This is a genomic window from Thiomonas sp. UBA7699, assembly GCF_002482605.1.
Lineage (GTDB): Bacteria > Pseudomonadota > Gammaproteobacteria > Burkholderiales > Burkholderiaceae_C > Thiomonas > Thiomonas arsenitoxydans.
Genome location: NZ_DLGH01000005.1, coordinates 1 through 113,383, shown reverse-complemented (window position 1 = coordinate 113,383; position 113,383 = coordinate 1). Strand labels below are relative to the sequence as shown.

Here is a 113,383-nt window from a genome sequence, read left to right as displayed (position 1 = left end):
CCGATGATCGCAGCCGCTGGCAGGCGGACGTGCGCAATATCGTGCTGACCGCTTCGGGCGGGCCGTTTCGCCAGCGTGCCGCGCACACCTTGCAGGCGGTCACGCCGACGGAGGCCTGCGCCCACCCGAACTGGAGCATGGGCGCGAAGATCTCGGTCGATTCCGCCACCATGATGAACAAGGCGCTGGAGGTCATCGAGGCGCACTATCTGTTCGGCATGCGGCCCGAACAGATCGAGGTGCTGATCCATCCCCAGAGCATCGTGCATTCGATGGTCAACTATCACGACGGCTCGGTGATTGCCCAACTCGGGCAGCCCGATATGCGCACCCCTATTGCCTACGGCCTGTCCTATCCCGCCCGCATGGCCTCGGGCGCGCCGTGGCTCGACCTGGCGCGCGTGGGACGGCTCGATTTCGAACAACCCGATCCCCAGCGGTTCCCGGGCCTGGCCTTGGCTTTCGAGGCACTGCGCATGCCGGTGGGCGCCTGCGCCGTGCTCAATGCGGCCAACGAAGTGGCCGTGGACGCCTTCCTTCATCAGCGCATCCGGTTTACCGATATTCACCGGATCAATGCGGATTTGCTGGCAAGTGCACAATGCGCGGGCTGTGATTCCCTGGAGGCCCTGGCTGAACTAGACGTCCAGACGCGACTCCAAGCGCAACAGCGCGTCGCGCAACTCTCTCCCTCCGGGCGGGGCGGCGCGGCGCTACTGGCCTGACGCGAAACCATGAACCTGCTCATCACCCTGCTGGCGTTTGCCTTTGCACTCGGCGTGCTCATCACCATCCACGAGTTCGGTCACTACCGTGTGGCCGTGGCGTGCGGCGTCAAGGTGCTGCGGTTTTCCATCGGTTTCGGCAGACCCTTGCTGCGCTGGACGCGAGGCGCCGACAAAACTGAATTCACCCTGGCCTGGATTCCGCTCGGCGGCTATGTGAAGATGCTCGACGAACGCGAGGGCGAAGTGGCCGAGGCCGAACTGCCGAGGGCGTTCAACCGACAAAGTCTGTCCAAGCGCGCGGCCATCGTTGCAGCAGGGCCAGCGGCTAATCTATTGCTCGCTACCCTGCTGTTTGCCGTGGTGGCGTTGGCCGGCGTGCGCGAGCCGGTTGCCGTACTGGGCGCGCCGCCGGTTCATTCGCCCGCTGCCGCAGCGGGAGTGCAGGGCGGTGAGCGTGTCTTGGCGGTCGTGCATGACGGCTCGCAGGAAGCCGTGCAGAGCTGGACGGGGCTGCGCTGGACGCTGCTGAACGCTGCGATGAACGGCGATCGCCTCGCGCTCGTTGTCGAACGAAAAACGGACGGCCCGACGCAACAAATTGCTCTCGATTTTTCTTCGAGCATGCGAGCGGCGGAGAGCGCCGGGTTTCTCACCACCTACGGTTTGCATCTGCAGAGCCCGCCGGCCGAGATTCGGGAAGTGGTCGCAGGTGGCCCGGCGCAGCGCAGCGGCCTGCTTGCCGGCGACCGGATCGTCGCAGTGGACGGCAAACCCATCGTCTCGGCAGACGCCCTGATGCGCTCCATTCAAACATCGGGTGGCAAGCCGATGCAGCTTGAGGTGCGTCGCGATGGCCGTACTTTCCAAACCCAGTTGCAGGCGAAACCGGTGCAGGTCAATGGCCAGTCAGTCTGGCGCATCGAGGCCATGCTGGGCGGCGAAATTCCCACAGTGAAAATCGAGCGCAATCCGCTGCAGGCCTTGCAGGACGGCGTACAGCGCACCTGGGATCTTTCGGCCCTGACCCTCAAGACCCTCGGGCGCATGGTGATCGGCCAGGCTTCGCTGCAAAACTTGAGCGGCCCGGTCACGATTGCCGATTACGCGGGTAAAAGCGCCGAGCTGGGCTGGATGGCGTATCTCAGCTTTCTGGCCGTGGTCAGCGTCAGCCTGGGTGTGCTCAATCTGCTTCCTTTGCCCATTCTGGACGGAGGGCATCTCCTGTATTATGCGTACGAGGGATTGACCCGTCGCAGCGTTTCGCAACGCTGGCAAGAAAGGCTGCAGCAAGGCGGTCTCGCGGTCATCGCCATGATGATGGCCATCGCCCTCTACAACGATCTGGTTCGCTTGCTCGGCCAGATGCACTAATCCAGCTCGAGGTCAATTTGAGGTTTTCTCCCGCACTTCGTTGTGCGACGGCGGTTGTGATCGCTGTTGCAGGCGTGCAAGCACACGCAGCTGAATCGTTCACTATCAAGGACATCCGCGTTGACGGTCTGCAAAGAACCGAACCCGGTACCGTGTTCAGCTATCTGCCGTTTCGGGTCGGTGAAACCTACACGCCCGAGGGTGGGGCGGCGGCCATTCGGGCCTTGTTCGCCACCGGGCTGTTCAAGAACGTTCGTATCGAAACCGACAACGATGTGGTCACCCTCATCGTCGAGGAGCGTCCGACGATTGCCGGGGTCGAGTTCGCCGGAACCAAGGAGTTCGACAAAAAGGCCTTGACGACGGCGCTCGCCTCCGTGGGGCTTGCCGAAGCCCGGCCTTACGACCAAGCGCTGATCGATCAGGCCGTGCAGGAACTCAAGCAGCAATATCTGGCCAAGGGCTTCTACGGCACCGAGGTGAATGTCACGACCACGCCGCTGCCGCGCAACCGGGTGAACGTGTTGTTCACCGTAGTCGAAGGGCAGATTGCCAAGATTCGTTCCATCCGCGTCGTGGGCAACAAGGTGTTCGGCGAAGGCACTTTGCTGGGCTTGTTTACCCTCAGCACACCGGGTTGGCTGAGCTGGTATACCAAGGACGATCAGTATTCCAAGGCCAAGCTCAATACCGATCTGGAGACCCTGCGCTCCTACTACCAAGACCGGGGCTATCTCGATTTTCGCATCGATTCCACGCAGGTGGCTCTGTCGCCCGACAAAGACGGCATCTACATCACCGTCAACGTGCACGAGGGGCCGAAGTACACCGTGTCGGGCTACCAACTCGCGGGCAACTATCTCGGGCAGGACGATGAATTCCGCGCACTGGTCAAACTCAAGCCGGGCGAGACTTACAGTGCGCAGGCGCTCAACGAGAGCGTGAAGGCCATCACCAATCAGTTCGGCGTGTATGGCTATGCCTTCGCCCGGGTCGAGGCCAAACCGGTGATCGATCGTCAGACGGATCAGGTTTCTTTCACCATCACGGCCGATCCGGGTAAGCGCATCTATGTGCGCCGCATCGATATCGCGGGCAACACCCGCACGCGCGACGAAGTGATTCGCCGTGAATTCCGGCAATTCGAAGACTCCTGGTACGACTCCGACCGCATCAAACTCTCGCGCGATCGGGTGGATCGTCTGGGCTACTTCAAGGGGGTGACGCTGCAGCCGCGTGAAGTGCCGGGCACCAACGATCAGGTCGATCTCGACATGAACGTGGAGGAGAAGCCTACGGGCAGTCTGTCTCTGGGCGTGGGCTTTTCGAGTGCGGACAAACTGTCGTTCAACGCCGGCATCAGCCAAGACAATATTTTTGGCAGCGGCAACAACCTCGCGGTCGACTTCAACACGTCGAGCTACTACCGCACGCTGTCGGTGTCGAGCACCAATCCGTACTTCACCGAAGACGGCATCAGCCGTACGGTGAATGCGTATTACCGCACCATCCAGCCATACACCAGCCAGGGTAGCAATTACAAGATCGTCACCCCGGGGTTCAACCTTCAGTTCGGCATTCCGTTCACCGAAGAAGACCGGGTGTTTTTCGGCGCCGGTTATGAGCGCTACACCCTGGACCTCTCTCCGGGTGCGCCGGCCTCCTACATCGCCTATGTCAACCAGTTCGGCAAGACATCCAGCGGCATTCCGCTGACCATCGGCTGGCAGCGCGACAGCCGCAACAGCGCCCTGGTGCCCACCGATGGCCGCTATCAGCGCCTGAGCTTCGAGATCAGTCCGTTCAGCACCCTGCGCTACGACCGCATCACTTATCAATACCAACAGTATCTGCCGCTTACGCGAACCACCAATCTCGCGTTCAACGGCTTGATCGGTTATGCCCACGGTTTGAACGGCCGCCCCTTGCCGGTCTTCAAGAATTTGTACGCCGGCGGTATCGGCACCGTGCGTGGCTTCCAGCAAAGTTCGCTGGGCCCGCAAGATGCTCAGGGCAATGCGCTGGGCGGGGCCAAAATGCTGATTGCCGATTTCGAGTATCAGTTTCCTTTCCCCGGCACTGGCGCGGACAAATCGCTTCGCATGTCGGTGTTCAATGACAACGGCTATGTGTGGGGCGAGAACCAGAAAGTCAGCCTGAGCGATATGCGCTCGTCCATTGGTATCGGCGTGTCCTGGATTTCACCCATTGGCCCGTTGAAGTTCAGTGTGGCCAAGGCGGTTCGCTACAAGTCCACCGATAAACTCCAGAGTTTCCAGTTCACGGTTGGCGCCGGTTTCTAACCTCATACGATTTCCATGAAATTCCACACTCTATCTCGCACTCTTCTGGCCGCGGTTTGTGCCACTGCGTTTTTGATCAGCACGCCTGTCATGGCGCAGACGGCAGCGCCCGCGGCTGGTACGGCGGCCAACGCACCCTTCAAGATCGGCTTCATCAACACCGAACGGGTGCTGAAAGATTCAACCCTGGCCAAGGCGGCCCAGCAGAAGCTGGAGGCCGAGTTTTCCAAGCGCGATAAGGATCTGCAGGACATGGCGGCCAAGATCAAGGCGGCCAACGAGAGCCTGGAAAAGAACGGTCCGGTCATGTCGGATGCAGATCGCATCAAGGCGCAGCAGAATCTCGTGGACATGAACCGCGAATTCCAACGCAAGCAGCGTGAGTTTTCCGAAGACCTCAATGCCCGCCGCAACGAAGCGCTGGCCTCGGTGCTCGACAAGGCCAACAAGGTCGTGCGCGACATCGCCCTGAAAGATCACTACGACATCATTTTCCAGGAAGCGGTGTACGTCAATCCGCGCATCGACATCACCGACAAGGTGCTCAAAGCGCTGGATGCTCAGTCGGGCAAGTGAGCCAGTCGGCTGTGTCGACGCCTGGCATCTTTATGGATGGCCTCACGCTTGAGCAGATTGCAGCCCGGCTTGGCGGCGAACTCATCGGAAACGGGCAAGCGGTCGTTCAGCGCCTGCGGCCTATCGGCTCGGCCTCTGAAACCGACATCACCTTCCTGAACCGGGACAAGCTGCGCCCGCAACTGGCCGAGACCGCGGCCGGTGCGGTCATCCTGCCCGAGTCGCTTCGCGGTGCGTTGCCGCGCTCGGGCAATGCGATTGTCGCCCGCGATCCTTATTTGTATTACGCACACCTGTCGCAGTGGTTTTGGGCCTTGCGGCAGCCGCCGTTTGAGCCGGGGTGTCATGCCACCGCGCAGATCGATCCTGCGGCTCAGGTTTCTCCCGCTGCACGGGTGGACGCCTTTGCGGTCATCGAGGCGGGTGCGCAAATTGGGGAAGCGGCGCATATCGGGGCAGGCTGCTTCGTGGGGCGCGATGCCGTGATCGGCGCCGGTTCGGTGCTGCATGCGCGCAGTAGCGTGGCCTGGGGGTGTCGACTCGGAGCGCGTTGCGTGTTGCAGTCGGGTGCGGTGGTCGGCAGCGATGGCTTTGGTTATGCGCGGGATGCCAACGGCGCCGGAGTGAAAATCGCCCAGGTCGGCATTGCCGTGCTCGAAGACGACGTAGAGGTGGGGGCGAACAGCACCATCGACCGCGGAGCGCTCGACAATACCGAAATCGGCTTGGGCGTGAAAATCGACAATCTGGTGCAGGTTGCCCACAACGTGCGCATCGGCGCGCATACCGCGCTGGCGGGTTGCGTGGGCATATCGGGCAGTGCGGAGATCGGCGCCTACTGCTTTATCGGCGGAGGGGTCGGCATTGCGGGGCATTTGAGCATTGCCGATGGCGTGGTCATCGGCGGCATGTCGCTGGTTTCGCGCTCCGTGCGTCAGCCGGGTATGTACACCGGCGCTTTCCCGCTGGACACCCATGCCAACTGGGAGCGCAATGCGGCGACCGTGCGACAGTTGCATCAACTGCGAGACCGCATCCGCCGTTTGGAACAACATATAGAACAACACACCGAGTCTTTGAAAACAGAACCATCGACATGACGACCACGCAAGACATCACGCAAATCCTTGAACTGCTTCCGCATCGTTACCCCATGCTGCTCGTCGATCGCGTGGTCGAGCAAGTGAATGGCAAGTACATCAAGGCCTACAAGAACGTCACTTTCAATGAGCCGTTTTTCACCGGCCATTTTCCGCAGAAGCCCATCATGCCCGGGGTGCTCATTCTTGAGGCGCTGGCGCAGGCTTCGGGCATTCTGGCGTTTGGTTCGGTGGGAAAAACACCGGCCCAGGGGTCGCTGTATTACCTGGTGGGCATCGACAATGCGCGCTTCAAACAGCCCGTTATTCCGGGCGATCGGCTCGATCTGTACGTTGAGATGACGCGCAATATGCGGGGCATCTACAAGTTCACGGCAGAGGCTTCGGTCGAGGGCCGCGTGGTCGCGCAGGCCGAATTGATGTGCACCGAGCGCAGCGTGCCCTGAAGGCCAGCATGCCCAAGATTCATTCCACGGCGCAGGTCGATCCGGGCGCGGAAATCGCCGACGATGTCGAGATCGGCCCCTACGCCCTGGTCGGCCCCAAGGTTCGCATCGGTGCGGGCACGCGCGTGGGCGCGCATGTCATCATCGAAGGGCGAACCCGCATTGGCGCCGACAACCGGCTGCATCCGTTCAGCGTGATCGGCGGCGAGCCGCAGGACAAGAAATACAAAGGCGAAGATACGGCGCTGGAAATCGGCGACCGCAATGTGATCCGCGAATACTGCACCCTGCACATCGGCACGGTACAAGATGGCGGCATCACCCGGGTCGGAGACGACAACTGGATCATGGCCTATGTGCATATCGCGCACGACTGTCAGGTGGGCCATCACACCACCTTTGCCAACAATGCGCAGCTGGCGGGCCATGTTCATGTGGGCGACTGGGCCGTGCTGGGTGGCTATACCGGCGTGCATCAGTTCGTGCGCATCGGCGCCCATGTGATGACCGGCATCAGCTCGGTCATTCTGCAGGACGTGCCGCCCTATACCCTGGTGGCAGGCAATCCCGCCAAACCGCACGGCATCAATGCCGAAGGGCTGAGGCGCAGAGGCTATTCGCCCGATCAGATCGCCGCGCTGCGCGCCGCCTACCGTTTGCTGTATCGGCAGGGGCTGTCGCTGGAGCAGGCACGCACCGCCCTGGCCGATCTGCTGGCCGAGCGGCCGCAGGCGGCCGAGGCGATTAGCGCGCTGCAGGCGTTCCTGGCCGAGGCTGGGCGTGGCATCGTCCGGCCCTAAGCGGGTGATGACCGCCCGTGCTTCGGCGACTTTGGCCTTCGTCGCTGGTGAGGCTTCCGGCGATCTGCTGGCCGGGCATTTGCTCAGCGCGCTGCATGACCGGGCGCCCGGTCTAAGCAGCGTGGGCATCGGCGGGCCGCGCATGCAGGCCGCGGGTTTCGATGCCTGGTGGCCCAGCGAACGGCTCGCGGTGAATGGCTATGCCGACGTGCTGGCGCGCCTGCCCGAACTGCTGCTGATGCGCCGACGTTTGCGCGGGCGCCTTCTGGCCGAACCGCCGGCGGTGTTCGTCGGGGTGGATGCGCCGGATTTCAATTTGCAGTTGGAACGTCGCCTGCGGCAGGCGGGTATACCGGTTGCGCATCTGGTGAGCCCGTCCATCTGGGCGTGGCGGCGCGAGCGCATCGAACTGATTCGCCAGGCTGTGGATCACATGCTCTGTATTTTTCCCTTCGAGCCCGCGCTCTATGCCGATACGGGCGTGAAGGCAACTTACATCGGCCACCCCCTGGCCGAGGTCATTCCTCTGGAGCCCGACCGCGAGGCGGCGTGCCGGGCGCTGGCTCTGCCCGCAGACGGCCGTTGTCTGGCCGTGTTGCCAGGGAGTCGTCGAGCCGAGGTGAAGCATCTCATCGCGCCGTTTTTGGCCGCCGCCGCTTTGCTGGTGCAGCGTGGCCAGATGTCACGGGTGGTTGTGCCGATTGCTCATGCGGGTCTGCGACCCATGGTGTTGCAGGCGGCGGCCGCTCACCCCGACCTTCCCTTGCACCTGATCGACGGCCAGTCGCACACCGTTCTCGCCGCCTGCCATCTCGCCCTGGTCGCCAGTGGCACCGCCACGCTGGAATGTGCCTTGTTCAAGCGGCCCATGGTGATCGGCTATCGCATGTCGGCGCTCTCTTACCGCATGATGTCGGGCCGGGGTTATCTGCCCGATGTCGGGCTGCCCAACATCCTCGCAGGCAAACGTCTGGTGCCCGAGCTGTTGCAGCACGATTGCACCCCGTTGGCCCTGGCCGATGCGGCCAGCGACTTGCTGGAGCACCCGGCGCAATTGCAACACCTGCAAGACCGCTTCGCCGATATGCACCTGAGTTTGCGGCGAGATACGGCCGCGCTGGCCTCGCAGGCCATTCTCGACATGATTCCGGCATGACGCAGGCCGCCTTATTCGCCGCAGAAGACGGTGCTCCTGTTGCCCTGATTGCCGGCTGCGACGAAGTCGGGCGCGGGCCGTGGGCGGGGCCGGTGGTGGCCGCGGCGGTGGTGCTCGATCCCGCCCATCCCATTGCGGGGTTGGCTGACTCCAAGCTGCTCAGCGCTCGCCGTCGCGAGGAACTCGATGCGCAAATCCGGGCGTACAGCCTGGGTTGGAGCATCGCCGAGAGCTCGGTCGAAGAAATCGATCAGCGCAATATCCTGCAAGCCACGCTGCTGGCCATGCAGCGCGCCGTGGCGGCGCTGCCCTGCAAGATCGACCTGTTGCTCGTCGATGGCAATCAGACGCCCCAGGTGGCCATGCCCTGTCGCGCCATCGTGGGCGGCGATGCGGTGCAGCCTGCGATCAGCGCGGCTTCCATCATCGCCAAGGTGTACCGCGATCGCCTGATGACCGAGCTGGCGCAGCGCTACCCGGGTTATGGTTTCGAGCGCCACAGCGGCTACGGCACGGCGGCGCACCGCGCGGCGTTGCTTACACTGGGGCCCTGCGCCGCACACCGCCGCAGCTTTGCCCCTATCCGCCGCCTGTTGGCTCAGTCTATCCGCCCTCCCACGTTGAAGGACGTCGTGTCGTGAAGCGTATTACCTCGGCTGAAAACCCGCTGATCAAAACCCTGCGCAGCCTGTCCACCGAACCGGGCGCGGTGCGCAAGCTCGGCCAGGTCTGGCTCGAAGGCATTCATCTCATCGAAGCCGCGCTCGCCGCAGGCCATGCCGCTGAGCCGCTGATCACCACCGATACAGGCCTGCTCGACCCGGAAATCGCGGCGCTGGTCGAGCGCGTCGGCACCACGCAGACGGTGGTCTTGCATCAGGCCCTGTTCAACTGGATCACTGCGGTGGAGAACGGCCCGCCGGTGGGGATGCTGATCGCCCGTCCGAAGTCGTCCAAGCCCCGTCCGGGCAGCGCGCTCATCCTCGATCGGGTGCAGGACGCCGGCAATGTGGGCACCATGCTGCGCACCGCCGCGGCATCGGGCTGCGGCGCGGTGTATCTGCTGCGGGGTTGCGCCGGAGTGTGGTCGCCCAAAGTGCTGCGGTCTGCCATGGGCGCGCACTTCGTCATTCCGGTGTTCGAAGATCCGCCCTGGGAGCAGGTGCTCAACATCGTGCCGCGCCCGATCTATGCCACGCACATGCAGGCTGACACGGTGTTGTACGAACTCGATTTGAAGGAACCCGTGACCTGGATCTTCGGCAACGAAGGGCAGGGGATTTCAGATGCCCTGGTCGCCAAGTGTTCCGCGCTGGTGCGCATTCCCCAGGCCGATGGCGTGGAGTCGCTCAACGTCGCCGCGTCGGCGGCGATCTGCCTCTACGAGGGCGTGCGGCAGTCTCAGTTCAGCAAGACGCTGAGCTAGGTTTTAGCCCGCGGGCTTGCGCAGCAACGCCAGCGACAGCGACTGGGCCGAGGCCCAGACCCGGCCACCCAGACTCATATGGGTGACGTGGAGCTTCACTCCATTTTCAGCGGCCATTTTTTTCAGCGCTTGCATTTCGGGCCAGTCGCGCAATTCGCGAATGCTGCCATCGAAGCTGAGCTGAATCACCGGGGCCGCAAGCGCGTTTGTCCAGATGGCTTGCGCCGCCGCGTCGATCACCCGCGACGCTGCCGATTTCCACTTGCTCGTCCGCGCTTCCAGACCGAACGCCCCGGCTTTGCAACTCAGCACCGGATAGCGGTGCATGATTTGCGTCAGCCGCGTGCTGCAGGCCTGCACCCAGGGAGACAGATCGGGATGCTCAAGCCGCCCTAGCGTGAAAGCGACATCGGCGGGATGACCCGGCGCCAGCCACACCTCGGTCTGGTCGGCCAGCGTTTGGGCAAGTCGCCGCAGACCCGGGATATCGCCCATGCGCATCTCGGGAGAGTTCAGCAGCAGGCGCGCCTGCAGGGCCGGGCCGCTTAGCAGTGAACGGGTGTTGATCACCTCCAGGGCATAGTCGGGCCGGAGGTGGCGTTCGCGGCGCAGGTGGGTGATTTCGTCCTGATGATCTTTGAACATCTGCTCCACGCTGCGGCTGGCCTCCACCAGGGCCGGATGGGTGGCCAGCAGCAGCAGCCGGTCGAAGTTGAGCGCCAGATGCGGGTGCATGCGGTAGCTCAGCGCCTCGACGGATGGCGCGCTGACCTCGGCGCTGCGGATGCGCTCGTGGCTGAGCTGGCGCGAAACGGTGCGGACTTCCGCCGTCCCTTTGTCCAGCAGCGTTCGGCCCGGCCACTGGATGGTCAGCGGCAGAATGCGCACCCGCCGGTCCGCCGCCATCGTGCCCGACAGATCGGTGCCCGCATCGACCATCAACCCGGTGAGCGGAATCTGCGCCCGGTCGGGGTCGATGGGCAGCGCTTCCTCGCGCTCGGGAATTTTTTGTTGGGTCGAGGCGAAGCCCAGTAGGTAGGCGTTTTTATCGTCGTCGTGCATGGCGGGTAGCGCTCAATATTCCAGCCGATCGGGGCGGATCTGCTGCAGGATGGTGGTGGCGATCTCTTCGATGGACTTGTGCGTGGACGACAACCAGCGGATGCCCTCGCGCCGCATGAGTTTTTCCGCCTCACTCACTTCATAACGGCAGTTGTCGAGCGCCGCGTAACGGCTGTTGGGCCGCCGCTCGGTGCGGATTTCGCTCAGACGCTCGGGCGTGATCGACAGCCCGAACAGTTTGTGCCGCAAACCGTTCAGCCCGTCGGGCAGGCGCATGCGCTCGAAATCGTCGGGAATGAGCGGATAGTTCGCCGCCCTCACGCCATGCTGCATGGCGAGATAGAGCGAAGTGGGTGTTTTGCCGCAACGCGACACGCCCACCAGAATGACTTCAGCCTCGGTCAGATTGCGGGTGGACTGGCCGTCATCGTGCATAAGCGAAAAATTGATCGCGTCGATGCGGTTGTGATACTGCGGGCTGTAGGCCGCATCGGAAAATCGTCCGATGCGATGGTTGGATTTGGCCCCGAACGCCACTTCGAGCGGTTGCACGAAGCTGTTGAACATGTCGAGCACCAGCGCGCGTGCGCCCTGAATGATTTCGAGCACGTCCGGGTGCACCAGGGTGACGAACACAATCGGCGGCTTGCCCTCGACGCGTTCGACCTCGTTGATGCGCTCGACCGCATGCACCGCTTTCTCCACCGTGTCGACAAACGGCAGGCGAATGCGGTGGGGCTGCACGTCGAATTGCGCCAGAACAGAGTTGCCGAAGGTCTCGGCAGCGATTCCGGTGCCGTCCGAGACGAAAAAGACCGAGCGGTTAGGCATGTGTCAGCGTTCAAAACCTAGAATGAGCCGCATTGTCAGTGTGACTTGCGAAGACGGCGATACCCACTCGAACAAGACCTGTCATTTTCGCCACAGATCACGCCGAGCCCAGTTTTTTCATTCTATGAAGGACTTTCATCATGACCCAGCAAAACACCGCCCACAGCGGCAATGAGCTCATTTTGCAGCTCGATGATGTGCGAATGAGCGACATCGATCAGGTCGGCGGCAAGAATGCGTCGCTTGGAGAAATGATCAGCCAGCTCTCCGGCAGCGGGGTTCGGGTTCCAGGCGGGTTCGCCACCACGGCGCACGCCTTCCGGCAATTCCTGCGTGCCGGGGGACTGGGGGAGCGCATCGAGACGATGCTCAAAGAGTTGGACGCCGACGATGTGCGCGCCCTGGAGCGCTGCGGCGCGCAAATCCGCCAATGGGTGATCGAAACGCCGTTCCCGGCCGATCTGGAGCAGGCCATCCGCGGCGCTTATGCCGATCTCACCGCGGGCAATCCAGAGGCGTCGTTCGCGGTGCGGTCTTCAGCCACGGCGGAAGATTTGCCCGACGCTTCATTCGCCGGGCAGCAGGAAAGTTATCTGAACGTGAGCGGCATCGACGCAGTGCTGGAAAAAATCAAGCACGTCTTTGCCTCGCTTTACAACGACCGCGCGATTTCCTACCGGGTGCACAAGGGCTTTGTGCACAGCGATGTGGCGCTATCGGCCGGTGTGCAGCGCATGGTGCGCAGCGACAAGGCGGTGTCCGGCGTGATGTTCACGCTCGACACCGAGTCGGGCTTTCCGGATGTGGTGTTCATCACCGCGTCCTACGGCTTGGGAGAGACGGTGGTGCAGGGGGCGGTGAATCCGGACGAGTTCTATGTATTCAAGCCCACGCTCAAGGCGGGCAAGGAGGCGGTGATCCGCCGCAATCTTGGCTCCAAACTGATCCGCATGGAGTTTGCACCCGCGGGTTCGCCGCATCTGGTGCAGACGGTCGACACTCCCTCCGAACTGCGCAACCGCTACTGCCTGACTGACGCCGAGGCGCAGGAGCTGGCGCGCTTTGCCATGACCATCGAGGCGCATTACCAGCGTCCGATGGACATCGAGTGGGGCAAGGACGGCATCGACGGCCACCTCTACATCCTGCAGGCTCGCCCCGAGACGGTGAAGTCCAACGGACACACGCGTACCGAACAGCGCTACACCCTGAAGGGCAAGGGCGCCGTGCTGGTCACGGGTCGTGCCATCGGCCAGAAAATCGGTGCCGGGCCGGTGCGGGTGGTGCATTCCATCACCGATATGCACCTCGTTCAGGCGGGTGATGTGCTGGTTACCGACATGACCGACCCGAACTGGGAGCCGGTGATGAAAAAGGCCTCGGCCATCGTCACCAACCGCGGGGGGCGCACTTGCCACGCCGCCATCATCGCCCGTGAACTCGGCATTCCCGCCGTGGTCGGCTGCGGGCATGCGACCGACGTGCTCAAAGACGACATGCTGGTCACGGTGTCCTGCGCGCAGGGCGATACCGGCCAGATCTACGACGGCCTGCTCGAAACCGAAGTGACCGAAGTCGCCCGCGGCGCCATGCCCGAGGTGCCGACGAAGATCATGATGAACGTGGGCAATCCCACCCTGGCCTTCGATTTTTCGCAGGTGCCCAATCAGGGCGTGGGTCTGGCGCGTTTGGAGTTCATCATCAACAACAACATCGGTGTGCATCCCCGCGCGGTGCTCGAGTATCCGAGTGTCGACTCCGATCTAAAAAAGGCGGTGGAGAGCGTGGCGCGCGGCCATGTCAGCCCGCGTGCGTTTTATGTGGACAAACTGGCCGAAGGAATCGCCACCATAGCCGCGGCGTTCTATCCCAAGCCCGTCATCGTGCGCTTGTCTGACTTCAAGTCCAACGAGTACAAAAAGCTCATCGGCGGCTCGCGCTATGAGCCGGACGAAGAAAACCCCATGCTGGGTTTCCGCGGGGCTTCGCGTTATGTCTCGCCCGACTTTGCGCAGAGCTTCGAGATGGAGTGCGTCGCCCTCAAACGGGTGCGCGAACAGATGGGGCTGGACAACGTCGAGATCATGGTGCCCTTCGTTCGCACACTGGGCGAAGCAGAAGGCGTTATCAATCTGCTGGGCCGTCACGGCCTCAAGCGCGGAGAAAACGGCCTGCGCATCATCATGATGTGCGAAGTGCCGTCGAACGCCGTGCTGGCCAAGGAGTTCCTGCAATATTTCGATGGCTTCTCCATCGGCTCCAACGACCTGACCCAGCTCACCCTGGGGCTGGACCGTGACTCCGGCTTGGTGGCGCAGGCTTTCGACGAACGCGATCCGGCGGTGAAGGTGCTGCTGGCGCAAGCTATTGCCGCCTGCCGCGCCGAGGGCAAGTATGTGGGCATCTGCGGTCAGGGGCCGTCCGATCACCCCGATCTGGCGCAATGGCTAATGGAGCAGGGTATCTCGTCGATCTCGCTCAATCCCGACACCGTGATTGCCACCTGGCAACAGTTGGCGAAACATTGAGAGCCTCGAATACGATTCGTCTATAATGCTTGGTTCCTTGCCGCACCGGTTGTGCCGGAATTGACGCTTTTTGCGCTCCGGGCGGCTTCTATCCACAAGGACAGCGCGTAGGCCTCACCCTAAGGGGGGCTGCGCCCTGCCGCATTTGAAGGAATCTGCATGCGTCACTATGAGATTGTGTTGATTTTCCACCCGGATCAAAGCGAGCAAGTGCCCGCGATGATCGAGCGCTACAAAAGCGCCGTGACCGCCAAGGCGGGACAGATCCACCGGGTTGAAGACTGGGGCCGCCGCCAACTGGCCTATCCCATTCAGAAGCTTGCCAAGGCGCATTACGCCTGCATGAATATCGAGTGCGACCTGGAAACCTTGCGCGAACTCGAGCACAGCTTCAAGTTCAACGATGCCGTGCTGCGCAGCCTGGTGATCAAGACGGACAAGGCCGAAACCGCGCCTTCCATCATGATGAAGCAGGTCGAGCGCGACGAGGCTCGCAAGGCCCAACAGGAGCAAACAGCCTGAAAAATGGCCTGAATAGCGGCCAGATCAATCGGCTCGAACTTCAGGGCATTTTGGCCGAGCGGGGCGAACTCCGCTACACGCCGGCCGGAATCGAAGCGCTGGATTTTGTATTGCAGCATCAATCGACCCAGTTCGAGGCGGACATGCCTTGCGAAGTGCAGCTTCAGATCGGCTGTGTCGGGTTTGGGAAGATTGCTCACGAAATGCACCGTCTCAGTCCTGGAGTCCTGTTGCAAGTTTCCGGTTTCCTGCGTGCATCGCGTCGCGGCTCGCGCCAGATGAAGTTGCACGTCACACAATACATTGAGGTTTAAATCATGGCACCACCACGCAAATTCGACAAAAAGAACGACCCGAAGCGCGCTCGTCGTAACCAGCAGTCTTCGCTGTTCAAGCGCAAGCGCTTCTGCCGTTTCACCGTCGCCAAGGTTGAGCAGATTGACTACAAGGATGTCGATGTGCTCAAGGATCTGATTGCGGAAAACGCCCGCATCATTCCCGCCCGCCTGACCGGCACCAGCGCGCACTACCAGCGCCAGCTCAACACCGCCATCAAGCGAGCGCGCTTTCTGGCGCTGCTGCCCTACACCGACCTGCACAAGGGCTAATCCGGGGACGACACCATGCAAATCATTCTTCTCGAAAAAGTTCTGAACGTCGGCAATCTGGGTGACGTGGTCAAGGTCAAGGACGGCTACGCCCGCAACTTCCTGATCCCCAAGAAAATGGCGCGCCGTGCCACGGCCGCAGCCCTGGCGGAGTTCGAGGCGCGTCGCGCCGAGATGGAAAAGCTGGCCGCTGAAAAGCTGATGCAGGCGCAAGCCGCCGGTGAGAAGCTCAATGGCTTGGTCATCACCCTGGTGCAGAAAGCCGGTGTGGATGGCCGCTTGTTCGGCTCCGTGACCCACGGCGACGTGGCCGAAGCCCTGGCCAAGCAAGGCATTGAAGTGAGCAAGTCGCAGGTTCGCTTCCCGGCGGGTCACGTCAAGACCACGGGTGAGCATCCGGTATCGATCGCCCTGCATACCGATGTCGTCACCGACATCACCCTGCAGGTCAAAGCCGAAGCGATGTAATCGCGGGTTTTCGCGCTGGACACAAGGGCCGCGAATGCGGCCCTTGTCGTCTCTGCTTTGTTTCTGGTTTGTGCCGCTGCGTGCGGCACAATGCAAAGTCGCTTTTTATTTTTGGATGGCATTTGCCGCCCACCGCCATGCAAGACCAAGCCCTAGACGCCATTCGCACGCCGCCGCACTCCATCGAGGCAGAGCAGTCGGTGCTGGGCGGGCTGTTGCTCGACAACCAGGCATTCGACAAGGTGGCCGATCTGCTGGTGGCGGCGCAGTTTTACCGCTTCGAGCACCGGGCGATTTTCCAGGCCATCGCCGACCTGATCAATCTAAGCAAACCGGCTGACGTGATCACCGTGCTGGAGGCGCTGCAATCCATCGGCAAGCACGAGGAATGCGGCGGGCTGCCCTACCTGAATTCTCTGGCGCAGTGCGTGCCCAGCGCTGCGAACATTCGCCGATATGCCGAGATCGTGCGCGAGCGCGCGGTGCTGCGCCAACTGGTGACCATCAGCGACGAGATTGCACAGAACGCGCTCAACCCGCAAGGGCGGGGCGTGCAGCAAATTCTCGACGAGGCCGAGTCGCGTATTTTCGCCATCTCGGAGGAGGGGGCCAAATCCGCCGCGGGCTTCCAGTCGATGAAGGGCCTGCTGGGTGAGTTGCTCAAGCGGGTGAGCGAGTTGGCCGAGCGCGGCGGCGCTGATACCACTGGGGTGCCCACGGGTTTTGCCGATCTGGACCGGATGACCGCGGGTTTGCAGCCTGGTGATCTGGTCATCGTTGCCGGCCGTCCTTCCATGGGCAAGACGGCGTTTTCGCTGAACATTGCCGAACATGTGGCGATCAATGAGCAACTGCCGGTGGCGGTGTTCAGTATGGAAATGGGCGCGTCGCAGTTGGTGTTGCGCGTGGTGGGTTCGATGGGGCGGATCGACCAGAGCCATCTGCGTACCGGCCAACTCACCGAAGACGAGTGGACGCGTCTGCCCGAAACCATTGAGCGCTTGCAAGACGTGCACATGCACATCGATGAAACCCCGGCGCTCAATCCGCTGGAACTGCGGGCGCGTTCGCGACGTCTGGCCCGTCAGTTCGGCGGGCGGCTGGGCTTGATCGTGGTCGATTACCTGCAGCTCATGTCGTCGTCGCGAGACGGCGAGAACCGCGCCACTGAAATCTCCGAGATTTCACGCTCGCTCAAGGCTCTGGCCAAGGAACTGCATTGCCCGGTGATCGCGCTATCGCAGCTCAATCGCGACCTCGAAAAGCGCACCGACAAACGACCGGTGATGAGCGATCTGCGTGAATCGGGCGCCATCGAGCAGGATGCCGACGTGATCCTGTTCATCTACCGCGACGAGGTATACAACAAAGACTCGAAAGACGCCGGGGTGGCTGAAGTCATTATCGGCAAACAGCGTAACGGGCCGATCGGCGTGGTGCATCTCGCCTTCCTCAAGCCGCTGACGCGGTTTGAAAATCTGACGCGCGAATTCTGATTGCGCGCCAGCTTCTCCCGCGCTTACAGCACTTCGCTGGCGTAGTCGGCCAGGCGGCTGCGTTCGCCTCTGGCCAGAGTGACGTGACCACTGTGGCCCCAGCCCTTGAAACGATCCACCACAAAAGTCATGCCTGAGCTACCTTCGGTGAGGTAGGGCGTGTCGATCTGCGCGATATTGCCCATGCATACCAGTTTGGTGCCGGGGCCCGCGCGGGTGATCAGGGTTTTCATCTGCTTGGGCGTGAGGTTCTGGGCCTCGTCGATGATGACGTATTTGTTGAGAAACGTGCGGCCCCGCATGAAGTTCATGCTCTTGATCTTGATCTTGGAGCGGATGAGATCTTGCGTGGCGGCCCGGCCCCACTCGCCGCCGGTGTTGCCCCCTTCGCTCTGATTGAGCACTTCGAGGTTGTCGTCGAGCGCGCCCATCCAAGGGCCCATTTTTTCTTCTTCGGTGCCCGGTAGGTAGCCGATGTCTTCGCCCACGGGAACGGTCACGCGGGTCACGATGATTTCGTTGTACCGCCGGGCGTCCAGCACCTGAGACAGGCCCGCGGCCAGCGCGAGCAGGGTCTTGCCGGTACCGGCCTGTCCCGCCAATGTGACGAAATCCACATCCGGGTCCATCAGCAGGTTGAGGGCGAAGTTCTGTTCGCGGTTGCGCGCCGTGACGCCCCAGATGGCGTTTTTCTGGTGCGTGTGGTCGCGCATGACCTGCAGCACGGCGGTGTTCGCGCGGATTTCCTTCACCCGCGCGTAGAGCGGCGGGGCGCTGCCGCTCTCCCAATAAACCGCCTGATTGACCAGCATCTGTGCGACGAACTTGCCCTGCACCCGGTAAAAGGTGTTGCCGCCCTGCTGCCAGCTTTCCACCGACTTGGCCTGCCGATCCCAAAAATCGGGCGGTAGCACCATCATGCCGGTGTAGAGCAGATCGGCGTCGTCGAGCGTCTTGTCGTTGGCGTAATCCTCGGCATGCAGCCCCAGGGCGCGGGCTTTCACGCGCATATTGATGTCCTTGGACACCAGCACCACAGGCCGCTCGGTATGAATGTGCGTGAGATCCTGCAGCACCGCTAGGATCTGGTTGTCCGCCTTGCCCTGAGGCAGTGCGATGGGCAGTTCGACATCGTGCGCGCGGGTCTGGAAGAACAGGCGTCCCTTGGCCTCCGCATGGCCGGTGCGATTTAGCGCGATACCCTGGTCGATGCCGCTGCCGGTATCGGCCACCAAAGCATCGAGCTCACGGCTGACCTGGCGGCCATTGCGCGCCACTTCCGACAGGCCCTTTTTGTGCGCGTCCAGTTCTTCCAGCGTGACCATCGGCAGATAGATGTCGTGCTCTTCAAAGCGGTAGAGCGACATCGGGTCGTGCAGCAGCACATTGGTGTCGAGGACGAACAGCTTGGCGGGTTGCTGGGCAATGGGTGCCCGCTTGGGCTGCACCGCCTTCTGGGCGGGGCGATCCGCAGCAGCGGGGGCGGCCTCACGCGGTATCGGCTGGCGTGTTTGGCGCGTGGATGCCGCGGGCTGCGTCGCCGCCGACGCAACTGCGACAGTCGGCGCGGTCTCCTGATGTATTGGGCGGGCCTTGTCGAGCGCCGTGGTTTTTCGCGAAGCGGAGGGCGTCTGTGTGGTCGACGGAGCAGCTTGGGTCAGCAGGCTGCCCATGGACTTGGGTGGGGGAGGCAGGGGCATGAGGCGTATGGATAGGCTTGCAGACGTGGGAAGGGGATGGAGTAGGAGAGGCTGATTCAGGGGCGGCTAGACCAGCAAACCGCAACAAAAAACCGCTGACCATCGCGAGACGGTACAGCGGCTTTCGCATGGTTGGCCACCTCAGGATGAGATCTGCGCCTGCTGTCGATGCAGAGCAAGCGCAACCCGCGATGAGTGCCCAGGGTGCTGCGGAGTCTGAGGTTCAAAACAAAGCGCCGCGTTGGGGTGATTGGGGTTCAGAGTTTCTGGATGACGTCGAGCACTTCGTCAACGTGCCCGGCGACTTTGATCCCGCGCCATTCCTGCCGCAGGACGCCGTCGGCATCGATGACGAAGGTACTGCGCTCGATGCCCTTGACCTTCTTGCCGTACATGATCTTGTTCTTCACCACACCGAACATGTGGCAGAGCTTTTCTTCCGTATCAGCGATCAGGTCGAACGGCAGTTCGAGGTGCTCCTTGAACTTTTCGTGCGACAGCAGGTTGTCGCGCGAGATGCCGAAAATCACGGCATTGGCCTGCTCGAATGCTTCGAAGTTGTCGCGAAAGTGCATGGACTCGGTGGTGCACCCGGGCGTCATGTCCTTGGGGTAGAAGTAGAGAACAATTTTTTTGCCCAGATAGTTTTTCGGGCTGAACTGCACGCCACTGGTGGCGGCGGCTTCGAAATCGGGAACCACTTTATTCAAGACCAAAGCCATGAAGTCTCCTGCTGGGCTGCTGCATCGTTTCTCCTCGTTCTGATCAGTCGTTGATACTGCTGAGGGAAACGGAAGGACGTAAAACCTTATTTTATCTTGCCGCGCGAACCAGAGCCGGTTCACGCCGTTTTGCCTCGGTTCGCGCCGGTCCGATCATTCGATCATCAGCGCGGCCAGCACATGACGGCCTTCGCCCGCCAGAATGTTGTAGGTGCGACAGGCGGCGGCGGTGTCCATGACTTCCCAGCCGATGCGGCGCGAGATGAGTTGGCGCATCAAGGCGGCGGGCAGCAGATGCTGCTCACGGCCCGTGCCTATGAGCACCACCTCGGGCAGCGGATCGAGCAACAGGGCGTCGATGTGCGCGGGCAAAAGCGCGCCGACATGCTCGGCACCCCAGGGCTTAGGCGACTGCTGCGGGGCGAACACGCAGGCGCTGGTGTGGCGCACACCGTTGACTTCGACATAGCCCGGCCCGTAGGCGGAGACCATCTGCGTATCGGGGGAGAAGTCGGGCTGGAGTTTCATTACTGGACGGGAGCGGGCCGCTACATCAGGCTCGCGCAGGGGCGGGCGTGGGGGAGAGGGCGGCGCAAACCGAGGGAAATGCAGGGGTTGAAGATGCAGATCAAGGTAAATTATAGGGTTCGCCCTCCGTTTGGCGGGCGGGCGCGGGTCTGAATCCCCTACCTTGAAGAGATGCGCTCAGGATGGGGATGAGTGGCCAGGGTGGCAGCACGCACGGTGTTTGTGCGGACGCTTTTTCTAGGCAGAGAGTGAGGTGATTGTGCGCGAATTCCGGAAGTCCGACAAATTGGCTGATGTCTGTTACGACATCCGAGGTCCCGTGCTCGACAAGGCGCGGCAGATGGAAGAGGAGGGGCAGCGGATCATCAAGCTCAACATCGGCAATCTGGCCGTGTTCGGCTTCGAGCCGCCCGATGAGATCGTGCAGGACATGATCCACAACCTGCCCAGTGCAGCGGGTTACACCGATTCCAAGGGCTTGTTCGCGCCGCGCAAGTCCATCGTGCATTACACGCAGGAAAAGGGCATTGCGGGGGTGAGCATCGACGATGTGTTCATCGGCAACGGCGCCTCCGAGCTCATCAATATGAGCATGAACGCGCTGCTCAACAATGGCGACGAAGTGCTGATTCCCGCGCCGGACTACCCGCTCTACACCGCGTCGGTGGCACTTTCGGGCGGCAAGCCGGTGCACTACATCTGCGACGAGCAGTCGGACTGGTATCCGGACATTGCCGATATCCGCAGCAAGATCACGCCCAACACCCGGGCCATCGTGGTGATCAACCCCAACAACCCGACCGGGGCGCTGTACCCGCGCGAATTGCTCGAAGAGATCGTGCAGGTGGCGCGTGAGCATGAACTCATCGTGTTCGCCGACGAGATTTACGACAAGACGCTGTACGACGGCAACACCCACACCAGCATCGCCTCGCTGGCCGACGATGTGCTGTTCATCACCTTCAACGGCCTGTCGAAAAACTACCGCTCCTGCGGCTACCGCTCGGGCTGGATGGTGGTGTCGGGCAACAAACGGTGTGCGCGCGACTACATCGAGGGGCTGACCATGCTGGCCTCGATGCGCCTGTGCGCCAATACGCCGGGGCAGTTGGCGATTCAGACCGCGCTGGGCGGTTATCAGAGCATCAAGGATCTGGTCGCGCCGCAGGGGCGCCTGACCAAGCAGCGTGATCTGGCTTACGACCTGCTCACGCAGATTCCGGGGGTCAGCGTGGTGAAACCGAAGGCGGCGCTGTATATGTTCCCGCGGCTCGATCCCGAGATTTACCCCATCGCCGACGATCAACAGTTCGCCTACGACCTGCTGGCGCAGGAAAAAGTGCTGATCGTGCAGGGTACCGGCTTCAACTGGCCGCAGCCCGACCATTTCCGGCTCGTTTTTCTGCCCAATGCCGACGATCTGACGGAAGCCATCGGCCGCATCGCGCGCTTTCTAGAAACCCTCCGCAAGCGCAGCCGCGCGGCGGCCTGACTGCCTGACTTCCACTCCCGTCCTCTATGAAACCTTTACAGATTGCCCTTCTCGGCGCGGGCACCGTCGCCAGCGGTGTGGTCAAGGTGCTGGCGCGCAACCAGGAAGAGCTGCAGCGACGCGCCGGGCGCGGCATTGCCATCGCGGCGATTGCCGCGCGCAACCCCGACAAGGCGCGCGCCGCTTTAGGGGACGCTCTGCCCATCACCACGGATTTCATGGCGTTGGCGACCCGGCCCGACATCGACATCGTGGTCGAACTCATGGGGGGCATCAGCCCGGCGCGCGAGTTGGTGCTGGCGGCCACCGCTGCGGGCAAGCATGTGGTCACCGCGAACAAGGCATTGCTGGCCATGCACGGCAACGAAATCTTCGCCGCGGCACAGGCCAAGGGCGTGATCGTGGCCTTCGAGGCGGCTGTGGCCGGCGGAATTCCCATTATCAAGGCGGTGCGCGAAGGGCTGGCGGGCAACCGCATCGAATGGGTCGCGGGCATCATTAACGGCACCACCAATTTCATCCTGTCCGAGATGCGCGACAAGGGGCTGGATTTCGCCACCGTGCTCAAGCAGGCGCAGGCGCTGGGCTATGCCGAGGCCGATCCGACCTTCGACATCGAGGGCGTGGACGCGGCGCATAAAGCGACCATTCTCTGCGCCATCGCGTTCGGCGTGCCGGTGCAATTTGACAAAGCCTATGTCGAGGGCATTACCGCGCTGCAGGCCGCCGACATTCGTTACTCCGAGCAACTCGGCTACCGCATTAAGCTGCTGGGCATCACCAAAAACACCGGTGAGGGCATCGAGTTGCGCGTGCATCCCACTCTGATACCGGCCACACGTCTGATCGCCAATGTCGAAGGCGCGATGAATGCGGTAGTGGTGCAGGGCGATGCGGTCGGCCCGACGCTGTATTACGGCAAGGGCGCGGGCTCCGAGCCGACGGCCTCTGCCGTCATCGCCGACCTGGTGGACGTGACCCGGCTGCACACCGCCGATCCCGAGCACCGCGTACCGCATCTGGCCTTCCAGCCCGATGCGATGAGCGACTTGCCCATCCTGCCGATGGATCAGGTGGTCACCGCCTACTACCTGCGCCTGCGCGTGGCCGATCAGACCGGGGTGCTGGCCGACCTCACGCGCATCCTGGCCGATGAGGGTATTTCCATCGACGGCCTCATTCAGCGCGAAGCCGGGGAGGGCGAGCATCAGACCGATCTCATCATTCTCACGCATGACACCGTCGAGGCGCGCATGAATGCGGCCATCGGCCGCATGCAGACCCTGCCCAGCGTGCACGCGCCCATCGTGCGCATTCGCAAAGAGGAGTTGCGCTGATGCGTTATCTGAGTACCCGCGGCGAGTCCGCGACCCGAGGTTTTTCCGACATCCTGCTCGAAGGGCTGGCGCCCGATGGCGGGCTCTATCTGCCCGAAAGCTATCCGCAGATCGATCGCGCCACGCTGGCGCAATGGCGCGGGCTGTCTTACGCCGATCTGGCGTATGAAATCCTGTCGCGTTTCATCACCGACATTCCGGCGGACGATCTGCGCGCCCTCATCGCCAAGACCTACACGCCCGAGGTGTTCGGCGGCCACGCCGAGATCGTGCCGCTCAAACCGCTGAAAGGCGATCCGGGCATGGCGCTGCTGGGCTTGTCCGAAGGGCCCACGCTGGCGTTCAAGGACATGGCCATGCAGTTGCTCGGTAATCTGTTCGAGTACGCGCTGGCCCGCCAGCACAGCGAGCTCAATATTTTCGGCGCGACCTCGGGCGATACCGGCAGCGCGGCCGAATATGCCATGCGCGGCAAACGCGGCATCCGCGTGTTCATGCTCTCGCCCTTTGGCAAGATGAGCGCGTTTCAGACCGCGCAGATGTATTCGCTGGCCGACGCCAATATCCACAACATCGCGGTGCAAGGCGTGTTCGACGATGCGCAGGACATGGTCAAGGCCGTCTCCAACGACCTCGACTTCAAGCGCCGCTGGCGCATCGGCACGGTCAACTCCATCAACTGGGCGCGGCTTGCGGCGCAGATCGTCTATTACTTCGCCGGTTACTTCCAGGCCACGCGCAGCAACGACGAGCAGGTGAGCTTCACGGTGCCGTCGGGCAACTTCGGCAACATCTGCGCCGGGCATGTGGCGCGCATGATGGGTCTGCCGATCCGCAAGCTGGTGCTGGCCACCAACGAAAACAACGTGCTCGACGAGTTCTTCCGCACCGGCGTCTACCGTCCGCGCAAATCGGCGGAAACACATCACACCTCCAGCCCATCGATGGATATCTCCAAAGCCTCGAACTTCGAGCGCTTCATCTTCGATTTGCTCGGGCGCGACGCTTCGCGCGTGCACGCGCTGTTCGCGGGCGAACTGTCGAGCAAGGGCTTTTTCGACCTCTCGGCCGACCCGGCGTTTGCCAGGATTGCGACCGACTACGGCTTCGCCTCGGGCAGCAGCACCCATGCCGACCGGCTCGCCACCATCCGCAGCGTGTGGCAGGGCAGCGAACGGTTGATCGACACCCATACCGCCGACGGCGTGAAGGTGGCGCGCGAGCACCTGGAGCCGGGCGTGCCCATGCTGGTGCTCGAAACGGCGCTGGCCGCCAAGTTCCCCGAAACGATTCAGGAAGCCGTGGGCACCTGCCCGCAGCGCCCGGCCGGGCTCGAAGACCTCGAACGCCGCCCGCAGCGCTTTGCCGTCATGCCGGTCGAGGTGGAGGCGGTGAAGTCCTACATTGCAATGCACTGCGGCGCGGGGCTGGCGGGCTCCTGATGAAGGTCGTCGGATTTGCCGGGTTTTCTGGCAGCGGCAAGACCACCTTGGTCGAGGCGCTGGTCAAGCGGTTCGTGCAACAGGGGTTGCGGGTGTCGGTGCTCAAACACGCGCATCACCGCTTCGAGTTCGATCATCCGGGCAAAGACACCTGGCGGCACCGCGAGGCCGGCGCGTTTGAGGTGCTGGCCGCATCCGACCGCCTGATCACGCTGCAGCGCCGTCTGCCAGAGCCGCGAGAGCTTGGGGCGCCCGAGCTTTTGCCCATGCTCGATCCAGCCGCTGACTGGGTGTTTGTCGAAGGCTTCAAGCAGGCCCGGCTCCCCAAGGTTGAAGTGTGGCGCGCCAGTACCGGGCGGCCTCTGTGCTACCCCGAGGATGCGCAGGTTCTCGCCATCGCCACCGACTCGCCGCAGCAACTCCCGCAGCCTGCCCCTGCCGCCGTCCTCGACATCAACGACCCGGCTGCCGTGGCCGACTGGTTGACGGACAATGCCCCCAAATTCGAGTACCAGCCATGACTGCACCAGCTTCGCCCCTGATCGATCCCGATGTCGCTTTGCAGCGTCTGCTGGCCGCTGCGAGCGCAATCAGCGAGACCGAGACGCTGCCGCTCTCGTCCGCTCTTGGTCGGGTGTTGGCGCAAGAGGTGCGCTCCACCATCGACGTGCCCCCGGCTGACAACACCGCGATGGACGGCTACGCCTTGCGCAGCGCCGATGTGCCTGCCGCGGGCACCTGCCTGCCGGTGAGCCAGCGCATTCCGGCCGGCGCCGTACCGCAGCCCCTGCAGCCGGGAACGGCGGCGCGTATTTTTACCGGCGGGCTCATTCCACTGGGCGCAGACGCCGTGGTGATGCAGGAACAATGCGCCGCCGAGGGTGATGCGGTGCGCATCAACGCGCAGCCCAAGGCCGGTGATTGGGTGCGGCGACGCGGCCTGGATGTGGCGGCTGGCAGTGTGGTGCTCGCAGCCGGGCAACGGCTGCGGCCGCAGGATCTCGGGCTGGCCGCTTCCGTGGGAGTGGCCTCGCTGCGAGTGCGTCGCAAGCCGCGCGTGGCGATGCTGTTCACCGGCGACGAACTCGCCATGCCTGGCGAGCCGCTGCGCCCCGGCGCCATCTACAACTCCAACCGCTTTGTCATCCGCGCCCTGCTGGAAACTGCGGGATGCGAGGTGACCGATTTCGGCATCGTGCCCGATCAGCTCGAGGCCACCCGCGCCGTGCTGCGCCAAGCCGCGCTGGGCCACGACCTCGTGGTGTCCACCGGGGGCATGTCGGTGGGCGAGGAAGACCACGTCAAACCCGCGGTGCAGGCCGAAGGCGCGCTCGATCTGTGGCAGATCGCCATGAAGCCCGGCAAGCCGCTGGCCTTCGGCCATCTGCGCCGCAGCGAAGAACAGGGCGAAGCCGCCTTCATCGGTCTGCCCGGCAATCCGGTGTCGAGCTTCGTGACCTTTCTCCTTTTTGTGCGGCCCTTTTTGCTCGCCTTGCAGGGCGCAGGGCAAACCGCCATGCAGACGCTGCCGGTGCGCGCCGCGTTCGATTGGCCCAAGCCGGACAGGCGCCGCGAATATCTGCGCGTTCGGCTCAACGCGCAAGGCGAGGCCGAGCTGTTTGCCTCGCAGAATTCCGCGGTGCTCACCTCGACCGTCTGGGCCGACGGCCTGGTGGACAACCCGCCGCAGCAGCCCATAGCCCGTGGCGATGTGCTGCGCTACCTTCCGTTTTCATCCTTGCTTCAGGGCTGACCCATGCTCGTTCAGATTCGGTATTTCGCCAGCGTGCGCGAAATCGTCGGTGTGTCACAAGAAACGCACGACCTGCCCGAAGCGGTGCTCACCGTGGGGCAGGCGCGCGACTGGCTGCGGGCGCAGGGCGGGCGCTACGCACTGGCCTTGGCAGCAGAAAAGCCGCTGCGCATGGCGTGCAATCAGCTCATGTGCGACGGTGACACAGCGCTGCAGCCCGGCTGCGAAGTCGCGTTTTTTCCGCCCGTCACCGGGGGTTGAGCCCATGGAGCCGATCACCATTCGCATCCAGACCGAGCCGTTCGACCTTGGCGCAGAACTGCAGGCGCTGCGGGCTGGGCGGCTGGACGTGGGCGCGATCGCCAGTTTTGTCGGGCTTTGCCGCGATCATCATCCGGGCGTTTGCGACCCCGGCCATGTGCAGGCGATGGAACTGGAGCATTACCCCGGCATGACCGAGCGCGCCATTGCCGACATGGTGCATGAGGCACAGGCGCGCTGGCCCTTGCTGGGTGTCACGGTGATTCACCGCGTGGGCCGCCTGCTGCCGGGCGACGACATCGTGCTGGTGCTGGTGGCCAGCGCCCACCGCGTCGCGGCCTTTGCCGCCTGCGAATTTTTGATGGATTACCTCAAAACCCAGGCGCCGTTCTGGAAGAAGGAAACCACGCCCGAGGGCGGCCAGTGGGTCGATGCCCGAGAATCCGACGACGCCGCGCTGCGCCGTTGGGGCGTCGAGTCCGACAACGCCGGCTGAGCATCCCTGGGTTGCCCTCGGGTTGACCCGCTAGGCGCTCGATGTCCCATCGATTACACCCGGATACATCGGGGTTCGCGAGGGGATGTCATGCAAGCCACAAGACGACAGGTATTGATCGCAACGCTCTGCGCGGTGTCCAGCGGCGCGGCAAACGCCGCTGGACAGCTGGTGCAAACGCCCTACAAGGCGCCGATGAAAGTGGTGTTCGAGTTTTACCTCGACGACCCCGCAACCCTTTCCAATGCACTGTTCTGGGTGCGCTCGGTGTTCAACACGGTGCAGGCCTCGCCCTATGACTTTTCGCCCGAAGATGTGCAGGCCGTCGTGGTGCTGCACGGCACCGAGATTGCCGCCACCGTTATCCGCAATCAGGACCGTTATCGTGAAGCCGTCGAGCGCATGCGCTATTACGCGCAGATGGGCGTGAAGTTCAAGGTGTGCGGACAGGCGGCGCACGATTTCGGCTACACCCCGGCGGATTTTCTGGATTTCATCGAAATCGTGCCCAACGCCATGACCGAGTTGATCTATTGGCAGCAGCAGGGTTATGCCCTGATTATTCCGCGCATCCTGATCAAACGGGAATCGACCGAACAAATCCGCTGATTTTTTTGCTCGCACTCAGTAAAAACCCTCACGAACGCTCGTTCGTTTTCTCCTGCTTGCGAATGACACATTCGGATACCCGAATTTGTAAACGGCTGGGCTAATCTCCGACAGGTCAGCGCACTGGCGATGGATGCCGGTGAAAAAACCGAAGGTTGGCCGCCCCTGGCGCGTCAGCCGAGCCTGGAGACCCGTTCCATGTCCACACCCAAAAAACTGGGGCCGCTGCAGTTCATTCTGCTGGCGATTCCCTGCGTTGCCGTGCTCGCCATTCCCTACTTCAACAAGCTGGAACCCAGCGCGTTCGGCATTCCCTTCTTCTACTGGTGGCAACTCGTCTGGGTGCCGCTGTCCGGGGTTTTCATCGCCATCGTCTACAAGATGGTCGTGCCGTCTGGAAGCGGAGACTGACGCCATGAATGTCGTTGCCACCGTTGTTTTTGTCGCGTTGTTTGTCGGTATCGCGGTTCTGGGATTCGCCTCGGCGCATTGGCGCAAGGGGGATATGAATCATCTGCATGAGTGGGGGTTGGGCGGGCGACGCTTCGGCACCTGGATCACCTGGTTCCTCATCGGGGGCGACCTCTACACCGCCTACACCTTCGTGGCCGTGCCCGCGCTGGTGTTCGGTGCCGGGGCGCTGGGTTTCTTTGCGCTGCCTTACACCGTGCTGGTGTATCCCATGGTGTTCGCCATCTTGCCGCGTCTGTGGATCGTGGCGAAAAAGCACAACTACATCACCGCGTCCGATTTCGTCGCCGGACGCTACGGCAGCCCGGCGCTGGCGCTGGCGATCGCGGTGACCGGTATCGTCGCCACCATGCCCTATATCGCGCTGCAGCTCGTGGGCATTCAGGTGGTGATCGGCGGGCTGGGTTTTTCCACGCAGGGGCTGATGGGGGATGTGCCGCTGGTCATTGCCTTCGTCATTCTGGCCGCGTTCACCTATACCAGCGGGCTGCGCGCCCCGGCGTCCATTGCGGTGGTGAAGGATCTGCTGGTCTACATCACGGTGATCGCGCTCATCATCGTGGTGCCGTACAAGCTCGGCGGTTTCGGCAACATCTTCGCCGCCATTCCGAAGGAGCATCTGCTGCTGCCGCCGGTGAAAGACGGCAACCTGGGCCTGCAGACGTTCTATCCGACTTTGGCTTTTGGTTCGGCGCTGGCGCTGATGCTGTATCCGCACGCCACCACGGCCGTGCTCTCGGCCAAGGGCCCCAACACCCTGCGCCGCAACTGGGTGTTCCTGCCCGCGTACTCCTTCATGCTCGGCCTCATCGCGCTGCTCGGTTATATGGCCTATGCCTCGGGCATTGCCAAGCTGCCTGATCTGGCGCCTTACTTCAAGCAGTACGGCCCGCAGTTCGCCATGCCGGGTTTGCTGCTGCACTACTTCCCGAGCTGGTTTGTCGGGGTGGGTTTTGCGGCGGTGGCGATTGGTGCGTTGGTGCCCGCGGCCATCATGTCGATCGCAGCGGCCAACCTGTTCACCCGCAATATCTACAAGCCTTATATCAATCCGAACTGCAGCACGCGCAAGGAAACCGAGATGGCCAAGCTGGTATCGTTGCTGGTCAAGTTCGGTGCGCTGCTGTTCATCGTGTTCCTGCCGCTGACCTATGCCATTCAGCTCCAACTGCTGGGCGGTATTCTGATTTTGCAGACCCTGCCGGCCATCGTATCGGGCATCTACACCCGCTGGTTCGACGCCAAGGCGCTGCTGCTGGGTTGGGCGGCGGGTCTGGTCTGGGGCGTCTGGGCGGCGTCGCTCAGCGGCTTCAAGGCCTCGGGCTATGGGCTGCACATTGCGGGCTTGGTGATTCCGGCTTACATCGGCTTGTACGCCCTGGTGATCAACTTCGTGGTCGCCATCGTCGCCACTCTGGTCATCGGAGCCTTGGGCATGGCCAACAAGCAGGATGCAACCGTGGCCGCAGACTACGCGGGCTAACGACATGAGACAAGTTTCTGCTCCCTGAAGATCGCACGCCGGATGGTTGATTCCGGCCGAACGCGACGGTAGCGCCAAGGGCCGACAGCAGTCGGCCCTTGGTTTTTGTATGCTGCGCACTCACCCCGGAGATCCCCCATGCTGCTCACCGCCATCCTGCTGCTCATTGCCTCGCAACTGCCCATCGTCGCGGCGGGCAAGGCCAAGTCGGGCACTTTTCGCTCCAAAGAAAACCGCTACGACAACAACGAGCCCCGGCTCTGGATGGAGCGGCAGACCGACCCACGCAGACGCCGTGCCAACGCGGCGCAGGCCAACAGCTTCGAGGCCTTGCCCTTTCTGTTTGCGGCGGCCTTGTTTGCCCTGTATCTGAAAGCGCCGCTGGAACTGATCAACGGCCTGCTGATCGCCTGGCTGGTGTTGCGCGCGATCTATTTGTGGTGCTACCTCAACGACCGCGCCTCGTTGCGCTCGGCGGTGTGGGGGCTCGCGCTGCTGGTCAACATCGCCCTGTTGTTTGCCCCGTTCTATGGATAAACCGGTCGCTTCAACACAGCCTGCGCGCAGTGCGCTCGACGGCCTGCGTGTGCTCGAACTCGGCAGCCTGATCGCCGGGCCGTTTGCCACCCGGCTGATGGCCGAGTTCGGCGCGGACGTGATCAAGATCGAGTCGCCGGCACGCGGCGATGATCCGGGCGGCGACCCGCTGCGCAGTTGGCGCAAGCTGCACAAAGGCGAGTCGCTTTGGTGGACCGCGCAGGCGCGCAACAAACGCTGCATCACAGTCAATCTCAAACACCCGCAGGGTCGCGACATCGTGCTGCAGCTCGCGGCGCGGGCCGATGTGGTGGTGGAGAACATGCGTCCCGGCGCACTCGAAAAGCTCGGCCTGGGTTGGGACGACCTGCGCGCCGTTAACCCCAGTCTGGTGATGGTGCGCATTTCCGGCTTCGGTCAGACCGGGCCGATGCGCCTGCAGCCGGGCTTCGGCGCCATTGCCGAGGCCATGGGCGGTATGCGCTATGTCACCGGCGACCCGGATCGTCCGCCCATGCGCGCCAATTTGTCGCTGGGCGACTCCATCGCTGCGTTGCACGCCACCATGGGCGCGCTCATGGCGCTGCGCCACCGCGACGCCACTGGCGGGCGGTGGAACGGGGAGCAGGGCGGCGAAGGGCAGATGGTCGATGTGGCGCTGACCGAGAGCGTGTTCAATCTGCTGGAAAGCACGCTGATGGAATACAGCTACGACGGCACGGTGCGGCAGCGCACGGGAACGAGCATTCCGGGCATCACGCCGTCCAACGTCTATCGCAGCAAGGGCGGCGAGTGGGTGCAGATTTCGGGCAATGGCGATGCGATTTTCAAGCGGTTGATGCTGGCCATCGGCCGCACCGATATGGCCGAGGATGCCGGGCTGGCGCGCAATCCAGGCCGCATGGCGCGCGCCGACGAAATCGACGCGGCCATACAGCAATGGGCGGCGGGACAAGAGCCCGAAGCCATCGTGCAGGCCATGCGTGCGGCCGAGGTGCCCGCCACCCGCATCTACAGCATTGCCGATGTGGCGGCCGATGCCCAGTTTCGCTCGCGCGGCATGATCGAGCCGCACGCTCTGGCAGACGGCACGCCGGTCGATTTGCCCGCGCCCGCGCCTCGCTTGTCAGCCACACCCGGCGCCACGCGCTGGCTCGGCCCGGCGCTGGGAGCGCATACCGATGAGGTGCTGGCCGAACTGGGTCTGGACGCCGGACAGATCGCCGCGTTGCGACAGGACGGCGCGGTCTGATCGCGTATCGCGCTTACTGCTGCGCGACGTCGATCAGTTTCTTGTCCCGCGTCTGCACGCTGTAGTGCAGTTCTTTGCGCTGACGCTCGGCGACCTTGACAGGCTGGCGCACGATGTTGCGGCGCTTGACCTGCGGTTTGCGTTCGGCCACCACGCGCCGTTTGACCACCTTACGCTCGGCCACGATGCGCCGCTCGTCCGCCTGGCGCTCAGCCACGAAAATGCGCGGGGTGTGCGTGACGTAAATGGTCACGAACTGCCCTTTGCGGAAAATGCCGCGCTCGGTCGTGCGGTTCCACTGCGCCACTTGCAGCGGGCTGAGGTGATAGCGGTGCGCTACGCCCTGCACCGAGTCGCCATATCGGCCGACGCGCAGCACCATGCGACGCCCCGGCGGGGCTTCGGGCGCAAAGGCCAGCACCGCATTTTCGGCGACGGCCGCGCTGACGTTTTTGTTGCTGCCGTCATCCGCCTTGGGAATCAGCACGGTCGAACCGGCCCGGATGAGCTGCCGCGCCGGAATGTCGTTGGTCTCGCGCAGCACGGCTTCGCTGACCTTGAGGTCGCTCGCCAGTTGCATCGGCGACTGAGTAGCTTTGACGGTGTAGGCCGTCCAGGTGGACAGCGGGCCGTTGTAAGCCTGCAGCGCTTGCGCAAAGTGCGTGGCGTTGTCGTAGGGCAAGAGAATGCGCGGGTTCGTCGCCCCCAGGATCACCGGCTTGGTGTAGGAGGGGTTGAGCGAGCGGAACTCGTCGGGCGTCAGCCCGGCCAGTTTGGCAGCCAGCGACACGTCGATATCGCGCGTGATGGTGACCGCCTTGAAGTAGGGATGATCGGGAATATCGGGCAGGGTGATGCCGTATTTGCTCGGATCGGAAATGATGTCTTTCACCGCCTGCAGCTTGGGGTAGTAGTTGCGGGTTTCGTTGGGCATGCGCAGGTCTTGGTAATCGACCGGCAGGTTGTGCGCCTTGTTGTAGGCAATGGCGCGCTGCACACTGCCTTCGCCCCAGTTGTAGGCCGCCAGGGCGAGCTGCCAGTTGCCGAACATGTTGTAGAGGTTCTGCAGATAGTCGAGCGCGGCGTTGGTCGAGGCCAGTACGCTGCGGCGATCATCCTGGAACATGTTCTGCTTGAGGTTGTAGTGCTTGCCGGTGGACGGTATGAACTGCCACATGCCCACAGCGTGGGCCACCGAGCGCGCGTCGGGGTTGTAGGCGCTCTCGATAAAAGGCAGTAGCGCCAGCTCGGTGGGCATGCCGCGCTTTTGCACTTCCTGCACGGTGTAGTAGAGGTATTTGCGCGCGCGCTCGGTCATGCGGGCGACATAGTCGGGCCGGGTGGTGTACCACTGCGCGGCCTGCGCCACCAGCGGGCTGTCCATATTGGGAATGGCGAAACCGGCGCGGATGCGTTGCCAGATGTCGTTGTACTGCGGGGTGATGTCTTTGGTGTCGTCTTGCAGCGCCGTTTGCTCTGCGGGAGTGACGGCGCTGCTGCCGACCACCTCGGCCTTGAGCGGCGTGCCGGGTTCAGCGGTTGCGGAAGCTGCGGCGGTAGAACTGCTGGGCGGTGAGGTTAGAGACAAGGCTGCGGTTTTTTCGGAGGGAGGGACGGCGGCGCATCCGGCGGCCATTGCGACCATTGCACCCAAAGCCCAAAATCGCAGTCGTCTCAGTTGCCGCATCGGTTCTCACCCCTTGAAATCGTTTTTCCACTCTCGCAGCCAGGCCAGCGCCTGCACCGCGTCCCCGGGCTTTTGGCCCTTGTGCTGCTCCAGCGCCTGCAGCACGCCGGGCTGGTCGGTGCGCAGGAACGGGTTGATCTGCTTCTCCAGGCCGATATGGCTCGGCAAGGTGGGCAGCCCTTTGGCGCGCAAGGCCAGGCACCGTTTCTGGTGCGCCACCACCGCCTCATTCAGGGGATCTGCAGCCCGTGCGAATTGTAGATTAGAGAGGGTGTACTCGTGGGCACAATTTACTGTCGCATTTTCAGGGAGTTGCGACAGTTTGTTTAAAGAATGGTGCATCTGGGCCGGAGTTCCTTCAAACAGACGACCGCAGCCTGCGGAAAACAGCGTGTCGCCGCAGAACAGCGACGGCGGCTCCTCACCCTGCAGCGCGGTGGCCACATAGGCGATATGCCCCAGGGTGTGGCCCGGCACTTCCAGCACCTCCAAACGCAGGGGCCAGCCCGTCGGCGAGCACACATCGCCCTGGCGCATGGCCTGCGTGCGTGCGGGAATGGCCTCGGCGGCTGGCCCCCAGACGGGCGGCTCAGCGGCGGGGTGCTTCGCCTGCCACCACTGCAGCAACTCGCGAATGCCGCCCACATGGTCGCTGTGATGGTGGGTGACTAGAATGCCGCGCAGTTCCAGGCCGCCCCGTTCCAGGGCGCCAATCACCGGCGCGGCGTCGCCCGGGTCGACCACCAAAGTGCGCGGATCGTTCGCGTCGGGCCTAATCAACCAGATGTAGTTATCGCGAAAGGCAGCAAGCGCTTCTGTATGCATGGTGACTCCGATCTGTGGCCGTTGATGAGCCTGCAGCACTGGTTGCAGACGCCTCCTGGTCGCTACGCCCTGGCTTGGGAACAGAGCCAGATCGACCGCGTGGTGACCGACATTTTCGGCTATCACGCGTTGCAACTCGGCAATCCGGCTTTGCAGGGGCTGGCGCACAACCGCATGCCGCATCGCTGGCTGGCGCTCGACGGCGCCGAGTCGGCCCAGCCCGATTTGCCCGGCGTGCGCCCGGCCTGCCTGTTGCCCGAGCATTACGGCGGCGAGCCGGTCTATGCCGAGCCCGGTCTGGTGGACGCAGTGGGCTTGGCGGCGGAAAACGCACAGCTACCCCCCGAGCCACAGCCCGCCGACGCCCACGCCATTCATACCGAGCATCTGCAATGCGACTTCACCGCGCTGCCGTTTCCCGCCCAATCGCTCGATCTGGTCGTGCTGCCGCACACCCTGGAGTGGGTGGACGATCCGCACGCCTGCCTGCGCGAAGTGGACCGCGTGCTGGTGCCCGGCGGGCAGATCGTCATCAGCGGCTTCAACACCTGGAGCCTGTGGGGCATGCGACAACTGGTCGGGCGCGTGGGCGGCGGCTGGTATCTGCCTCAGCACGGCGAATTTCTCGCCCCCCGCCGCGTGCGCGACTGGCTGCGGCTGCTCAGCTTTGAAGTCACCCAAGGCCGCTTCGGCTGCTACCGCCCCGCGCTGTGCTCGCCGCTGTGGCTGCACCGCTGGCGCTTCATGGACCAGGCGGGAGACCGCTGGTGGCCCGTGTTCGGCGCGGTGTATTTTCTTGCGGCGATCAAGCGCGTGCCCGCCATGCGTCTGGTCGGCAAGGTGGAAATGCGTACCCAGCGTCGCGCCGTGGCGCTGCGACCCATCGCGCAGCGCCAGGCGAAAACAAAAATCTGAACCCTATGACCAGCGAATCCGACAACGAGATCATCATCTACACCGACGGCGCCTGCAAAGGCAACCCCGGCCCTGGCGGCTGGGGCGTGGTGCTGCGCAGCGGCGCCCATGAAAAAACCCTGCACGGCGGCGAGCCGCAAACCACCAACAACCGCATGGAACTGATGGCCGCCATCATGGCGCTCGAAGCCCTCAAGCGCCCCAGCCGCGTGCTGCTGCACACCGATTCGCAATACGTGCTCAAGGGTATGACGGAATGGATCGTCGGCTGGAAGCGGCGCGGATGGACCACCGCCGACAAAAAGCCGGTGAAAAACGTCGATCTGTGGCAGCGCCTGGAAAAAGCCGCCGCGCCCCACACCCTACGCTGGGTGTGGGTGCGCGGCCACACCGGCGACCCCGGCAACGAACAAGCCGACGCCCTGGCGAACCAGGGCGTGGAGGCGGCGGAGCGGGGGTAGGTCACTGCGCCGCCACGCCCATTCACTCGACTGAAAGTCGAAACTTCATCGGTGTTTCTGAGGGGTCTTTGGCGAAGTCCGGGGATGCCGGTGAAAGGGCCGACGGGAATTTGAGGCGCTTTGCCAGTAACGGTGTTGCCGTCTGCAGGTTTTCCATGGCTTGCATGACGCTGCCCGCCCCTTTGAGATAGAAGCGCTTGAGCGCCGTCTTGGCCGCCGAGTTCTTGGATCGGTCGCAGACGTCCTCCACAAAACCGGGCCAGTTGGAGCGATCCATCAAGGCCGTACAAACCGAGATGGAAATGGACAACGGCCGGGCTGCATGCCACCACAGCATGGGAATAAAAATAGTCTGCCCGGGCTTGAGCACGGCGCGGTAGGCCGTGGCTTCGGCTATGCGCGGAAAGCGGCTCAGATCCGGTGCGGCCGGGTTGTCCACCTGTGACCAGTTTTTCTGGCCGGGGCGCGGGTAGAGCTTGTCGCCGTCCTCGGGTGGAAAGAGATAGAACTCCTTGTCGCCGTAGATTTCGGTGATCTGCGCGTGGGCGTGTTCCAGGTCGTAATGCATCACCGGAAACTTGCTGCCCACGCCCCCCATGAGCAGTTTGAGAAAGCCGTCGGGACGGCGCCAGCGCTCGGGCATCAGCGGGCTCGCATGGCGACCCGCAAAGGCGTAGGCATTTTGCGGACGGAGATCGGCCAGCAGTTGCGGCAGGTGATCGTGGATGAACAGGCGATAGAGGTAAGGCCCCGGCGCATCGACGGTCGATGCCTCGACGGCATCGACGAAGTCGCGCATCGCCATGCGTTTGGTGTAGGACACCTGCACGGTTTGGTCGCCGAACTTGTCGCGGAAATATCCGGGCGTCCAACGGCCCAGCGCTGGCCACTCCCGCACCGAGTCGGCGATGACCACGGGCCGGTTCTTGCGAACGTACTCGTGCAGGAACTCGTTGTAGGGCAGGTCCTGTGCCTGCACCACGTCGATGGCGAGGGGCGGGCGGGTTTGCAGTGGCTGGGCGCGTGCGCGATCAGGTCCACCTCCAATCGGTGTGGCTTGCTGCATGGTTTGAACTCCAGGAAATGTGCATGATGGGCAGCCTTCTTTGGGCGGCGTCAGTTTGCTGAGTGTGTCGAACTGCTGGTCTCTTTCCCGAACAGGCGCTGGAAGAGACTCTTTTTGCCACTGGGTGCGGCTTGTTCTGTTTTGTCGTATTCGAGGGCGATCTGCCGCAATGAATCGAACACGTAATGACGGGGGCCGAGGCGTTTTCCCGTTAATTTTTCCATGCGCGAGACGGCCTGCATGACCAGCAGCGAGTGGCCGCCCAGATCAAAGAAGTTGTCGTCGGGCTCGATATGCGGGGTGGCGAGTAGCTCGGCCCAGAGGGCGGAGAGTTGTCGCTCCGTCTCGGTTTGCAGGCCGCCTGCCGCAGGTGCGGCTGCGGCGGGTGCCCTTGGCGAAGCGACGGGCGATGCGGTCGAAGCCGGGCTGCTGACACTCACCGTGCCCCGCAAGGCGGGCAAATCCGCGAGCGCGGTCTCGGGGTGCGCGATGGCGTCGACGAGCAACTGGCTGTACTGCGCCATCCACGCCGCCACGCGAGGGGCCTCGAACACGTCGGTGTTGTAGGTCAACCCACCCATCACGCCGTTCGGGGTGTTGAGGAACCATAAGCGAACGTCCTCGGCTGCGGCAGGTTGATACACCTTGAGATTCTCCTGCACCAGGGTTCCCCAGTGGGTGTTTCGCTGTCGCACATCCTGATACGAGAAGAAGGCCTGATAGATCGGTGTGCGACTGTCGTCTCGCGGCGGACTAACTAAGCGCAATAGCTGCTCGAACGGTACGTCAGGAGCAGCATAGGAGCTCAGCATCACCTCGCGCACTTGCCGTACCAAGGAAGCAAACGATTGCGTCGGATCGGGGCGAATCCGCAGCGGCAAGGCGTTGACGAAAAAGCCCATCACCTTCTCCAGTTCCACCGTGGGCCGCCCGCGTACCGGCGTGCCGATGACCAGATCGGTTTGGCCCGATTGCCGCCATAGCAGCGCCGCGAAGGCGCTGAGCAACACCATGTAGGGCGTGGCGTTTTGCTGCAACGCGAATTGGTGCAGGCTGGCAAACCAATCGGCCGGGTGGCTGAACCAGTAGGTGTCGCCGCCACCGGTCATGCGCTTGGGGCGGGGGCGGTCTGCGGGCAGATTCAGCGGCGCGGGCAACGGGGTGAGTTGATCGCGCCAGTAGCCAAGTTGGCGCTGAAGATCGGGCGTTTCGAGCCATCGCCGCTGCCAGGCGGCGTAGTCGCCATAGGTGACGGGAAGCGGCGCCAGATCGGGCGCGCGGCCTTCTGCAAAGGCGGGGTAAAGCGCCGCCATTTCGTCGTAAATGAGATCGAACGACCAACCGTCCCAGATGATGTGGTGCGGCATGAAAAACAGCACATGGTCGTCTTCCGCCAGACGGTACAGCCCCAGTTTGAACAGCGGCAGTTCGCCCAAATCGAAGACCTCGGCGCTGCGGGCCTGCAGCCTTTTCATCAATTCGACCTCGCGGTCGGCAGGGGGCAGGGCGGAGAGGTCGTGAATCTCGCCCAGTTGCACAGTCAGTTCGGGGGCGACGATCTGCAGCGGCGCGCCGTCTTGCTCCACGATCACTGTGCGTAGGCTGGCTTGGCGTGCCACCATGGCGTTGAGCGCGCGTTCGAGGGCGACGACATCCAACGCCCCGCGCAGACGATGCGCGGAAGGGGTGTTGTAGGTTGGCAGCCCAGGATCGAGTTGTTCGAGGAACCAGATGCGCCCCTGCTGCAGCGAGGCGGGCGCGACGGTCTGCTCGCTGCGGTGCGCAATGGCTTCGACCTTGGCGCTATCGTCTTGGGCATGGGTGTCGATCCAGCGCGACAGACCGTCGATGCTGGGCGCATCGAAGACGGTGCGCATTTGCACATCCAGACCGGTTTGCTCACGCAGTCGCGCTGCTAGCTGCGCCGCCAGCAGCGAATGCCCGCCGAGGGAGAAAAAGTCGTCGTCGAGTGCCATGCCGGGCAGGCGCAGCACCTGCTCCATCACTGCGGCCACCCGCTTTTGCGTGGGCGTCTGCGGAAGTCTGCGCTCGGCCTTGACCGGCCCGCCGCCGCTGATAGGCGATGGCAGGCGCTTGCGGTCGATCTTGCCGTTGGGCAAGAGTGGAAGCGTCTGCAGCGCAACGATGTGCTGCGGAATCATGTAGGCGGGCAGGTCTTGCTGCAGATGCTTGCGCAACTGCGCGGGGTCCAACTCCACTTGCGCGGATCGGGGGACGACATAGGCCACCAGCCGGGCATCGCCCGGGGTGTCCTCGCGCACCATCGCCACCGCCTGCGCGACTTCGGGGTGATGGGTGAGGTGGGTTTCAATGTCGCCCAGCTCGATGCGAAAGCCGCGCAGCTTCACCTGGAAGTCGAGCCGCCCGAGGTGTTCGAGCTGGCCGTCGTTGCGCCAGCGGCCACGGTCGCCAGTGCGGTACAAGCGCGCGCCGGGTTCGGTGGGAAAGGGGTCGGGAACGAAACGATCCGCCGTGAGCGCCTCACGTTGCCAGTAGCCCAGGGCAACGCTGGCCCCGCCGATGTGGATTTCGCCGGGCACGCCAATCGGGCAAAGATTGCCGCGAGGGTCGAGCACCCACACATGGGTGTTGGCCAGCGGCGTGCCGATGGCGATGCCTGCGGCGCCGTCTTGCACCCGCCAGCAAGTGGACCACACGGTGGTTTCCGTCGGGCCGTACATATTCCACACCGCATCGCAACTGCGCTGCAACTGCGCGGCGAGGTCGGCAGGCAGGGGTTCGCCGCCGACCAGGGCTTTGAGCTTGCTATGGCCCGCCCAGTCTGCGCTGAACAGCAGGCGCCAAGTGCTCGGCGTGGCTTGCAGGGCCGTGACCGGGTGGGCTTGCAGCAGGTCGCGCAGGGCGAAGCCGTCGGCGGCTTGTTCGCGGCTGGCCAGCAGCACGGTGGCGCCGACGGAGAGCGGCAGCAGGAGTTCGAGTACGGCAATGTCGAACGACAGCGTGGTGACGGCCAGCAGCATGTCGCCGGACGTCAGGCCAGGGCGTTGGGCAACCGCGAGCAGAAAGTTCACCACGGCGCGATGCGGCAGCATGACGCCCTTGGGTTTGCCGGTGGAGCCCGAGGTGTAAATCATGTAGGCCAGCGAGTCGGGCGTGGCGTCGTGCTGGGCCTCTGCGGCTGGCGGGGTGTCGGGCTGGGCGGCGATTTCAGCGGCATCGCTGTCGAGCCACAGACTTTGCGCGCGCGGCCAGGGCAGAGCGTCGGCTGTGGTGGACTTGGCGATCAGCAGGGCGAGGTCGGCGTCTTCGGCCATGTCGGCCAGGCGCGAGGTGGGAAAGCTCGGGTCCAGCGGCACATAACCCGCACCGGCACCCAGAACACCCAGCAAAGCGGGCAGCATGTCGGCGTCACGGGGCAGGCACAGGCCGACGCGCGAGCCGCGCTGCACGCCGCGTGCGCGCAGTGCGTGGGCGATGCGATGCGCCTGCGCCCAGAGTTGGGCGTAGGTCATCGGGCTAGCGCCGCAGATTTGCGCGGTGGCATCGGGCGTGCGCGTGGCCTGCGCATGCAGCAGCTGGTGCAGCAGCAGGCCGGGAGGCAGCGGCGACGACGTGGCATTGAGTTGCGCCAGTTGCTGCCGGTCGGCGTCGGTGACGATGTCGATGGCGCCGAGCGCCGCATCGGGCGCGGCACAGAGATGCGTCAGCAAGGCTTGGTAGCTCGCCAGCCAGCGGCGCACGGTGGCTTCGTCGAACAGCGCGGTGGCGTATTGGCACTCGAGCCGAAGGCCGCCGTTGACCACGGGGACGGCATTGATGGACAGTTCGAAGTTCTCGGCCTGCCGCGGGTTGTAAACCGTACTGACTTGCAGATGGCCAAAGCTGCGCAGATCCATGGCCTGGTCGAGATTGAACATGACCGGGGCGAGCGGCACCCGCGATGGATCGCGTTCGATCAACAGTTTTTGCAGCAGGGTGCCGAAGGTGTAATGCTGGTGCTCGAAGGCATCGAGCACGGCCGATTGCACGGCGGGTAGCGACTGCGCCATCGGGGCGGCGGCGTCGGGCATCAGCCGCAAAGGCAGCAGATTGACGCCGTGGCCGACGACGGTTTCGAAACCCGGCAGCGTTTGCCCCGCGGCGGGTACGCCGACCACCACTTCATCATTGCCCGAAAGACGCTGCAACAACGCACCGAAGCTGCACAGCAGGGTGGAAAACAAGCTGGCGCCGGACTTGGCGCCGAGTTGACGCACGGCGCTCACCAAATTTGCGGGCAGCACATGGTCGATGCGCTTGGAGTCGAAAGCACGCGTGGCGGGCCGGGGGTGGTCGCAAGGCAGCTCGAGCACGGCGGGAATGCTGGCGTAGCGGTTCAGCCAGTACGCCTCATCGGCCTGATGTTCGGCGCTGCCTTGTCGCGCGGAAAGCGCTTGCGCAAACGAAGCGAAGCTCGCGGGCGCCTCGGGCTCAGGGGCTTCGCCCTTGCGGGCCGAGTAAAGCGCACCGATTTCGTCCACCAGGACGCCGAACGACCAGCCGTCGCAGACGATGTGGTGCGCGCTGAGCAGCAGGGCGATGTGATCGTCGCCCAGGCGTAGCAGGCGTGCGCGAAACAACGGCCCTTGTTGCAGATCGAAAGGCATGGCGACGGCCTGCGCGGCGGCTTGCTTCAGGGCGCTATCGCTTTGCTCGGAGGTCAGGCCGCGCAGATCGTCTGTGGGGATGTCGAGGTTCAAGCGCTCGGCGATGAGCAACTGTTCCCCATCGGCGCTGAGGGTGGCGCGCAGCGCGTCGTGGCGATCCGGCAGGGCGCGCACCGCGGCGCTGAGCGCTGGCAGATCGACCGCACCGCGCAGATGCAGGGTGATGGATTCGTTGTACGCCAGCGTGGCGCTGCTGCCGAGCTGGCAGGCCAGCCAGATTTCGCGCTGGGCTTCAGTGGTGGGAGCGACGCGGGCGACGGGCGCGGCGTCGGCGAAGGGGTCGTAATCGACCGCGGTGGCGGTGGAAGTGTCCATGGCTTTTTCAGGCGTCGAGGCGCAGGTACTTGCCGGGCTGCTCGGGGTTGGGGACGAACCAGGCGGGGTTGCCGCCGGGGTCTTTGCCGATGCGTGCGCCGGGCACGGGCGGGTGGCTGGCGTCGAAAGACGCCGATGCCGATGATTTGCGCTGCGGCAGGAATTCCGCCTCCTGCAATTCGCGCACCGAGTCCTTGAACGCTTCTTTGATCAGGCGGATGTCGGCTTCGCTGTGCGCCGTAGTCAGAAAGCAGGGGAAGTTGTCGAGGATGTGTACGCCGCGGCTGCGCATCATGGCAAACAGCAGGTCTTGCAGCGGGTGATCTTCCAGCCAGCCCACGCGCCAAAGCGAGGCGAAATGACGGATTTCCAGCGGCGCACCGACTTGACGGCAGAACGCAGTCAGCTCGTCGGCCATTTGCGCGGTCTTGGCGTTGAGCGTGCCTTGCAGCGCCGGTCCTTGCGCTTTGAGGTGCAGCAGGCTGGCATGCGCGGCGGCTAGCGCCAAGGGGTGGCGCACGAAGGTGCCGGCGAAGTAGGTCACGCCGATAGTGGGAATTGAGTCATCGCCGTACTGCCAGGCGCCGCCGTCGAGCGCGTCGATGAACTCGCGCCTGCCCGCAACGACGCCAATGGGCATGCCTCCACCGATGACCTTGCCGTAAGTGGCCAGATCTGCGCGGATGCCGAAGAGCTGCTGGGTTCCCCCCAGGGCGGATCTGAATCCGGTGATGACTTCGTCGAAAATCAGGCAAGCGCCGCTGCGTTCGGTGATGGCGCGGATTTCCCTGAGGAATTCGACGGGTTGGAATTCGGGTCGGCGGCTTTGCACGGGTTCGACCAATACGGCGGCGAGTTCATCGGCATGCGCGCGGATGAACTCCAGCGATTCGGGCGTGCCGTAATCGAGCACGCGCACATCGCCGAACATGCCCCGCATGATGCCCGGCGCGCCCGGTATGCCTTTGCCGCCTTTGCCCGGACGCACGACGACCTCGTCGAAGGTGCCGTGATAAGAGCCTGAGAACAGCACCACGGTGTTGCGGCCAGTGACGGTGCGGGCAATGCGCACGGCAGCCATGACCGCCTCGGAACCGGTGTTGCACAGACCAGCACGGTCAAAGCCGGTGAGTTCGCAAATCAAATCGGCCACGGGGCCGGCCAGCGGGTGTTGCGGGCCGATGTCGTAACCGTCGTCGAGCTGGCGGCGCACAGCGTCGAGCACGAAGTCGGGCTGCCAACCGAACAAGTTCATGCCGAAACCGTTGAGCGCATCGACGTATTCATTGCCGTCCAGATCCCAAAGGCGCGCGCCCTTGCTGCGATTGACCACGATTTGATAGGTGATCTCCTTGGTCATCGGACGAAAGCCGTTAACTACCCGCGGGTCGGCCAGATGGTCGCGGTATTGCACGGTGTAGGCGCGACTCTTGACCGTGCGTTCGACGTAGCGGCGCATGAAGGCGGCAAGGCGCACCTTTTGACGTTCGGTCAGCGGGCTGGACTGAGTGTGGATGCGGGCGATGGCGCCAAAGGCTTTTTTGACGTCGTAGCGCAATGGCGCGCTGTCTTCGCCGTTTGCATCGGGCGCTGCGGGCAGGGGCTGAGCAGGGCTGGCGTTTGCTGCAGGTGGAGGCACCGTTGCGGGCGTCTGCGTGGGCGTCGGCATGGACACAGGCGGCGGCGTTTGAGGGGCGATCATCGTCTGCCCGCCTAGCAAGGCCAGTTGCTGGGACATGAGCTGCATTTGCTGCTGGATGAGCCACTGCACTGCGTCGGTCGGCGCGTGCTGCGGCAGCACGGCGGGATGAGGGGGTGTAGCAGCGAGCGGCGCGGACAGAGATACCGAAAGAGGCGCGGAAAGCGGCGCCGAAAGAGGTGACGGACTCGGCGCAGGCATCGCGGCTGGCTCGGGCTCCAGTTGGGCGTCGAGGTAATCGGCCAGCAGATCGAAACTGCGCAGGTTTTCCATCAGCTGACGGAAGGTGACCGGCACACCAAACTGCTTTTTGATTTGCAGCGCGGCTTGGGTGAGGGTGAGCGAATCGATGCCCAGTTCGACAAAGGCCATGCTCGGGTCGGCGCCACTTGCCTCATGGCCTGAGACATCCTCGAACAAATCGCGCAACTGGGCGATCAGGCGGTTCTTGCGCAGGGGGGCTGTGGGAATGGGCTGGGCGATGGACATGGCGGGTACTGGCTCGATTGACGTGGACGTCAGCGTTTGCGCGGCTGGTGCGATGGAACTCGTTGCGGCAGGACGACCCGAGGCCGGGGATGTGGCGGGACGGGAAGGGTGCTGCGCTACGGCCTCGATCCAGTAACGCTGGCGCTCGAAGGGATAGGTGGGCAGGCTGATCCGGCGGCGATTGGTGGGCGGGTGGGCGGCTGAAACTGGCAAGGCGATGCCTGCGGTCCAGAGTGCGCCTGCCGCCAGCAACATGCAGGCAGTTTCCTGTTCGGGCGCATCGGCTAGTGACGGGATGGCCACGACCGAGGCGCCATCGGCGGGGGCATGCTGACGCACCAGTGTGGAGAGCGCACGACGCGGGCCGATTTCCAGAAAAACGGCGTTGGCATGACGGTTCAGCGCGTCGCGTACGGCGGCAGAGAAGCGAACCGGCTCCCGCAGATGGCGCACCCAGTATTCGGCATCGACGGCCTCTGCCGGGGTCAACCAACGGCCTGTGAGGGTCGAGACGATGGGCAGGCGCGCAGGCGCCAAGGCGACAGTAGACACTTCGGAGCGAAAGGCTGCGAGCGCGGGCTCCATCATGGCGGAGTGAAAAGCATGGGAGGTTTGCAGCAGCCGGGTTTGCACGCCCTGCACCTGCAGAGCGGCGTCGAAGCTGCTGATCGCTGCAGTCGGCCCGGCGATGACACAGGACGTCGGGCCGTTGATGGCGGCAAGCGAGATGTCGTCCGGCAGCTGGATGCGTAAATCGTCTGCTGACAATCGCACCGACAACATGCTTCCGGGCGTGAGCGCTTGCATCAGCGCGCCGCGCCGCGCGATCAGCCGGGCCGCGTCGGCCAACGACAGAACGCCGGCCAGAACGGCCGCAGCGAATTCGCCGATGCTGTGGCCGATCAGGGCGATGGGCTTGGCGCCGCGCGCCAGCCAGGTTTGCGCCAGTGCGTATTCAATACAGAAAGTGGCGGGCTGCGTGGTTTGCGTGCTGGCCAGCGCATCTGGGTCGGCGCTGAACAGCCGCGCCCGCAAATCAAAACTCAGGTGCGGGGCGCAGGCGGCGATGGCGTCGTCGAGCGCTGCGCGGAAGTCACTTTCTGCAGCGTAGAGACCGCTTCCCATGCCGGGGTACTGTGCACCCTGGCCCGGGAAAAGCCAGATTTGAGGGGGTGGATCACCGCGCGCTGTGCGTTGTGAACGCAGGGGCCAAGCTGGTTCCGACAAGGCTCGTATCGCCTGCTCTGGCGTTTCGCAGACGAGGCAAAGACGCTGTGCAAAAGGGCTGCGGCCCACCTGCAAGGTGTAGGCCACGTCGGCCAGATTGATATCGGGATTTTTGCGCAAATGCGCGGTGAGGCGGCTGACCTGGGCGTCGAGCGCGCTTGGGCTGCTGGCCGACAGCATCAGCAGTTGCGGCCCGCTCGCTGGGCTGGATGTTGGCGTCGCGGGCGCTTCTTCGAGAATGATGTGGGCATTGGTGCCTCCCACCCCAAAGGAGCTGACCCCGGCGCGGCGCGGCTGCTCGCCGCTCGCCCATGTCGTGAGTGCATCGTTGACGATGAAGGGGCTGGACGCGAAATCGATCTTGGGGTTGGGCGTGGTGTAGTGGATCGACGGCGGGATGCACTCCTGTGCCAAAGCCAGCGCGGTTTTGATGACGCCGGTGACGCCCGCAGCAGTCAAGGTATGGCCGATGTTGCTTTTGGCGGAACCCAGTCGGCAAAAGCCGATGTCTGCGGTTTGCCTGCGGAAGGCGCGGGTGAGCGCCTCGACCTCGACGGGGTCGCCCAAAGGCGTGGCGGTGCCATGGCATTCGACATAGCTCACGCTGCGCGGGCTGACGCCGGCGTCAGCCAGTGCGGCGGTGATGACGGCGGCCTGACCGTCCAGACTTGGCGCCGTGAAGCTGGCTTTGTCGCGTCCGTCGTTGTTGATGGCCACGCCGCGAATGACCGCGTAGATCGTGTCGCCATCGTCCTGGGCGTCGCTCAGTCGCTTGAGCAACACCACGGCAGCGCCATCGGAAAACACCGTGCCCTGTGCCTGGGCATCGAAGGTACGGGTGACGCCATCGGGCGAAAGCATGGCGCCTTCTTGGTAGAGATAGCCGCTGTTGGGCGGGCAAGTCACGGCAACGCCGCCAGCCAGTGCCATGTCGCATTGACCCGCGCGCAAACTCGTGACGGCCTGCGCAACCGCCACCAACGATGTGGAACACGCGGTATGCACGCTGACTGCGGGGCCGGTGAGGTTCAAGCGGTTGGCAATTCGGGTGGCGATGTAGTCCTTTTCGTTGGCCAGCATGACGGCAAAGTCGCCGATTTTGTCGATCAGATCGGGGCGGTGCTGAACATGGTGCAGAAAATAGCTGGCGTTGTGCATGCCCGCAAAAACGCCGACGGGAGCCTGGCTCAGGTCGGGGGCGTGCCCAGCATGCTCAAGACATTCCCAGCACAGTTCCAGAAAGATGCGTTGCTGCGGATCCATCAACAGGGCTTCTCGCGGGGAGATGCCGAAAAAGACGGGATCGAAGCCGTCCACGCCGTCGATCAGCCCGCGTGCTTTGACATAGAGCGGGTCGTTCGTGAGTTCTGACGGCAAGCTGGGATCGAGTTCGTCATCACGCAAGTGCTTGATGCCGTCGGCGCCAGCCAGCAGCATGTCCCAGAAATCCTGCACGTTTTTCGCGCCGGGAAAGCGGCCCGCCATGCCGACGATGGCGATCGGCACGGAGGCGCCGGCGTGCGCAGCGCGATGATCTCGGGGGTTTGCTCCACGCGGCATGCGGCGGGCTTCGTCCCACGATGTGTCTTGGTCGCGATCCAACTGTTCGGCCAGCGCCGCGGGGGTCGGGTTGCTGAAAAACGCGCTGGCGCTCAGCGTCACGCCGTCCGCTTCGAGCAAAGAGAGAACGCGCATGACGAGCAGCGAATTGCCGCCGATATCGAAAAAATTGTCCGTGGCGGCGACGCTGCCCAAACCGAGTACGCGGGTAAATGCCGCGCGGATGCGATCTTGTGTGCTTGTGGAGGAGACGCTGTCGTCCGCTGCGGTTTTTTGCGGCCCGAATTCCGGCATGGGCAGTGCCCGCCGATTGAGCTTGCCGTTGACGCTGATCGGCATGTGCTTCAGCCAGTTGTAAACGGCTGGCAGCATGTATTGGGGCAGCGTTTGCGCCAACCAGGCGCGAATGTCGATCGGGCTTGGAACGTGGCCTGGATGCCGCGCGGTCAAATAGGCGACCAAGCCTGAGCCGAAGGGCAGATCGTTGCGCAGTGTCACGGCGGCATCGGCGATGTCGGCATGTTCTCGCAGGCGTGTTTCGATTTCACCGAGTTCGACACGATGACCGAGCACTTTCACTTGGTCGTCCGCGCGCCCGAGGCAGCGAATGTCTCCTTCGGCGTCGATGAAACCCAGATCTCCCGTCAGGTAAGCCCTTCCCACTTCAGGCAAGTCTTTGAATCGCTGTTCCGTCAGCTCGGGGCGGTTGAGATAACCGCGTGCGATGACTGGACCCGCTATCGCGATTTCGCCTTCCGCGCCTGCGGTGAGCACCTCGCCCTGGGCATTCAAAATGAGGATGCGCGCCTCTCCGATGGGTCGCCCAATACTGGGAAGCGCGGGCCAGGAGGTCGGGTCATCGGGAAGCGTCTTGACCGTCACGACATGGGATTCGCTCGGGCCGTAGTGGTTGTGCAGACGACATTGCGGGTGCCGGGAAAAGAACGATTTGATCGCGGCGTCAGCGCGCAAGGGCTCCCCCGCGGTGATGACATGCTTCAGGGATGGCAGGTCGATTCGATGCTGCTCGCAGTAATCGACCAGATGCGCCAGGGCGATGAAGGGCAGAAACAGGCGTTCGATGCGGTGGTGTTGGATCAATTGCACCAATTTCTGCACATCACGCCGCTGTTCGCGGGCCGCCAATACGAGTGAGCCTCCGCTGGCCAGCGTGGAGAACAGTTCTTGAAACGCGACATCGAAGGCGGGGGCGGAAAACTGCAAGGTGCGCAAACCGGATTGCTCGGGCGCGCAGCGCAGATGCCAGTTGATGAGATGAAGGAGCGGCCCTTGCGGCATGACCACCCCTTTGGGGGCGCCAGTCGAGCCGGAGGTGTAAATCAAATAACCCAGTGAGGCGCTCGTCAGGCCAAGTTCACATGGACGCAGCGCAGCGGCAGGCTGCGAGGCCCAGTTCTGCAGCACAGCGGGGTCGTCGATGGCGAGGGTTTGCACGCGGCAGTCTTCGAGTGCTGCGGCGGTGTCGGCCGTTGTGATCAGCAGCAGAGGTTGCGCATCGCCTAGCAGGCTCTCCAGCCTGGCGGTGGGCTGATTCGGGTCAAGCGGCAAGTAGCCGCAGCCGCATTTCAAGGTCGCCAAAATTGCTTCAACCAAGAGCGCGCCACTGTCCAGGATGATCGCAACAAGGGCGTCCGGCCTCGCGCCCTGTTCACTCAACAGATGGGCGAGTCGGTTGGTGCGCCGATCGAGTTCGTCGTAAGTGAATGAGGCCTCCGAGCTGACCAAGGCAATGGCTTGCGGGCTGAGCCTGGCCTGCCGTTCAAAAAGCTCGTGCAGCAGAAAATCGGCTCTTTGAGACGGCGAATCTGGCTCGCGCGTCTGTGCGTTTTCTGGAGGATGAGGGTCCATCATCTGCCCTTGCTGGTAAGGCCGTGAAGAGGGGATGCATCAGCGAAATGTTTCATGGCAGACCCTCAAGCCATTGACGTATGGCCGTGTCCACAGGCAGGAAGGCCCAAGCCAGCGTGAGGGCGAGACATGCCATCGTCGCCAGATGCGCTCTGGGTGACAGCAGGACAACGAAGCGGTTTGACGACGCGATTCGATAGAGGGGATAGTGCACAAGATAGAGCGGATAAGACAGCTTTCCGGCCAAGCTGGCTGTTTTGTGAAAAAAACGGCTCAAGGACAGACTTGCTGCGAGGGCGACTGTCAGGGGCGCGATCAAGAGGGCATCGAAAAAATTGATCCAGGGGTGAGCGCTGAACATGGCCCCAAAAAACAGCACGGCGGCGCCTACCGCCAGCAAGCTATGAGGACGCCAGGTCTGAGGGCGCAGTTGGTAAAGCCAGGCCCCCAAAAAAAATTCTGCGATGACACGCGGAAAACCCAGCCAGAAATTGGAAGTTCCCCAGCCTGGGTTGAAAACGTGCATCTTGGCGGTGAGCACGATGAAGACGATGAATGCCAAGGCCGAGAGAACGGATGCGCTCAGACGTCGCGCATATTTCAGCCAGGCAAAAAACAGCACATTCACCACGGCCTCGAAGAACAAAGACCACGCGGGGACTTCAAGTGGGAACAAAGGGCCGGTCAGATGCCCATGCCCGAACGGCCAGACCCCATGATTGAAAAAGGGCAGACCGAGAACGCCAAATACTGAGGCGGCTACGAGCTGATGAATCCCCGGAACCGGTGGGGTCTGCGTCTGGGCGAGCATCACGGCGGAAATGATGCCGAGGAGCGATCCCATGACGTACATGGGCCCCAGACGCGTCAGCCGTACCCTGACAAACCGACTGAAACGCATACCGGTCAAAATACGCTCGCCATAGCTGTGCATCAACACGAAGCCAGACAAGACGAAGAACAGATCAACCGCAACCCAGGCGCCTGGCAGAAAATCGTTGAGCGAGCTGTGCTCGGTGTAGTGCAAAACCACCACCGCAAAAGCGGCCAGCCCCCGTAAGGCGTCTAGGGCATCAAAGTGGCGGGCATGGGACTGTGGGCTCAACTGCCGCTCCCGTGCTCATCTTTCTGCAAGCGTCCGCCGACGCTCGATGGCGCGCATCATCGCCGCCTTGGTGCCATCCAAGACACGAGAGCGCCCTACTTTGCTCAAGCCAGGCGGGATTGCGCCGATTCGCTTGCGCACCTCGTAATTTAAGGCCAACGCCCGTCGCCAACGGATGCTCTGTTCTGTATTGAAGATGATCGACATGGAAATCGACACATCATCCGGACCATTGCGCACGTGGTGCCCCGCAATGAACGGGATGTGTAAGGTTTCCCCAGGCGAAAAATGAAACGAATGTCCGAGTGCATCGATTTCGGCAGACCAAGGCAGCTTTGTACGCGCGTAGGCGACGTAGGCCTCCCGATCAATCTGACTCACGACACGATCATCCCACTGCTCGTAGACGTGAATCGTCTTTGAGCCGCGAAATTGCATCAGTAATGTGGAGTAGCGATCAATATGAAATGGAGTGATGCTGTTCGGTGAAGCGATAAACAAATAGAGGTGGGGATCGATAGGCTCGCTTCCGAGTCCGTGGCTGCGCAGAATTCCGCGCAGGTCGTCAACCAAGGCGTTACGCAGGTCTTTGAATGAATCATCCGTCTCGGGACGGCTGACCATGATGTAGGCATTCGAGGTGCGAATTTGCTCTATCGTCTCATCAATACTGACTTCTTTGGGGCGTTTGCGGAAAGTGGCTTCAAAATCGTCACCGTTTTGCAGCTTCGAGTTGGAAAACATCACCTGTCGTTTGGGCAGTTTCGGTAAGACGGCGCCCAGGTTCTCCAAGGTCAACGCCGGGTGGCCGAGGAGTTTGTGAGATAGCTTGAAGGGCGCGCGGTCCAGCAGCATGGCTTCCAGCTCAGCGTCGAAACATTGCATAACCACGATGTTTTCCTGCGCTTGATTTAGTAGGCGTAGTACCCGTAGGGCGACCCGGCCTTTGGCCCGCGGCTCTGGTTGAGCAGGGTAAAGACCATGGGATGGTCTTGCAGCAGGCTGAGTGACTGCTGCACCGTGCCTTGATGGGTGCGCCCGGCCTGCACGACGAAAAGAATCTGCCCGGCGTGCAAAGACAGCGCGCGTGCTTCGGCGGAGGGCAGCAGCGGCGGTGCGTCGAGAATGATGACGCGGTCGCGATAGCGATGCGCCATTTCTTCGAGCAGCAGGTCCATGGTGGCGCTGGCAAACAGCTCGGTGGCTTGCGCGTTAGGTGTGCCCACGGGCAGCACGGCGAGCTTGGGGACGTTGGTTGCGAGGATGAGATCGGACAGGTCGAGTTCGGGGTTGAGCAGTTTGTCGATCAAACCCTGTGCCGGGGCAATGCCCAGGCGTTCGAGCAGGCTGCTGCGCGAAGGATCGGCATCGACCAGCAGCACCGTGTGGTTCAGCTCGGCGGCGATGCTCATGGCGAGGTTGGCCGCCACGAAGGTCTTGCCTTCGCCCGGCAGCGAACTGGTGACCATGATGAGATTGGGCCGGTCGATCTTGGCCGAGGCGGCCCCGGTGACGTTGGCAAGCAGCGGCCGCTTGACCACGCGGAACTCATCGACCAGCAGCGAGCGGGTGGCGTGCGGCACGATATAGCCCTGAGCCGCCAGCTTGTTCAAGTCGATCTCGACCTGCTTCGAGCGCGTGCCCATGTCTTGTGGCTTCGCCGTGTGTTTGGCGGCCTCGGTCGGCTGGGCTGGGGCGGTATGGGGTTGCGTACTCGCGGCGCCAGCGGGCGCGGTTGCGAAAGGTGAGGGCGAGGGCGCAGTTGGGGCGACTTCAGCGGCGGATTCGGGCTTCCAGAGGACATCGACTCCGGCGGTGCGGAGTTCCTCGAGACGCTTGACGGCTTGTTCAATGGTGCTCATGGTGTTTCCTTAAACGCCGGGCTGCCGCGTGAAATGGGCCCAGATGGCCCAGAGCAACCCGATCAGCACGAGTCCGGCGATACCCAGCGCGAGATTGATATTGTTCCGTTTGTCGTGGCTGAGAATTTCGGGCGAGTTCAGCAGGGAGATGCTGCCGAGCACGGGGCGGTCGATGGTTTCGCGCAGGTGGCGCGGGCTGTGATAGGTCGGCATGATCTGCGAGACGATGAAACTTGCCGCCACTCCGCAGGCCAGTGCAAAAAACACCAGCAGAGCGATGAGCATGGGCTTGCTCGGGAACAGCGGACGCTGCTCCACACGCGGGGGATCGACCACGCGGAACACGGCAAGCTGCGAGGAGGCATCGACGCTTTGCGTCAGCCCGGCAGACTGACGTCGCGCAACCAGATCGTCGTAGCTCTTGCGAATGACGTCGTAGCCGCGCATGAGCTCGGCATATTGCTGGTCGAGTGCGGGCATTTTTCCGGCCTGACTGCGCAGCTCGGCCAACCGTGCCTGAGCCTCGCCCACCTGGGCTTGAAGCGAGGCCACGTTGGCGTCGGCCTGTGCGACCTGCACGCGCAGTTGCTGGTAGGCCGGGTTGGCGGTGCTGATGGTATTGGCGCCGATAGACGCTGGTTCAGCGGCTTGCGCGGGATGTTCCGCGGCGGCCTTCAGGCGCGATTTTCTTTCCGCTTCCAGGCGGGCCAGGGTTTGGCGCGCAGAAATGACGTCGGGATAGTCGTTGGTGTAGCGCTGCAACAGATCGTCGAGCCGCGCGCGCTGCTCCTGAATGCGCCGATCCACATCGAGTACGGACGCAGGAACACCGGGCGCCGCGGGGCCAGCGGCGGCAGCCATATAGGGCGATGTCACGCTGATGGTGGGAGATTCGCCGCGCATCTGGCCGCTGATGGCATTGCGCGCGGCAATCGCGGCGCTGAGCTGACCCTGAAGCTGGGAGAGTTGGTCGGAGGCCTGGTTGACGCGGGTGTAGTAGTCGACATTCGCCGCACCGGAATAGCCGGGATGCTGGGTCTTGAAGTCTTTGAGCTTTTGCTCTGCGGCACTGAGCTGGCGGCCATAGTCGGCGACCTGGGCATCGAGAAAGTTGAGCGCCTGCTGGGTGTCTTGCTGCTTGCCGCCAATGCCCGAGGTGAGGAACATGTTCACCAGATCTTTGACGACGCCGAGCGCAACCTGCGGATCGCTGTTGACATAGCTGACGCTGTAGAGATTCTCCCGCGCGTTGATGCCGAGCTTGATGCTCTTGAGCAGTTGATCGACGGTGCGGTTGACCGATTCGGGCTGACCATCATCGACCGCGAGATGTTTTTCACGCACCAGCCGCTCCAGATTGGGGCGGGCGAGCAAGGTGCGGGCCACCATCGCGACCTGATCGTCGATATTGGGCTGCACGGTCAGGCCTTGCATCAGCGGTTTGAGCAGGGTTTGCGTGTCCACATAAACGCGCGCTGACGCCATATAGCGCTCGTGGAACATGGCCACGCCGATGCCGCCCAGCGCCATGATGACCCACGCGGTGAGCAGCCCGACCCAGCGCCTGTCCCACATGCCGGGCAGGAGGTTGAACAGGGGACGTAGTAAATCGTTCATGATGTTGCTTTTCAGAGTGAAGTGCGACTGTGGACTCGTGGCGTTATGTGCGTCATGCCTGGGTCTCCAGGGTTTCGAGCACCTGGTTTTCCCACTGTGTCATCAGCCAGGTTTCAAGCGCCTGAGCGATGCGCTCGGAGGCTTTGCCATCGTCCTCGAACGGGTTGGGACGGGCTTTTTTGTCGCCTTCCAGAATGTCACCCATGGCCTGGAAGATGCGACGAAAATCTCGTCCGACGAGCTGGTTGCTGCCCTGCTTGAGGGTTTGGGTGCGGGCGCAGTAGTCTTGCAGGGTCAGGCAGGGGATGGCGAGATAGGAGCTGGCATCCTGCAGATTGGCGCGGTCTGTCAACAGGCAGGTGGCCTTGCTGAGCAGGGCCAGCGTCTGCCCGAAAGGCTGTTCGGGCACGCAGGCCACGCGCGAACCTCGCAGGGAGTTGCCCAAACCGTATTGCAGCAGGCGGCTGTGCAGGGCGGTCGGCATCGGCCAGATGACAGGAAGAATGCGGCTCAGGCGCTTGGCGTTGGCCAGCATGTCGATCATCTTGTCGCGCGATGTGGCCCATTCGGCGTCTTCGAGCATTAGCAGCGCATAGCCCTGGGGGTTGGAGAGATAGGTCTTGGGCACCCCGATTTCCGTGGCGAACAGCTTGGGGTCTGGTGCACTGGCCAGGCCCTGCACGACGGCATCGATCCGCAGGTTGCCCACGACACGAATGGATGCGGGAGGATTGCCGTCATGCGTCAGCGTATCGGCGCAGCCTGTCCCCAGGGTCAGATGCAGATCGGTCAGTTGATCAATGACGATGCGGTCGATTTCTTGCCCATCGGCACGCTGACCATGACGCAGGCCGGACTCAATGTGCGCGTGCGAGATCTTTTGGCGCTGGGCCATCAGGCCGGCCGCAAGGGCGGCATCGCTGTCTGCGAACGTGAGCACCGCGGCGGGTCGGTAGGTGGTGAAAATCTGATCGAGCCAGTTCACCCAGACCGCAAGACTGGGCCGCTCATCCTGCGCGTCAGGCAGCAGGGCGAGATCGATTTCGGCCAGTGCCGGGTCGTTGGCGATGGCGGAAGAAGACAGTTGTTCCAGCCCGACCAGCACGGGTTGGGGCAAGCCGGAATAGGCCCGCATTTTTTGCATCAGCGGGTGCAGTGCGATGCGATCTTCCAGGGTTTGGGCGATGCAGAGCAGCGGGCCGGGCTCGCCCGGTTTGGGTGGCGCAGGTGCGCGGGTGAGGGCTTCGGCGACATCGCGCAAAACGGGCAGACTCGAAGCGGTGTCCGTCTGGAGGGGCGGCTCAGGTGCGGTGGGAGCGGTTCGCTGTACCGGCGCGGTGATGGTGGGGGCCTGCGGCTCGGTTGGATCGGCAGGGCGCAGCAGGCCGCCGATCTCCTCGCGAATTTCGCGGGCCACGGTGTCGACGCGCGCAGCGTCGATCTGGTCGGTGTTGTCGAGAAAGGCCGAGAGCAGCAGGCGGTTGCACAACATATTGATGCGCCGCGGCAACCCGCCCGTCCAGTCGTGCACCGAAGCGAAAGCGGCATCATCGAATTGCGGCCGCCCCGTCCAGCCGACTCGCTTGAGGCGGTGGATGATGTAGGCGCGGGTTTCGTCCGAGTCCATCGGGCCGATGTGGCAACTGGCGATGATGCGCTGGCGCAGTTGTTCCAGATTGGGTGCGCGCAACACCTCGCGCAGTTCAGGTTGCCCGACGAGATAGCTTTGCAGCAGCGCACGGTTGCCATACTGGAAGTTAGACAACATGCGCAACTCTTCAATGGCCGCCGCATTCAGGTTCTGCGCTTCGTCGATGACCAGCAGGGCACGACGGTTCTGCAGCATCAGGGTGGTGAAATGCGCTTCGAGCGCGGCCAGCAACTCGGCCTTGGACGCGTTTTTGGACGGCACGCCAAAGGCGTTGGCCACCGCGCGCAGTAAATCTTCGGCTTCGAGTTGCGTGCTGACGATCTGGGCCGCGGCGACCTTGGTTGGATCAAGCTCATTGAGAAGCGCGCGCACCAGGGTGGTTTTGCCCGCGCCGATTTCTCCCGTGACGATGATGAACCCTTCGCCCTGCATCGCGCCAAAGCGCAGATATTGGTGGGCGTAGTTGTGTCCCTTGCTCTCGAACAGAAAGCTGGGGTCTGGGTTGAGCTGGAAGGGGGGGGCGCTCAGGCCGAAGTGCGCTGCGTACATGAGCCTGATTCAAAACTGATGGGTGACACCGGCATAAACCGCCGATTCGTTTGCGCTGAGGATGCCGCTATTGGCGGTATCGAGCAGTTGCCTGCGTGCGCCGAGAACCAGGATGGTCTGCGGGGAAAGGCGCCGACTGAGTTGCACGATGAATGTGGTCTGGCGGGTGCTGACCCCTTCATTGGGACCAAACCCTGTGCTCAAAGCACGCAGCAGGCCGACGTTCAGACTCATCACCGGGGTGAGGCGCCGTCCGTAGCTCAGGCCGATACCGTTTTGAACATAGTCAGCCGAGGCGAGCAGCAGATTGTTCAAAGGGGGTGAGCCGGGCAGGATCAGGTCTTGCGTTTTGGTGTGAAACACCGAGACGGTGTAACTGTTGCGCTGCGCGAGCAAGACCCCGGTCAAGGTCAGGGTGTCTTGCAGGGTGGCCGACTGGGTGTAATAGTTGACAGCGTTGGGCAGGGTGGCGGGCAGACCGGTGACGGCCAGCAGGTTTTGCACCGCCTGCGCACGAGCGGCAGGGTCGGGGTACTGCGAGGCGAGCATGCCACCCAGCAGGGTGGACAAACTCACCCCCGACGGAATGGTCTGCAGCGAAGCGAGGTAGGACGAGGGCGCCCGGTTCCAGTTCAGGCGCAGACTCAGGCGCTGAATCTGCTGCGAGGCGCTTATATCCCAGCCCGTGCCGAAAAACCGCCGCTCCATCACGCCGTCGAAGCGGGTGAAGACATTGGGTCGCCAGTTGAGCTGCACGCCGTAGATGCTGTGGCCCAAGCTGGCATAGCCCGTGGAGTAATGCTCATAGCCGCCAATCAGTCCGCCTTCAAAATGCGGCGTGAAGGCATAAAGAACCCGGGCACGCGCGATTTCGTCTCGCACGGCAAGCGATCCGCTGTCGGTGTAAACCGTTTCCTCTTGCTTGGCATCGAGGCCCCAGCCCAGGGGTGTGGGACGTCGATCCAGGCGGATGCTCTGCTTCCCATAGCGACCGTTGCTCAAAGCGGCGCCGGTTTGATTGCCGCTGATGCGGGTCCAGACGTTTTCGCTGCGCGCCCGCAACCGGAGGTCATCGTTGAAACGATGGTCGATGTATGGGCTGAGGCTGTACTGGGTGGTGGTGTAGGTCGCGGTGCCGGTGGATTGGGCCGGGATGGTGAGCAACGCGTTTTGTTGCGAGTTGATGCCGGCATCGAAATACAGCCATTGATCGACCAGCCTGGCATTCAGGCCCAAAGTGCCGGAGGGCAGGACCGTGTTGCTGTAGCTACTGCGAGCGTAATACTGGGCATTGAGCGCAAAGTTGCCGAAAGTGCGCAAGTCGGGCCCGAGGGTTTGAAACGCAATGCCCGGGGTGACGCTCACGATGGTGTCGGAGCGCGCGGGGTTGTTCGAGCCGAAATAGACATTGCTGGTCTGCACGACCGACATGCCCACAGAGGGCTGGACGAAGTTGCCGCGCGCTGGGAGCGGTGCACTGGCCGTTCCCAGCGGTGTCAGCAGCCCACCCTGCGTTTCGCCGCCTTCGAGCTGCTGAGGCAGTGCCCCACCGCCGGGCACGGCGAGATTGAGCCCGGGAATGGCTTGCGCACAAGCCGATCCCGCCTGCAGAAGACAAAAGGCCAGCGGGGTCAGCGCGAACAAGACTTTGCGGCTAGAGGTCTGCATGGGGCGGGATTCGGATGGGGTGAATGAAAGGGCAGGCAAGGTCAGAACATGCTCTGCGGGATGATGATGACATCGCCCGGCTCCACCGGGACATTGGCCGACATTTCACCGCGCTTGAGCAGGTTGCCCAGCTTGATGCTGTAGGTTTTGCCATGGCGCTCCAGCACGGCGGCATTGCCATCGGCAAACTCGGTCAGGCCACCGGCGGCGATCATTACATCGAGCAAGGTCATGTTTTCGCGGTACGGAATGGCGATTGGGCGCACGGCCTGACCGACGATACGGATCTGCTGGCTGTACGGTCCATGAAACCCGGTCACGACCACGGACACCACCGGATCGCGGACATACTTGGACAACTTGTCCTTGATTTCTTCGGCAATTTCACCCGGCGTCTTGCCGGCCGCCTGAACGTCGGGCGCCAGCGGAGTGGAGATTCTGCCGTCCGGGCGAACCTGGATGGACATAGACAAATCCGGGTTACGCCAGACGTTGATATTGAGTGTGTCGCCGGCGCCCACCTTGTAGTGATAGGCGCCCTGGGTGATTTTTTCCGGCGCGGGCGGGTAGTTGTTCGCGGCGCAGGCGCCAAGCAGGAGGGCTGCCATAGAGGCTGCGGCCATGCGCCAAAGACTGAATCGGGAATTGCGGATCAACATGCTCGACCTCTGTAATGTCGGAGAAAGGATGAAAATGGCGAAATTGTGGATGGGCAGTGTAGGAGGTTCAAGCCCTCATTTGATCGGTTTTGTGGTGAGTTTGCCTGTGAAATATCTCACGTCTGCCTCGAGAATCACGGGCATCCCCCTCGAATGGGCGCACTGCGCTGAGAGGGGGGCGAATCCACCAAGCTGTTTATCCCGCCCGAACGCGGGGGATTAAAACGACGACGCCCGGGGCAGGCCCGGGCGTCGTCGTGACAGCCGCACAGGGCGGCTGGCTGCTGCTTTGCTTTACTGTGGCAGGCCGACCGTCGGATTGCCGAGGTTGGTCCACTCGATCATCGAGCCGGTGTAGAGCTTGGAGTTCTTGTTGCCCAGAATCTCGTGGGAGACGAACCAGGCACCAGAGGCCAGGTGGCCGGTGTTGCAGTAGGTGATGGTCTGCGCGTCGGGCTGGATATTGAACTCGGCGTAGATCTTCTTGTAATCGTCGGCGCTCATGAATTCATGCGCGGCGCCAACCGGCTTAACGATGGCGTCAGTCGGGAAGGAGCGCGCACCCGGCAGGTGACCGGCGGTCTTGTTGATCGGCTTTTTCACAATGCCCAGGAACTGGGCAGTCGGGCGGGCATCGATGAACTGATCCTTGCCCCCTTGCAGACCTTCCTTGACTTGCTGCATCGAGGCCAGAATGGCCTTGTCTTCAGCGCCGGCGGCCCAGTTGCCCTTGGTCGGCGTTACCTTATCGGTCGAGACGGGATAGCCGGCCTGAATCCAGGCGTTGACCCCGCCGTTGAGGATGGCGAGTTTGTCGCGCGGCTCACCGAAGTAGCGCAGCTGGAAGTACAGGCGGGTGGCCATGTCCATGGAGTCGACGCTCTCGCCGGTGGGCACGATCACGATGGGCTTGTCGGTCTTATTCAGGCCCGAGTCGTCCATGACCTTGGTGAAGTACTCGGCGGTCGGCAGCTGGGCCTTGATCTTGACGCCGTCCACCGTGCGCTCCTGGCGGATCTTGCCAAAATCCACCGGAATGGCGCCTTCGATGTGCCCGCCGGTTTTCACCAGGGTCTTGACCTTGGTCTTGGGGTCGACCTCGAATTTCGGCGCTTCGGTGAAGGTCTTGGGCTCGTCACGGATGTCGATGATGGTGACCGCGTCTTTATTGGCATTCAGCCATTGGGGGGTGACCAGCGGGCCGGGCAGCGTGGCTGCGCCGGCGGTTTGCGCCGCGGCTACAGCGATGATGCTCATGCCGATCAGGTGTTTCAGTTTCATGTTGGCTCCTCGTTTGGATTGGTGTAACTGCATTTCAGGGCGTGTACCCGCCCGCCTCTACCTACTCAGGGCGCATCTGCGCCCAACTCCTCCAACGCAAAAATCTGCGTCGAAAAATCAATACGGCACTGGCTCAGGATATGCGTGCGTCGGTCTTCGAGCAACTGGGTGCGCCCCCGCGCCTGCAGCGCCTTGACGCGCGCGTCGCGCATGTGGGCGATCAGATCGATCTGCGGTCGAAAAAAGGCGAACACGGCATCCAGCCACTGTCCGACCCTGTGCGGCTTGGCATCTTTGAGCGTGGTCTGGCGCGCCAGGGTGCAGACGCGCTCGGCATCTTCCCAGCATTCGGCCGTGACCCATTGATTGGTCGTGAACACGCGCAATGGCATGCCGCGCGCATCGACCGACAAGCCCGCGATGTGGGTGTAGCGCTGGTCGGACGGGCACTCGGCACGGTCGTTGGGTGCAAAGACATGGAAGTGACCATGCTCTGCCGACATTCGTTGGTTCGCTGCATGGGCGTGGTAATAAAACAAAGCCCCGGTGCGGCTTTTTGCATCGCGCTGCGGATAGTGCTCCCACTCGACATACGCGGCATTTCCAATGATTTCGGAGATCACCGTTTTGCCCTGTTGCAGCAGCGACTGCGTGGCTTCAAGCGCCTTGAGACCGTAGGCATACAGATCGCTTCGCTCTTGCGGAGGCAATGCCCGCAGCAGATCGGCGGTAAAGCGTCGACCTTTGGGCGCGTGGCCAGACAACAGGGAAGAGGACTGGAGCATGGATAAACATGACGCAGTGCAGAGACTGCGCCATGTGTTCAAGTCAGCTTATTTGGACGGAGCGCAAGGATTGCTACTCTTGGAAGGAGCGCAAGGATTGCTGCTCTTCTTTTCCATTTTTTTGTCCATTTTCTTGGACGGAGCGCAAGGATTGCTTGGTGCGCAGGGATTGCTCGCAGCCTGCGCAACGCCGGTGGCGGACAGGCTAGACAGGGCCTGCGGCATGGGCGCGATTACAGCCGCAGCAAGGGCCAGGGCGGGAAGGGCTTGCGAGAGTTTGATGCGGGCTTTAGCCATGTGGAACTCCTGATGAGTGGTTGAAAAAATCCAGGGCAACTGCTTGCGGCCCTGCGCACTATCAACGTGCGTGCAGGGCCATGCGCTGACAGCGCAATGCGATTTAGGTGTTTTGCGGTGCAAACGAGCCGGAAGATTTGTTGCTGGTCTTGCGCGCAGAGGCATTGGTTCGGGTGAGGTAGCCCACAACTACGAGCACGGCGAACAGCAGACCCCAGACAGCCCAGGCAGGAAGGTGCAGTAACTGCGGCAAGGTCAGTCCATCTGGGCCGACCTGCTTCCAGGCCCAGCCCTCGATGGAACTGAACACGGAGTTGAAACCCAGGGTGCCGATGCCGATGCCCAGCAGAAAAATCAAGCCGTCCAACTTGCCGGAGAACAAGGCCACGATGGACGTGCCTGGACAGTAACCGCCGACGGCCATGCCGACGCCAATCAGCACGCCGCCCAGCGAACTGCCCCAAAGGAAGACCGAGGGCACGAACATATTGTCGACAGCAATCACGCCAAGGCCTTGCAGCAGATAGAGGCCGCCGGCCGACACGAGAATGGCGGTGAACATAACCTTGAACACGGCCCAGTCCTTGAAGCGCAACTGGGCGGTGAGTTTGCAACCGCTGCCGAAGCCGGCGTTTTCAAGGATGTAGCCGAAAATCAGGCCGAGGATAATGCCCGATACGGGGCCGGTGTATCCAAGAGGGAAGCTCATTTCCAGAGTCCTTTCGTGAGTTGGCCGAACACGGCGCCAGCAATGAAAAATCCGATCAGGAACAAGAAGCCCGCAGCGGCCAGCGTTGCGGAGCCCGAGAGTCCCATGCCGCTGGTGCACCCCAAGGCGAGACGAGCGCCAAAACCTGCTGCGATGCCGCCAATGACTGCGAGGACGAGTCGCAGGCTGCGCCCTGCTTGAGTGGGGCCGTCGATTTGCAGCTTGAAGCGGCCAGCCAATACGCTGCCAATCAAGCCGCCGATGGCCAAGCCAACGACTTCCCAGACGACCCAGCGATCCAAACCGACTTCAAACAGATTGTGGAGATAGGTGTGGGCGGCAACGGTATTGGGATCGACCTTGCCCGCTACGGCTGCAGTCGCCAGGGTGGTTGCACCGGTCACGCCATAACCATTTCCGGTGACAAGAAATGTGGCCAGTAGTCCCAAACCCAACAAAACCCCGGCAACGTAGGGGTTCCAGAGTGGACGAGGTGTATTGCGCATGAGTAGGCTTCCTCCAGGGGTGATGCGGCGACATCCGTGCGTGTGGCCGCGTGCTGATCGAACGATCAGCTTGTCTCAAATCAAGTATAGGAAAGATTTCATTATGCTTCCGGGAGTATTAGGGTTTTTCCAGACTAGGACTAACACTGATGCGGTCTCATTGAATTTGCGTTTAATCAAGCTTTTTTGGTGGGTGTGACAGGAATCCCCGAGATGAAAGGGGCTGTATAGATATGCTTGAATACCTAGGCAAAGACTCGCTGGCGAAGCGGTGACGTTCAGTACCGCTGCGGGTTCTCATCCTCAACCAACAGGCTGACTGTTTTGCAGGAGTCGAACCCTCGCTTGCCGCTGGATGGGGCCGAATTTGTTGAACGCCGCCCGAGCGCATTCGGGCACTCACTTGCACATCAGGAGACCAGGGTATGGCACATATCGTTGTATTGGGCGCCGGCATTGGCGGCATGCCCGCCGCCTATGAAGCGCGTGAAGCGCTCGGCAAAGCACACAAGATCACGGTCATCAATGCCGTGGACTATTTCCAGTTTGTGCCCTCCAACCCCTGGGTGGCCGTGGGCTGGCGCAGTCGAGACGAGGTGATCTTTGCGATCAAGCCGTATCTGGAGCGAAAGGGGATCGACTTCATCGCCAAGTCGGTAACCAAGATCGAGCCGGAGAGCAATACCTTGACCCTGCAGGATGGCGCCAAGGTGAACTACGACTATCTCATCATCACCACCGGGCCGAAGCTGTCTTTCGAGGAGGTGCCGGGTTCCGGCCCGCACGGCGGGTATACCAACTCGATCTGCAGTATCGACCATGCTGAAAAGTGCTACGCCGACTATGAAAAGCTGGTGGCCAATCCGGGGCCGGTGATTGTGGGCGCAATGCCGGGAGCGAGCTGCTTCGGCCCGGCCTACGAATACACCATGGTGCTCGACACCGCGCTGCGCAAGAAAAAAATCCGCAACAAGGTGCCCATCACTTACGTGACTTCCGAGCCCTACATCGGCCATCTGGGGTTGGATGGCGTGGGTGACTCCAAGGGCATCATGGAAAGCGCCTTCCGCAGCCATGACATCCGCTGGATCACCAATGCCAAGACCACCAAGGTGGAAGACGGCAAGATGTTCGTGGATGAACTCGACATGCAGGGCAATCTGGTCAAACAGCATGAACTGCCGTTCAAGCACTCCATGATGTTGCCTGCGTTCAAGGGTGTGGACGCGGTGGCTGCGGTGGAGGGGCTGTGCAACCCGCGCGGCTTTGTCATCGTTGATCAACATCAGCGCAGCCCGAAATACAAGAACATCTACTCTGCTGGCGTGTGCATCGCCATTCCACCGACCGGCCCGACGCCGGTTGCCTGCGGCGTGCCCAAAACGGGCTACATGATCGAGTCGATGGTCACGGCCATCGTGCACAACCTCGAGGAGGAACTCGCGGGCAAACAACCCTCGCACCGCGGCACCTGGCAGGCCATCTGCCTGGCCGACTTCGGCAATACCGGCGCGGCGTTCGTGGCCATTCCGCAGATTCCGCCGCGCAACGTCAACTGGTTCGGCGAAGGCAAGTGGGTGCACCTAGCGAAGATTGCATTTGAAAAATACTTCATCCGCAAGATGAAGAAGGGCAACTCCGAGCCGATTTACGAAAAATACATGATGAAGCTCATCGGCATGGAGCGTCTGCTGCATCCCGAACGCAAAGACTGATCCCTCTCGCATCATTCGAGCCCGCAGGCTGTACGGTCTGCGGGCTTTTTTGTGGGGATTATGGCGGTCGCTTTGCGGCAGAACCCGGCCTGAGCAGTTAGGCTGCCAGGGATTATTGGCGCTCGAAGAGAAATGATGATGTGGCTTTCCATTGCGATTTTTCTGTTGGCCGGAGCCTCTGCGGGTTTTCTGGGTGGGCTGTTGGGCATCGGGGGCGGCTTGCTGCTGGTGGCGGCACTCAGCTTCGCGCTGCCTGCGTTGGGCATTCCGGCCGATGAGGTCATTCATGTGGCCGTGGCGACGTCGATGGCCAGTATCGTGCTCACCTTTATTTCCTCTGCCACGGCGCATATCCGACGCGGCGGCGTGCTGTGGCCGAGTTGGCGCTGGCTGGCGCCAGGTATGGTGATCGGGGGTTTCATCGGAGCGCATTTGGCGCAGATGCTCAGCGGCCCAGCCCTGCGCTATGTCATTGCCGGGTTCTGTGCCGTTATGGCGGTACAGATGGCAGCTGGTAAACGCAAAAAGACAGTGCCAGGTCAGGAGCACATTCCGCGTTCACCCTGGTTGTTGCCGGCAGGTGTGGGCATCGGGGCTGTGTCCTCCGTCGTGGGGATCGGCGGCGGGTCGATGACGGTGCCCTTGTTGGTGGCTCTGGGCGTTCAGCCGGTCAAGGCGGTGGCGACGAGTACGGTTTGCGGCTTGGCCATCGCCCTGTCCAGCGCGCTGAGTTACATGATCTCGGTTCATGCGCCCGCCCATCCCCTTCCTCCAGGGGCGTTTGGCTACGTTTTCTTGCCCGCGGCTGCGGCGACCGCAGTCGCTTCGATGGTGCTTGCGCCGTATGGGGTACGCGTGGCGCATCGCATTTCGGGCGACGCACTCAAACGGGTGTTCTCGATTTTTCTGATTTTTATCGGCGCATTGATTGCGTTCGGTGGGTAATCGACGCGGCGGCGATTAAACTTGAGCGCCTGCCAACATTCCCAGTTTCCGGGCGGTTGAGTCTGGAAAATTTCACTTATTGAAAGGGCCGACGAATGTTTCCTTCTCGTATTTCCCGTCAATTCCTGGTGGCTGCATTGGGCGTGAGTCTGATGGCCGCTGCACCCGCCGCGCGTGCCGAACTGATTGGTACGCAGCAGCTCACCCAGCCGCAGTCCGGCCAGGACGCGGCAACGCTGGCCGCGGATCGGTCGACGCTTGACCATTTCATGGCGCGGGCCGATGTGCAGGCCAAGCTGGAGCAAATGGGGTTGAGCCAAGAGGTGACGCAGCAACGCCTTGCGGCGCTGAGCAATGCCGAAGTGGCGCAGCTGGCTGGCAGGATCAACAGCATGCCGGCCGCAGGCGCGCTCGGTTTTCAGGAAATGGTGATCATTCTGCTGGTGGCGATTCTGGTCGTGCTAGCGCTTTGATGGGGTGTGCATGACGGGTCGTCGCCTGCGCGTCGCATCGCAACTGACTCTTGCGCTCAGTCTGTTGCTGGGCGGTTGCGCCGCCTTGCCGCCTGGGGTCTTTTCGACGGCGCCGCTGCAATTTCAGCAGGGGCGTTTGGTGGATGAGCCCGCTGGCTTGCCAGCTTCTGCGACTGTGGCTGGAGTGCCGTTTTTTTCGGATGACAGTCACTACTGCGGACCGGCTTCGCTGGCCTCTGTGCTGGTCTTCAGCGGGGTGCGCACCACGCCGAAGCAGTTGATCCCGCAGGTGTTCACGCCGGGTCTGGAAGGAAGCCTGCAATTCGATCTGCTCGGGGCGTCGCGCCGGGCAGGGCGCATTCCTGTGGTTCTACCTCCCAAGCTCGGCGCTGTGTTCGAGCAGGTGGCTGCCGGCTTTCCGGTGGTGGTGCTGCAGAAGGTCGGGCTGGGTGCGCGCGATTGGCACTATGCCGTGCTGGTGGCGTATGACTTGCCGGGCGATCGCGTGACTCTGCGTTCCAGTACGGCCCGTGATCTGCAGCTTTCCATCGAGCAGTTTGATCGGTCTTGGGCTGCAGGCGGGAGATGGGCGTTCATTGCCGTCAAGCCGGGGCAGTTTCCGCCTGGAATTGATGAATTGACGTATTTGCGCGCCGTGGCCCCGCTCGAAGGCGTGGCGCCTGAGGCGGCACGCACCGCTTACGAGGCGGCGCTCAAGCGCTGGCCCAAGGCGTGGATTGCCATGATGGGGCTGGGCAATCTGGCTTATGCGCGCAAGGACTATCCGCGGGCTGCGATTCATTTCGCCGAGGCAGCAAGAGCGAACCCTTCCGATGGCGATCCCATGAACAACCTCGCGCAGGCCTTGCTCGCTGCGGGAGACTGGAAGGCGGCGCAGGGGGCGATCGAGGTCGCATTGCGCCTCGGCCAGCCGCACCCCGAGGCGTATCGCAGCACGGCGGCTGAAATCGCCAAGGCGCGCGCCGCGGCCCTGGACCCTACCCAGGCGCCGTGAATCGGCGGCGGCCTGAGCGGTATTACCAGCTCGGTCCGCTCGTCAATCCGCTTTCGCGGTTTGGCTTTGCCCCTGGCTGGCGTAGTAGCGCGCAATGAGCAAGGTATCGGCGTCGCTCAGGCGCTGGCTGAACTGGCTCATGCCTTTGTACACATCGTTTTGACGCTCGCCGTTGTGATACAGGCGCATGGTGCGGATGAAGTAGTCGGTCGTCTGACCCGCGATGGCTGGCGTCGTGCCCTTGCCTTCGCCGTGCAGGCCGTGGCACGACGCGCAGGCGGTGATGAGGCGGTTGGCATCGCCTTTGCGCACGAGTTGCTCCACCCGCTTGTGCTCTGCGGCGGTTAGCGGCGCAGCGAGGGCGGCCTGGGCCTGCGGCGCCACGGGCTTGGGCAGGCTGGCGTAGTAGGCGGAGACATCCGCGATCTGTTGCGGGGTCATCAGGCGGGCGATGCTGGTCATCAGCCCCGCGCGTTCGTCCTCAGAGCGCAGGCCGCTGCGATAGTCGAGCAGCATCTTGGCGGTGTAGTCGTAGCGCTGGCCGGCGACGCTGGGCCAATTCATCGTTGCGGCATTGCCAGCGGCGCCGTGGCAGGAGGCGCACATCATGGAATCGTGCACGGCCTTGCCCGCGGCGGCATTGCCTTTGGGCAGATCGCCCAACGCGGTTTGCAGGGTGACGGGGCTCCAGGGCTTGGGCGCGGGTTTGCCGTGTTCGCTGGCTTGCGCAAGGGAGCTGGCGAAAAGCGGGCTGGCAAACAGCGGGCTGGCGAGAAGCGCGGCGGCCAGGGCGAGTGTGCGCCACGCAGTGGGGAATGCGGCGGTGATCATGCGAAGATGTCCTGAGTGAAGGCCTGAATCCAGGCTTGCTGATAGACGGCGGACAGGCGGATTTGCGCGGGCGTGGCATCGAGCGGCAGGTAGCGCGCTTTGTTGATGCGGCCGATCTTGCCGTCTTCCTTGATCTTGAATACGTCGGCGACGAACAGACCGTAGTCTTTGCCGGCCAGGGCGTAGCAGGTGTTCTCCCAGACGGGCGTGCCGGGGTCTCGTCCCGCCAGACCGTCGGTAATGACCCGGGCCACCCATTTGGCCTGGGTGTTGGCCGAGAAGCCCGACTTGGGCATGACATCGGCGATGCTGGAATCGCCGATCACGTACACGTCTTTGTGCAAGGTCGATTCAAACGTGGCGCGGTGCACAGGGCAAAAGCCGCTGTCGTTGGTGAGGCCGAAGTCGAAGGCGATCTGCCCGGCGACCATGGCCGGGATGATGTTGATCACGTCGGCTTTGATGGCGCCGCCCGCGGTGTGCAGGGTCATGGTCTTGGCGTCCAGACGCTGCGGGGTGCCGCCGGCCTTGGCCTGAATCCACTCCAGCGCGCAGGGTTGGGTGGAGGGCTGGAGTTTGGCCGCGAGCTTGGTGCGGTATTCGGCCGGCGGCTGGAAACCATAGAGCCGGTTCCAGCCGAGCAAGGCGGTTTCGTCGGTGACGAAGCTGTCCTTCGGGTCGGCGATGATGACCTTGGCGCGCGGGTTGTGTTTGCTGAACCACTCCGTCATCAGCGCGGCGCGCTCGTAGGGGCCGGGCGGGCAGCGGTAGGGGTTGGGCGGTGCGGCCAGCACGAAGGTGCCGCCGTCGCGCATGCTCTGCAACTGCTTGGCCAGCAGGGCGGTCTGCGCCCCGGCAATCCAGCCGCTGGGCACTTGGCTGTCGGCCAACTGTTCGCTGTAGCCGGGCAGGCTGTCGTAGCGCAGCTTGATGCCGGGCGAGACGATGAGTTTGTCGTAGCCCAAAACCTTGCCGCTGGCCGTGGTGACGGTTTTGTTCACCGGGTCGAGGCTTTTGGCGGCATCGAACACGAAGGCCACGCCATGCTTGTGCCGCAGCGCGTCATAGCTCACCCGCAGGTCTTGCATCGTGACGTGCGCGTTGAGCACTTCGCTCGATCCGTAAGGGCGGATATAGACCGGGTTTTTTTCGATCACCGTGACCCGCAGGCTGGGATCGGCCAGCTTGAGGTATTTGGCCGCCGTGGCGCCACCCACGCCACCGCCGACGATGACGATGCGAGCAGACGCCTGACCGGCGCGGGCGATGGCGGGGAAGGCAACAGCGCCCAATGCCGTGGCACTGGCGAGCAGAAATTGACGACGAGAGTTCATGGTGTGCCTTTTATTCGGGTTTGACGGCGGCGAAGTAGCTGGCGATGGCGTCGATTTCGCCATTGCTGAAGCCCTGAGCCACATGGCCCATCAGCGTGGAGGGGCGCTTACCATCGCGGAAATCGCGCATGGCCTGCGCCAACTGCGCTTTGGGCATGCCAGCCAGGGGCATGAAGGCGGCGGCGTGTAGCCGTCCGTCCGTGCCGTGGCAACCGGCGCAGGTTTGCGCCATGGCGGCGCCGCTGGGCGGTGCTTTGGGCCCGGGCGGCAGGGTTGCGGCGGCTGGTGTGCCGACCGCTGCGGGTGCGGCAGGCGCGGCAAAAGCGGGAGCATTCGCGCCGAGCAGGCCGATGGCGAACACGAGCCCGATCAGGACGAGGGTGAGGTGTTGAAGTCGCATACGAAATCCTTATTGCGCCCAGACGACGAAGCCGACTACGAAGAACTGAACGATCCAGAGGCCCACCAGCCACATGGAAACCGTGCCGATGCGGTCGATGGCGGCCGATGGGGTGTAGATCTGACCCTTGGGCGTCTGCCCCACCTTCCAGGCAATGGTGAGAAAGTAAGCCAGGGTGCTGCCGCCAATGAGGGCGAAGGTAGAGAAGAACAGCACGTTGCTGTACCAGTCGAGGTGCACGGGGTAGGTGAACACGTCATAGCCGTGTATGCCCTTGAGCACCGTCCAGCGCAGCACTTCGCGCAGCGCGGCCACGGCAATCAGCGCCACTGCGCCGAGGGCGAAGGGGGCGTAGCCGAGCGAGGTGTGCAGCGTGCGCTGGCCGAGCACCGTGGGCAGCGCCACGGTGAGCAGCAGCAACGCCACGCTGAGCAGAACGATGGGCGAGGAGGCAAACCCGGCGATGTTGGCAGGCAGGGTAGCCATCCAGCCGCCGAGAAACACCAGGGCGATCACCCCGCCGACATTGAGCATCTTGCTGGCGAGGGCGCCGACCCACTGGAGGTAGTTCGCCTCGGCCAGTTGCCCCGCGCTGAGGTAGCGGCGATAGGCGAACAACCAAGCCCCCGTCACCGGTGCGGCCAGGGCGATGAAAAAGCCGAAGCGCCACAGGTTGTAGTCGTGCAGCGTGCGGCCGCGCGGCTCGATCACCCCGCCCGGTGCGTACCAGCTCATCCACTTCTCGGGGCTGAGCATTTGCTGGGTGAGCACATGCATGATGAAGCCCACGACCAGAAACAGCGCCAGCGCGGCCACCAAGCTCCAGCCCGAGCGCGTGTCGTGCTGAGGGTCGTCGAGGTGATGGTTGCGACTGTAGAAAAAGTACAGCGCCATATAGCCGGCAATGAGCAGCACGATAAAGCCCACCACCCACCAGGCCGACAGCACATTGCTGGTGTACCAGAACGGGTCATAGGTCACCTGTACGAACAGCAGCGGTGCCACGCCGAGCACCACGGCCACCGAGACGGCGATCTTGGCGGTGGTGGTCATGGCCGCAGCCAGGCGGCGGCGCATGGGGTTGCGGCTGAAGGCGTTGGCGAGCACCAGCGCTGTGCCGCCGAGCATGACCTGTACCGCTGCGATGTGCAGCGCAAAGGTCAGCACGCCCAGCACCAGAAAGACGATGGGGTGAGACGGAACCCCGGCGACGTCGCGCAGGGCATAGAGCATTTCAGAATTCATGTCAGCGCACCTCTTGGGTCAGGGTTGCGGGCAGCGCAGCGGTTTGGTCGGCCTGCGCCAGTGCCGCCTTGTGCTGGATGTGGGCGATGGCGGCCTGCGGCTGCTTCATGTTGACGATGAATACCGCAAGCGCCTCGGCTTCTTCGGGCTTGAGCGGAATCATCGGCATATACAGCGTGGCCCCGGTGGACAGCGCGCCGCGCAGGTAGTTTTCAACCTCGGTCACGTTGGTCGTTCCGCCGAAGTAGCGATGCAGCGGTCGCATGCCGGTATCGCTCAGCGAGTGGCAGTTGGAGCAGGTCGTCAGCGCCAGTGACTCGCCCACTTTGAGCATGTTGTCCGGCGTGACCACGCGCAGCTCGTTGGGAACGAACACCTGCGTCTTGAGAAAGCCGTGCGTCTCCAGCAGCGGAATTTCGCTCTTGATGTTCATGCCCGGCACATCGCGGCCGACGACCTGGTTGGAATAGATGTACTGCCCGGCCACCCAGGGCTTGCGGATGGACTCGCGCGCCACTTCCTCCGGCCACAGCCCGAACAGCAAAATGCTCACGGTGGCCACCGACGCCCCCCACACCACCAGGGTGCGCGAGGAAATCAGCGTCATCACGAAGTAAGCCAGAATGCCCAGCAGCACGGTGATGATGGCTGGCTGGAAGTAGGACGGCAGGCGGTTGTCCATCACCAGATGCGCGGTTTCCGGCAGGGTGCGGATATACCACTGGAACAGCGCCGCGCCGGTGATCGACGACACGATGCCCAGCCAGGCCAGCTTGCGCGAAATCTCACGCTTGAACGCCGGATCGGTGATGCGCGCCGCGACGATGCCGCCGACTACCGCCGTCATAGTGAACATGAACGCGGTGCGCATGGCGAGCTGGGCGAAGGTGTTGCTGCCGTAGAAGCCGTTGAGGTAGCCCCCTTCAGTGAACCAGACTTCCTTGCCCGGCACCATCATGAACGACAGGATGCCCAGGATGATGAGCATGGTGGTGTAAGACGCCATGCCGAAGATCACGGCGATACGCATATGCGTGCGCTGATCGACCCGGCCGACCAGGTAGATCACCAGATAGACGCCGACCACCTCGATGACGAAAAACACCCATTCGGTGGCCCATTTCCACACAAAGCTGTGGATCAGCGCCGAAATGCCGCGCGGACTGGCCACAGTGGTGGTGAACCAGATGCCCGGCCCGGTGATTGAGCCGATGACATACGAGAACACCAGCAGGAACATGCCGTATTTGCGGATGTAATCCAGCAACTGCGGCTGATTGCGCCGGTAGGCGAGCACCGCCAGATACGCAAACAAAATGGCCGCGCCCACCGAAGTGTGCGAAGCCAGCACATGAATGGTGGCCATGATGCCGACGACCCAGCCACTGCCCACACCCGGTTCATACCAAGTGGGATAAAGCCCGACCCAATCCATCTCGACTCCTAGTCTCGGTGCGACCTGCACCGCAATGTTGCAAAAGACAACACTTTGTTACTGGTCGGAGTATCGAGAGAGGAGCTCAGTAGGGATTTGATCTACCGCAAATTGCAAATTGAGACTTGCAGGTTTATCTATGTGTGAGTGACTGGGGTCACAAACAGCCCGCAAGTCGCAGAAATTCAGGGTTTACGCGAATTGCGTTCGCTGGGGCGGACCGTTGATCCGCGCCGGGGTCTGTGTCTTTCGGCGCGGTTTCATTTGATTTCGCGCAGACGGGCTGCCGTCGCGGGCGCCAAAGGCGAGGCCGCAGCTCAGCGTTGCCCGATGGCGGCGTTGGCAAACACGCCGCGGGCGTCCCGCGGCTCGCTGCGCCAGTATTGCGGCGGTACCTTGACCTGCGCGCCCAAGGCGGCTGCGGCGTGCCAGGGCCAATGCGGATTCCACAGCAGGGCGCGGGCCAGCGCGACCAGATCGGCCCGGCCTTCAGCCACGATGGCTTCGGCCTGTTGCGCTTCGGTAATGAGGCCAACGGCCATCGTGGGCAGCCCGGTCGCCTCTCGCATCGCCTGAGCCAATGGCACCTGATAGCCGGGGCCGATGGGGATTTGCTGCTTGGGGGACAAACCGCCGGAAGACACGTCGATCCAGTCGCAACCTCGCGCCTTGAGCGCTTGCGCGAAGGCAAGGGTTTGCTCCAGATCCCAGCCGCCCTCCACCCAGTCGGTTGCCGAGACCCGCACGCCCAGCGGAATGCTCGCGGGCAAGGCTGCGCGCACGGCATCGAACACTTCCAGCGGATAGCGCATGCGCTGGGTCAGGCTGCCGCCGTAGCCGTCGTCGCGCTGATTGGACAGCGGCGACAAAAACTGGTGCAGCAGATAGCCGTGCGCGCAGTGCAGCTCCACCGCTTGCAGGCCCAGGCTGGCGGCGTGTCGCGCGGCTTGGACGAAGGCGTTGCGGATGCGCTCCAGGCCGCTGGCGTCCAGCGTTTGCGGTGCAGCCTCCTGCGCGCCGTGCGGCACCGCGGAAGGGGCCACGGTGGGCCAGCCGCCTTGCGATGCCGGTAGGAGTTGACCGCCGTCCCAGGGCCGTGCGCTCGATGCCTTGCGCCCCGCGTGCCCGAGTTGAATGCCGATGGGCATGTCGCTAAAGCTGCGCACCTCGTCAAGAACAGCGCGCAGCGCCGCTACGTTGTCGGCTGAATACAGCCCCAGGCAGCCGGGGGTGATGCGGCCGATGGCTTCGACCGCGGTGGCCTCGATGAACAGCAGGCCGGCGCCGCTTTGCGCCAGCTGGCCAAGATGCACGCGGTGCCAGGGCATGGCATTACCCTCCACGGCGCTGTATTGGCACATCGGACTGACCACGATGCGGTTGCGCAGGCTGAGGGCGCCGAGTGAAAACGGGGAGAAGAGTTGAGACGACATAGGCAATGAACGAAAGAATCTGACAAGCAGCTGCAACGGGCGGCTGGCGTGGAATAAAACATCTCGTTCCATTGTCCCCGCGTCAGCCGTTTTCTGCAGGGCAGGGCGGTGCGATCAATCGGCGACTTCGTTCCAGCGATGGATGGCGGCGTCTTGCAGCCCGCAAAGATCCGCCATGCGACGCAGCACGGCGAGATCGCCATTGGTGTAGATCTGCGGCAGTTCGGGCCTCTGTGCGCTTGTTTGTTGCCAGAGACGCGCGGCTTGCCGCGCCACTGGCTCGGCGGTGTCGAGCAGGTGCACTTGGGGGCCGAGTTCGGCCTGAATCTGCTCGGCCAGCAGGGGGTAATGCGTGCAACCCAGCACCACGGTGTCGCAACCGGCAGTGCGCAGCGGCGCGCAGAACTGACGGATCAACTGCTGCACTTGCGGCGCCTGCAGATCGCCACGCTCCACCGCATCGGCCAGACCGGGGCAGGGCTGCAGCACCGGCTCGGCAGCGCCGGCATGGGTGTGTAACAACGCGCGGAACTTGGCGCTGCGCAGGGTGGACGGGGTGGCCAGCACGCCGACGCGCCGCGCGTCGCTGCGGGCCAGCGCGGGCTTGATGCCGGGCTCGATGCCCACGAAGGGCAGATCGAATTCCGCGCGCAAAGCGGCGATGGCTGCCGCGGTGGCGGTGTTGCAGGCCACGACGATGAGGCGCGCGCCTTGCCCGATCAGAAAGCGGGTGATCTGGCGTGCTCGTTGCTGAAGAAAATCGTCAGGTCGGTCGCCGTAGGGCGCGTGGGCCGAGTCGGCGACGTAGATCAGGCTGGCTTGCGGCAACTGCGCCCGCAGCGCGCGCAGCACGGTGAGGCCGCCCACGCCGGAATCGAAGACGCCGATCTTCGGGGTTGGGCTCATGCGCGACGGCTTGGCTGAGCGGGCTCGGCATCCGCGCATTGCGGGCAGATACAGGCCAAGTCGATGCACGCGGGCGGAATGCGTGCCAGGGTTTGCGGCGCAAAGCGCACGCTGACGCACCAGCAAGTGGCCGATTCATCCCCCGCGGCCCGCATGCACGCATTGGGCTGACCGCACAGCGGACAGCGCGCGGGGTCGCAGGCGGGGCGGTCAGCGGACATCGAGGGCGTTCAGGCGGCAGTGATGGGAATTTGCGGCATTTGCGCGATGCGCGCTTTCCACTGTGCCGGGCCGGTCTGATGCACCGAGATGCCCTGCGCGTCCACCGCCACGGTCACGGGCATGTCCTGCACGGTGAAGGCATAGATCGCCTCCATGCCCAGGTCTTCAAACGCCACGACGCGCGCCGCCTTGATGGCTTTGGCCACCAGATACGCTGCGCCGCCCACGGCCATGAGCGAGGCGCTGCGGTGCTTTTTGATCGCCTCGATCGCCACCGGGCCGCGTTCGCCCTTGCCGATCATGGCGATCAGCCCGGTTTGCGCGAGCATGGTCTCGGTGAATTTGTCCATGCGGGTGGCGGTGGTCGGGCCGGCCGGGCCCATGACTTCGTCGCGCACCGGATCGACCGGGCCGACGTAATAGATCACCCGGTTGGTGAAATCGACGGGCAGTGTTTCGCCACGCGCGAGCATGTCGGCAATGCGCTTGTGCGCGGCATCGCGCCCGGTGAGCAGTTCGCCCGAGAGCAGCAGGGTGTCGCCCGGCTTCCAGCTCGCCACTTCTTCTCGGGTCAGGGTGTCGAGATTGACCCGGCGACTGCGTGCGGCATCGGGCTGCCAGTGCACTTGGGGCCAGAGGTCGAGACTGGGCGGATCGAGAAAGGCCGGGCCGCTGCCATCGAGCACGAAGTGGGCATGGCGGGTGGCGGCGCAGTTGGGGATCATGGCCACCGGCTTGCTGGCCGCGTGGCACGGGTAGGTCTTGATCTTCACGTCCAGCACGGTGGACAGGCCGCCGAGACCCTGAGCGCCGATGCCCAGCGCGTTGACCTTTTCAAACAACTCGATGCGCAGTTCTTCCAGCTTGTTTTGCGGGCCGCGTGCCAGCAGATCGGACATGTCGATATCGTCCATCAACGCTTCCTTGGCCATGAGCATGGCCTTCTCGGCCGTGCCGCCTACCCCGATGCCCAGCATGCCCGGCGGGCACCAACCAGCGCCCATGGTCGGCAGGGTGGCGAGCACCCAATCGACCAGGTTGTCGCTGGGGTTCATCATGATGAACTTGCTCTTGTTCTCGCTGCCGCCGCCTTTGGCAGCGACCTTCACCGACACGGTATTGCCGGGCACGAGGTTGACGTTGATGACGGCCGGAGTGTTGTCGCGCGTGTTCTTGCGGGCGAAAATCGGATCGTCCACGATCGAAGCTCGCAGCACGTTGTCGGGGTCGAGATAACCCTGCCGTACCCCGGCGTTGACCACTGCATCGATGCCGTCGTCGAAGCCTTCCAGGCGCACGTTCAGGCCGATGTCGAGAAAGACATTGACGATGCCCGTGTCCTGACAGATCGGGCGATGCCCTTCGGCGCACATGCGGCTATTGGTCAGGATCTGCGCCATGGCGTCCTTGGCCGAAGGCGACTGCTCGCGCTCATACGCTTTAGCCAGATGGCTGATGTAGTCGGCCGGGTGGTAGTAACTGATGAACTGCAGCGCTGCGGCGATGCTGTCGCGCAAATCGGCGGCGCGGATAACGGTGGTCATGGTGTGAACGGTTTGTTGTGGATGAAACAGGTGGTGCCGGGATTGACAGGCGGCGGGCCTAATGAGCCTCGTCCGCCTTGACATGGCCCAGCAGCATGGTGCGGGTCATCATGCGGTCGGTGTAGGCGATCGCCATGGCCGAAAGCAGGAACACGACATGGATAGTGGTCTGCGCCACCAACGCTTTCACGCTATAGGCGTCGGCGTTGATGAAGGTGCGCAGCAGGTGGATGGAAGAAATGCCGATGATGGCCATCGCCAGCTTGACCTTGAGCACCGAGGCGTTGACATGCGACAGCCATTCCGGCTGATCGGGATGGTCTTCGAGGTACATGCGCGATACGAAAGTTTCGTATCCGCCCACGATGACCATGATGAGCAGATTGGCGATCATCACCACGTCGATCAGGCTGAGCACCACCAGCATGATGGTCGTCTCGGTGAGTTTGGGCGCGGCGCCATGCGCCAGAGCCTGCGCATCCTCCACGGGCAGAGGATTGCGCACGGCGATGGCTTCGAGCAGGTGTGCCAGCGAGGCCTGATTGCCGAATGCCGCGCCGACCAGATCGCTGAGTTCCACCCAGAAGTGAAAGACATACACCCCGAGTGCCAGGATCAGCCCCACATAAAGCGGCAACTGCAACCAGCGGCTCATAAACAGCAGGCGGGGGATGAAGGGGACGTGCGGCAGGTCGGGCGGACGAGGCATGGCGGTTCCGGTGACGGGGATTGAATTGCGATTCTAGAAGGGCACCGTCTCGCTCCAATTCATCCCCACGCCAGCGCTGCGCACTATGCTCGATGTGCAGCGTCAGGGCTGCCGTCAGGGCTACGTAAGGGCGCAAAATTCAGATAGCAATGTTTTTTCCTGCGCCTTTGCGCTGAGATTTCACAAAACGAAGGAGACTGTCATGAGCGACACCGCCACACACCCGCACGAACGCAAGGTTTATTACCCCTCCCAGCAAGCCGTGCAGTCCGCCCGCATTTCCGGCATGGACGCCTATCGCGCCCTCTGCGCCGAGGCCGAGGCCGATTACACCGGCTTCTGGGGGCGCATGGCGCGGGAAAATCTGCAATGGCAGCATCCCTTCACCCACGCACTCGACGACAGCCAGGCCCCGTTCTACAAATGGTTCGATGATGGTCGGCTCAATGTGTCCTTCAACTGCCTGGATGTGCACGTGCAGGCCGGCAAGGGCGACAAGACGGCGATCGTGTTCGAGACCGATGACGGCGCCGTCACCCGCGTGAGTTACGCCGAATTGCTCGACAAGGTGGGCCGCTTTGCCAACGCACTCAAATCGCTCGGGGTGAACAAGGGCGACCGCGTGGTGATCTACATGCCCATGTCGGTTGAGGGCGTGGTGGCCATGCAGGCCTGCGCCCGAATCGGGGCCACGCACTCGGTCGTGTTCGGCGGTTTTTCGGCGCAGTCGCTGCGCGACCGTATCGAAGATGCAGGCGCCGTGCTGGTGATCACCGCCGACGAACAGCGACGCGGCGGCAAATCGCTGCCGCTCAAAGCCATCGTCGACGAGGCGCTGGCGCTCGGCGGCTGCGACACCATCCGACATGTCGTGGTCTATCAGCGAACCGGCGGTAACGTGGCCTTCACCGCCCCCCGCGATCTCTGGATGCACGAACTGTCCGCAGCCCACAGCCCGGATTGCCCGCCTGTTTGGGTCGAGGCCGAACATCCCCTGTTTCTGCTCTACACCTCCGGCTCCACCGGCAAACCCAAGGGCGTGCAGCATTCCAGCGCGGGTTATCTGCTCTGGGCCAAGCTGACCATGCTCTGGACTTTCGACATCCGCCCGGACGACCTGTTCTGGTGTACCGCCGATATCGGCTGGGTGACCGGGCACAGCTACATCGCCTACGGCCCGCTGGCTTGCGGCGCCACCGAAATCATGTTCGAGGGTGTGCCGACCTTTCCAGACGCCGGACGCTTCTGGAAAATGATCGAGCAACACAAGGTCACCATTTTCTACACCGCGCCCACGGCCATCCGCTCACTCATTAAGGCGGCAGAGACCAACCCCGCCGTGCACCCGCGCAACTACAAGCTCGACAGCCTGCGCTTGCTCGGCACCGTCGGCGAACCCATCAACCCCGCGGCCTGGGAGTGGTATTACGAGCACATCGGCGGCGGTCGCTGCCCCATTGTCGACACTTGGTGGCAGACCGAGACCGGCGGCCACATGATTACCCCGTTGCCTGGCGCGACGCCCATGGTGCCCGGTTCCTGCACTCTGCCACTGCCCGGCATTACCGCCGAAGTGGTGGACGAAACCGGCCACGACGTACCTTGGGGCACCGGCGGCATTCTGGTCATCAAAAAGCCCTGGCCAGCCATGATCCGCAACATCTGGGGCGATCCCGAACGCTTCAAGAAAAGCTATTACCCCGAAGAACTGGGCGGCTACTACCTGGCAGGCGATGGCGCCATTCGCGACGCCAATGACGGCTACTTCACCATCACCGGCCGCATCGACGACGTGCTCAACGTCTCCGGCCACCGCATGGGCACGATGGAGATCGAATCCGCCCTGGTTTCGCACCCGCTGGTGGCCGAAGCCGCCGTGGTCGGCCGCCCGGATGACATCACTGGCGAAGCCATCTGCGCGTTCGTCGTGCTCAAACGCCCCCGGCCTGAGGGCGAGGAAGCCCTGAAAATCGCGGCCGAACTGCGCAACCATGTGGGCGTGGAAATCGGCCCCATTGCCAAGCCGAAGGACATTCGCTTCGGCGACAACCTGCCCAAGACGCGCTCCGGCAAGATCATGCGTCGCCTCTTGCGTTCTCTGGCCAAGGGAGAGGCTGTCACCCAGGACACGTCTACGCTCGAAAATCCCGCCATCCTCGACCAACTCGGCAAAACGCATTGACCCTGAAGCCCCCAAGCCGGGAGCCCTCGTCTGCTATAGTCGTGGGTTACCGGAGAGATGGATGAGCGGTTTAAGTCGCACGCCTGGAAAGCGTGTAAGGGTCAATAGCCCTTCGGGGGTTCGAATCCCCCTCTCTCCGCCAGAATTGATCCAAAGTAGTCCCCAAGAGCCCCGCGCAGTTTCTGTGACGGGGCTTTTTCATAGGAGAGCGCGTCCATAATCGTCCCGTTGCATCCGGGGCGATACCACGCCAGCCAGCCCCCAATCGTGGTATCGTTCATGGCATCCAGAGGGCGATACCATGAGTCTCACCGTGAAGGCTGTCGAGGCAGCCAAGCCGCAGGAGCGGCCCTACAAACTCACCGACGGCGGCGGCCTGTACCTCTTTGTGGCGCCCACCGGGCTGAAGAGCTGGCGCGCCAACTATGCGCAGACCGGCAAACAACGCACGCGGACCTATGGCCGCTACCCGACCATGTCTCTGGCGCAGGCCCGCGTTGCGCATGCGCAAGCCAAGAGTGCGCCGACCGACGCAGCGACCGCCCCGCCACCCGCGAAGGTCGCACCGACGTTCAAGGCGATCGCTGAGCAGTGGCTCAAGATCAAACTTCCCTCCCTCTCCAACGGCAAGCATCAGGGGCAGGTCGCCGGGACGCTGGAGCGCTTCGCGTTCCCCGCGATTGGTTCACTGCCGATCGACCAGATCCCGCGCACGAAGCTCGTCGAGGTGGTGCAGGCCGTGCAGAAAGGTGGCCGTGTGGAAACCGCGCACCGAGTGGCCGGGCGCATCGCCGCGGTGTTCGACTACGCTCAGGACGTGGGCTACATCGAGAGCCACGGTGCTGCCGGTCTGGTGCGGGTGCTGCAGCCGCGCAAGGTGAAAAAGCCGATGGCCAGTATCCCGCCAGGCGAGGCCGGTGCGCTGCTCGCGGCGATCGACGGCTATGAGGAACCGGTTACCCGACTGGGGTTGCAGTTGCTGGCTTTGACCTTCGTGCGCGTCGGCGAGATGCGCGGCATGCGGTGGGCTGAGCTGCGCGAGGACGGCGCGGTCTGGGTGGTTCCTGAGGACCGCATGAAGGCGGGATTGCCGCACGTCGTGCCGCTGTCACAGCAGGCGCGCGCGGTGCTCGAACAACTCCGGGTGTTTACCGGTGACCGCGATCTGGTGCTGGATTCGCCCCTGCGCCCGGGTCATCCGCTTTCTGAGAACACCTTCCTGTTCGCGCTTTACCGACTGGGCTATCGCGGCCGGATGACGGCGCATGGATTCCGGGCGCTGGCGTCCACCGTGCTCAATGAGCAGTCTGGCTTCGCGCATGATGTCATCGAACGCCAGCTCGCGCACCGTGAGACTGACGCGGTTCGCGCGGCGTACAACCGAGCGCAGTATCTCGATCAGCGCAGGGATCTGATGCAGTGGTGGGCGGATTGGTTGGATCGACAGTGGGAATCCGATAAGCCAACCTAAAGTGCTTGAGGTCGCCGAGCCGCACGGGCTGCGGCAGCGTGCCGGGCGCAGCTCATTTCAGACCCCTTCCATAACCGGCAAAACCATGAGCAGCCGTTCGATCGCTTGCCATGGCGCAGGCGAGACGGAAAAACTACAAGCCAACATCAAATTGGTAGGCAGTCCAAAGTCCTCCACCAGTCCGCCGTCGAGCTTGTCGCGCACCCGGCCATCCGCATCACGCCAGACTTTGCGCAGCACGGCAGAGCGTTCTTGGGTGTTCCAGTGGTCACCGATCCAGGCGGCCACGGGCTTGCCGATAGCGGTGGCGAAAGCCGCCTCAAAGACAGACCCGCTATCCGGTTCCACACCCCGGAATGGGCTGAGATTCACCAGCATCCCGTCGCAATCGCGCAGCAGATGCAAGTTGTGCTGATAAATCTGCTCGGCCACCGAAAGCGGCCCTTCCGTATGCACTTCGAGGCCGTCAGTCGGAGCCACCGCTTCCAGCCCCGCATCTGCACAAGCCGCCCGCAGGTGCGCATAGCGCGCATCACGATCCTCAAAGAACAAGTCTGGCCCAGCCAGATAGATCCGTGGTTTTGTCATCGCCGCTTCCCTCCAAACATTCTTGCTGCCAGCCACAGGCCAGCGATCACCACAACCGCCAGCCCAGTCGTCTGCATGACCGTCAGATTCCGCGTGGCCTTGAAAATCACGTCGTAGACCAGCCCATGCACCAGAGAGCTGACGGCCATGTGTCCGATGTCCAGGTGCATCACGTTTCCTCCACCGACTCACCGAGGACCATCACAGCGCCCAGGCTCGACACCGCAGAAATGCAGACATCCCGATGCGGCAGGTGCCCCCAGCGCAAAGAGGCCAGCGCAGCACGGGCGGGGTGCAACGCGACCGCGCTCTGTCCGGCGCTGCGCATGCTGTTCTGCGCCTGATCGAGGCAGCGGATCGCCGCCTCAATGTCAGCAGGAGAAGTCCGCAGGCCGATGCGCGCGAACGCGATCACCCGTTGGGGAAGTTCGAGCAAATCGTTGAGCACGGGGCATCCTCCTGTTCAATCACAGACGCTGAGAGCGCGTGGCCATGCGACGGCGTTTGATCTCCCAGCCCAGCCGCTTGTAGACCGCCCACAACAGACGCCCCAGCGACCAGAGGAGGGGAGACAAGACGATCAGTTTGGCCCAGATCGGCGCCATCCAGAACAGGTGGAAGAGGGCGTAGAGAACAATCATCGCGATGATGAACGTCATTCCGGCGGATTGCATCTGAGTGACCTCGATGGTTAGAACGCGCCCGGCTGGGTTTTCGCATTCATCATTCGCTTGTAGTAAGCGCTGGCGGCTACGTCGCACGCCGGGTCATAGGTTTTGGCCTGTTCTTTGACTGTTGGGTTGAGGTAGCCGATGTTTGTTTTGCACCAGACGTTTTCGGTCTCGTTTTCTTTCGGGTACGCCATGAACCAGGCCTCATCGCGGCCGCTAAACGGGCTAGGGCCTGCGGCAGTCGAGGCCGCGGTGATTGGGGAGGACTTCCCACACCCCGCCAAGACCCCCGCGCACAGCAGCACAGCCAACAGCACAGATCGTTTCATCGAAAAACCCCTTCAAGTTGAGATGCAAGTACGAGCCTCGCAAGCCTCCTGAAGCCACGCAAATCGCTCCAGAAAGGCCTCGGCCCAATGGCGACAGTCGCCCCATCCGACCGCCGTCCGTTGCGGGAATGGTTCGACTCCGCGGAGTATCGGCCACGGCAGGTTGGTTTTTATGTCAAAAATCAACAAATCCCGCCGTTCCGTCGCCAGCGCAATACGATCTGCATGTTTCACAAGGTCGTGCCAGTCATTCATCGAATTGCGCAGTCCGAAAGCATCCAGTACGGCAGACTCCGCCTGGTGTTCCAGATCGTTCCAGGATGTGCCCAGCATCGCTTTGATTGGCGTCGGCACGTCGCCAACATAAGCTTCGTGCGCGTCATGCAGCAGCCCGCAGAGCAGGGCTTCTGGCGGTGCTTCCATTGCCTCCAGAATGCGCACGACCAACAGACTGTGCTGCGCGACCGAGTAATGCTCGGCGCTGTGTCCCCCGAAGCGGCAGATCAGCGATAGAGCATGCGCAATGTCCTCAATCCGCACGTCCTGCACCCGCAACGCTCCTGGCGCATAGTCGATGCCCGAACAGGTCAACATATGCGCCATGGCTGCTGCGGCCTCTTTGGGTCGGCTGTCTAGCCAGGCCGAGGCGTCGGCCAAGGCGTCTTCATAGGCGAAGAGGACGGCTTCATCTGCATTTTCTGTGGCGTACTCCGCCAGCGGAAACACCCCGCCGCCAACTTCCCGCTTCTCCTCCAGCAGCCGCAGCCGCCAGCCGCCGCCAAGGTCGGCAGGCCGAGGAACGATTTCATAGTGATAGCGCGTCACAGCCGCACCTCTGCTGTTGGGCTCACAATCACCGTCTGCTGCAGCGCACCCTGTGCGATGCGCTCGGCGCGCGTCAGCAACCCTTGCGCATAGCCGCGCCGGTAGGCTTCACGTCGCCACAAAGCAGCATCCGGCGCGCGCCCGGCGAACCCATCGCGCTCACCGACAAAAACGTAGTCCACAGGGAAGCGGTTGAACATCATGGCGCATCCCCGGCCTGCGCCGCATCCAGATCAGGCCATGCCAGCCCGGCGTCAACCGACGACGCCTGAGCGGTCGCAGGTTTTTCCATCTCCCGCTTGCTCAGCAACAGCAACTCATCGGCAACGACCTCGGTCGTGTACCTTTCCACCCCATCTTTATCGGCCCATTTGCGCGTGCGCAACTGACCCTCGACATAGGCCTGTGTGCCCTTGGAAAGAAAGTCCGCGGCAATCTCGGCAAGCCGTCCGAACAGCACGACCCGCGTCCATTCGGTTTCCTCACGGCGCTCGCCGCCCTTGTCTTTCCAGGTGCGGGACGTAGCAAGTGCGAGGGTGGCAACGGCCACTCCGTCCGCGGTATAGCGCACCTCGGGGTCGCGTCCGAGGTGGCCGATCAGCTGAACCTTGTTGAGAGAGGACATGCTTCACTCCATCGAGGGGATGGCGTGGAATTACATCAAATGATGCATAAAAAAGCAACACCAAATAGTGTACTTTTCTGAGATTAAGGAAAAACCCCTACCCGTGTCGGCTGGTGTGCGTGGCGTAGCGGCGTCAGTGGAGGGGAGAGACGACATGAAAAAACCGCCCGAAGGCGGTTGTCGATGCGGCTGGGAGGATCAGAAAAGTGGGGGGCCTTCAAGCCTTTACCCAACTGGCCCTTGCCCTTAGTTGATCGTCTATGCCGCGAACGCCCAGTCAATGACACGTGCGGTCAGGGTCTGGACAGAGGATTCAATGTCGACGTGAAGACTTGGGGGAGCGCGAAAGAGCACGGTGTCCAGAGTACGGTCGATTTGCCGAGCCTCTTTCTCGTTCTTCATCGGCGGGCGAAGAATGAAGAGTCCCTGAGACTCCTTTTTGCCCAATCGCGCGGCGAATTCCATGTCGAGCACGGCGTCCATCAAATGCGTGCGCAGAGTGTCCGGGCTATAGTCCGCGCTCTTGAGCGTGCCCACGCCGTTCCTGGTGATGAATGGCGCGTACACGGACCTTTTACCGCGTGACGTCTGGAAACTCAGATAGGGGACGCTGGCGAGAATTCTTTCGGCATCCGGCGTTGCCATGCGAATGCTGTCACGCACCAGGCGCAAGGCCCCGTCATCATCGATGCGTTCGCGGCTGGGGGCCTCTTTGACGGCAAGCGCGGCGGTCACTTGTTGAGCGTACGCCGCTTCGAGAAAATCAAGCAGCTCGGCGTTGTAAAACGGAAGAGGGTCTGTGAACTCGATCTGCGCTGATGGAGAGGGATCGCCAGTGAGCGCGCACATCTTTGCCACGTCCGCAAGGGCCACAATGTTGGACGCCGATTCGCCATAAAAGCATTTGAGGCGCCCAGGCTCTTCGATTACCTTGGCGTGACGCGCACCATTCGCGTCCACACCGGCAACACCAACATTGAAGCGCTCTCTGGTGTACACGTCAGGCATGCAGCGGATGATGAACCACTGTCCAGCCTGTTCCATGCGGGAGGCACATGGCAAATCGAGCAATGATTCAAAGGTATTCATATCAGCAGTCCCAGTCGCTGATGAAACCACTCGACCAGATCGAGAGAACGCCACCAAATGGCATCTGCGCTGGCACAGGATCGCCCATTCGCTTTCACTTGGATCGCCTCCCGAAAGTCAGGCTGGATTTGATAAAAGCGCTCAAGGAGGACTTCCGCCGCCGCCATGATGCTAGTTTTTACCCTTTTAGGCAATGTGTGGATCGGATTGAGGTCTTCGATGAGCTTGCTACGCGACCAGCCAAGGGGTTCATAGAGGCGCTCCGTCGGCAAACTGGGGCCGCCGAGAATGGCGTCGTGGTCGAATATCTCAAGGGTGTGAGGCCCGACGAACGCAATGTTTCCAAGGTTTCGGTCGCTATTGGCAAGAAGCTGATCGGCAGCGACGATGGACGCGAACGCGCCGCAGGCGTGCAATCTTCTGGTGAGTTCCGCCACCCCAGCAGCGTGAACTTTATAGATTTGCTTGGCCGTCCCTTCGAATTTTAGGGGGGATTCCAGGCTTGCAAACGCGGGACGAACGGGTCCTGCCCCCATGACTGGGGCATAAATGACGGCTCCCGCCGCGCATGGCACACCCAGGCCGGTCAGAATGGTGCAGGCTAAAGCTTCGTTGAACAGGCCAAACGGCTCATGGTCTGGGAAGTGCTTGATGTAGGCCCTACGCGTTCCGCCTTCGTACCGGATGAGTGCAAGGTGCGTGTCCCGAATACCGCCACCTGGAGGGCGAAGCTCAGCACCCGGCACCGGGCCCAAATAAGCATTTTGCTGCAACAGGGGCGGCACGCGAAGGGTCATTTTTTTAGGAAAGCAGGAACCTCTTGCGGTTGCGGCGCAGACTGATGTGGCGCAGCAAAGTCACGAGTTGAGACGGCACTTCGGGGGATGGGCGCGCCGTCAGACTCCATCAGCTTCTCCAGCGCTTCGCGCATGGCGGCCTCTTCTGGGTGGAGCGCCAGCGCATGGAGTTGCGCGGCGACCGCGGCGCGTTTGTCAGGGGACAGCAGTTTGAGCGCCGACGCCAGCGCAACAAGAAGTGTGGCGATGGTTAGTGGGGGGGCTTCGGCGTTGGATGTGAACTGGCCTGTGCTTGCGGAAAGAACCGTCTGCACAGTCCGATCTTCGTCCAACCAATAACGAGGAAGCCCAAGGCGTTCCTCAATGTCCCGGGCAAGCTTGGCACCTATGTTGTGCCTGCCGGTAATGCGATCACTCCAAAAACTTGGCGTTCGACCCATTGCACGAACGCAATCGACCGGCCCCCACCCGCGTAGATCGGTAATCAGCTTTAAGTTGACATTCGCGATGCCCATACCGTATTAAAGCAGGGCGAGTACATCAAATGATGTTGACAAGCCATTACATCTTTTGATGTAATGGCTCACTATGGAACTTCGGAAATTCTGGTTTGACCTACCTCCGGGAATGCGGGTGGAGCTTGCGCGATCGGTTGGAAGCACCGTCGGCCATCTGACAAACGTTGCGTATCGCTACCGCCCGTGTGCGCCGACCCTCTGCGTCAAGATCGAAGCAGAAACCGAGGCCGCCGTCAAGCGTTGGGATCTCCGTCCCGGCGATTGGCACCTGATCTGGCCTGAACTTGTAGGCACGGAGGGTGCGCCTTCCATCACCCAATCAGCGCCTGGCGCCGTACAACCGCAAGAGGACGGCCATGAATGAACCTCTGAAACTACTCGTGACCGCGGAGGAAGCGGCCCGCATGCTCTCGATAGGCCGATCGACCTTTTGGCGCAACGTCAGCGCGGGTGTCTTTCCGCAGCCCGTGCGCATCGGCGGCCTCACGCGCTGGCGGGTCGCCGATCTGGTACGCATGGTGGACGCCGGTGCGCAAGCCATGGCGGAGCAGGGGAGGGCAGCATGAACGTGCGCCCGCCTGCCTTGATTGTTTCCTCACCACTACACGGGGTTTGCGCCCGCCCGCCGGTTGATCCTGGCCGGCGGGCATTTCATTTTTTCGTGTCCCAATTTTTAGAGCGCATCCATGCACATGTCACCGCCAGCTGAACTATCGGCACTCGACGATGCCGCGCGCAATTTGTCTGAACCGTTGACCCCACCGGATTGCGACCTGCGTAGCAGTAGCATGATTTTCATGCCGCTCGATGTCGGCAGGATGATGGACTCTGACCTGTTCGCGATGGCCACAGGCGATGAGTTCAAGGCTGCCATGGCTCTTTACGCCAAGGCCTGGCTGCAAGTGCCTGCGGCCAGCCTGCCCAACGATGATCGTGTCCTCGCGCACTTGGCCGGCGGCTATACGCTGCGCCGATGGGACAAGATCAAAGACGTTGCCCTGCGAGGATGGATCCTGTGCACCGATGGCCGCTTGTATCACCCGGTGATCGCGGAATTTGCTCACGATGCTTGGGAAAAGAGCAAGCACACCATCAGTGATGCCACCCCGACCCGGCGCGTCAGCAGCAATGCAGAGCGGCAGCGGCGATATCGTGAGCGGCAAAAGATGGCGAAATCGCCTGCTACTACCGCGCCAGCGTCGGCTGTTACGGGGGGCGTTACGCCATTCTCCGTAACGCCAAACGTAACGCCAAACGTAACGGAAGCCGTAACGGAAGCCGTAACGCCCGTAACGCCAGTAGTAACGCCTTCTTTTAAAAGTGAAACGAAAAAAGAAGGGGAAAACGTGACGGAGAGCGTGACGCGTCACGGCGCATCGACCGTGACGGACGTCACGCGTGACGCCGTGACGGCGCCGCAGCGGCAGCTTCCCATCCTTCAAGCCATGCCTGCGGCTCCAGGCGCTCACGCGCCTTCGCCGCCCCCCCTCTCTCAGACAAAGGGCGCGACACCCAGCCCGGCGCCGATGGACGCAAAGGTCAAAGGCAAACACCCGGTGCTGGCCCCCGGTGAAAAACACCTCGCCGAGCAACTCTGGCAGAGCTATGCGCAGGCCTTCCAGTCCCGTTACGACGCCCCACCTCTACGTGACGGCCGAGTGAACTACCAGCTCGCCAGCCTTGCCCGCAGTCTCGGTCAGCAGGCCCCGGCCGTCGCCGTCCACTACCTGCAGAGCAACCACGACTGGTACGTCAAGAAGGGGCACGACCTCGGCACCCTGCTGGCCGACGCCAGCAAGGTGCGAGCCGACTGGATGGCAGCCAGTAAACGCGCCGCCCAGCTTGATGCCGTGCGAGCCCGCAACCACCAGCCGCCGCAGTCAACCCCGCCAAAGGAGTCTCCACCCGCCCCAGAAACCATTCGAGCCCAGCTCGCCGCCCTTCAAGAGAAATTCACCCGTCGCGCCGCAAGCGCCTGACCCTTTTCAACACATCCACCCTGCAAGCGACCGTCATGACCTCCACGACAGCCCTTCCTTTGGACTTCGGCACCCCTGGCGCCGACCCGCAGCAACTGCGCTCCATTCCGCTCGATGCCCTCCGCATCGACAGCGATTTCCCGGTGCGCAAACACGATCCCGAAGCGCTGGATGCTCTGGCGAAGAGTCTGGAAATCGTCGGCCAGCTCCAACCCATCGGCGTTCGCGCTGCAGGAAGGAACTGGACGCTGGTCTATGGCGAACGGCGCGTGCGCGCCGCACGCCTGCTGGGCAGGAGCACGCTGCTGGCCCGCATCTACTCCCCCATCGGCGCAGCGCCTGTGGTACTGCGTGCCACCGAGAACATGCACCGGCAGGAGTACAGCCTGGAAGATGCGGCTGACACGGTGCTGCGCCTGATCGAAGCCGGCATGACAGCGCCAAGCATCGCCAAGGCCCTTGCCCGGCGTGAGGCCTGGGTCAACAGCATGCTGTCCTTCTCCCGCAATCCCCTGGCGCGCGAACTGGCCAGCCTGGGGCGGTTGCAGTCGGTTTCTGCCTGGGAGTCCTTTGCAACGCTCGACCAGGCCGAGCAGCGCGTCGTGCTGGACTCTAGCGACACCATCACCGTGGCGCGTTGCGATGAAGCCCGCCAAGCGTCCCGACAAAAGGAAGCGCGCCGACAACGGCTTCTGGCGCCTGCTGCACCCGAAGCGCCCCCCTCTGCGCCGCCTGCGGAGGGCGATGCGGAACAACTCCGCGCGCAGGCCTGCGTATCAGCCGAACCGGACATCGGCTGGCGAAAAGAAAACCCGGCAACGCCGGACGATTCCATCACCGTCACCCTGCGGCACGGCCAAAAGCAAGCCCTGCAGCGCATCATGGCCGAAGACAACCGCGAGCTGGGTGAGATATTGCAGGAAGCAGTCGATGTCTATCTCACCCATCGGCAGGGAGCGGGCCATGAATGAAGAACAGAGAACGACTTCACAGGTCGCCGAGGCGCTCTTCACGCGTCTTCTCAATGAGAATGCCCAGATGTTTGCGGGCGTCAGCACCCTGAGCATGGACGATGTGCGGCAGAGTCTGTATCTCTTTTGTCTGGAACACGCCGCAGGCCTGGACGCCTTCAATCCCTTGCTGGGCACGTCCAAGAACTACATCATGGGCCGCATGTGGGGCCTGATCGAGCGTTGGCGGCCGATGTCCTCGCTTGATGAGATCGTGGACGGTGACCACGACAAACCTATCTGCCAGAGGCTTCCCGATACCCTGCAGGCGCCGGGGGTGGATGCCGCGCTCATCGCCGACGCGCAGCGTCTGGTCGAAGAGCAGATCAGGGACGATCTCGAACTTTCCAGCCGCAAATCCTTGTACGGCCTGCCGACCACTGTCGCCCTGGTCACCCATTGCAACCGGCCCGTCAGCGAAGTCGCTCGTTTGTATGGCAAGAACAGGGGGCGCTTGCGCCAGGCCGTACGTCAGCAACGCAGCGGCTTGGCGCAGGGCGGAGGTCTCGCGGGATAATGCGGTTTATGAAAACCGTCGGACGCCGGAATCCCTACCCGATCACCCTGCACGCCAGAGCCGGAGCGCTGGAGGAGTTCGGGCGTTTCAACGATACCTTTCACAGCCTCGCCCACACACGCATCATCCTTCCCAAAGGAGTGTTCAGACTGTCCCATGAGGAAGCCGACAGGCAGATGACCGAGGGCATTGCCCGCGGCATGGCCCTGCTGGCAGTGGAGCGGAATGGTGGATGAAGACGAATCACAATCGCAGACCAGGGCTGCGACACTCGACGATCTGCGAATCCTCATCCGCGCCCTGAACGAGCGCAACGCGCCCTACCTGCTGATCGGTGGCTATGCGCTGGCGGCTCACGGTTACGTGCGCGCAACGACGGACATCGACATTCTGGTACTCGGCGAGCCCAGCGCGGCGGCCAATGTCATTTCTGCGTTGATGATCCTTCCCGACCAGGCGGCAAAAGACATCGATCCGGCCTGGTTTTCAGAAGGCGAAAACATCCGCGTGAATGACGCCATCACCATTGATGTGATGTTCAACGCGGCGGGGCAGACCTATGAGACGCTGCTGCCCTATGCCGAAGTCGTCATGCTCGGCGATCTGCCCGTGCACACCGTCAACCTTCAAGGGCTGCTGCTGACCAAACAGACTGTGCGTGAAAAGGATCAGATCGACCGCCGTGTTCTTGAACGAGCCATTGAAATCGCCGAGGCCGGAGCCATCACCCAAGATCGCCCCCGAGCAAGCCAGCCTACCCGCCACCGGAAAGATCACGGCAACGAGCGGTGAGTCACCACTTCGCGGCCAGCCCATCACCCTTTGGCGCCAGCGGGCTCGCCTGCGGCGTCCAGGTGACGACAGGCCGCACCGGCGGCAGCGCGGCGCCAACAGCGGCCCATGATGCGATCTGCCCGCCGGGAATGGCTGGGACGACAACGCCCGCTTTCCCAAACACCTTCTCCCCATATGCCATTCCCACCGGGCTGCGAAGCCTGCCGGTGTTGTACGCCGACAAGGTGGCGCGCAGATCGCCCGAGCGCATCCACCCCTCCATCAGAACCGTCTGCGCGGCGTGCAGATTCGCGCAGGGATCGAGAACCTGATCGACGCCCAGCCACAGTCGGGGCAGGTTCCTGCTGTTGATCTGCGCCAGTCCGATGTCCACCGAGTGGCCCTGGCCGATCAATTCCCTCGTCAACCGCGCGGCCTCGGCCACAGTCGTCGGTGCATAGCGTTTGCCAGTGGTGTTGTCGTGCACGGCCAGCGGGTTGCCGCCGCTTTCCTGCTGCACGATCGCCGCCAGAGTCACTGGCGCGATCTGGGGTGCGCATTGCTCCATCAAGACGACAGCGTTCATTAGCCTCCGGTCAGGGTTGCGGCGCCAGATGTTGGCGCCTGATCCTGACTCTGCCGACGTAGGACAAACGCCTCATGACCCCATCCCGCGGAGTCTTCAGAGAACCCTCATCCCTTCCTGGAGGCACGATATGCGCCTCATCATTGCCGAAAAACCCTCCGTTGCCCAAGCCATCGCTGGTGTCATCGGTGGGGCTAAGCGCGGCGACGGCTTCATTGACTGCCCGAGCCTCAAGACCCGCGTCACCTGGTGCTTCGGCCACCTGCTGGAGCAGGCCAAGCCCGAAGACTATGTTGCGGGCGGCAAGGTGCTGGCGGCGCATCTGCCCGTCATCCCCACGGCCTGGAAGCTGTCGCCACGCGACGGCGGCGCAGGCAAGCAGATCAAGGTGATCCGCGACCTGCTCAAAGAGGCCACCGAAGTCGTCAACGCGGGTGACGCCGACCGCGAAGGCCAACTACTGGTTGATGAGGTCTTGCTGTTCCTGAACTGGAAGGGCAAGACCTCGCGCCTGTGGCTGTCCAGCCTGGACGACGAAAGCGTCCAGCGCGCCCTGGTCACCGTCAAGAGCAATGACGCCATGCGTCCGCTCTATGAATCCGCCCTGGCGCGTCAGCGCGCCGACTGGCTCATGGGTATGAACTGCTCCATCGCCTTGAGCCGCAACCTGCAAGCCTGTGGCGTGCAGGGCGCCTGGAGCATCGGTCGCGTGCAGACGCCGACCTTGGCCCTTCTGGTCGACCGCAAGCGCGAGATCGACCACTTCAAGCCCCGCGAGCACTACCAGGTGGAAACGACCCTGGACGGCGACACCCGTGCGCTGTGGCAGACACCAGAGGATTTGCTCATTGATGGCCTGCTTCTGGACAAGGCCGCGGCCGAGGCGGTCGCCAAGGCCGTGCAGGGCCAGAAGGCGACGGTGGAAAAATTCACCCGCAAGACCGGTGAGCGTGCCGCCCCGCTGCCATACACCCTGGGCGCCCTGCAGAAGGCGGCCAGCAGTCGCCTGGGCCTGTCTGCCAAGGACACGCTGGCGGCGGCGCAGGAACTCTATGAGGCCAAGGTCGCCACCTACCCTCGCACTGACTGCCCCTACCTGCCAATGGAGATGCATGGTGCAGCGGCAGGCATTCTGAATGTCATCGGCGGCGCGGACGTTGCGGGGATCGACCCTGAGCGCAAGCATACGGCCTGGAACACCGGCAAGGTCGAGGCGCATCACGGCCTCATCCCGACTGGGCAGAACCCGGATGCTGCCAGTCTGTCGGCCAATGCCAACCGCGTGTTCGATTTGATCCGCGAGTCTTACATCCGCCTGTTCATGCCGCCCGAGAAATTCGAGGCTCGGGAAGCGATCTTCGTCTTCTCGACCGGTGAGCGTTTCAGGGCCGCGGAGCGCATCGTATTGGAGCCGGGCTGGACGAAGCTCGGCGCGCAGGACGAAGGAGAGGGCGAATCAGCCGAAGCGAACGGCAAGCTGCCGATCCTGGCGGAGGGGCAGGTGCTGCGCTGCTCGACCGCACAGATCCTGTCCAAGCGCACTGCGCCGCCGAAGCCCTACACCGACGGCGCACTCATCGCCGCCATGACGGGCGTGCACAAGCTGGTCACCGACCCGAAGCTCAAGGCACGCCTGAAGGAGACGTCAGGGCTGGGCACCGAGGCGACGCGGGCGTCGATTATCGAGGTGCTGATCACGCGCGAGTACGCCGAGCGCCGCAAGAAGGAAATCCACCCGACCGACCGGGGTGTGCAGCTGATCGACATGCTGCGCAAGGTGACGCCTGATCTGGCCGATCCAGGCACCACCGCATTGCAGGAGGATGCGCTGGCGGACATCGCGGCAGGTCGTGCAGCGCTGGCCGCGTTCATGCAGGCGCAGGTGGATGCAACGCGGGAGTTTTCGCGGACGCTGCTGGAGGGCAAGCTGACGGACGCGCAGCTGGTCCTGCATGCCTGCCCGGCCTGTGGCGGTGCACGCTGCGTGCAGCGCACCAGCAAGGCTGGGAGTGCGTACCACCGGTGCCTGGACTGCGAGGCGGCCTTCGGCGATGACGGCGGCAAGCCAGGAAAGCGGTTCGAGGACAGGCCGACGGGCAAGGGCGGACAGAAGGAGTCGAGCGCCGCTGCCACCGGCCCGAAATGCCCGAGCTGCAAGAAGCCGACGTTCAAGAACGAAACCAAGACCGGCAAGGCGTACTACCGGTGCGGCGGATGCAAGGGCGCCTGGTGGCCGGATCGGAAGGATGAAGGCAAGCTTGGGGGGAAGTGGGAGGAGCGGAAGTGAGGCCTTGAGCAATTCGTAGGCCTTGCGAACGCGCTGGCTTGCGCATAGACTGTAATTATATACAGCATCATTCAAATGGACTTGCAAGCTACGATGCTTGAATTTGCGAGGAGAAATCCAAAAATGGCCGGCGAACGCAAATCTGTGACGATTCACTATCGCAAATTCAACCGCCCCGCGACAGTTCAGCAGACGCTAGAGACATTGGTTCGTGGTGCTATGGACAGTTCGAGTGATGAAGGTGTTCCGCTAAAGAGCCGGTATCTGGCAAGACTCAACACCGCTGGTAGCGACAATTATTTTGTCAACACCTACCACGACGGATCCGGAGCTACTTCATTGGTTTTCGGCGACATCCTTCATTTCACGAAAGGTCACCTACAAGCGCTCTGTCGCACTGCTGACCAGAGCGCAGCTTCGGTTCCGGTTCAGCAAATGAAGGCGCCAGAGCAAAGCGAATATGTTCACTCCCAAATGTTTTGGATGGTGAAGAACGATCATGCTTTTGTTGTCCAAAGCATGTCTCTGCGGACAGCGGAGCTTGAGCAGTACTTCGATTGGCTACTGAAAAATAGAACGAATCAGCTTCCTGCGACTCAGCCAGTAATTTTCGATGCAAAGTTTGACGAGGATGTCGTTGGCGGCGATCTAGGGGATATTCAGGAGATCATCGTAGGCGGGGTCGCATCGGCTCCAGCGACAGCGCCTGATGATGAAGAATCCGAGCGTATAAGCGAGGTGACCCACCGCGGGCAAATTGACACCGGTCGGACAACGGGGCGCGCTACGGCCACAGAGGTCCTACGTGTTCTGCTTGGTGGTGATGTGAACGTCATTTCTTTGATGCAGGCCGTTCCGGCTGATGCCGAACTTAGCGTTCAGGTTCACATCGGCTACCAGACCAAAAAGCGAAAGGTTGACCGCGTGGCGCTCCGACAATTGGAGACCGGGCTCCGAAATTTGCCCGATAGTCAACTGGCGGTAAAGTCGAAAGGTGCCCGAGTTGCGGCAGATGGCACGATCCGCCTACATCATAATGCGTCAATTCGACTCATCAAAGCCCAAGATGGGGATAACAAGATCATTGGTTCTCTGCTAGACCCTACGGATGTTCTTCGCGCGATGGTTGAGGCGTATTCGAACTTTGTGGCAAATGGCAAAATTCTGGAAACGTCATGAATCCCATAAAGATATTTGGCGCAGTCCTTCCCCTCTTGGTCGGCATGGCAGCTGCGTTGTGGACGCCCCTCTCATTTTGGTTTGACATGAAGGAGGGGCTCATTGCCTTCCTGGGGTTCCTTGCAGCCTCGTTGGTCCAGGTGATGCCGCTCACTGCGAATTTCTTGCAGTCAGACAGGCTTAGCCCGAGGGAAGCTGAGCGGCTAACAGCCTCACTCACAAAGCAGCAGCATTACTGGATGGGCCTGCTCTCCGCGGCCATTGCTGCTATGGCGATCGTAATTGTTGGTGCCGCCTTGACCGAGCGGGTAAAAGGCGTTGGTTGGACTATTGACAGCCGCCACTTTGAACTCGGCCAACTCGTGTGTTTTTTCATTGCCAGCAGTATCAGCTTCGTACTTGTAAAGATGCTTGGGCTTTTTGAAGGTTTGATGAGCTTGCATCGCTTGCGTGGCGAATTGGTATTGAACGCGGCAAAGCGCGAAGCGGCGGAAAAGGCCGCGGTTATTCAACACAATGCTGAAATGCCTGGCTCAATCGTGCCGACAGACTATGGCAGTGTTCTGCGGCCGCATTGATAAGTGCCATGGATTCTGAGGCTACTGTGCTATTCGAGTATTGTGGTTAGCGTCATAGCTCTATCCGCAATAAGGCTTTTAGAGCGAAATATAAACGGGAAAATAAGACGCGAATGGACGCCAATACCAAGAAGGGATATGACCTCATCAACCGACGCCGAAGGCAGTGGGCCAACGAGGAAGAGGTACGCCATGCCTGGATGAAAGGGCTAGAAGAGGCACTGCAGATCGACCTGGACGCGGAGCGAGCTAGGCGCGACTCTAGCTACAACAACGTCGTCATCGAGTTCAAAGGCCCCGGTCTTTTCAACGGTAGCGAGATGAACCCCAAGTTTGTCGAAGCGACTGAGGGCCGGCTTCTGAAATACATCCCTCGCTTGGCATCTGAACAGGGCTTGGCCGAGGAGGACTACATCGGTATTGCCATCGACGGTGAGCATTTGAGCTTCGCACAAGTGCAGGGCGGCAAGATCGCCCACCAGCCGTTGATGCCATTCTCGACCATCACCTTCCAGATGGTGGTCGATGCCCTGAGGGCCAACTTCCGGCGAGCCATCACCGCAGAGAACCTAGCCGAAGACTTTGGGCATCTTTCCCGCACCGGCCGCGAGTTCATGCAGGAGCTATCCAATGCACTGGCTGACGCGCTAGGTCAACGAGGCAATCGCAAGATCAAGATGCTTTTCGAGGAATGGTCAACCCTGTACGGGCAGGCGGCCGACCTGAGCATCCAGCAACGCAAAAAGATCAATGGATCGTTGGGCTTTGACTTCGCAGGCCCTGCCGACGTTGACCTGCCGGCCAAGCTCTTCGTTACCCACACCTTCCACTCGCTGCTGATGAAGTTGATCGCGGCCGAGATCGTGGCCGCGCACGGCATGGCATCCAGTACGTCACTGATTCATGAGCTGCTCACATTGGCGTCAGATGACGCGCTGATCGACGCCTTGCGGTCGGACGTCGAAGACGGCGGGATCTTTAGCGCGGTGGGTTTGCACGGCTTCGTTGAAGAAGCCATCTTTAGCTGGTATCTAGACGCGACAACCAAGAAGTCCATCCGCACGTCGATGTGCCTGGCGATTCGCATGCTTCTGGCCCAATTGTCGGTCTACCGCTTCGACACGATCAAGAAAACGGGCCGATCACGCGATGTCTTGCGAGATTTCTACCAGGACTTGGTGCCTGAGGAGTTGCGCAAGAGTCTCGGCGAGTTCTACACGCCAGATTGGTTGGTCGAACACGCCGTAGCCAAGCTCGAATACAAGGGGGACCAGTGGCTATCAGCTCGCCTCCTTGACCCAACATGCGGGTCGGGTTCGTTCCTTTTGGAGGCCATCGAACATAAGCGCAACGCAGCTCTCGCGGCGAACTGGACTGCCGAGCAAACCGTGGACATGCTGACAACCACGGTCTGGGGCTTTGACCTCAACCCCCTGGCTGTGCAGTCTTCCCGCGTGAACTTCTTGATCGCAATTGCGGACTTGATGCAACAGTGCAAAGGCAAGGACATAGAGATTCCTGTGCTACTGGCCGATGCGGTGTACTCACCTGCGCCCCATCCGGACGGCGACCAGAAGGTCGTTGAGTACAGCATCGGAAGCCAGCAGGCCAATCTCCAAGTCGTTCTTCCCGCCGACCTGGCCCGTGATCGCGGGTTGCTGGACAACGTGTTCCAGCTCATGGGCGAAGAGGTTGAAAAAGATTCGGAGTATCCGCCTGTCGCGCAGGCACTGGTGAAAGCTCGCATTCTGACCAAGGACCAGGCCGAGGAGTGGCACGACCAGCTCAAACTGACCTATGACCAAGTGCTTGCTTTGCACCGGCAAAACTGGAACGGCATCTGGTTCAGGATCGTGCGCAACTTCTTCTGGTCCGCCACGGCGGGGCAGTTCGATGCCATCGTCGGTAATCCGCCCTGGGTGCGCTGGTCGAACCTGCCCGAGGCGTATCGAAACCGGGCGAAACCGACTTGCGAGAAGTACGCGATCTTCTCGGATACCAAGTTCCACGGCGGCAACGAGTTGGACATTTCCGCCATCATCACCTACACGGCGGCCGACAAGTGGCTTGTCGAAGATGGCAGGTTGGTGTTCATCATCACGCAGACGGTCTTTCAATCCCCGTCATCACAGGGTTTCAGACGCTTCCGAATCAACGCAACGGATCGTTTGGTTCCGATCTCGGTTGACGACATGAAGGAGCTGAAGCCCTTCCCAGACGCGGCCAATAAGACGGCCGTCGCGATGTTTACGAAGAGGGTGCAGGGGACAACCCGGTATCCGTTGAACTATCAAGTATGGCTCGGCAAACCCAAGATGGACGATGCCGGCAACCCGAAGAAGGGGCGCGGCGGTCGAGCGGCCCGCTTGAAGGCCATCGACCCTCGCTTGCCTCGTGCCAAAGTGATTGATTTGGTTGATGTGATCCAGATGGAGGCCAATCCCGTTTCGCAGGCAATGGAAGGTGCGCCCTGGGCAATCATGAAGCCTGGCCACTTTGCCGCTTGCCAAGCTATGTTTGGCGCTTCGACCTGGGTCAATGGACGAAAGGGCATCACGACTGACCTCAACGGGGTCTACTTCGTCGATGTTATCGACTCGAATCCGGTCACGCAGACCGTCAAGGTGCGCACGCGCCCACACGAAGGCAAGACCGACCTAGGCCAGCCCCGCGAGTTTTGGGTCGAGGCTGAGAGCTTGTTCCCGCTCGCGAAGGGGGCTGGGGACTTGCACCCCTGCTATTTCCTACCTGAGAACACCTTGTATGCGTTCGTCCCCAACAGAGGCATTGACCGCGCCTCGCTAGATACTGCTGCGGCTAGCTATAGCAGCCACACGAACCCTAAGACCCTTAAGTTCTTCAAGGCGTACAAGTCCTTCCTGGAATCTCGATCCACCTTCAAGACGCGCATGAAGGGGGCGCCCTTCTTCGCGATCTACAACGTGGGTGACTACACGTTTGCCCCCTTCAAGGTCATATGGGCTGAGATGACGGGTGATTTCTCCGCGGCTGTGGTCGAATCAGGTTCAGTGCCAGGTTATGGGCCTCGCGTCTATGTGCCTGATCACAAGCTCTACTTTGCCGACTTCGATCAGCCGGAACCGGCCTACTACCTGTGCGGCTTGCTGCACTCGGAAATCGTCAAGGAGATGATCGAGGCCCACAACGTTGCGACCAACATGGGCGACATCTTCAAGCATGTGAGCTTGCCCGAGTACGACGGATCGTCGGTTGAGCATAAGTCGCTCGCCGCGTTGGCGAAGCAAGCGCATCAGGAGCACGACTCCAAGGCGCGGGCTAAGATCGTTGCAAAGGTTCGAGCCGCTGCCGCAAAGATAATCGACGCAGAGATTGCACTGCGCCGGTGATGCATTGGAACGACGGCTAGCGTTGTGATAGCCATGGCTGATTTAGAAACCCCTTCGCGCAGGGCGCTAATCACCGATTTACCGACGACAGGATCGGCAGATCCATGAGTCTCGCCCAAGCGTTTCCGCTGGCTTCCTGAATTTCCGGCGCGGCACTGCCCGACGGTGCCCACCAAGCATTGGACATCGCCAGAATCACTTCCGGCCTCAGCCACAACGCTTCGAGCCACGTCCAAGGCTGTACCTGCTCCACGCAAATCGCGGCCCACACGCGTTGCCCGTCAAGCGCAAACACGCGTTGCCACCAGGCAGGACGCAAGGTGCGTGGGTTCCACGGCTGCCAGTCGCCGCCTAGCAGCAGGCCAGCAGCCTGTGCCACGGGAACCGGATCGGCGTCTCCCTGTTTGACCCGCACCACGGCATTGCGCCCATTCGTCTGCACACCGAGCAGCCAGACCTGCCCGGGCGGCACCGCCGCGGCGAACTGCGACCTGGTGCCGCCGTACCAGTCCGGCAGAACCGCCTCGGGAAACACCACGACCCGCGCGCCGACGCCTTGCCGTAGCCCTGCTTCGATGATGCGCTGGTTGTTCTGAATCGATGCGAGGATATTTCCATCCCCTGGGTGTACATGCGTTTGCGCGCCCACCCAGTCTTGGGGCATGAGTGCGGGCGGGGAAACCACGGCCAGCAGATTCATGACGATACTGCCTGCCAACACACCCACGATGGCGATCCGCGCGCCCGCATGACCGTTCACCGCCGCAGGCCAGAGCGCGACGAGCAGCAGCAGGCCGATCACCCCCACCCATCCGCCACCAGGGAACAGCACACCCGCAGCATTCATCGGGGAGAGCCAGCCGATCACGCCCAGCGGCGGCAGGGCCGTGAGCAGCAGCGCGGCAAGCAACCCGCCGCGTCCAGGCGGCAGAGCCCAAGGTATGGACAACGCCAGCGACGCAGCTGCCCATGCTGACCAAGCCATCACGGCGTGATGTTCCCCCCAGTAGCCCAACACCGCCGAAACGATGGGCCAGCAGCCCACCGCGTAATAGGCCAGCGCAACGCAAAACCGTCGCCGCGCCGTGCCGCGGCCCGCTATGAGCAAGGGAAGCCCGAGCGATGCAAACGGCCCAAGGAGGCTGGAACCGCCCGACAGCCAGGCGCTGCCGGCAACAGCCGCGACGGGGATGGGCCATTCACTGGCCAGAACGCGACGCATGGTCAGGAGCCGTCAGCTTCTGAATCATCTGCTGCTGCATCTGAACCGTGGGTGCCAACTGGCGGTTGCCCCACCAGGAACCGACAAAAAAAGCGACCGCGATGACGACGCCCAGGATCGCCATCGACGCCAGTGAAATCGGCTCACGCAAGGCACGCGCTACCGCCTCGCTGACTATCCCCTCATCGATTTTCACAGTGACCGGGCGCGCCGCAGCGATCTGCAAATCCTGCACCGCACTCAACACCGGCGTCAAATCCGTCGACGGCGTGCCGGCCGTGCCCAACTCCATCACCGCCGCCTTCACCGCCGCCAGCACATCTGCTCTAGGCGTACTGCGCGCCCAGCCCCAGGCAAACAGCGTGACGTGCGGCGCATTGCTCGGGTCATCTACGGAAAACCCCGCACGCTGCAGTATGCCGAGCAGGGAACGAATCTCCTTCCACTCGTCCTCGGCGGGGAGCCGCCCGAGAACATCCATGAACACCTGCTCAGAATTGCTGTAGGCCATCACACCACCCCCGACTCGATGGCCTCGATCGGCTCTAGCGCGGTGCCAGCCCGTTTGAGCCAGGACTGCAACGCCAGGCGATAGCCATAAGGAAGCGGCCGACCGTCAATCCCGGTCGCCAGCACGTCATGGAACGGGCGGCGCCCGATCATCACGGCGAGCTGATCGTTCATCTCCGGCAGTTCAGCTTCGAGCCAGGCGCCTTCGTCCACCAGACGCTGCCGCAGTTCATCCAACTGCCAGAGTAAGAACTTGTCCGCCGAGCCGAAGAACAGGTTCTTCACCACAATCCCCGCCTCATAGCGCGCAGGCATTTGGCGCAGGCGGTAATTGAGCGCCCGGATGCTCTCTTGCGTGCGGCTGAGCAGCCAGACCGGAATCGCATTGGCCTCGCGCAGCACCTCGCTCACGATGTGGATCGACCCGTCGAACGCCCGTGTGCCGATCTGCGCTGGCATATTGATGATGATGCGGTATTCCGCAGTCTGGGCGGCAGCGCTGAGCATGGCCAGCTTCGTGCCCAGATCGATCCAGCCGCTCTCGGTCGAAAGATCGAGCAGCGCCGTGCCGACGATGCCGCCCCCAGGTCGCAGACCGCCTTCGCCGCACACGTCCGGGTTGGAGAGATCGGCGTCATAGACCACCAGACGGGGCCGCTCAGCGTCCTCGCTGGACAGGAAATGGTGAACCAGCGCGCGGGCGGCCAGGCTCTTGCCGACGCCGCCTTTGTCGCCATCGATGATGAACGTCTTGAGCATGATGGAAAACCTTTCTGTAAGGATCGAAAAAAGACCGGGCAGCGCCCCGGCGGCGTCCGGCGGCAGCCGGGGAATCAGGCGTTGTGCTCGCCGATGAACTTGCGCCGCGCCTCGGGCGGACCTTCAAGGTTCTTGCGCAGGATGTAGTCCGCCTCGGATTCCTCCGGCAGGCGGTCAGAGCCGTCCGCCCAGTCTGGCAACTCCAGACCTTCCAGTCCGGGTGCAGCAGAAGGCGTGCTTACGGCAGTCGCCGTCTTCACGGCTGGGCGCTTGTTCGTGGGCGCGGCCGATGGGGGGCTTGCCTGTGCCGGTTTGGCTTTGGGTGTCGCAGGCGCAACCGACGGTGCACGCAGATCAAACCGTCCTCGCCGTTTCCGAATTGCGTCCAGGGCATGTCGCAGGTCGTCCGGCGGGATGCTCGGCATGCACTTCTTCAGGTAAGCCTGAATCTCGGCGGGCTTCTCGTCGCTGTCGAACAGGGCAAACAGTTCGTCCTCGATCGCCATCAGACTATTGAGCGCGAACTGCCGTGGGTTGCTGGCTTCTTCGGCACGGGCACGCGCCTGTGCCGTCTGTCGCTTCCGCCGTGCGATTTCCCTCAACTCGGCTTGCGTCTGCTCCAGTTGCCGTAGGGCCGTGTCGCGGTCGAATGCATCAGCGTCGTCAGGCGCGTCTGGCCTGTCCTCGTTTTGCATCATCGTGAGTCCTTTTGTGCGCGCCTTTCATCGGCGCCCTACCCGGACTCTGCGAGACGGGGCCAGCGTGCGACAAGGGAACCGCGGAGAACCGTCATCGGCGTCCGCGCTGCGGCGGGAGTTGTCCAAGAGGGTGTCGGGGCGCAGCCCTGACCAAGCGTTTCGTGTGACATGGCGCCGCCAGGCGTCGGCATGCCGCGTCCAGCGGCGTCCGAAATGTCCCACGAAACATTACCTTGCAAGGTTTTTACGCATCGGACGTTTGAGACACGCCTGACACACGTCCGCCTCAAACCGCCTCACGACCGATCAGAGACGCGCCACGCCTCGGACAGACTGTGCCGTCCCTGCCTTGCAGAGTCACGGCATGGACTCTCAAGATCGCAAGCCCCACACCGTGCGCGTGCGCCTCACCACCGCCCAGCTCACCGATCTGCGCAATCAGGCGCAGGCGGCCAACAAAAGCATGTCGGAACTCATCCGCCTGCGTGCCACGCATCAAGCGGTGATCAGCCACGCCGACGACTCCACCGCGCAGCGCATCGACCAGCTCGGACGTCTGCTCAAACATCTCTACCCTAAAGACAAGGGCTGGGCATCGGGCGATGACCGCCGCCGCTGGTGGCAACTGGTCGAAGAACTCCAGCGCACCGCCGCCATGCTGAGAAGGGCGCCCTGATGCTTGCCAAAGTCATCACGCTCAAACCGGGCGCGCCCAGCAAGGGATTCGCTCACGTCATGCGCTACGTCATGCGCGGCAATGAAGAATTGCCGCCTGGACAGACCCTGGACGGCGGCCACTTCAACATCGACGACGATCAGATCTACTGGACGCTTGGCGAACACCGTCTGGCCTACGCCGAAGACCTTGCCGGCGTCTGCGACGGCGTCGTCCGAGACTGCGAACGCAAAGGCCGGTTCAAAGGCAACCCCGTCTATCACGTCGCCATAACCTGGCAGGAGGGCGAACACCCCACGGCGCAGCAGGCCGAACACGCCTGCAAGCACGTCATGGATGCGCTCGGCTTCAGTGCGCATCAGGCCGCCTGGGCCACCCACCGAGATACCGACAACGATCATGTGCACCTGGTCATCAACCGCGTGCATCCCGAAAAACTGATCGCTGTGCAGCCGCCGTTCAAGAAGGACTATTTCATCCTCGACCGCTGCATGCGCGAACTCGAACTCGAATTCGGCTATGCCCGTGCCAATGGCCCCTACATCACCCTGGATACCGACCAGGGGCCGACCATCGTGCGCATGAGCCGTGCGGAACGACGCGCGCGAGGGCTGCTGAAGGATGAGGGCAAGCCACGTTTGACGCGTGGGGCCGCCGCCGCCGAATACCGTCTCGGTGCCGACTCCTTCCAGTCCTGGGTCGCCGGCCAGCCCGCCCAAGACCTGCGCTCCGCCGTGCAGACCTCTGGCGCCACCTGGGCCGACGCCCATCAGGCCCTGGCGCAGCACGGCGTCACCCTTCAGTCCAAAGGCTCCGGTCTGGTCGTCACCACCCAGCTCGACGATGGCCGCATCCTGGCCGCCAAGGCCTCCCAGCTGGGCCGCTGGGCCAGCAAGGCCGAACTGGAAAAGCGCCTCGGCTCCTTCGTTGCCGCCCTGCAATCTGAAACAGCACCGTCACGCGCCTATGCGGAGTACGTCAAGACAAGCCGCAGCCAAAGCGATAAACCGGACCGCCTGCCCGCAAAAAACTCAGCCCGCGATCCCGACCTCCGCGCTCTGCGCAGGCAAGCCCGCGTCGACGCCCGCGCCGCACTCGCCGCCCGCTTCGAAGCCGAACAGGCTGCAGGGCGTGCACAGCGACCGCAGCAGCGCGCCGAACTGCGCAGCCAACACCAGCGCGAACGGCAGGAACTCGCCGTGCAAATACGCCATGACCGCAAGGCCTTGGTCGCGCAGGCCCGGCAGTCTGGGCAGTCGCTCGCCGTAGTGCAGTCCCTGTGGGCGCTCAAGGCGGCGCAGCAGCGTGAAGCCTTGCAGAAGCGTCAGGCCGCAGAACGCAAGGCGCTCTCGGCCAAGCTGCCCAAACAGGACGTGTGGCGCAAGTGGCTTGAGCGCGAAGCGGCACAGGGCGACGAGGCGGCGCAGGCCGCGCTGCGCGGTATCCGCTACCGCGAGCAGCGCAACAAGGGCAAGCAGGTGGACGGCATCGAGGGCGAAGAACTCGACCCGCTGCGCAAGCTCACGCTGGCCGGACTGGATGCGCAGATCGACCACAAGCGGCAATTCGTGCTGTACCGTGATGCACAGGGGCGGGACAAGTTCACCGACACCGGCCCGCGTATCGTGATGCACGACAAGAGCGATGACAGTCTGGAAGCGGCTTTGCGTATGGCCTCGCAGAAGTACGGCGGCAAGGTGGACATCACTGGCAGCAGTGAGTTCCGGGAACGGGCGGCGCGGCAGGCGGTGCGGCTGGGCATCGAAGTCGTGGACGCCGACTTGCAGGCCATCGTGCAGGACGAGCAGCAGCGCAGGCAGCGCCCGCCCCAGTTGTCCCCAACGGCTGTGGAGAAGTCTGCCCCCGATGCGGCCAAGTCCTTGAAACCGCAGGACACCGCTGCGCTGCCCGAAATGCGGGCAGTCGATGCGGCGCTAACGGCATGGCAACAGGCCCAGACCGACGCCGCGCGCACCCGCGCTGTGCAGGACTGGATGCACGGCATGGCGCGCGTCGAGAAATTGGGCGGGGATGTCGCCGCAGCGAACGCGCAAACTCGCAAAGCGCTGGGCGAGCGCTATGCCGGCTTCATGCGGGAAGTGGGCGGGTTGGCGAGGCAGCGGGACATAGGGCATGACCGGTGAATCGTGATCGTCGCGCAACCACGATTGATCACTGATCAACCGTCGGCTGCATAGTCATTTCTGTACGGGATAACATGCGTTCGTTTCAATCCGCGCCCGGACTGTCCGGGCGAAACAACACGGAAGAGGGTACGCCTCTCCCAAGTTCAATTGCCTCCCTGAAGGGGGGCCAACCGGAGCTTGTTTTCGATGAGGGCGATCAACAGCCATGCGCGAAACGACAGGTTCAGCCTCCTGTTGCATCGAGAGGCAGCGGGGGCAGTCGCTCGCGATGAGGCGTTGTTGGTCCGTGCCGAGGCAATTCTGCGGAGCTGGAAGCAGTCCAACGGCATCAACGCGTGCCGTGACTGGGACGAGTGGTTGTCGTTGATCGCTCGTGGTCCATCTGTGGTCGTGCAGGTCATGGTGTCTGAAGACGAATACGCCACACGTTTGCGGCAAAGCTCTCCCTTTTCCGTGTTGGTTCCGCCTCGCAAGAGGTGGGCGCTCTTGAAGGAAGCGAAACATGAACAGGGAGCAGCTTGAGCACATTCTTCGTGCCGCATCGGCGATCACCAAGCAAGGCCGATTCATCGTCGTCGGCTCTCAATCGATCGTCGGCGTCATGCCCGACCCGCCCGGGGTCTTGGGGTACTCCGCGGAAGCCGACATCTACCCACTGGATGCACCCGAACTCGCTGACTTGATCGACGGATCAATCGGAGAAGGATCCCCGTTCCACGAGACTTTTGGATACTACGCACAAGGGGTCGGGCCAGAGACCGCTGTGTTGCCTGACGGGTGGCAATACCGTCTCAATCAGGTGCGCGATCCCATCACGCTTGCAGACGGCTTCTGTTTGGACCCGACCGACATGGCAGTTTCCAAGCTTGTTGCATGGAGAGAGAAGGACAAGGAATTTCTGGGCGTGATGCTGGAGAGCAAACTGATTCATCGCGACGAGCTGGAACGCCGAGCATCGCAGGTTCCTCAGAGCCGACTGTCTGAATACGGGCTCAAGCCCGAAGATTTGAGGCAGCGAATCAGCTTGCTCGGGCAGACGATCTCCGAACGTCCACTTCCCGAGCTAGCCAAAGGCAACGAGCCCTCGACCATTGAGGGCATGCGTCGGGCCTTGCCGCTGAGCAAGAAATCCAAGGGATTGGATCGCTGATCAGATCGGCCGCCTCGATCAGAATATGGGTCGTGGCAACACCGCCGCCGCGGTGAAACGCTTCACCCCTTCCGTCCCCACCCCGCAGAGTCAGGGCAAGGCGCCAACGTCTGGCGCCGCAACCCTGGAGCATTCATGGCAACCCCCGGAAAACTCTACGTCGTCGGCTTTGGCGGGAAAGACCATCTCGTGCGCGCGTTCACCCAGCGCGGTGCAGCCAAAGGCCTGATCCGATCCCTCACCGAGTCAACCCTTGAAAACACCCGTCCGGCCAGCCAGGACGACATCCTGGAGTTGGCCGGCAATGGCGTGCGCCCCATCGACGTGACAGTCACCGAACTCGAGGATCAACCCGGCACCGGGGAGTGCGAGTGAGTGCACAGATCACCCACGCTCGCCAATCCGAAGCCCTGCGCCGGGCCATGGGGCCGGAAATCCTCACCCCGCTTGACGACCCCAGGGTCGTCGAAATCATGCTCAACCCGGATGGCTCCCTGTGGGTGGATCGGATGGGGGAAGGCATGCAACAGACCGGCCGCATCGACGCCGTGCGGGCGCTGACCATCGTCAACACCGTGGCGGCCATGCTTGATACCGTGGTGACGCCGCAGCAACCCATCCTTGAATGCGAACTGCCGCTGGACGGCAGCCGCTTTGAAGCCCTGATTCCGCCGCTGGTCGAACGCGCCAGCTTTGCCCTGCGCAAGAAGGCGACGCTGGTCTTTACCCTGGATGACTATGTCGCCAAGGGCATCATGACGCACGCCCAGCGCCAAGCGCTCGAAGAGGCGGTTGCCGGCCGGCTGAATGTTTTGGTCTCAGGCGGCACCGGCACAGGCAAGACCACCTTGGCCAACGCCATCCTCGACGCCGTGGCCCGGCTTGACGGCGAACATCGCATCGTGGTGATCGAAGACACCCGCGAGCTGCAGGTCAATGCTGAAAACGTCGTGTTCCTGCGCACCAGCGACAACACCGACATGACCCGGCTGCTGCGCGCCACCATGCGGCTGCGGCCAGACAGAATCGTGGTCGGTGAAGTGCGCGACGGTAGCGCCCTGGCCTTGCTCAAAGCCTGGAATACAGGGCATCCTGGCGGTGTCGGCACAGTGCATGCCAATGATGCCAGCGCTGCGCTGATCCGCATTGGCCAACTCATTCAAGAAGCTGGTGTGCCGCCAAACCCGGAACTCATCGCCGAAGCGGTGAATGTGGTCGTCTCGATCAAGCGCACTGCAGATGGCCGCGGGGTAGAAGAAGTGGCCGCGGTACGCGGCTGGTCGTCCAGCGGCGGGTTCCACGTCGAGCGCCTCGCCTGATGCCACCTTTCGTATTCCGGCGAGAAACCGCCACCCGTCCTGATCCAAAGCCGCCACTGGTGCCGAGATGTCGGTAGCCCTATGCAACTCACCGTTCATCCGTCAAAACAATCACCGTGGCAACGCGCCATCGCTTTGCAATGTAAACCGAGGCACTGTCGCCTTTGCCTCATACCTTCATCGACGCGATGCCGTTGCGGGCATCCAGCAGGGCGATGCGCGGGCGAAATTTACGCGCTGTGGTATCGGCCATCGGGCTATAGGTGCAGATGATGAGCAGATCACCTATGGCGGCATGGCGCGCGGCTGATCCATTCAAGGTTATGTTGCCGCTGCCTTTTGGCTCTGCTATGGCATAGGTGCTCAGACGCGCTCCGTTGGTCACGTTGTAAATCTCGATCTGCTCGCCGGCAATGATGTCGCAGGCATCAAGCAGCGCCTGGTCGATGCCGCAAGAGCCTTCGTAATGCAAGTCTGCGCCGGTGAGTGTGGCGCGATGAATCTTGGCTCGCAGCATCACACGGGCGGGTGCGGAGTTTGACGGCGTGGTGTCTGGCATGTTGGCGGGTGGGCAAAGTTGCGGGCGGCAAGTGCTATCGAGGTGACGCATCAAACTGACATCGTAGAACGCTTTAAAAGTCACGCTCGGCCATCACCCAGGTCGACCACTTTGGCTGCGAACTGCTTTGCTGAAACGATGCCTGCTCACCGACGGCCAGTAGCCAAACGGGGGTGACGTGATAGGCGACCTGTGGCATTACCGAGCCTTCCATGCCGCGTCTGCCGTCATCCAGGATCAATTGATTGTCCACCTCGACCTCCAACTGGGCGGCGTAAGCGGTACTGATTGATCTGCCCAGGCTGGTGTTGACAAACCAGCCGCTGGAGATCCCCATGCCGATCCGCTGGGTATAGCCCGCCTCGCCCTGGGTGAACCAGGGATACCAGAGTTGCGCCCACATCACCTGCGCGGACACTGCATTGCCTTGGCCCGGCAGCACTGAGCGGCGCGGATCGGTCCAGTATTGTCCTTCAATCTCGAACGTGAGCAGCGTGGCCATGCCCCGACCCATATTGCACGTATGCAGGGTTGCCAACTTGAGCCCGGCCGCGGCAGGGCCGAAGGTTGCAGGGGCGCTTCCAATGGGAGTGTTCGCGGTGTAGGTCGGCAGATCGAGTTCCATGCCGACATGATCGTTCAGCTTCGCTTCGACCTCGGGTGCCAGCGTCAGTGAGCCGGGTTGCGCGTTCGTGACCTGTGAGAACAGATAGCCGGCGTTTTCCAGCCAAGGCTCTTCGATGCCGATGGCCTTGGTGATGTAGTCGTCCACATCACAGTTCCATTCCTGTGCGGATGCCTGCTGAGCGCAGCCCAAACCGATCAGGGTGAAGAGAAAAATGACGCGAAAATACCTATTGCGCATGGAACAGACTCCAAAAATAAGAATCATTCTTATTGTTATTGTCTGTGGTGTCAATTTTTGGCTTTGCACCTGCCTAAAACATTCGGACTTGCGTTCGAACATTCCATGCCTATGTTTGTACCGCCGCTTCGCTGTTCACTTCAACTCGGGCCGGGGTCGTCCCGCGCTCTCGCCCCGATTGGTGGCTGGGCTGGCCGAGCCGCTGGAGCAGGTGGGTGTCCTCGCCGACGTCCAGCCGGAGATCGCCGTCGTCGACAAGGGCTACCGCGGCGTCGAGATCGACGGGGTGCGCATCCTGCTCTCCGGACAGAAGCGCGGACTGACGCGAACCCTGCACGCGATGATCAAGCGGCGCAGCGCCATCGAGCCGAGCATCGGCCACATGAAGGCCGACGGGCGCCTGGGCCGCAATCCGCTCAAAGGCGTTCTCGGCGATGCGCTGCATGCGGTACTGTGCGGCGCAGGGCACAACATTCGCCTGCTGCTGAAGAAGCTGCGGCTTCTTTGTGCCCAAATCTTGGCCTCATTGCAAGACTGGTTGGTGGCGTCCGCCGCCGCACCGGTCATTCAAACGCCACCGGTCGTCTGACGGACGCATTGTTCAGGACGGATTCTGTACCCTGGGATGGACTACAGTACGCGGTTTTCTTGAGCGCTGTCTCTTTTGGCTCTGCCGGATCCGGGTCGCCACGACCGCCATGACGGCTGGCGCATGGCAGTGCGCGACCTCCTTACTACTGCTGAATGTCCGTGGATCTTGCCCATCGAAGTCTTCGTGCTGTCTGGCATCCCTGCACGCAGATGCAGCGTGCTGCGCAATATCCTCCGCTTGGAATCCTGAGTGGCCAGGGCCCCTGGCTGTTTGACGAATCTGGTCACCGTTACTTCGATGCAAACAGTTCCTGGTGGGTCAATCTGTTCGGTCATGCCGACGCAAGGATCAACGCAGCGCTCAAGGACCAACTCGACCGACTGCCGCACGTCATGCTGGCAGGCTGCACACACGCGCCTGCCGTTGAACTTGCTGAACGCCTGTCGACGCTGACAGGTGGCGTGCTGGGCCACTGCTTCTTCGGTAGTGACGGCGCGTCAGCAGTAGAAATTGCGTTGAAGATGAGTTTTCATTTCTGGCGCAATAGCGGCCACCCCGCGAAGCAGGAGTTCGTTTGTTTGCGCCAGAGCTACCACGGCGAAACACTGGGGGCGCTGGCCGTTACCGATGTGGCTGTGTTTCGCGATGTCTACGACCCATTGCTTATGCGTGCCCATCAAGTCATGTCGCCGGATGCGCGACAGGCAGCGCCAGGCGAGTCGCCTACCGACGTGGCGCTGCGTGCTGCGCAGGAATTGAAGATCCTCTTCGAAACACGCCACAACCGGATTGCTGCCCTAATCCTGGAGCCTCTGGTACAAGGCGCCACCGGCATGGCAATGCACGATCCAGCCTACCTTCGCGCTGCGCGCGCACTGTGTGACGAGTATCAGGTGCACCTGATCGCTGATGAAATTGCGGTGGGATACGGGCGGACCGGGACGTTTTTCGCGTTTGAGCAGGCCGCATTGCCGGGCGACATGCCCATTTGGCCCGACTTGCTGTGCTTGTCCAAGGGCATTAGCGGTGGCTACCTGCCTCTGTCTCTGGTGCTCTCGCGAGATGCTGTCTATGGCGCGTTTCTCGACGACGATGTGGCGCGCGGTTTCTTGCATTCGCACTCCTATACGGGCAACGCCCTGGCGTGTCGGGCAGCGCTGGCAGTGCTTGACCGCTTCGAAGAAGACCAAGTGCTGCAGGCCAATCGCCAGCGTGCCACCATACTCTCGGACGCCCTGACACCGCTTCGTGACGATCCACGCATCCAACATTTTCGTCAAACCGGGATGATCTGGGCGTTTGACGTGCGCGAGGCTTTCGCCGGGTCGCGATTTGCTGAGCGCTTCCACCTGGCAGGCCGCGCTCGAGAACTGCTGATCCGGCCGATCGGTCGCACCGTCTACCTGATGCCGCCCTATCTCCTTGACGCCAGTATGTCGGCCTGGCTGGCAAAGCAGGTAAGCAGCACGCTGGACGACGTTCTTCAAGGACCCCTTCTCGATGTTGATCGACCATCTGAACCAGCAACTGCATGACCGTGTTTCACGCGGGCTGCGCCGCCAGCGCCGAACGGCGGAAACGCCCTGCGAGCCCCGGCAGCAAGTCAGTGTTGGGCATCGAACAGATGGCACTAACGCGCGGGAGTTGCTGGGATTCTGTAGCAATGACTACCTTGGACTAGCAAATCATCCAGTGCTGATTGAATCGTTGGCCGAGGGTGCACGCCTTTTTGGTGCAGGCAGCGGCGCCTCCCACTTGGTCAGCGGTCATTCGCGCGCGCATGCTGCGCTCGAGGATGACCTCGCAGCCTGGTTAGCACCGCATATCCCGGGAGCGCGCGCCCTGACGTTCTGCACGGGCTACATGGCGAACCTGGCATTGCTCACCGCGCTAGCAGATGCGCAGACCACCATCTTCTCCGACAAGCTGAATCATGCTTCCCTGATCGATGGTGCGCTGCTGTCGAAAGCGCCTTTGCGTCGTTTCGCGCACCGTGACCTCACAGTCCTCTCGCAACAACTCGAAGCATGTCGCACCCCCATCAAACTGATCGTCACGGATGCGGTCTTCAGCATGGACGGTGATGTGGCCGATCTACCGGGGATGTTGACGTTAGCTGAGCAACACGACGCTTATCTGATTGTGGACGATGCGCACGGTTTTGGCGTATTGGGTCCTTATGGTCAAGGTACTCTCGCGCACTTCGACCTCTACAGCGAACGCATCATCTACATGGGGACTATGGGAAAGGCCGCGGGTATGGGGGGTGCTTTTGTCGCTGCGCATCCCACCATCATCAATTGGCTCATACAAGCGGCACGCACCTATATCTACAGCACGGCGACGCCTCCGGCTCTTGCGCATGCGTTGCGCGAGAGCCTGCGGCTGATCCGTAGTGAGGAAGGGGAAAAACGCCGTGCGCATCTGCAGCAGCGCATCGCGCAATTGCGTGTTGCGCTGTCCGCGTTGATCGAAGGGCACTCTGAGCTCGGCTGGAAGTTGGGCGTCTCAGAAACCGCAATCCAGCCACTGATCGTAGGCGACAACGCTGCGGCGCTTTCGCTGGCCGCTGCTCTCGACGCGAAGAGCCTGTGGGTGCCGGCGATCCGTCCGCCCACCGTACCTGTCGGCACGGCTCGGCTTCGCATCACGCTCAGGGCAACGCATAGTGTGGATGACGTGCAGTGCCTGATTACGGGTTTGAGTCAAGCGGCGAAGGCGTTGGCATGATGCGTTCGCCACCATTGCGAGGCTGCTTCGTCACTGGAACCGACACCGAGGTCGGCAAAACCTGTGTCAGCACAGCGTTGCTGCATTGGTGCGCCCAGCAGGGCTGGCGCAGTGCCGGCCTCAAGCCGGTGGCAGCGGGGACCGAGCTGATCAACGGAGCGCACATCAACGCAGATGTGCGTGCACTGCGCGAAGCCAGCTCGATCCCGTTGACCGACGACGAGGTCGGTCCGTATCAGTTCGAGTCGGCGTGTGCACCGCAGGTTGCGGCCTCAATGGAGGGCCGCGCCATTGAGCGCACGGTGATTTTGCGAGCAGCGAACGATTTAGCAGCGCGTGCCGAGGTATTGATTGTGGAGGGTGTCGGGGGATTCAGGGTACCGCTCGGACCGGATTGGGATACTGCCGACTTGGCCGTGGAACTTGGTCTGCCCGTGATCCTGGTGGTGGGCCTACGCCTAGGCTGCATCAACCACGCACTGCTTACTGCCGACGTGGTGCGCTCGCGCGGCCTTCGACTGGCTGGCTGGGTCGGCAATGCTATCGACCCCGCCATGCTCTGGGCTGATGCCACCATTGCCAGCCTGCGCGAGCGCCTGTGGCAGCAGCATCAAGCGAACTGCGTCGGCATCGTGCCGTGGCTGGGCGATCTCAGTGCCGCCGCTGTAGTGGCCCACCTGAGCGACGCTGAATTGCAACGGGTGTTCCCTATCTGAACCGACTGCCCTTGTTTCCAAAGGACCTGACATGACCACCATAACCGCCATCAACGTCTCAGGTTTGCGCGCTCCCGCTGCCGTCGAACCCAGTCCTTCGACTCGCTGGAGTGTCGCGCAGGTCGACGCGCTGTTCGCCATGCCTTTCATGGATCTGCTTTACCGTGCGCAGCAGGTGCATCGGGAGAACTTCGACCCAAATATGATTCAACTGTCCACCCTGTTGTCCATTAAGACCGGCGGTTGCAGCGAAGACTGCGGCTACTGTCCGCAATCGGCGCACCACGAAGCGGGGGTGCAAGCCAGCAAATTAATGCCCTTGGACGAGGTCCTGGAGGCGGCAAGAGCGGCAAAGGCAGAAGGAGCCACGCGCTTCTGCATGGGTGCCGCGTGGCGTAGTCCGAAAGAGCGTGACATGGAAAGTTTGACCGAGATGGTGCGTGAAGTGCGCGCGCTCGGACTTGAAACCTGTATGACTCTGGGCATGCTTGATGCCGAACAGGCGAGCGAGCTAAAGGATGCGGGCCTTGACTACTACAACCATAATCTAGACAGTGCGCCGGAATTTTATGGCAGCATCATCAGCACGCGAACCTACCAAGACCGACTCGATACGCTAGTCAACGTGCGCGAAGCTGGTATCAACGTCTGCTGCGGCGGTATCGTTGGCATGGGCGAAAGCCGGATACAACGCGCTGGATTGATTGCACAACTGGCCAACTTGGAGCCCTACCCCGAATCGGTGCCGATCAACAACTTGGTGGCCGTGAAAGGAACGCCATTGGAGGGGGCTGCGCCACTCGATCCATTCGAGTTTGTGCGCACCATTGCCGTGGCGCGCGTCACCATGCCGCGTACCCAAGTTCGTCTGTCCGCAGGGCGCGAGCAGATGGACGACGCACTCCAAGCTCTGTGCTTTGCTGCTGGTGCCAACTCCATTTTCTATGGTGACCGCCTGCTCACCACGTGCAATCCACAGACCCAGCGTGACCGCTCGCTGCTGGCACGCCTCGGATTGCGCGTACAGAGCGAACATCCGGCGCAATGTGAGAGCCGATCGGATGAATGAAGTATCCATTCGGCCGCCGTGCGTACTAGGGCGCTCGATCGTCGACCGCGCGTTCCTCGCGGATCCGTATCCGACCTATCGGGCGTTACGCGAGGCCGGTCCGCTGCATTGGAGTGAGGAATTTTTCGGCGGAGCGTGGCTCCTCACACGTCATCAAGACGTCGAGACGGTACTGCGCGACGCACGTTTTTCGGCAAAACGCACCGGCGGCTGGGTCAATGACTTGGAGCACGAGCGCGGTGAACTGAGTCGCTTCCAGCGGCTGTTTGGGCGCGCCCTTCTTTTTCTTGATTCGCCGGATCACTCACGCCTGCGCAACTTGATGCAATCTGCCTTTCGCCCCGATGCGCTGACGCGCTTGCGGCCCGAGATCGAGCGCATCGCAGATGAACTTCTGGACTCTCTGAATGGCGTAGGGCCCTTCGATTTCATCGCTCAGGTGGCGCGCCCGCTCCCCGTGCGGGTAATCTCGCACATTCTCGGTATTGTTGGAGCGGACACCGAAGAGGTCATGATATGGTCGGATGACTTGGCCGACTTCATCGGTGCGCCAACGCCAACACGAGAGCAGGCATGCCGTGCTCAGTCAAGCCTGTTGGCGATGACGCGCTTTCTTCAGGATCAACTGGAGACCAAGCGCACGGCCCGTGGCGATGACTTACTGAGCGCGTTACTGCTGCAGCGAGAACGCGGCACGCTTCATGACGATGCTGAACTACTGGCTCAGTGCGCCATGTTGTTGTTCGCCGGACATGAGACTACGCGAAACCTCCTTGGCAATGGCATGCAGGCGCTGCTGAGCCACGCCGAACAATGGCAGCTTCTGGTGAAGGATCCAAATCTGGTGCCAGATGCGGTCCGTGAAATTCTTCGATACGACAGCCCGGTGCAGTACACGGGGAGGCGCGTAATCTCGGATCTTTTGTTCCATGGACAGTTGCTGCGCCGCGGAGAACTGGTTCTGCCCCTCATCGGTGCGGCCAATCGTGACCCGGCGCGCCATGCTGATCCAGAGGAACTGGATGTCAGGCGCACCGACCGGGGCACGCTATCTTTCGGCTCCGGTCCCCATGTCTGCCTCGGCGCCGCGTTAACTCGCATTGAGGCAGACGTGGTATTCCGCCAAATGCTTGCCCGGTGGCCCGATCTACGCCTAGCAAGCGCCGAGCCACAGTGGTTTGCAAACCCAGCCTATCGCGGGTTGAAAACTCTATCGCTGCGACCTGCCATGTAGGTATTGTGTTGGCGCCGGTGCCGATTTGAGCCATGCGCCGGGTTTGCCATAAGCCGGTTGGAACGCGCCGAAATTCAAGCCTGACGCCACACGAAGCGTGTTTTCGATGGCGCAGTCGCCGATCTGTTCGTGCCGAACGAAAATTGCCCCCCTTTTGAAGGTTATGCCGACGCAAAATTGACCCGGGTGTTCCACCTACCCTGCTGCTTTTTCAGGCATGGGGGCAGGAGTGATCACCATGGACATGATTGGCAAGATTCAGCGGATGCATTTCCGCCAGCACAAATCCGTTCGAGAGATTGCCCGCAGTACGGGGCTGTCGCGCGACACGCTGCGTACCTGGCTACGCCAGCCTAGCGATGTCGTACCGCAGTACGCGGCGCGGCGAACACAACCCTCACTGCGCATTTCAGTGATCGTGGACGCCTGTTTCAGTCTGATCGTGGACGGCGTTTCAGCGTGATCGTGGACGCGTCGGGGTGCGCGCAAGCGATGGGTTTCAATGTATCTCAATCGTCCACGATCCGCCTGAAACGCTTTTCGCGAAGCGGTCGGTGAGGGGC

Annotated in this window: 106 protein-coding genes, 1 tRNA gene and 2 pseudogenes (1 of these 109 cut by a window edge); 60 read left to right on the top strand and 49 right to left on the bottom strand. The window is 62.4% G+C overall.

Features of this window, described 5'->3' with window-relative positions; genetic code table 11:
* The 10 genes from ispC to B3H47_RS02130 form a co-directional block, all read left to right on the top strand.
* Positions 1-725 carry the 3' portion of a 1-deoxy-D-xylulose-5-phosphate reductoisomerase gene (ispC, locus tag B3H47_RS02175; RefSeq protein WP_286985769.1) on the top strand. Its footprint begins 481 nt before the window's first position, so the window shows 725 of its 1,206 coding nt (coding positions 482-1,206); its start codon lies off the left edge, out of view; it ends in the stop codon at positions 723-725.
* 9 nt (positions 726-734) lie between these two features.
* The gene (gene rseP / locus B3H47_RS02170; protein WP_286985768.1) at positions 735-2,099 is read left to right on the top strand and encodes an RIP metalloprotease RseP; all 1,365 of its coding nucleotides are present in this window, start codon (positions 735-737) and stop codon (positions 2,097-2,099) included.
* A complete protein-coding gene (bamA, locus tag B3H47_RS02165) occupies positions 2,099-4,402 on the top strand; it encodes an outer membrane protein assembly factor BamA (protein ID WP_414718220.1) in 2,304 nt (767 codons plus the stop codon). The genes rseP and bamA overlap by 1 nt, the downstream gene beginning before the upstream one ends.
* Before the next feature lie 90 nt (positions 4,403-4,492).
* A complete protein-coding gene (locus tag B3H47_RS02160; protein ID WP_156055315.1) occupies positions 4,493-4,978 on the top strand; it encodes an OmpH family outer membrane protein in 486 nt (161 codons plus the stop codon).
* 32 nt (positions 4,979-5,010) lie between these two features.
* Complete coding sequence (gene lpxD, locus B3H47_RS02155) at positions 5,011-6,078, top strand: UDP-3-O-(3-hydroxymyristoyl)glucosamine N-acyltransferase (protein ID WP_286985765.1); 1,068 nt, start codon at positions 5,011-5,013, stop codon at positions 6,076-6,078.
* Positions 6,075-6,524: a 3-hydroxyacyl-ACP dehydratase FabZ gene (gene fabZ, locus B3H47_RS02150; RefSeq protein ID WP_013123692.1), complete on the top strand. Its 450-nt coding sequence runs from the start codon at positions 6,075-6,077 to the stop codon at positions 6,522-6,524. The genes lpxD and fabZ overlap by 4 nt, the downstream gene beginning before the upstream one ends.
* Positions 6,525-6,532: 8 nt before the next feature.
* Complete coding sequence (gene lpxA, locus B3H47_RS02145) at positions 6,533-7,324, top strand: acyl-ACP--UDP-N-acetylglucosamine O-acyltransferase (protein ID WP_286985764.1); 792 nt, start codon at positions 6,533-6,535, stop codon at positions 7,322-7,324.
* Between the two features lie 7 nt (positions 7,325-7,331).
* Positions 7,332-8,480: a lipid-A-disaccharide synthase gene (gene lpxB, locus B3H47_RS02140; RefSeq protein ID WP_286985763.1), complete on the top strand. Its 1,149-nt coding sequence runs from the start codon at positions 7,332-7,334 to the stop codon at positions 8,478-8,480.
* Positions 8,477-9,121, top strand: coding sequence for a ribonuclease HII (rnhB, locus tag B3H47_RS02135; RefSeq protein ID WP_156054789.1), 645 nt, complete (start codon positions 8,477-8,479; stop codon positions 9,119-9,121). The genes lpxB and rnhB overlap by 4 nt, the downstream gene beginning before the upstream one ends.
* On the top strand, positions 9,118-9,906 hold the full coding sequence (locus B3H47_RS02130) for a TrmH family RNA methyltransferase (RefSeq protein ID WP_013106375.1): 789 nt from the start codon (positions 9,118-9,120) through the stop codon (positions 9,904-9,906). The genes rnhB and B3H47_RS02130 overlap by 4 nt, the downstream gene beginning before the upstream one ends.
* Before the next feature lie 3 nt (positions 9,907-9,909).
* Here the strand turns inward: B3H47_RS02130 and B3H47_RS02125 are convergent, their stop codons facing one another.
* Together B3H47_RS02125 and ppsR are read right to left on the bottom strand one after the other, a co-directional pair.
* Entirely contained in the window at positions 9,910-10,968 is a 1,059-nt protein-coding gene (locus tag B3H47_RS02125; RefSeq protein WP_286985755.1) for a DegV family protein, read from the bottom strand.
* Positions 10,969-10,980: 12 nt separating this feature from the next.
* Positions 10,981-11,799 carry a posphoenolpyruvate synthetase regulatory kinase/phosphorylase PpsR gene (gene ppsR / locus B3H47_RS02120; protein ID WP_286985753.1) on the bottom strand — a complete coding sequence of 273 codons (819 nt, stop codon included), beginning with the start codon at positions 11,797-11,799 and terminating at the stop codon, positions 10,981-10,983.
* 140 nt (positions 11,800-11,939) lie between these two features.
* Between ppsR and ppsA the strand changes: the two genes are divergently transcribed.
* The 6 genes from ppsA to dnaB all read left to right on the top strand — a co-directional run bounded on the left by ppsA (position 11,940) and on the right by dnaB (position 17,421).
* Complete coding sequence (gene ppsA / locus B3H47_RS02115; RefSeq protein WP_286985752.1) at positions 11,940-14,327, top strand: phosphoenolpyruvate synthase; 2,388 nt, start codon at positions 11,940-11,942, stop codon at positions 14,325-14,327.
* Positions 14,328-14,486: 159 nt separating this feature from the next.
* Positions 14,487-14,849: a 30S ribosomal protein S6 gene (gene rpsF, locus B3H47_RS02110; protein ID WP_013106371.1), complete on the top strand. Its 363-nt coding sequence runs from the start codon at positions 14,487-14,489 to the stop codon at positions 14,847-14,849.
* A complete protein-coding gene (gene priB / locus B3H47_RS02105) occupies positions 14,846-15,163 on the top strand; it encodes a primosomal replication protein N (RefSeq protein ID WP_286985907.1) in 318 nt (105 codons plus the stop codon). The genes rpsF and priB overlap by 4 nt, the downstream gene beginning before the upstream one ends.
* Before the next feature lie 3 nt (positions 15,164-15,166).
* Positions 15,167-15,457, top strand: a complete 291-nt coding sequence (gene rpsR / locus B3H47_RS02100; protein ID WP_013106369.1) for a 30S ribosomal protein S18 — start codon at positions 15,167-15,169, stop codon at positions 15,455-15,457.
* A 15-nt stretch (positions 15,458-15,472) separates the two neighbouring features.
* A complete protein-coding gene (rplI, locus tag B3H47_RS02095) occupies positions 15,473-15,925 on the top strand; it encodes a 50S ribosomal protein L9 (protein ID WP_286985747.1) in 453 nt (150 codons plus the stop codon).
* A 137-nt stretch (positions 15,926-16,062) separates the two neighbouring features.
* Positions 16,063-17,421 (top strand): replicative DNA helicase, encoded by a 1,359-nt coding sequence (gene dnaB / locus B3H47_RS02090; RefSeq protein WP_013123683.1) that lies wholly within the window; start codon positions 16,063-16,065, stop codon positions 17,419-17,421.
* Between the two features lie 23 nt (positions 17,422-17,444).
* Here the strand turns inward: dnaB and B3H47_RS02085 are convergent, their stop codons facing one another.
* From B3H47_RS02085 to B3H47_RS02075, 3 genes are all read right to left on the bottom strand, one after another.
* Positions 17,445-19,121: a PhoH family protein gene (locus tag B3H47_RS02085; protein ID WP_286985738.1), complete on the bottom strand. Its 1,677-nt coding sequence runs from the start codon at positions 19,119-19,121 to the stop codon at positions 17,445-17,447.
* 257 nt (positions 19,122-19,378) lie between these two features.
* A complete protein-coding gene (locus tag B3H47_RS02080) occupies positions 19,379-19,843 on the bottom strand; it encodes a peroxiredoxin (RefSeq protein ID WP_013106365.1) in 465 nt (154 codons plus the stop codon).
* Between the two features lie 153 nt (positions 19,844-19,996).
* Positions 19,997-20,371, bottom strand: a complete 375-nt coding sequence (locus B3H47_RS02075) for an Mth938-like domain-containing protein (protein ID WP_156054794.1) — start codon at positions 20,369-20,371, stop codon at positions 19,997-19,999.
* Between the two features lie 259 nt (positions 20,372-20,630).
* Here B3H47_RS02075 and B3H47_RS02070 point away from each other — a divergent pair, with 259 nt between their 5' ends.
* The 12 genes from B3H47_RS02070 to B3H47_RS02015 all read left to right on the top strand — a co-directional run bounded on the left by B3H47_RS02070 (position 20,631) and on the right by B3H47_RS02015 (position 31,504).
* Positions 20,631-21,863 carry a pyridoxal phosphate-dependent aminotransferase gene (locus B3H47_RS02070; RefSeq protein WP_013123680.1) on the top strand — a complete coding sequence of 411 codons (1,233 nt, stop codon included), beginning with the start codon at positions 20,631-20,633 and terminating at the stop codon, positions 21,861-21,863.
* Positions 21,864-21,889: 26 nt separating this feature from the next.
* The gene (locus B3H47_RS02065; RefSeq protein WP_286985721.1) at positions 21,890-23,200 is read left to right on the top strand and encodes a homoserine dehydrogenase; all 1,311 of its coding nucleotides are present in this window, start codon (positions 21,890-21,892) and stop codon (positions 23,198-23,200) included.
* A complete protein-coding gene (thrC, locus tag B3H47_RS02060) occupies positions 23,200-24,642 on the top strand; it encodes a threonine synthase (protein WP_286985709.1) in 1,443 nt (480 codons plus the stop codon). The genes B3H47_RS02065 and thrC overlap by 1 nt, the downstream gene beginning before the upstream one ends.
* The gene (gene mobB / locus B3H47_RS02055; RefSeq protein ID WP_286985703.1) at positions 24,642-25,163 is read left to right on the top strand and encodes a molybdopterin-guanine dinucleotide biosynthesis protein B; all 522 of its coding nucleotides are present in this window, start codon (positions 24,642-24,644) and stop codon (positions 25,161-25,163) included. The genes thrC and mobB overlap by 1 nt, the downstream gene beginning before the upstream one ends.
* Complete coding sequence (gene glp / locus B3H47_RS02050; RefSeq protein ID WP_286985700.1) at positions 25,160-26,395, top strand: gephyrin-like molybdotransferase Glp; 1,236 nt, start codon at positions 25,160-25,162, stop codon at positions 26,393-26,395. Before mobB ends, glp begins: the two co-directional genes overlap by 4 nt.
* 3 nt (positions 26,396-26,398) lie before the next feature.
* Positions 26,399-26,656, top strand: coding sequence for a molybdopterin converting factor subunit 1 (gene moaD / locus B3H47_RS02045; protein WP_013106358.1), 258 nt, complete (start codon positions 26,399-26,401; stop codon positions 26,654-26,656).
* Between the two features lie 4 nt (positions 26,657-26,660).
* Entirely contained in the window at positions 26,661-27,152 is a 492-nt protein-coding gene (gene moaE / locus B3H47_RS02040) for a molybdopterin synthase catalytic subunit MoaE (RefSeq protein WP_286985694.1), read from the top strand.
* A 90-nt stretch (positions 27,153-27,242) separates the two neighbouring features.
* On the top strand, positions 27,243-27,761 hold the full coding sequence (locus B3H47_RS02035; protein ID WP_286985693.1) for a DsrE family protein: 519 nt from the start codon (positions 27,243-27,245) through the stop codon (positions 27,759-27,761).
* A gap of 198 nt (positions 27,762-27,959) precedes the next feature.
* Complete coding sequence (locus tag B3H47_RS02030; RefSeq protein WP_286985692.1) at positions 27,960-28,172, top strand: DUF3311 domain-containing protein; 213 nt, start codon at positions 27,960-27,962, stop codon at positions 28,170-28,172.
* 4 nt (positions 28,173-28,176) lie between these two features.
* A complete protein-coding gene (gene mctP / locus B3H47_RS02025) occupies positions 28,177-29,715 on the top strand; it encodes a monocarboxylate uptake permease MctP (RefSeq protein ID WP_286985691.1) in 1,539 nt (512 codons plus the stop codon).
* A 138-nt stretch (positions 29,716-29,853) separates the two neighbouring features.
* Positions 29,854-30,252, top strand: coding sequence for an MAPEG family protein (locus B3H47_RS02020; protein WP_276730709.1), 399 nt, complete (start codon positions 29,854-29,856; stop codon positions 30,250-30,252).
* Positions 30,245-31,504, top strand: a complete 1,260-nt coding sequence (locus B3H47_RS02015; RefSeq protein ID WP_286985690.1) for a CaiB/BaiF CoA transferase family protein — start codon at positions 30,245-30,247, stop codon at positions 31,502-31,504. Before B3H47_RS02020 ends, B3H47_RS02015 begins: the two co-directional genes overlap by 8 nt.
* 13 nt (positions 31,505-31,517) lie before the next feature.
* Here B3H47_RS02015 and B3H47_RS02010 read toward each other — a convergent pair whose 3' ends face one another.
* Entirely contained in the window at positions 31,518-33,092 is a 1,575-nt protein-coding gene (locus B3H47_RS02010; protein ID WP_276730704.1) for a transglycosylase SLT domain-containing protein, read from the bottom strand.
* A 105-nt stretch (positions 33,093-33,197) separates the two neighbouring features.
* Positions 33,198-34,016, bottom strand: coding sequence for a hydroxyacylglutathione hydrolase (gene gloB / locus B3H47_RS02005; protein ID WP_286985683.1), 819 nt, complete (start codon positions 34,014-34,016; stop codon positions 33,198-33,200).
* A 24-nt stretch (positions 34,017-34,040) separates the two neighbouring features.
* Between gloB and B3H47_RS02000 the strand changes: the two genes are divergently transcribed.
* Both B3H47_RS02000 and rnhA read left to right on the top strand, forming a co-directional pair.
* A complete protein-coding gene (locus B3H47_RS02000) occupies positions 34,041-34,931 on the top strand; it encodes a class I SAM-dependent methyltransferase (protein WP_286985906.1) in 891 nt (296 codons plus the stop codon).
* Between the two features lie 5 nt (positions 34,932-34,936).
* On the top strand, positions 34,937-35,392 hold the full coding sequence (gene rnhA / locus B3H47_RS01995) for a ribonuclease HI (RefSeq protein WP_286985682.1): 456 nt from the start codon (positions 34,937-34,939) through the stop codon (positions 35,390-35,392).
* Positions 35,393-35,414: 22 nt separating this feature from the next.
* Here the strand turns inward: rnhA and B3H47_RS01990 are convergent, their stop codons facing one another.
* The 12 genes from B3H47_RS01990 to B3H47_RS01935 form a co-directional block, all read right to left on the bottom strand.
* Positions 35,415-36,458, bottom strand: coding sequence for a cupin-like domain-containing protein (locus B3H47_RS01990; protein ID WP_286985676.1), 1,044 nt, complete (start codon positions 36,456-36,458; stop codon positions 35,415-35,417).
* 50 nt (positions 36,459-36,508) lie between these two features.
* A complete protein-coding gene (locus B3H47_RS01985; protein ID WP_286985670.1) occupies positions 36,509-41,461 on the bottom strand; it encodes a non-ribosomal peptide synthetase in 4,953 nt (1,650 codons plus the stop codon).
* 7 nt (positions 41,462-41,468) lie between these two features.
* Positions 41,469-48,305 carry a polyketide synthase gene (locus B3H47_RS01980; RefSeq protein ID WP_286985666.1) on the bottom strand — a complete coding sequence of 2,279 codons (6,837 nt, stop codon included), beginning with the start codon at positions 48,303-48,305 and terminating at the stop codon, positions 41,469-41,471.
* 52 nt (positions 48,306-48,357) lie between these two features.
* Entirely contained in the window at positions 48,358-49,410 is a 1,053-nt protein-coding gene (locus B3H47_RS01975) for an acyltransferase family protein (protein ID WP_286729968.1), read from the bottom strand.
* Between the two features lie 15 nt (positions 49,411-49,425).
* On the bottom strand, positions 49,426-50,265 hold the full coding sequence (locus tag B3H47_RS01970; protein WP_286985662.1) for a cupin-like domain-containing protein: 840 nt from the start codon (positions 50,263-50,265) through the stop codon (positions 49,426-49,428).
* A gap of 56 nt (positions 50,266-50,321) precedes the next feature.
* Positions 50,322-51,272 (bottom strand): XrtA-associated tyrosine autokinase, encoded by a 951-nt coding sequence (locus B3H47_RS01965; protein ID WP_286985661.1) that lies wholly within the window; start codon positions 51,270-51,272, stop codon positions 50,322-50,324.
* Positions 51,273-51,281: 9 nt separating this feature from the next.
* Positions 51,282-52,889 (bottom strand): XrtA system polysaccharide chain length determinant, encoded by a 1,608-nt coding sequence (locus tag B3H47_RS01960; protein WP_286985660.1) that lies wholly within the window; start codon positions 52,887-52,889, stop codon positions 51,282-51,284.
* 52 nt (positions 52,890-52,941) lie between these two features.
* Positions 52,942-55,089: an XrtA/PEP-CTERM system-associated ATPase gene (locus tag B3H47_RS01955; protein ID WP_286985657.1), complete on the bottom strand. Its 2,148-nt coding sequence runs from the start codon at positions 55,087-55,089 to the stop codon at positions 52,942-52,944.
* Between the two features lie 9 nt (positions 55,090-55,098).
* Positions 55,099-56,757, bottom strand: coding sequence for a TIGR03016 family PEP-CTERM system-associated outer membrane protein (locus tag B3H47_RS01950; RefSeq protein ID WP_286985652.1), 1,659 nt, complete (start codon positions 56,755-56,757; stop codon positions 55,099-55,101).
* 41 nt (positions 56,758-56,798) lie between these two features.
* Positions 56,799-57,416 (bottom strand): XrtA/PEP-CTERM system exopolysaccharide export protein, encoded by a 618-nt coding sequence (locus B3H47_RS01945; RefSeq protein WP_286985648.1) that lies wholly within the window; start codon positions 57,414-57,416, stop codon positions 56,799-56,801.
* Between the two features lie 294 nt (positions 57,417-57,710).
* A complete protein-coding gene (locus tag B3H47_RS01940) occupies positions 57,711-58,697 on the bottom strand; it encodes a sulfurtransferase (RefSeq protein ID WP_013106339.1) in 987 nt (328 codons plus the stop codon).
* A gap of 65 nt (positions 58,698-58,762) precedes the next feature.
* Positions 58,763-59,482: a DUF6969 family protein gene (locus B3H47_RS01935; protein WP_286985639.1), complete on the bottom strand. Its 720-nt coding sequence runs from the start codon at positions 59,480-59,482 to the stop codon at positions 58,763-58,765.
* Between B3H47_RS01935 and B3H47_RS01930 the strand changes: the two genes are divergently transcribed.
* Complete coding sequence (locus B3H47_RS01930) at positions 59,481-59,792, top strand: hypothetical protein (protein WP_276707147.1); 312 nt, start codon at positions 59,481-59,483, stop codon at positions 59,790-59,792. The genes B3H47_RS01935 and B3H47_RS01930 overlap by 2 nt on opposite strands.
* A 90-nt stretch (positions 59,793-59,882) precedes the next feature.
* Here the strand turns inward: B3H47_RS01930 and B3H47_RS01925 are convergent, their stop codons facing one another.
* Together B3H47_RS01925 and B3H47_RS01920 are read right to left on the bottom strand one after the other, a co-directional pair.
* Complete coding sequence (locus B3H47_RS01925; protein WP_286985630.1) at positions 59,883-60,488, bottom strand: YeeE/YedE thiosulfate transporter family protein; 606 nt, start codon at positions 60,486-60,488, stop codon at positions 59,883-59,885.
* Positions 60,485-60,994, bottom strand: a complete 510-nt coding sequence (locus B3H47_RS01920; RefSeq protein WP_276707144.1) for a YeeE/YedE thiosulfate transporter family protein — start codon at positions 60,992-60,994, stop codon at positions 60,485-60,487. The genes B3H47_RS01925 and B3H47_RS01920 overlap by 4 nt, the downstream gene beginning before the upstream one ends.
* Before the next feature lie 425 nt (positions 60,995-61,419).
* Here B3H47_RS01920 and B3H47_RS01915 point away from each other — a divergent pair, with 425 nt between their 5' ends.
* The 4 genes from B3H47_RS01915 to B3H47_RS01900 all read left to right on the top strand — a co-directional run bounded on the left by B3H47_RS01915 (position 61,420) and on the right by B3H47_RS01900 (position 65,142).
* Positions 61,420-62,709 (top strand): NAD(P)/FAD-dependent oxidoreductase, encoded by a 1,290-nt coding sequence (locus tag B3H47_RS01915; RefSeq protein WP_013106334.1) that lies wholly within the window; start codon positions 61,420-61,422, stop codon positions 62,707-62,709.
* 138 nt (positions 62,710-62,847) lie between these two features.
* Positions 62,848-63,654 (top strand): sulfite exporter TauE/SafE family protein, encoded by an 807-nt coding sequence (locus B3H47_RS01910; protein WP_286985623.1) that lies wholly within the window; start codon positions 62,848-62,850, stop codon positions 63,652-63,654.
* A gap of 95 nt (positions 63,655-63,749) precedes the next feature.
* On the top strand, positions 63,750-64,127 hold the full coding sequence (locus tag B3H47_RS01905; protein WP_286729952.1) for a PA2779 family protein: 378 nt from the start codon (positions 63,750-63,752) through the stop codon (positions 64,125-64,127).
* Between the two features lie 10 nt (positions 64,128-64,137).
* Complete coding sequence (locus tag B3H47_RS01900) at positions 64,138-65,142, top strand: PA2778 family cysteine peptidase (protein ID WP_286985618.1); 1,005 nt, start codon at positions 64,138-64,140, stop codon at positions 65,140-65,142.
* Between the two features lie 42 nt (positions 65,143-65,184).
* Here B3H47_RS01900 and B3H47_RS01895 read toward each other — a convergent pair whose 3' ends face one another.
* From B3H47_RS01895 to B3H47_RS01850, 10 genes are all read right to left on the bottom strand, one after another.
* Positions 65,185-65,973, bottom strand: coding sequence for a c-type cytochrome (locus tag B3H47_RS01895; RefSeq protein ID WP_286985617.1), 789 nt, complete (start codon positions 65,971-65,973; stop codon positions 65,185-65,187).
* A complete protein-coding gene (locus tag B3H47_RS01890; RefSeq protein ID WP_286985615.1) occupies positions 65,970-67,307 on the bottom strand; it encodes an NAD(P)/FAD-dependent oxidoreductase in 1,338 nt (445 codons plus the stop codon). The genes B3H47_RS01895 and B3H47_RS01890 overlap by 4 nt, the downstream gene beginning before the upstream one ends.
* A 10-nt stretch (positions 67,308-67,317) precedes the next feature.
* Positions 67,318-67,707, bottom strand: coding sequence for a c-type cytochrome (locus B3H47_RS01885; protein WP_286985613.1), 390 nt, complete (start codon positions 67,705-67,707; stop codon positions 67,318-67,320).
* Between the two features lie 9 nt (positions 67,708-67,716).
* The gene (locus B3H47_RS01880) at positions 67,717-68,952 is read right to left on the bottom strand and encodes a hypothetical protein (protein WP_286985612.1); all 1,236 of its coding nucleotides are present in this window, start codon (positions 68,950-68,952) and stop codon (positions 67,717-67,719) included.
* 1 nt (position 68,953) lies between these two features.
* Positions 68,954-70,387, bottom strand: coding sequence for a cytochrome c (locus B3H47_RS01875; protein ID WP_286985610.1), 1,434 nt, complete (start codon positions 70,385-70,387; stop codon positions 68,954-68,956).
* 317 nt (positions 70,388-70,704) lie between these two features.
* Positions 70,705-71,820, bottom strand: a complete 1,116-nt coding sequence (locus B3H47_RS01870) for an NADH:flavin oxidoreductase/NADH oxidase (RefSeq protein ID WP_286985609.1) — start codon at positions 71,818-71,820, stop codon at positions 70,705-70,707.
* Positions 71,821-71,934: 114 nt separating this feature from the next.
* Positions 71,935-72,726 (bottom strand): glutamate racemase, encoded by a 792-nt coding sequence (gene murI, locus B3H47_RS01865; RefSeq protein WP_286985607.1) that lies wholly within the window; start codon positions 72,724-72,726, stop codon positions 71,935-71,937.
* Complete coding sequence (locus B3H47_RS01860; protein ID WP_286985606.1) at positions 72,723-72,947, bottom strand: cysteine-rich CWC family protein; 225 nt, start codon at positions 72,945-72,947, stop codon at positions 72,723-72,725. The genes murI and B3H47_RS01860 overlap by 4 nt, the downstream gene beginning before the upstream one ends.
* 9 nt (positions 72,948-72,956) lie before the next feature.
* Positions 72,957-74,492, bottom strand: a complete 1,536-nt coding sequence (locus B3H47_RS01855) for a fumarate hydratase (RefSeq protein WP_286985605.1) — start codon at positions 74,490-74,492, stop codon at positions 72,957-72,959.
* Between the two features lie 58 nt (positions 74,493-74,550).
* A complete protein-coding gene (locus B3H47_RS01850; protein ID WP_276707124.1) occupies positions 74,551-75,201 on the bottom strand; it encodes a YqhA family protein in 651 nt (216 codons plus the stop codon).
* A gap of 202 nt (positions 75,202-75,403) precedes the next feature.
* Here B3H47_RS01850 and acs point away from each other — a divergent pair, with 202 nt between their 5' ends.
* From acs to B3H47_RS01835, 3 genes are all read left to right on the top strand, one after another.
* Positions 75,404-77,383, top strand: a complete 1,980-nt coding sequence (gene acs / locus B3H47_RS01845; RefSeq protein ID WP_286985602.1) for an acetate--CoA ligase — start codon at positions 75,404-75,406, stop codon at positions 77,381-77,383.
* Positions 77,384-77,434: 51 nt separating this feature from the next.
* Positions 77,435-77,525 (top strand) — tRNA-Ser (locus B3H47_RS01840).
* Positions 77,526-77,684: 159 nt separating this feature from the next.
* Positions 77,685-78,854, top strand: coding sequence for a tyrosine-type recombinase/integrase (locus tag B3H47_RS01835; RefSeq protein WP_156054840.1), 1,170 nt, complete (start codon positions 77,685-77,687; stop codon positions 78,852-78,854).
* 57 nt (positions 78,855-78,911) lie between these two features.
* On the opposite strand, the gene B3H47_RS01830 is transcribed toward B3H47_RS01835, so the two are convergent.
* The 11 genes from B3H47_RS01830 to B3H47_RS01780 form a co-directional block, all read right to left on the bottom strand.
* Positions 78,912-79,442, bottom strand: coding sequence for a nucleoside 2-deoxyribosyltransferase (locus tag B3H47_RS01830; protein WP_156054841.1), 531 nt, complete (start codon positions 79,440-79,442; stop codon positions 78,912-78,914).
* Complete coding sequence (locus B3H47_RS01825; protein WP_156055613.1) at positions 79,439-79,612, bottom strand: hypothetical protein; 174 nt, start codon at positions 79,610-79,612, stop codon at positions 79,439-79,441. Before B3H47_RS01825 ends, B3H47_RS01830 begins: the two co-directional genes overlap by 4 nt.
* Positions 79,612-79,890 carry a hypothetical protein gene (locus tag B3H47_RS01820; RefSeq protein WP_013106297.1) on the bottom strand — a complete coding sequence of 93 codons (279 nt, stop codon included), beginning with the start codon at positions 79,888-79,890 and terminating at the stop codon, positions 79,612-79,614. The genes B3H47_RS01825 and B3H47_RS01820 overlap by 1 nt, the downstream gene beginning before the upstream one ends.
* A 19-nt stretch (positions 79,891-79,909) precedes the next feature.
* Positions 79,910-80,116 carry a hypothetical protein gene (locus B3H47_RS01815; protein WP_157096574.1) on the bottom strand — a complete coding sequence of 69 codons (207 nt, stop codon included), beginning with the start codon at positions 80,114-80,116 and terminating at the stop codon, positions 79,910-79,912.
* 17 nt (positions 80,117-80,133) lie between these two features.
* Positions 80,134-80,442: a hypothetical protein gene (locus B3H47_RS01810; protein WP_286985601.1), complete on the bottom strand. Its 309-nt coding sequence runs from the start codon at positions 80,440-80,442 to the stop codon at positions 80,134-80,136.
* A gap of 12 nt (positions 80,443-80,454) precedes the next feature.
* Positions 80,455-81,267, bottom strand: coding sequence for a hypothetical protein (locus tag B3H47_RS01805; RefSeq protein ID WP_286985599.1), 813 nt, complete (start codon positions 81,265-81,267; stop codon positions 80,455-80,457).
* Positions 81,264-81,470, bottom strand: a complete 207-nt coding sequence (locus B3H47_RS01800; protein WP_156054846.1) for a hypothetical protein — start codon at positions 81,468-81,470, stop codon at positions 81,264-81,266. Before B3H47_RS01800 ends, B3H47_RS01805 begins: the two co-directional genes overlap by 4 nt.
* Positions 81,467-81,892, bottom strand: coding sequence for a single-stranded DNA-binding protein (locus tag B3H47_RS01795; protein ID WP_286985598.1), 426 nt, complete (start codon positions 81,890-81,892; stop codon positions 81,467-81,469). The genes B3H47_RS01800 and B3H47_RS01795 overlap by 4 nt, the downstream gene beginning before the upstream one ends.
* A gap of 258 nt (positions 81,893-82,150) precedes the next feature.
* Positions 82,151-82,981, bottom strand: coding sequence for a hypothetical protein (locus B3H47_RS01790; RefSeq protein ID WP_286985597.1), 831 nt, complete (start codon positions 82,979-82,981; stop codon positions 82,151-82,153).
* The gene (locus B3H47_RS01785) at positions 82,978-83,778 is read right to left on the bottom strand and encodes a hypothetical protein (RefSeq protein WP_286985596.1); all 801 of its coding nucleotides are present in this window, start codon (positions 83,776-83,778) and stop codon (positions 82,978-82,980) included. The genes B3H47_RS01790 and B3H47_RS01785 overlap by 4 nt, the downstream gene beginning before the upstream one ends.
* The gene (locus tag B3H47_RS01780; protein WP_286985595.1) at positions 83,775-84,293 is read right to left on the bottom strand and encodes a hypothetical protein; all 519 of its coding nucleotides are present in this window, start codon (positions 84,291-84,293) and stop codon (positions 83,775-83,777) included. Before B3H47_RS01780 ends, B3H47_RS01785 begins: the two co-directional genes overlap by 4 nt.
* A 359-nt stretch (positions 84,294-84,652) precedes the next feature.
* On the opposite strand from B3H47_RS01780, the gene B3H47_RS01770 reads away from it, so the two are divergent.
* From B3H47_RS01770 to B3H47_RS01745, 6 genes are all read left to right on the top strand, one after another.
* Positions 84,653-84,862, top strand: a complete 210-nt coding sequence (locus tag B3H47_RS01770; protein WP_156055403.1) for a helix-turn-helix transcriptional regulator — start codon at positions 84,653-84,655, stop codon at positions 84,860-84,862.
* A 120-nt stretch (positions 84,863-84,982) separates the two neighbouring features.
* A complete protein-coding gene (locus tag B3H47_RS01765) occupies positions 84,983-86,275 on the top strand; it encodes a DUF1376 domain-containing protein (protein ID WP_286985594.1) in 1,293 nt (430 codons plus the stop codon).
* A 35-nt stretch (positions 86,276-86,310) separates the two neighbouring features.
* Entirely contained in the window at positions 86,311-87,246 is a 936-nt protein-coding gene (locus B3H47_RS01760) for a ParB/RepB/Spo0J family partition protein (protein WP_286985593.1), read from the top strand.
* Positions 87,239-87,802 carry a hypothetical protein gene (locus B3H47_RS01755; protein WP_156054853.1) on the top strand — a complete coding sequence of 188 codons (564 nt, stop codon included), beginning with the start codon at positions 87,239-87,241 and terminating at the stop codon, positions 87,800-87,802. The genes B3H47_RS01760 and B3H47_RS01755 overlap by 8 nt, the downstream gene beginning before the upstream one ends.
* Positions 87,803-87,810: 8 nt before the next feature.
* The gene (locus tag B3H47_RS01750) at positions 87,811-88,038 is read left to right on the top strand and encodes a hypothetical protein (RefSeq protein ID WP_286985592.1); all 228 of its coding nucleotides are present in this window, start codon (positions 87,811-87,813) and stop codon (positions 88,036-88,038) included.
* Positions 88,031-88,594, top strand: a complete 564-nt coding sequence (locus B3H47_RS01745) for a hypothetical protein (RefSeq protein ID WP_286985591.1) — start codon at positions 88,031-88,033, stop codon at positions 88,592-88,594. Before B3H47_RS01750 ends, B3H47_RS01745 begins: the two co-directional genes overlap by 8 nt.
* Position 88,595: 1 nt before the next feature.
* Here the strand turns inward: B3H47_RS01745 and B3H47_RS01740 are convergent, their stop codons facing one another.
* On the bottom strand, positions 88,596-89,162 hold the full coding sequence (locus tag B3H47_RS01740) for a lytic transglycosylase domain-containing protein (protein ID WP_286985590.1): 567 nt from the start codon (positions 89,160-89,162) through the stop codon (positions 88,596-88,598).
* A gap of 130 nt (positions 89,163-89,292) precedes the next feature.
* Between B3H47_RS01740 and B3H47_RS01735 the strand changes: the two genes are divergently transcribed.
* The 4 genes from B3H47_RS01735 to B3H47_RS01720 all read left to right on the top strand — a co-directional run bounded on the left by B3H47_RS01735 (position 89,293) and on the right by B3H47_RS01720 (position 96,574).
* Entirely contained in the window at positions 89,293-91,449 is a 2,157-nt protein-coding gene (locus tag B3H47_RS01735; RefSeq protein ID WP_286985588.1) for a DNA topoisomerase 3, read from the top strand.
* Positions 91,450-91,524: 75 nt separating this feature from the next.
* Complete coding sequence (locus tag B3H47_RS01730; protein ID WP_286985587.1) at positions 91,525-92,628, top strand: hypothetical protein; 1,104 nt, start codon at positions 91,525-91,527, stop codon at positions 92,626-92,628.
* Entirely contained in the window at positions 92,625-93,206 is a 582-nt protein-coding gene (locus B3H47_RS01725) for a hypothetical protein (protein WP_286985585.1), read from the top strand. Before B3H47_RS01730 ends, B3H47_RS01725 begins: the two co-directional genes overlap by 4 nt.
* A gap of 113 nt (positions 93,207-93,319) precedes the next feature.
* Positions 93,320-96,574: an Eco57I restriction-modification methylase domain-containing protein gene (locus tag B3H47_RS01720; protein WP_286985583.1), complete on the top strand. Its 3,255-nt coding sequence runs from the start codon at positions 93,320-93,322 to the stop codon at positions 96,572-96,574.
* Between the two features lie 70 nt (positions 96,575-96,644).
* Here the strand turns inward: B3H47_RS01720 and B3H47_RS01715 are convergent, their stop codons facing one another.
* The 4 genes from B3H47_RS01715 to B3H47_RS01700 form a co-directional block, all read right to left on the bottom strand.
* Positions 96,645-97,796, bottom strand: a complete 1,152-nt coding sequence (locus tag B3H47_RS01715; protein ID WP_286985582.1) for a conjugal transfer protein TraB — start codon at positions 97,794-97,796, stop codon at positions 96,645-96,647.
* Positions 97,774-98,307 (bottom strand): hypothetical protein, encoded by a 534-nt coding sequence (locus tag B3H47_RS01710; protein ID WP_286985581.1) that lies wholly within the window; start codon positions 98,305-98,307, stop codon positions 97,774-97,776. The genes B3H47_RS01715 and B3H47_RS01710 overlap by 23 nt, the downstream gene beginning before the upstream one ends.
* Positions 98,307-99,065 (bottom strand): hypothetical protein, encoded by a 759-nt coding sequence (locus B3H47_RS01705; RefSeq protein WP_286985580.1) that lies wholly within the window; start codon positions 99,063-99,065, stop codon positions 98,307-98,309. Before B3H47_RS01705 ends, B3H47_RS01710 begins: the two co-directional genes overlap by 1 nt.
* Positions 99,066-99,139: 74 nt before the next feature.
* On the bottom strand, positions 99,140-99,763 hold the full coding sequence (locus B3H47_RS01700; RefSeq protein ID WP_286985579.1) for a hypothetical protein: 624 nt from the start codon (positions 99,761-99,763) through the stop codon (positions 99,140-99,142).
* 364 nt (positions 99,764-100,127) lie between these two features.
* Between B3H47_RS01700 and B3H47_RS01695 the strand changes: the two genes are divergently transcribed.
* The 5 genes from B3H47_RS01695 to trbB all read left to right on the top strand — a co-directional run bounded on the left by B3H47_RS01695 (position 100,128) and on the right by trbB (position 105,055).
* Positions 100,128-100,439 (top strand): plasmid mobilization protein, encoded by a 312-nt coding sequence (locus B3H47_RS01695; protein ID WP_276709052.1) that lies wholly within the window; start codon positions 100,128-100,130, stop codon positions 100,437-100,439.
* Entirely contained in the window at positions 100,439-102,583 is a 2,145-nt protein-coding gene (gene traI / locus B3H47_RS01690) for a TraI/MobA(P) family conjugative relaxase (protein ID WP_286985578.1), read from the top strand. Before B3H47_RS01695 ends, traI begins: the two co-directional genes overlap by 1 nt.
* 505 nt (positions 102,584-103,088) lie before the next feature.
* On the top strand, positions 103,089-103,736 hold the full coding sequence (locus B3H47_RS01685) for a DUF6036 family nucleotidyltransferase (protein WP_286985576.1): 648 nt from the start codon (positions 103,089-103,091) through the stop codon (positions 103,734-103,736).
* A 135-nt stretch (positions 103,737-103,871) separates the two neighbouring features.
* On the top strand, positions 103,872-104,111 hold the full coding sequence (locus B3H47_RS01680; RefSeq protein ID WP_286985575.1) for a hypothetical protein: 240 nt from the start codon (positions 103,872-103,874) through the stop codon (positions 104,109-104,111).
* A complete protein-coding gene (gene trbB / locus B3H47_RS01675; RefSeq protein ID WP_286985574.1) occupies positions 104,108-105,055 on the top strand; it encodes a P-type conjugative transfer ATPase TrbB in 948 nt (315 codons plus the stop codon). The genes B3H47_RS01680 and trbB overlap by 4 nt, the downstream gene beginning before the upstream one ends.
* A gap of 169 nt (positions 105,056-105,224) precedes the next feature.
* Here the strand turns inward: trbB and panD are convergent, their stop codons facing one another.
* On the bottom strand, positions 105,225-105,572 hold the full coding sequence (gene panD / locus B3H47_RS01670) for an aspartate 1-decarboxylase (RefSeq protein ID WP_013106289.1): 348 nt from the start codon (positions 105,570-105,572) through the stop codon (positions 105,225-105,227).
* A gap of 115 nt (positions 105,573-105,687) precedes the next feature.
* Positions 105,688-106,581: a hypothetical protein gene (locus B3H47_RS01665; protein WP_286985573.1), complete on the bottom strand. Its 894-nt coding sequence runs from the start codon at positions 106,579-106,581 to the stop codon at positions 105,688-105,690.
* An 88-nt stretch (positions 106,582-106,669) separates the two neighbouring features.
* Between B3H47_RS01665 and B3H47_RS01660 the strand changes: the two are divergent.
* From B3H47_RS01660 to B3H47_RS01630, 7 genes and pseudogenes are all read left to right on the top strand, one after another.
* Positions 106,670-107,068: pseudogene (locus tag B3H47_RS01660) on the top strand (IS5/IS1182 family transposase); the annotation flags it as partial.
* Between the two features lie 155 nt (positions 107,069-107,223).
* A complete protein-coding gene (bioA, locus tag B3H47_RS01655; RefSeq protein ID WP_013106287.1) occupies positions 107,224-108,606 on the top strand; it encodes an adenosylmethionine--8-amino-7-oxononanoate transaminase in 1,383 nt (460 codons plus the stop codon).
* Positions 108,572-109,801 (top strand): 8-amino-7-oxononanoate synthase, encoded by a 1,230-nt coding sequence (gene bioF / locus B3H47_RS01650; RefSeq protein ID WP_156054875.1) that lies wholly within the window; start codon positions 108,572-108,574, stop codon positions 109,799-109,801. The genes bioA and bioF overlap by 35 nt, the downstream gene beginning before the upstream one ends.
* Positions 109,798-110,517 carry a dethiobiotin synthase gene (gene bioD, locus B3H47_RS01645; protein WP_156054876.1) on the top strand — a complete coding sequence of 240 codons (720 nt, stop codon included), beginning with the start codon at positions 109,798-109,800 and terminating at the stop codon, positions 110,515-110,517. Before bioF ends, bioD begins: the two co-directional genes overlap by 4 nt.
* Positions 110,518-110,548: 31 nt before the next feature.
* On the top strand, positions 110,549-111,586 hold the full coding sequence (gene bioB, locus B3H47_RS01640) for a biotin synthase BioB (RefSeq protein ID WP_286985570.1): 1,038 nt from the start codon (positions 110,549-110,551) through the stop codon (positions 111,584-111,586).
* Entirely contained in the window at positions 111,579-112,820 is a 1,242-nt protein-coding gene (locus B3H47_RS01635) for a cytochrome P450 (protein WP_156054878.1), read from the top strand. Before bioB ends, B3H47_RS01635 begins: the two co-directional genes overlap by 8 nt.
* 238 nt (positions 112,821-113,058) lie before the next feature.
* Positions 113,059-113,244, top strand: a pseudogene (locus tag B3H47_RS01630) (IS21 family transposase); the annotation flags it as partial.
* Positions 113,245-113,383 lie beyond the last annotated feature (139 nt).

What these genes read in the sequence shown, in the direction of transcription:
- B3H47_RS01990 (WP_286985676.1), bottom strand. Translation starts at nt 36,458, where the DNA reads ATGCAGCAAGCCACACCGATTGGAGGTGGACCTGATCGCGCACGCGCC.
- B3H47_RS01895 (WP_286985617.1), bottom strand. Translation starts at nt 65,973, where the DNA reads ATGATCACCGCCGCATTCCCCACTGCGTGGCGCACACTCGCCCTGGCC.
- B3H47_RS01940 (WP_013106339.1), bottom strand. Translation starts at nt 58,697, where the DNA reads ATGAAACTGAAACACCTGATCGGCATGAGCATCATCGCTGTAGCCGCG.
- B3H47_RS01770 (WP_156055403.1), top strand. Translation starts at nt 84,653, where the DNA reads ATGAATGAACCTCTGAAACTACTCGTGACCGCGGAGGAAGCGGCCCGC.
- B3H47_RS01890 (WP_286985615.1), bottom strand. Translation starts at nt 67,307, where the DNA reads ATGAACTCTCGTCGTCAATTTCTGCTCGCCAGTGCCACGGCATTGGGC.
- B3H47_RS01925 (WP_286985630.1), bottom strand. Translation starts at nt 60,488, where the DNA reads ATGAGCTTCCCTCTTGGATACACCGGCCCCGTATCGGGCATTATCCTC.
- B3H47_RS01720 (WP_286985583.1), top strand. Translation starts at nt 93,320, where the DNA reads ATGGACGCCAATACCAAGAAGGGATATGACCTCATCAACCGACGCCGA.
- glp (WP_286985700.1), top strand. Translation starts at nt 25,160, where the DNA reads ATGACTGCACCAGCTTCGCCCCTGATCGATCCCGATGTCGCTTTGCAG.
- B3H47_RS01750 (WP_286985592.1), top strand. Translation starts at nt 87,811, where the DNA reads ATGAAAACCGTCGGACGCCGGAATCCCTACCCGATCACCCTGCACGCC.
- B3H47_RS01680 (WP_286985575.1), top strand. Translation starts at nt 103,872, where the DNA reads ATGGCAACCCCCGGAAAACTCTACGTCGTCGGCTTTGGCGGGAAAGAC.
- B3H47_RS02125 (WP_286985755.1), bottom strand. Translation starts at nt 10,968, where the DNA reads ATGCACGACGACGATAAAAACGCCTACCTACTGGGCTTCGCCTCGACC.
- B3H47_RS01705 (WP_286985580.1), bottom strand. Translation starts at nt 99,065, where the DNA reads ATGCTCAAGACGTTCATCATCGATGGCGACAAAGGCGGCGTCGGCAAG.
- lpxD (WP_286985765.1), top strand. Translation starts at nt 5,011, where the DNA reads ATGGATGGCCTCACGCTTGAGCAGATTGCAGCCCGGCTTGGCGGCGAA.
- B3H47_RS01970 (WP_286985662.1), bottom strand. Translation starts at nt 50,265, where the DNA reads ATGCTGCTGGACCGCGCGCCCTTCAAGCTATCTCACAAACTCCTCGGC.
- B3H47_RS01905 (WP_286729952.1), top strand. Translation starts at nt 63,750, where the DNA reads ATGTTTCCTTCTCGTATTTCCCGTCAATTCCTGGTGGCTGCATTGGGC.
- B3H47_RS01760 (WP_286985593.1), top strand. Translation starts at nt 86,311, where the DNA reads ATGACCTCCACGACAGCCCTTCCTTTGGACTTCGGCACCCCTGGCGCC.
- B3H47_RS01800 (WP_156054846.1), bottom strand. Translation starts at nt 81,470, where the DNA reads ATGATGTTCAACCGCTTCCCTGTGGACTACGTTTTTGTCGGTGAGCGC.
- mobB (WP_286985703.1), top strand. Translation starts at nt 24,642, where the DNA reads ATGAAGGTCGTCGGATTTGCCGGGTTTTCTGGCAGCGGCAAGACCACC.
- B3H47_RS01945 (WP_286985648.1), bottom strand. Translation starts at nt 57,416, where the DNA reads ATGTTGATCCGCAATTCCCGATTCAGTCTTTGGCGCATGGCCGCAGCC.
- B3H47_RS02015 (WP_286985690.1), top strand. Translation starts at nt 30,245, where the DNA reads ATGGATAAACCGGTCGCTTCAACACAGCCTGCGCGCAGTGCGCTCGAC.
- rnhB (WP_156054789.1), top strand. Translation starts at nt 8,477, where the DNA reads ATGACGCAGGCCGCCTTATTCGCCGCAGAAGACGGTGCTCCTGTTGCC.
- B3H47_RS02020 (WP_276730709.1), top strand. Translation starts at nt 29,854, where the DNA reads ATGCTGCTCACCGCCATCCTGCTGCTCATTGCCTCGCAACTGCCCATC.
- B3H47_RS01700 (WP_286985579.1), bottom strand. Translation starts at nt 99,763, where the DNA reads ATGATGCAAAACGAGGACAGGCCAGACGCGCCTGACGACGCTGATGCA.
- B3H47_RS01710 (WP_286985581.1), bottom strand. Translation starts at nt 98,307, where the DNA reads ATGGCCTACAGCAATTCTGAGCAGGTGTTCATGGATGTTCTCGGGCGG.
- B3H47_RS01725 (WP_286985585.1), top strand. Translation starts at nt 92,625, where the DNA reads ATGAATCCCATAAAGATATTTGGCGCAGTCCTTCCCCTCTTGGTCGGC.
- B3H47_RS01880 (WP_286985612.1), bottom strand. Translation starts at nt 68,952, where the DNA reads ATGAATTCTGAAATGCTCTATGCCCTGCGCGACGTCGCCGGGGTTCCG.
- B3H47_RS01715 (WP_286985582.1), bottom strand. Translation starts at nt 97,796, where the DNA reads ATGCGTCGCGTTCTGGCCAGTGAATGGCCCATCCCCGTCGCGGCTGTT.
- lpxB (WP_286985763.1), top strand. Translation starts at nt 7,332, where the DNA reads ATGACCGCCCGTGCTTCGGCGACTTTGGCCTTCGTCGCTGGTGAGGCT.
- fabZ (WP_013123692.1), top strand. Translation starts at nt 6,075, where the DNA reads ATGACGACCACGCAAGACATCACGCAAATCCTTGAACTGCTTCCGCAT.
- B3H47_RS01900 (WP_286985618.1), top strand. Translation starts at nt 64,138, where the DNA reads ATGACGGGTCGTCGCCTGCGCGTCGCATCGCAACTGACTCTTGCGCTC.
- B3H47_RS01665 (WP_286985573.1), bottom strand. Translation starts at nt 106,581, where the DNA reads ATGTTCGAACGCAAGTCCGAATGTTTTAGGCAGGTGCAAAGCCAAAAA.
- B3H47_RS01855 (WP_286985605.1), bottom strand. Translation starts at nt 74,492, where the DNA reads ATGACCACCGTTATCCGCGCCGCCGATTTGCGCGACAGCATCGCCGCA.
- B3H47_RS02065 (WP_286985721.1), top strand. Translation starts at nt 21,890, where the DNA reads ATGAAACCTTTACAGATTGCCCTTCTCGGCGCGGGCACCGTCGCCAGC.
- B3H47_RS01695 (WP_276709052.1), top strand. Translation starts at nt 100,128, where the DNA reads ATGGACTCTCAAGATCGCAAGCCCCACACCGTGCGCGTGCGCCTCACC.
- B3H47_RS01870 (WP_286985609.1), bottom strand. Translation starts at nt 71,820, where the DNA reads ATGTCGTCTCAACTCTTCTCCCCGTTTTCACTCGGCGCCCTCAGCCTG.
- acs (WP_286985602.1), top strand. Translation starts at nt 75,404, where the DNA reads ATGAGCGACACCGCCACACACCCGCACGAACGCAAGGTTTATTACCCC.
- B3H47_RS01765 (WP_286985594.1), top strand. Translation starts at nt 84,983, where the DNA reads ATGCACATGTCACCGCCAGCTGAACTATCGGCACTCGACGATGCCGCG.
- B3H47_RS01795 (WP_286985598.1), bottom strand. Translation starts at nt 81,892, where the DNA reads ATGTCCTCTCTCAACAAGGTTCAGCTGATCGGCCACCTCGGACGCGAC.
- bioD (WP_156054876.1), top strand. Translation starts at nt 109,798, where the DNA reads ATGATGCGTTCGCCACCATTGCGAGGCTGCTTCGTCACTGGAACCGAC.
- B3H47_RS01915 (WP_013106334.1), top strand. Translation starts at nt 61,420, where the DNA reads ATGGCACATATCGTTGTATTGGGCGCCGGCATTGGCGGCATGCCCGCC.
- B3H47_RS02030 (WP_286985692.1), top strand. Translation starts at nt 27,960, where the DNA reads ATGTCCACACCCAAAAAACTGGGGCCGCTGCAGTTCATTCTGCTGGCG.
- rplI (WP_286985747.1), top strand. Translation starts at nt 15,473, where the DNA reads ATGCAAATCATTCTTCTCGAAAAAGTTCTGAACGTCGGCAATCTGGGT.
- B3H47_RS01780 (WP_286985595.1), bottom strand. Translation starts at nt 84,293, where the DNA reads ATGGGCATCGCGAATGTCAACTTAAAGCTGATTACCGATCTACGCGGG.
- B3H47_RS01985 (WP_286985670.1), bottom strand. Translation starts at nt 41,461, where the DNA reads ATGGACACTTCCACCGCCACCGCGGTCGATTACGACCCCTTCGCCGAC.
- rnhA (WP_286985682.1), top strand. Translation starts at nt 34,937, where the DNA reads ATGACCAGCGAATCCGACAACGAGATCATCATCTACACCGACGGCGCC.
- B3H47_RS01755 (WP_156054853.1), top strand. Translation starts at nt 87,239, where the DNA reads ATGAATGAAGAACAGAGAACGACTTCACAGGTCGCCGAGGCGCTCTTC.
- B3H47_RS01885 (WP_286985613.1), bottom strand. Translation starts at nt 67,707, where the DNA reads ATGCGACTTCAACACCTCACCCTCGTCCTGATCGGGCTCGTGTTCGCC.
- rpsF (WP_013106371.1), top strand. Translation starts at nt 14,487, where the DNA reads ATGCGTCACTATGAGATTGTGTTGATTTTCCACCCGGATCAAAGCGAG.
- B3H47_RS01815 (WP_157096574.1), bottom strand. Translation starts at nt 80,116, where the DNA reads ATGCAATCCGCCGGAATGACGTTCATCATCGCGATGATTGTTCTCTAC.
- B3H47_RS01635 (WP_156054878.1), top strand. Translation starts at nt 111,579, where the DNA reads ATGAATGAAGTATCCATTCGGCCGCCGTGCGTACTAGGGCGCTCGATC.
- traI (WP_286985578.1), top strand. Translation starts at nt 100,439, where the DNA reads ATGCTTGCCAAAGTCATCACGCTCAAACCGGGCGCGCCCAGCAAGGGA.
- B3H47_RS01740 (WP_286985590.1), bottom strand. Translation starts at nt 89,162, where the DNA reads ATGAACGCTGTCGTCTTGATGGAGCAATGCGCACCCCAGATCGCGCCA.
- B3H47_RS02085 (WP_286985738.1), bottom strand. Translation starts at nt 19,121, where the DNA reads ATGCCCCTGCCTCCCCCACCCAAGTCCATGGGCAGCCTGCTGACCCAA.
- B3H47_RS02080 (WP_013106365.1), bottom strand. Translation starts at nt 19,843, where the DNA reads ATGGCTTTGGTCTTGAATAAAGTGGTTCCCGATTTCGAAGCCGCCGCC.
- B3H47_RS01960 (WP_286985660.1), bottom strand. Translation starts at nt 52,889, where the DNA reads ATGAACGATTTACTACGTCCCCTGTTCAACCTCCTGCCCGGCATGTGG.
- bioA (WP_013106287.1), top strand. Translation starts at nt 107,224, where the DNA reads ATGTCCGTGGATCTTGCCCATCGAAGTCTTCGTGCTGTCTGGCATCCC.
- B3H47_RS01730 (WP_286985587.1), top strand. Translation starts at nt 91,525, where the DNA reads ATGGACTTGCAAGCTACGATGCTTGAATTTGCGAGGAGAAATCCAAAA.
- thrC (WP_286985709.1), top strand. Translation starts at nt 23,200, where the DNA reads ATGCGTTATCTGAGTACCCGCGGCGAGTCCGCGACCCGAGGTTTTTCC.
- panD (WP_013106289.1), bottom strand. Translation starts at nt 105,572, where the DNA reads ATGCTGCGAGCCAAGATTCATCGCGCCACACTCACCGGCGCAGACTTG.
- B3H47_RS01920 (WP_276707144.1), bottom strand. Translation starts at nt 60,994, where the DNA reads ATGCGCAATACACCTCGTCCACTCTGGAACCCCTACGTTGCCGGGGTT.
- B3H47_RS01860 (WP_286985606.1), bottom strand. Translation starts at nt 72,947, where the DNA reads ATGTCCGCTGACCGCCCCGCCTGCGACCCCGCGCGCTGTCCGCTGTGC.
- lpxA (WP_286985764.1), top strand. Translation starts at nt 6,533, where the DNA reads ATGCCCAAGATTCATTCCACGGCGCAGGTCGATCCGGGCGCGGAAATC.
- B3H47_RS01810 (WP_286985601.1), bottom strand. Translation starts at nt 80,442, where the DNA reads ATGAAACGATCTGTGCTGTTGGCTGTGCTGCTGTGCGCGGGGGTCTTG.
- B3H47_RS01955 (WP_286985657.1), bottom strand. Translation starts at nt 55,089, where the DNA reads ATGTACGCAGCGCACTTCGGCCTGAGCGCCCCCCCCTTCCAGCTCAAC.
- ppsA (WP_286985752.1), top strand. Translation starts at nt 11,940, where the DNA reads ATGACCCAGCAAAACACCGCCCACAGCGGCAATGAGCTCATTTTGCAG.
- moaD (WP_013106358.1), top strand. Translation starts at nt 26,399, where the DNA reads ATGCTCGTTCAGATTCGGTATTTCGCCAGCGTGCGCGAAATCGTCGGT.
- B3H47_RS01980 (WP_286985666.1), bottom strand. Translation starts at nt 48,305, where the DNA reads ATGGACCCTCATCCTCCAGAAAACGCACAGACGCGCGAGCCAGATTCG.
- B3H47_RS01835 (WP_156054840.1), top strand. Translation starts at nt 77,685, where the DNA reads ATGAGTCTCACCGTGAAGGCTGTCGAGGCAGCCAAGCCGCAGGAGCGG.
- B3H47_RS01785 (WP_286985596.1), bottom strand. Translation starts at nt 83,778, where the DNA reads ATGACCCTTCGCGTGCCGCCCCTGTTGCAGCAAAATGCTTATTTGGGC.
- mctP (WP_286985691.1), top strand. Translation starts at nt 28,177, where the DNA reads ATGAATGTCGTTGCCACCGTTGTTTTTGTCGCGTTGTTTGTCGGTATC.
- dnaB (WP_013123683.1), top strand. Translation starts at nt 16,063, where the DNA reads ATGCAAGACCAAGCCCTAGACGCCATTCGCACGCCGCCGCACTCCATC.
- B3H47_RS02035 (WP_286985693.1), top strand. Translation starts at nt 27,243, where the DNA reads ATGCAAGCCACAAGACGACAGGTATTGATCGCAACGCTCTGCGCGGTG.
- B3H47_RS01685 (WP_286985576.1), top strand. Translation starts at nt 103,089, where the DNA reads ATGAACAGGGAGCAGCTTGAGCACATTCTTCGTGCCGCATCGGCGATC.
- B3H47_RS01850 (WP_276707124.1), bottom strand. Translation starts at nt 75,201, where the DNA reads ATGCCTCGTCCGCCCGACCTGCCGCACGTCCCCTTCATCCCCCGCCTG.
- B3H47_RS01930 (WP_276707147.1), top strand. Translation starts at nt 59,481, where the DNA reads ATGGATAAACATGACGCAGTGCAGAGACTGCGCCATGTGTTCAAGTCA.
- moaE (WP_286985694.1), top strand. Translation starts at nt 26,661, where the DNA reads ATGGAGCCGATCACCATTCGCATCCAGACCGAGCCGTTCGACCTTGGC.
- B3H47_RS02075 (WP_156054794.1), bottom strand. Translation starts at nt 20,371, where the DNA reads ATGAAACTCCAGCCCGACTTCTCCCCCGATACGCAGATGGTCTCCGCC.
- murI (WP_286985607.1), bottom strand. Translation starts at nt 72,726, where the DNA reads ATGAGCCCAACCCCGAAGATCGGCGTCTTCGATTCCGGCGTGGGCGGC.
- B3H47_RS01875 (WP_286985610.1), bottom strand. Translation starts at nt 70,387, where the DNA reads ATGGATTGGGTCGGGCTTTATCCCACTTGGTATGAACCGGGTGTGGGC.
- rseP (WP_286985768.1), top strand. Translation starts at nt 735, where the DNA reads ATGAACCTGCTCATCACCCTGCTGGCGTTTGCCTTTGCACTCGGCGTG.
- B3H47_RS02000 (WP_286985906.1), top strand. Translation starts at nt 34,041, where the DNA reads ATGAGCCTGCAGCACTGGTTGCAGACGCCTCCTGGTCGCTACGCCCTG.
- rpsR (WP_013106369.1), top strand. Translation starts at nt 15,167, where the DNA reads ATGGCACCACCACGCAAATTCGACAAAAAGAACGACCCGAAGCGCGCT.
- bioB (WP_286985570.1), top strand. Translation starts at nt 110,549, where the DNA reads ATGACCACCATAACCGCCATCAACGTCTCAGGTTTGCGCGCTCCCGCT.
- B3H47_RS01910 (WP_286985623.1), top strand. Translation starts at nt 62,848, where the DNA reads ATGTGGCTTTCCATTGCGATTTTTCTGTTGGCCGGAGCCTCTGCGGGT.
- B3H47_RS01735 (WP_286985588.1), top strand. Translation starts at nt 89,293, where the DNA reads ATGCGCCTCATCATTGCCGAAAAACCCTCCGTTGCCCAAGCCATCGCT.
- B3H47_RS01965 (WP_286985661.1), bottom strand. Translation starts at nt 51,272, where the DNA reads ATGAGCACCATTGAACAAGCCGTCAAGCGTCTCGAGGAACTCCGCACC.
- B3H47_RS01825 (WP_156055613.1), bottom strand. Translation starts at nt 79,612, where the DNA reads ATGCACCTGGACATCGGACACATGGCCGTCAGCTCTCTGGTGCATGGG.
- bioF (WP_156054875.1), top strand. Translation starts at nt 108,572, where the DNA reads ATGTTGATCGACCATCTGAACCAGCAACTGCATGACCGTGTTTCACGC.
- B3H47_RS01950 (WP_286985652.1), bottom strand. Translation starts at nt 56,757, where the DNA reads ATGCAGACCTCTAGCCGCAAAGTCTTGTTCGCGCTGACCCCGCTGGCC.
- gloB (WP_286985683.1), bottom strand. Translation starts at nt 34,016, where the DNA reads ATGCATACAGAAGCGCTTGCTGCCTTTCGCGATAACTACATCTGGTTG.
- B3H47_RS02160 (WP_156055315.1), top strand. Translation starts at nt 4,493, where the DNA reads ATGGCGCAGACGGCAGCGCCCGCGGCTGGTACGGCGGCCAACGCACCC.
- ppsR (WP_286985753.1), bottom strand. Translation starts at nt 11,799, where the DNA reads ATGCCTAACCGCTCGGTCTTTTTCGTCTCGGACGGCACCGGAATCGCT.
- B3H47_RS01790 (WP_286985597.1), bottom strand. Translation starts at nt 82,981, where the DNA reads ATGAATACCTTTGAATCATTGCTCGATTTGCCATGTGCCTCCCGCATG.
- B3H47_RS01830 (WP_156054841.1), bottom strand. Translation starts at nt 79,442, where the DNA reads ATGACAAAACCACGGATCTATCTGGCTGGGCCAGACTTGTTCTTTGAG.
- B3H47_RS01935 (WP_286985639.1), bottom strand. Translation starts at nt 59,482, where the DNA reads ATGCTCCAGTCCTCTTCCCTGTTGTCTGGCCACGCGCCCAAAGGTCGA.